Origin of the sequence: Streptomyces sp. NPDC058579 (genome assembly GCF_042718575.1) — a bacterium.
Taxonomy (GTDB): Bacteria; Actinomycetota; Actinomycetes; order Streptomycetales; family Streptomycetaceae; genus Streptomyces.
On sequence record NZ_JBHXPI010000013.1, the window covers coordinates 57672 to 150855 of the forward strand.

Sequence of the window (93184 nt, forward strand, 5' to 3'; positions counted from 1 at the left end):
TTGCGCTTGGAGACCCGGGGGCGCGTGGACTGCTCGGAGTCCAGGAACGCCAGGATCTCGGCGACCGCCAGGGGGACGCCGCGTACGGAGTTGACGTGCAGCCCCTGCCCGAGGACGGCGTCCTCCGGCAGCACCTCCGTCGTTTCCTCGGCCTCCCGCACGTCCCCCTGTCGCACGGTGTCGGCGAGGAGGCGGCGGACCGTCGGGCCGAGGACGGGGCGGCGCGTGCCGTCGGAGAAGAGGACGTCGCGGGGCCGTGAACCGGGCTTGACGAGCGTACGGTCCACCCTGGCGGGCCGGCGCTCCGCCAGCTGACTGTCCAGCGGCAGCTTCACGTCCTTCGCCGCGGCAGCGGGCTTCGGCGCGGGCGCCTGCGGTACGGAGGACGGCCCGGCCTCGGGTCCGGGGGAACCGGGCGACGGGGGCGAGGAGGGCTGCTCGGGCGCGCTCGGGTCCGAGGTCAGAAGGGCCATCAGTGCGCTGTCGGTCGCCGCGTGTCGGCCGCGGGTGGTGGCGGGCGCGGGCGCCGGCCCGGTGTCGCTCGCGAGGGCCGGCTCGGTGTCCGCCGGGGAGGCGGGGGAAGCGGCGACTCCGGAGGCCACGCCAGGGGCCACACCGGCCGCCGCGCCGGAGACGGCGTCGCCGGCACGGTCCGGCTCGACGTCGGTGTCCGTGCTCTCCGAACCGGCCAGGAGGTGCCTGCCGAGCGCACTCCCGGCGGCGGGCGTCCGCGTCGGCTCCTGGGTGGCCCCACTGCGTACTTCGGCTCCCACTCCCACCGGCTCCGCGGGCGTCCCCGGCCCGTCGGCCTGTGAGGGGGTCGGTTCGGCGAACTGCCTGGCCGCCTCCGGGTCGAGCGGGAAGTCCGCCGGGTCCGCCGACAGCCATGAGTCGGCCAGTGACGTGCTGTCGGGCTTCCGTGTGACCGCGAGCACCGTGTGGGCCGCGAATTCAGGGTCGTCCGGCGACAGTTCCGAATGCGTCGACGAGATGTACGTCTTCTTGCGGAGCACGCGGGCGAACACGTCCTGCAGGGGTACCGGCGCCTGGGCGCTGGTGGTCGAGTCCACGCCGACCACCGCCACGCCGCGTCCGGGCGCCATTTTCGCCAGACCCTTCGTGTACAGGACGAGTTCGGCGACATGGTCGTACGGGACGTCCAGGGTGACGTCGCCGAGGTGCAGAGTCACGTGTCCTGGCTGTCCGCCCGGGCTCATGGCCGTGAGGAGCGGCGGCGAGGGCCAGGGCCCGGTGTCCCCGCGCGTCGTCGAGACGTCGTCGCTGGGGACGAGCCAGTGCTCGAAGAAGGGCTCGGGGCGGCGGTTCCCGGTCCAGTCCCAGCCGATGAGCTCGCCGGACCTGGTCCGTACGGCGTAGTCGTCGCTCACGGCCTTCAGAGTCTCCAGGCGGAAGCCGCCGACGCTCACCTCGCGATCGAGGTCGCGCCCGTCCGCCGCGGCCTGCGCCAGGAGAAGGTTCAGGTCGGCCATGTGCCGGTCCGTCGGCTTCCCGGTCAGGTGCAGAACCGACCGGGCGAACGCCTCACGCTCTCCGTCCGTGTAGCGCTGTCGCCACTCCACGGCCTTGACCGTCGCCCACAACAGCCGCGAACGCTCCATCTCGCCCACAGGCGCGTCGTCGGGAAGGCGCAGCACCTCCCGCGCCTGCTCGTTCAGCGTCTTCCCGTCGGCGACGGCGGCGAGAAGTTCCGACCGGGCTTCCTCGACTGAGGTCAAGGACAGCGGGAGTGACCGCAGCGTCGGCTGATCGTCCGTGTGCGCACCCGCTTCGTCGACCTGCCGCGCGAGGTCGAGCGCCGCCAGGAAGTCGCTGCGGTACAGCTGCTCCTTCGGGGACTTGCCACCCGCCGCCCGGGCCACCCGGTCGAACAGATCCCATGTGAACGGACCGAAGTCGTCCGCGAATCGCTTGTCCCGCGACCACAGCTCGTTTAGCGCGCCGATCGCGTCCGCGAGCTGGTCGTGGTCGCCCCGCGTGGCGACATCCGGATCGAACACCGCTCTGAGGGCCTTCACCAGACGCCACGTGTACGTGCCCGTCGCCTCGTCGACCGGCTCGGTCCCCTGGTGCAGCCGCGTCAGGCGCGCGACCTTCGTCAGGGCCTCCCCCTTGGGCCGGGGAAGGTGGTACACGGCGCGCCCGCGGTGCCCGGGAACGGCCGTCGCCGAGATCGCCCTGAACAACCGTCCCCCACGCGCCAGGTTGCCGTAGGCGCGTGTGACCGACCAGACCGGACGGTCACTGACGTCGGAGAAGACCTGAGTCAGCGGATCGTTCCCCAAGGGATCCGGATCGAACGGTGCCGGCCCGCCGGGCCAGATCCGCTCCAGGTCGTCGTCCGAAGACTCACCGCGCGGACCGCCCGCCCAGCACTCGTCGAGCACCGCCGGCATGGTCTTCGGCACGCCGTCCAGAAGGTCCAGCTGCGCCGTGAACCACCGCGCGGCCTCCTCCTTGTTCAGCGGCCTGATCCGCCCGGTCGTGGTGACGGGCTGGGCGAACCCGGGCATGCCGTGGATGTCGATCTCCACGACCTCCTGGTCCTCCGGCCACGGGTCGAAGGGCTGACTCGCGATCTGACCGGTGTCGACGTCCCAGTGCACGAAGCCGCGCAGGGCCGACCCGGCCCGCATGCCCGCCCCGTCCGGCTCCGCCCGCAGGAGCGTCGTGTTGATCCAGTCGTCCTTCGGGACCGACGAGATGCCGCGCGGCATGCCGTCGGGTCCGGGCATGATGGCCACGCTGAGGTCCCCGGGGATGCCGTCCGGAAGCACCATCGGCATGGGCACCTTGCCGGGCCGGCTCTGATGTATGTGGGGCATGGCGTCCCACCCGGGCCGGCGTCGCAGGCTCAGGGCCGTTCGCCCCGGGGAGCCGTCGTCCGCGGGTTCCGGCATCCAGTCGCCCTGGGTCCCGAAGGCCGGGAAGGTCGTCCCGGCGGGGTCATCCGTGATCCGGTGGGCCGCCGCGACCTCGTGGGCCGACCTCGACAGCAGGAGACGACGCTCCTTGCCGGCGCCGTTGACCAGGAACAGCAGACTCCGCACGCTCTGGGCCTGGATCCGTTCCGTCAGCCTGTGGTCACGGGGGAGGAGTTTGCCGGACACGTCCTGCCGGGGGAAGCGCGGTCTCCTCCCGGGGCCGTAGACCTTCATGTACGCGCCGTCCGGACCTCCGTCGGCCCTGATCAGGTAGGGCGGGAGAGCCGCCCATTGAGCCCGGATCCGGTGGGAGACGGTGGGAGGCTTCGTCGCCGACACCACGGTCACCGACACGGTACTCAGGTCCAGGTCGGGGGAGATGGGCGGAGCCGTGATGGCCGGATCGGGCCAGTCACGGCCCAGGACCTCATTGTCCGGCCCCCGCACCGCGCTGTGGTCGCCGAGGACGTCCTCGTACAGGTCCAGGAACCGTGCGGCGAGGTCGACCAGGCTGTCGGCGTCGGCCGTCCTGTCGTCGTCCAGGAGCATGCTGAACACCAGCTGCCGCTCCTCAGGGGTGACGTGGTCCGCCGACTCGAGCGACAGGACCCGCCACGCCAGTCGGTCCGCGTTCAGCTCGCCCCCGCGGAGCAGGGCGTCGTCCGCCCACATCGTGTCCAGATTCCTGGCGGCTTCCACCAGGCGGTCGTCCTTCTGGTCGACGTCCCAGCCGAAGGTGTCCTCCAGCAACCTGGTGATGCGCCAGGGCACATCATCGGCACCGCCCTCGCCGGGCGGTTCGATCCCCGCCATCGCCGCCCGCATCAACGCCTCGAGCGGATCCTCCGCCCCGGCCGGATCCCCCTCACTCGCGTCGCCGTCCAAGCCGTCCGAGTAGGGGTCCAGAGGATGCGAGGGCTGCATCAGCCCCTCGAGATCGCTGTCGTAGTCCCGACCCGTCGGCCCGAAGCCGGCGTCGGAATCCACCTCGTACGCCCAACGACGCGAACCCGCCCCCACCGCCTCTCGATCGCTGTCCACGTCCGCCGCGTAGGGCGCATCCATCGAGGCCGCATCGCCCTCGCGGGCCGGGCCCCGCTCGCCGCGGTAGTTCGGGTTGGGGATCCACTCACCGAGGGTGTTCTCCTCGGCCACACCCTCCGGAGCAGGATCGATCTTCCAGGCACCCCGGATGAACTCGGAGGCCACGCCACCCGCGAAGGCGATCTCGTCCTCCTCGGCGGTCTGGTACGGGAGCCCGTACTTTCCGAGGGTCTTCTCCACATCGATGCCACCCGGAGCGTCGATGTCGTAGACGAAGCCCTCGGGCGACCATCCGGTCACCCACTCGAGTGAGGCACTGGTTCCCACGAACCCGTAGTCGGCCCCCTCACCAAGGCCGAGCCGTACGTACTCCTCAAGGTCCAGGTTGCCGCCGCGCGGCAGGAGGCCCTCGGTGAAGGCGGCTTCCGGCGTGGTGCGGGCCGCCCGATAGACGTTCCGGCGGGGGTACCAGACCGGCGGCGGGATGATGTCGCCGGCGTCCGTCGGAACGGCGGCCGCCGGCAGTGGACCCTCGACGAGGTCACTCTCAGGGCCATCAGGCCCCTCACCCTCCGAGCCCTCCGAACCCTCCAAGTCGTCCTCTACGTCGTCCAGATCGCCCCAGTCGAAGGTGGAATCGACCGTCGCCCGCAGGGGCGCGCGCGATCCGTGCTCCCCCCGCACCGAGGCCACGTCGGTGTCGGCGTCCTTGGGGGCTTGCGTCGCGGAGTTGCCCGGGGCGGGGAACGGGTGGTGGCCCGGCAGTTCCCAGTGCCAGCGTTCGGACAGCGGCCCGGGGGTACCGGCGGGGAACGTGAGCCGCAGGGTGGACTTGGGCTTGCGGCCGTCGGGCAGCAGCGTCACGTCGTCCAGCGCGGTGAACGTCTCCACCCGCAGGGTGCTGATCAGCAACTGGCCCAGCCGCTTGGCGGACTCGGCGTTGCCGCCCGCGGCCTGGCCGATCAGCGCGAGACCTTCGTCGTCGGGGCTCCTTCCGAACGCGGGTTCGTAGAGGACGAATTCGCGTATCTCTTCGTGCGTCGCCTCGAACTCGATGAAGCGCGGGTCCGCTCCGTGGCCCTCGTGGCCGGCCGGGCGGGGCAGGCGCACGGTCACGGTGTCGGGCGAGGTGCCGGGTCCTGTGGAGAAGAAGAACGGCGGGGAGTCATCGGCGTCCTCCCAGATCGTGGACTCCTCGTCCTTGAGGTCATCGGCACGGAAGAGGCCGGCCCTGAAGATCGGCAGGGCCGGGCGGCTGCCCGTACGCAGGTCGCGCCCGACGACATCGCCGTCGATGTTCAGCAGCTCGGTGTCCCGGCCGTACCCCCCGAGCACGTCCATCTGGAACCCGCCGAGGGCGCCGGGGCGGTAGACGTTCCGTCCGGCCGCGAACGCCTGCGTCACCAGCAGTGTCAGCGCTTTCAGGTGGTCCGGCGTCACCCTTTCGTTCGGGCCCAGGTGCAGGACGGATCGCGCGAGGCCCGGGAGAGCGTCGGCCCCCATGTGCTCCCGCCACTCCTCGGCCTTGACCGCCGCCCACAGCAACCGCGACCGCTGCGCGTCACCCACCGGGGCGTCCGCGGCAAGCCTCAGCACCTCACGCGTCAGCTCGTCGGACGGTCGGCTGTCCGGGCCGCTCCGGTCCCGCAGGAAGGGGCCGGCCAGGGTCCGTACGAGGACTGGCGGCCTCAGCGTCCCCAGCGGCGCCCTCGCATCGTCCGCGACCGCCTTCCGCGCCCGGTTCAACGCCTCGTCGTAGGCGGCGTGCGAGGGCGTCTGCAGAGTGCCCAGGTCGCCGGCGGCCCGCGCCGCGCGTTCGAACACCTCCGGCACGAGCGGGCCGAAGGGCCGCACGCCCGGCTCGTTCAGCCACAGCTTGTTCAGCGCGCCGATCCCCCGCACCCGACGCTCGTACGCGTCCGGCTCCCGCGCCTCCACGTCCTCGCCGAACGCCCAGCGCAGCCCCCGCACCAGACGCTCCGCCACGTCGCCGTCCTGGACGTCGGCCCACTCCATGACCCTCTGCAGAGCGTCGCCCTTGGGCATCGGCGGGTACCACTGGTTGACGGCGTCATGCCCGGCAAGTGGCGTGGCCTCGTACACCCTGAACGGTTCGCGGGTCTTCATGTCCTTCGCGTAGCCGACGACGCGATCTCCGGCCCCGACCTCGGCGTCCAGGTTGTTGGCCATCAACCGGGGCGGCGGATCGGAGGCCCACGGATCCGGGACGAACGGCTTCGGTCCACCCTGCGCCATCCGGTCCACGTCTGCGGGATCCACCCCGCGCGTCTGGCCCACGTAGCATCCGTTGACCCACATCGGCATGCCCGACGGCAGGCCCAGCGCGTCCCTGACGTACACGAGCGCCCGTGCGAACTCCTCCGGGTCCACGTCCCGCAGCACACCGGCCTTCGTCGCGAGTTGCTGCATGCCCGCTGTGCCGTGGTTCTCGAAGATCCACATGGACGCGGCCCTGGCCTTCGACCAGAGCTCCACGGCGGGCCCCAGGAACTGTCGCGTCTGCCATTCGTAGGGCCGGATGAACCGCATCCCCCGCCCGGTCCGCATGTACTGGAGCTTCGCGCCGTCCTGCATGTCCACGTCGGTGAACGACGACACACTCTGCACCGTGCCGTCGCCGTCGTCGACCTGGACGGCGAAGGTGAAGTCGGCGGACACGCCCTGGGGAGGGCGCATCGGGGGCGGAGTGTGCCGGATCGGGGACACGTGCATCTGCGGCATCACCGACGAGCGGAAGCGCAGGCTCAGGCCCGTCCGCCCCACGACGCTCGTGTCCGACAGATAATCGCCGGGGGTCGCGTACTGCTTCGTCTTCGTCCAGTACGACCACATCTCCGGCAGGAGGCGAAGTTCCTTGGCCGCGCCGTTGACCAGTACGAGAACGCCCTCGACGGTGCCGTCGGTCTGGCGCTGTCTCAGGAGCTCGTCGCCGGCCAGCACCCTGCCCGACACGTCCGCCTGCGGGAAGCAGGCCCTCGGCGGAGTCCCGTCGGCCTTCGTGGGCCCGAACATCTTCACCAGGCCGCCACCGCGCGGGTGGCCGGCCGCCCTGACCGGGAACAGCTTCGCCGGATCGGACCACCTGGTCAGCCCGTCGCTCTTCTTGATGGGCGCCCGGCTCAGGTCCCAGTTCTCCGTGACCCTGCTCAGGTCGGTCAGATCGGACAGCCTCGGAGCCGTGATCGCGGGGTCGTCCCACTCGCGGCCCGTGCCGCCCGGCCCCTGCACCGCACTGTGGTAACCCAGGACACCCTGCACGACGACCAGGTACCGCTTGCCCAGCTCGGCGATCCCGTCGGCACCGTCCACCAGGCTGCTGTCCGCCGCCACCTCGAACAGTTCCTTCTTGTGCTCGGCGGTGACCTCTCCATCAGGGTCGAGCGCCAACACCCGCACGGCCAGCCGGTCCACATCCAGCGCCTGGCCCCCGCCGAGGACCGGATCCTTGACCCTCATCCGGTCCAGCCACTCGGCCCCGGCCACCAGGGCGGCCGCGCGCTCCTTCGGGAAGGAGGAGAAGTCCTCGCCGAACAGCCCCAGCATCGAACCGACTAGGTCCTCCCTCACGGAGACACCACCGCTGTCGGTGTCGCTGTCACTGCCGGTGTCCGTGTCGGCGGCCAACGGGGCGGGGGCGAGGGCGACTTCGGGCTCGGCCTCGGGCTGAGGGCTCGGTGCGTCGGATCGCGTGACGATCCTGAGGGCGCTGCCGGGAGCCGGCGGGGGCAGTGTGGCGGGTGCGGCGGGGCCGTGGGGGGCGGGGATCGGGAACTGGTCCGCTGTGGCCTTGTGCCAGAGGGCGGACGGGGGCGCGGGGGGCTTGGGGGCGAACGTGAGCCGCAGGCCGGCCGCCGGATCGCCGTCGTCCTCCCGCAAGGCCGCTTCGGTCCGCGCGGTGTAGGTGTCCTTGCGCAGGGTGCTGATCAGCGTCTTGCTCAGCAGGGCGGCGTCGGCGGCTTTGCCACCGTCGGCCACACCGACGATCCCGAGGGCGGCGTCCACCGGTGTCGCGCCGAACTCCGGGTCCCAGACGAGGAGTTCACGTATCTCGTAGTGGGTCGCCTCGATCTCGATGAAGTCCGGGTGCGACCCGTGGCCCACGTGGCCGTCCGGGCGTGGCAGACGCACGATCACGGTGCCGGGCACCGTTCCGGGGCGAAGCGCCACGACGAACGGCAGCGCTTCCTCGTCGCCCACGGGCCAGGGCGGGGCCTCCCTGCGCGCGGGATCATCGACGTCGAAGAGGTCGACTCTGTTGACGGGAAGGCTGGAAGGGACCCCCGAGCGCCAGTCACGTGCGACCGTGACGCCCTTCTTGTCCCACCGCGCGGTGCCCCGGCCGTACGCCCCGAGCAGGCCCATCTGGTAGGCGCCCAGGCCGCCGGGGCGGTTGAGGTCCCGGCCCGCCGCGGCCGCCTGCGTCACCAGGAGCATCAGCGCCCGCACGTGGTGCGGCCTGACCGTCTCGTTCGGCGCAAGGTGCAGGACGGATCGCGCGATGCCCCGGAGGGAGTCGTACGACTTGTCCTGCTGCCACTCCTCGGCCTTGACCGCCGCCCACAGCAACCGTGACCGCTCCGCGTCACCCACCGGGGCGTCCTTGGGGAGCCTCAGCACCTCACGCGTCTTGTCGTTCAGCTCCTCCAGGCCGTTCGGGGACTTCCCGTTCGGAACATTCGGACCCGCCAGGGTCATGTCGAGCGAGGACAGCTTCAGTTGACGCAGCGTCGACTTCGGGCCGCCCGCGGTCACGAGCGCGAGGTCAAGTGCCTTGTCGTAGTCGCCGTGCGACGGCATCCGCGGCGGGTCCACCTTGGCCGCCACCCGCGCCGTCCGCTCGAAGAGGTCCAGCGTGAGCGGGCCGAGTAGTTCCACGCCCGGGTCGTTCAGCCACAGCTTGTTCAGCGCGCCGATCCCCCGTACCCGACGCTCGTACGCGTCGGGCTCCCGCGTCTCCACGTCCTCGCCGAACGTCTCCCGCAGGGCGCGCACCAGGCGCTTCGCCACCTCCGGGTCCTGTACGTCCGCCCAGTCCATCACCTGCCGCAGTGCGTCGCCCTGGGGCATCGGCAGGTACCACTTCACCGTGCCCCGGTGCCCGGCGATCGCGGTCGCCGAGATGTGTCGCGTATAGCGGCCCTTCTCCCCGGCCCAACCGACGGCGCGGTCGCCCGCCTTGACCGCGTGGCCGAACTCGGTGGCGAGCGCCCGGGCCGGCGGGTCCTGGGCCAACGGGTCCGCGACGAACTGGAACGGCCCGTGCCGCCACTGCGCCGCCTCGGCCTTGGGATCCGTACCGCGCGACCGCCCCAGGTGGCAGGCGCTCGCCATCAGATCCAAGTCCAGGCCCAGCGCCCGCATGGCCCACGTCATCGCCTTCGCGTACTGCCCCGTCTCCATCCGTAGTTCGTCGTCGGACGTCGATCTCAGCAGCGGCGCGCCCGGCATGCTGTGGTGTTCGACGACCACCACCGGGCGGTTCTGCTCCCAGAGTTGCTCGGGAGGGCCCACAGCCCTTCCCGTACTGTCCAGGTGCCAGATGAACCGCAGGCTCCGCCCGGATCGCATGACGAACAGCTCGTCCGCGTCGCTCAACTCCGCGCTGGAGAGCGACGCCAGGGTCTGCTCCGTGCCGTCCTCGCCGACCTGGACGTCGAAGCGGATGTTGTCGGGCACGCCCTCGGGGGGACGCAGCGGCGGCGGAGTGTCCCGGGCCAGGGACCTGTGCATCTGGGGGAACTCCCCCTCACCGAACCGCAGACTCAGGCCCGTCCGCCCCGGAACGCCGGTGTCCGGCCGGTACTGGCGGTTCGTGCCGTACGTCGGCCGCTTCGTCGCGTACGACATCGTCCCCAGCACGAGCCGCAGTTGGGCGGCCGCGTGGTTGACGAGCATCAGGACGCCCGCGGTCGGGTGCGCCGCGAGCCACTCCTGCTGGAGGGTGTCGTGGGCCATGACCTTGCTGAAGACATCGGGCTGTGGGAAGAAGCGGCGGTCCTTCGTCGGTCCGTACACCTTCACGTACCGGCCGAGCCGGTCGCCGGCCGCCCTGACCTGGAACGGCCTCCCCGTCTCCGACCACAGCGGCTTGGTGTTGTTCGCCCTGATGTCGGAGTCGCCCCAGTGCTCCGACACGGTACTCAGATCCAGCTCGGCCGACACCGCCGGAGCGGTGACCTCGGGGTCGTCGCCCCAGTCACGGCCCACGCCCACGTCGCCCTGGCCCCGCACCGCGCTGTGGTCGCCCAGAACGTCCTGGAGCACGACCAGGTACCGCCTGCCCAGCTCGGCGATCCCGTCGGCGCCCTCCAGGAGGCCGCTGTCCGCCGCCACCCCGAAGAGTTCCTTCTTGTGCTCCCTCGTGACCTCCGCGTCCGGGTCCAGCGCGAGGACCCGCACCGCCAGCCGGTCCACGTCCAGCGCCTGGCCCCCGCCGAGGACCGGATCGTCCACGCGCATCCGATCCAGCCACTCGGCCCCGGCCACCAGGGCGGCGTACTCCTCCGGCCGGGTGGGCAGGTCGTCGCCGAACACCCTGCGCATGACGTCGCCAAGGTCCCGGTCTCCGGAGACTCCGCCGCTGTCGCCGCCGCCCATGACCGCCGTGGCACGCGCCTCCGCGCCCGGCCCCCCGGACCGCGTCACGACGCGGGGCTTTCCGTCTCCGTCCTTCCCGTCGTCGGCCTGTCGGCGCAGGGTGAGGGCGAGAGCACTCCCGGCGTGCGGGCCGGGGGCGGGGTCGGCGTCGGGCACCGCGGTCGCGGGCATCGGCTCGGCCTCGTCGTCCGACGTCTCCGAGTACTCGGAGTACTCCGAGGCGGCGTCGTCGTTCGCCTCGCTGGAGAAGATGCTGCCGGTGTCGGTCTCGATGTCGCTGTCGTCGGAGTCGTCGGTGTCGTCGGTGTCCGGGGCTCCCTGGAGGTCCGCGCTGACCTGGACACGCACGGGGACGCCGACGTCATCCGCCGGCCAGTTCCCGGTGCCGGAGGGGGTGAAGTCCGCGCTGGTCACCACGGGCCGGGTCGCCGGAGTGTCGTGCGTACCGTTGAGCCTGGTGAAGGCGGCTCGGCCGAGACCGAGGCCTCGGCCGGCGGAGTCGGTGGCGATCTGCGCGACGAGCCACGGCGCCTCCGGGCCGCTGCCGGGGACGAGGGCCACGTCGCCGTCGCTCACCCAGACCCCCACCTCCTCACCCGGCGCCAGCCCGTCCTGGCCGCTGGCGACGCGGCGCAGGGTCTCGTCGATGGCCGTTGCCACCGCTGCCCGGTCGGAGCGCGCTCGCGGGAGGAGGACCAGTACCTCGGCCCCCGGCACGCGGGCCGGGTCGTGCGCGATCAGCTCGGCGGCCTCGGCCACCGGCGCCCGGAAGTGGGCCCCGGCCGGGGTGACCACGACCACCCGCCGGCCGTCTCCGTCCGGCAGCACGAGGTAGTGGCGCCCGCCCGACTGCCCCGCAGGGTCCCCGGTGTGCGGCCACGGAGCGGCTTCCACGCCGAGCTCCACCAGGCTGCTGCCCTGGCCGGTGCTGTCCGGGGCCATGACGTGCACCCTGGAGGTGTCGACGGGCCCGAGCGGCGGCACCGTCCACTCCATGCCCTCGCCCGTCCCGAGATGCATCCCGAGGCCCGTCCCGAGATCCGTCCCAGGGTCCGTCCCCGGGATCTGCCCGAGCGCGCTCGGGGGCACGTCGAGCGCCCCCAGTTCCTGCAGGTGGTACGCCGCCACCGCCGCCGGGCTCGTCGCCCGCCCCGCCCGCTCCGCCTCGGCCAGCACGTCCAGGGCGGTCGCCCGCTGACCACCTGTCAGCACCGCGTCCTCGGGCAGACGCAGCACCTGCCGCGCCACCGCGTCCACATCCCCCACCGACACGGGGCCGAGGCCACCGCCGCCCGCCGGTGCCTCCCGCATGGCGTCCACTACGGCGACGCCCCGCGCCAGCTCTTCCGCCTCGTCCTCGGGCAGCTCCCCCGACCAGCCGATGCCCTCGGCCACGACCGCCCGGTGGGCGTCCCCCACCGCGATCGGACCACCCGCCGCCCCCGATCGCACCGGCCCGGTCCCCTCCATCGGCCCGGCGACCTGCCTGTCGGTCGCGGCGTCCGAGGACAGCGGGCCCGGCTGTTCGTCGGTCATGTCGGCATCGAAGAAGCGGTCGGAGACATCCCCCGCAGCGCCACCGGCCTGGCCGACCGGCGCGATCCCCGTACGACCCGCCAAGTCACCCGCACCCGCCGCCGAACCGGCCGTGCCCGGCATCCCCGCGGAGGACGCGCCCGAGAGCGGCATGTCCGCCTCGAACGCCCCGTCGACCAGCAGGTCCACCAGGGCCGACGGCGTCTCCGTCGGCGCCGGATCCATCGGCCTGACGCCCGCCCCGCTCGTACTCGGTACGTACGAGGAGGTCTGCGCGGACGACAGCGCGGGCACCTGCGGCAGGGGCCGTACGCCCTGCCCACCCAGCGAGCCCGCACTCGACGGACTGTTCACCCCGGCGACACCCCCGGCCCCGGCCCCTGCCCCGGCGGAACCCCCACCCATCACCGTGCCGACCGTGCCCGGAACCGACGAACCCGACCCGTACGACGACGTCTGCGTGGTCGTGAGGGGCGGCACCGACGCGATCGGCGCGACACCGCCCACGCCCAACGGGCCCGTAGCCGACGCCGTGTTCACGTGGGGCACGTTCACCACGCCGGCGGCGGCCCCGGACGTGACCGGAATCCCGCCCGCCGTCGTACCCGCCCCACCCGTCACAGCGGATCCGACCGCGCCGGCCGACCCGGCGGCCCCTACGCCTCCGCCGTCAAGGAACGACGGCCGAGGGTCATTCAGGACCGCCGAATCCGCGGTGTTCACATCCGTCCGCACCGGCGAGAACATCGCCCTGAAGTCCCTGAAGCCGCCCGCCACCTCCCCGACCGTCGAGAAGATCGCTCCCATCACGACACTGCTGAGTGCCGCACCACCCACCGTCGACCACGAGAACTCCCACTTCCCCTCGAAAATACCGGTCGTGAGGAACTCGCCCAGGCCCTCGCCGAACCCCTCGGCGAAGGCCCCGCTCGGCACCTCGAGCACCGGCTTGAACCAGTCGTCCATGTGGTCGTCGAACATGTTCTTGAGCCACTTGCCCAGGGCCCCACCGATGATCTCGATGAACCCGCCCATGACGAACCCGGCGAAGAACGACTTGGCGACGTTGTTGCCGTCCACACCGTCCGGACGCATCCCCCCGCTGTTCCCCATCAGCTGCAGCAACTGCGCCGCCAGCTCGACGAACGCCTCCTGCAACCCCTCCGCCAGTGTCGGCAGCCCCTTCGTCCGGCCCGCGAGCTGATGGAGGATGATCAGCCGCTGCAGCGTCGTCCGTGCCTTGGCGAGGTACGCCTCACTCGCGGACAGGTACGGCGCGAGCCACGACATCGCCGCCAGCATCGCCAACTCGACGGCCAGCATGGAGAACTCGATCAGAAGGCTGAGGGAGGCCTGCTGGATGTTCCGCGCCGCCTCGAACTGACCGTCCTGAATCGCCTTCAACTGACGCTGGAACTCCGCCACATGATCCGTACCGAACGTTCCCAACAACGCGGAGATCGCCCGCGTCATCCCCTCCACCACCGACGGTGGCATCGCACCGCGCAGCTCGGTCAGCAGCTGGGTCAACCGCTGCGAGATCCGGCCGAGCCCCTCCGCGGCGGCCGCGAACGGCTCCGCGCTCTTCTCCGCCATGGCGCTGTTCGCGCGGAGGGGTTCGTCACCGATCACCGCCAGGGCCAGGCCGTAGGTCTCCGGCGGCCAGTGGATGTGGTCGAGGGCCACGGGCTTAGACGCGACCGCCGCGGCCGATGCCGTCGGTCCGCCGTGCCACGTCCTCGATGCCGTCCATGACGTCCGCCGCCGTGCCCGAGATAATCCCCATCGTCTCCATACAGTTGTTGAACACCCCGCGCACTCCGTCCCTGTACGCGTAGATCACCTCGGCCGTGCCCTCCGTCTTGAGCACCCACGGTTGGTCCATGGAGATGGCGAACTCGTCCGACCCCGGCTCGCCCATCCAGTACCGGACGCCGGACACGCCCTCCTGGAAGTTGAGGCCGACGGCGGTGGTCTCGTCGATGATCGTCTCCATCAGCCGAGCGACGCCCAGGATGCGAGCCGGATCCCCTTCGAACTCCTCTTCCATGTGCCCCTCATCTCCCTTCCCCTGGTACCGGTGTGCGGGTGTGCGGGTACGGTCCCATCGGCACCTTGCGACGATCTTGCGCGTGCTCCGGATCGTGCGCGTGCTCCGGCAGCCGGCCAGCCGCCGACCCGACCGACCCCTACGCTTCGGGGTCCTCCACGATCTCGTCCCGCAGCCGGGACCTCCGCTTCTCACGCGCGGTACCGCCGATCGCGACGGCCTGCTCGAAGGGCTGGAACATCCTCTCCCAGTCCACACCCGCCCTCGCCTCGTCCGGGCGCCCGAGCAACGCGGACCGCTGGGTGAGCGGTTGGAAGGCGTCGAGGACCGACTGGGCCATGTGGGCACGTCCGCGCTGGGCGGCTTCCAGTACCGCCGCCCCCAACTCCTCGGAGGACATGGTGCGGTGCTTGTCGGCGAGGAACTTGACCCGCGTCAACTCTCCTTGGGCCCCCACCGTCACCTCCACCGAGCGGTCCTTGGAGCGTCCCGTATAGGTGGCCGTACGCAACTCCTTGTCGGCTTCCGCCAACGCGGCGGCCGTCGCCTCCATCTCGGCCACCAGCTTCATCATGTCGTCGTCGCCAGGTACTCCGGCCATGGGTCAGTCCCTCCCGATCGACGCCGGAGCGCCGTCCTCGTCGGCTCCCCACACGTCCTCGTCCTCGGTCAGCCACGACTCGCGCTCGCGGTCGCTCTGGGTGTCCTGCTGTCCTTGGCCACCGGGCGGGTTCATCGGCGGCATGAAGGGCGATCCCGAGGTGGCGGAGCCGTTGCGGTTCGCCGCACCCACGTCGTCCTGGTTCTGGTTCCCCCGGCCCTGGCGGCGGCGTACGACCGTCTCGGGCTCGTGGGCCAGGACGGCACGTACCCGGTCGGCGGTCTCCGCCCCGCCGGTGGTGGTGCCGTTCATGTGCGTGCCCATCGGCAGCATCGGCGGATTGCCCATCGGCGTACGGGGCAGGTCGTCCGCGGCGCCGCCCTGGCCCCGGAGGGAGTCCCGGGCGCCCAGGTCACCGGTGTTGTACTGCGGGTCGTCGTACAGCTCTTCCTCGTAGCCGCCGGCTCCGGAGCCGGTGCCTGTGCCGGTGCCGCTGCCCACGCCGGTGGACGAGGCGTCGTACGGGTTGTCCGGCCGGGCCCGGAAGTCCTGGCCCGGTTCGAGGTGAGTGTTCGCCCGGCTGCCGTCGGGGAAGGTCGTCGTCACCTCACCGGTCTCCGGGTCGACCCTGGTCGAGCTGCCGTCCGGGAAGTCGGTGACGAGCGTGCCGTCATGCTGACGGGTCGTCCAGCTGCCGTCGGGGTTGCGGGTCGACTCACCCGCGGAGAGCTGGCTGACGTCCCTGCTGCCGTCGGGCAGGGTGACGGTCGACTCGCCGGTCCGCGGGTCGATGGTCGAGGAACTGCCGTCCGGGTACTGCGTGGTGACCGACCCGTCGGGGTTGATCGAGCTGATGCCGTCGCCGAACGAGTCCGGGTAGCGGCTCGACTGCGGCAGGTCGATCGACGCGGCCTGGTCCCCGATCCGTTCCTGGGCCTCCAGTTGCCGCCGCTGGTACTCCTCCTGCTGGCCGTCCTGCTCCCGGCGGATCTCGTCCTGCCGCGCTTCCTGCCGGGCCTGCTCGGACTTCTGCTCCTCGCGGAGCTGATCCTGCTTGGCCTCCTGCTCCCGCTGCCGCTCCTCCTGGTTCCTCTGCTGCTCGCCCTGCCGGGCCTCCTGCTGCGCCCGGATCTCGCCCTGCTTGGCCTCCTGCTGCCGCCGGAGCTGGTCCTGCTTGCTCTCCTGCTCCCGCTGCCGGGCCTCCTGGTTCCTCTGCTGCTCGCCCTGCCGGGCTTCCTGCTGCTGCCGGATCTGATCCTGCTTGGCTTCCTGCTCGGCCCGCTGCTGTTCCTGTTTCGCCTCCTGCTCCCGCTGCCGCTCCTCCTGCTTGCGCTGCTGCTCCTCCTGCCGGGCCTCCTGCCGGGCCCGTTCCGCCTTCTGCTCCTCCTTCATCTGCTCCTGCTCCGCCTTCTGCTCCTGGCGGATCTGCTCCTGCTCGGCCTCCTGCTCCCGCTGCTTCTCCTCCTGCTGCTTCTCGCGCTCCTCCTGCTTCGCCTCCTGCTCGGCCCGCTGCTGGTCCTGTTTCGCCTCCTGCTCCCGCTGCTTGGCCTCCTGCTCGGCCTCCTGCTCCTCCTGCTTGCGCTCCTGCTCAGCCCGCTGCTGCTCCTGCTTCGCCTCCTGCTCCCGCTGCTTCTCCTCCTGTTTCCGCTCCCGCTCCTCCTGCTTCTGCTGCTGCAGCAGGACCATCGCCTGCTGCTGAGCCTGCTGCTCCTCCTGCTTGCGCTCCTGCTCGGCCCGCTGCTGGTCCTGCTTCGCCTGCTGCTCCTGCTGCCGGGCCTCCTGCTTGGCCTGCTGCTCCTCCTGCTTCCGCTCCTGCTCGCCCCGCTGCTGGTCCTGCTTCGCCTCCTGCTCCCGCTGCTTCTCCTCCTGCTTGCGCTGCTGCTCCTCCTGCTTCCGCTCCTGCTCAGCCCGCTGCGCCTCCGCCTTCGCCTCCTGCTCGCGCTGCTTCTCCTCCTGCTGGCGCTGCCGCTCCTCCTGCTTCCGCTCCTGCTCGAGACGGATCGCCTCGGCCCGGGCCTCGGCCTCCTTCTGCTTGCGGTCGGCCTCCTCCTGCGCCTTCCGCGCCCTCTCCTCCGCGCGGGCCTCCGCCTCCGCCTGGCGCGCCGCTGCCGCCGCCTCGGCTTCCTTCTGCTTGCGCTCGGCCTCCGCCTTGGCCGCCGCCGCCTCGTCCTCCGCCTTCTTCTTGTCCCGCGCGGCGACGTCCGCCGCAAAGCTCTTCTCCAGGTCGATGTCGATCGACTTGAGTGGCCTGAACCTCTGGTCGTTCCACGAGTTCTGCACATCGATGAGCACCTGGCGGGCGACTCTCTCCAGATCATTCTTGACAGAGTCCTGCCAGCGCTTCAGAGCGTCTTCGCCGATCCTCTTCCAGGTCGCCGTCGATTCGAGCGGGCCATAGTCCTTGTAGCCGCCGCTGAATCCCTCGTACTTCACCTTGTTGTGTTCGCTGGGATCGACACCGGACCTCACTTTGGTGAGGTTCTGGTACCAGATCTCGTCGGACACTTTGAGCAGGTCGTCATAGAGAAAGCGCAGGGGGTTGGCCGCGAATTCCTGCCAAATGTTCCATGCGCTGTGGAGCTTCTTCACCGCCAACTCGAGCTGCTTGCCGAAGATGCGCAGCTGATAGCCGTGTTTCGACCAGGTGCCGAACTGCGGAAACTGCTCGTTGTACCCCTCGTAGTTCCTCTGCAGTCCGTGGATGAGATCACGGAAGACGCCGGCCGCCTGCCCCTTCCAGGCGAACTCCTCCTTGCCGAGGTCGAACTCCCAGTCCGTCAGGTCTCGGTTGCGGGCCGCGAAGAACCGCGCTGCCCGGTCGAACGCGGCCGCCGTGTCCTCGAAGGACTTCAGGCTCACGGCGTTCTTGCGTGGGACGTCGATCTCGCCCCACGAGAATCCCACCGTCGACTGAGCGGGCAACTCAAGAAGCCGTGCGAGAGCCAGGCCTCCCCCGAAGGAGTACGTCGTGAGGTTACGGTTGTTCCACTTGTGATGGGCATCGATTCCGCCGCCGAAGGCGTGACCCATGTTGCTCTTGAATTCGCCGCCCAGGTAGATGCCACCGTCCGGCACATCGGCGTCGATGGTGCCGATGAAGGTGATGCGGGCCCGCTTCATCTTGACGTTCTCTCCGACGGGCGCGGTCGTGATGGGGCCGTACATGCCGGAGTAGAAGGGCATGATGAAGTCGGTGTCCTGGATGTGCCAGCCGCTGTTCCTGGCCCTCCACTGAAGATCGTCGATCGCGCCGAGAAGGCTGTTCTCGACCTCGGGGGCGTCCGAGAACTCCACCTTCATCAGAGGGATCTTGTCGTTCCCGAGCAGTGTCGCGAAGATCTCGTCCCTGGTCGGCGGGACGTACCCGGTGAAGAGCCGCACCGCCTGCCACCAGTAGTCGTCGGTGGCGGTGATCGGGGGGACCTTGGGGGCGTCGGGCACGACACTCTGCTTTCACTCGGAGGACAAGGGAGGAGGGGGGCGAGCTCTAGTCGTCGTCATCCCCGCTGCCGCCCCCTCGCTCGCTCGACGCGAGGTCGTCCACGACGTCCTCCCACATGTCCATGAACTCCTCGCCGTCCAGGCGGATCAGGCTCCCGTCCTGCACGTCGCCGAGCTTCTTGATGGTGATCCGCATGTTGTCTTCCATGTCGTCGAACAGGACGATGTGGTCGTCGAAGATCTCCGTCATCGAAGTGATGCACTTGACCAGGGCCTTGTTCAGCTTCAGGCCGGTGTCCCCCATCTCACCGCTCGTCCCCATGAAGCCGAGGGCGAGCGGCCGCCCCAGGTCCTTGAGTTCCGGGTCGGTGACGTCCCCCTCCGCCAGCGTGCCCAGCGCCCGCTCCCCGGAGGGGTCGTCGACCAGCATGTTCCGCAGGCTCTGCGTGAAGGGCGCGAGCCGGTTGTCCAGGAACAGCTGCAGGCCCCCCTTGTCCATGACGATCCGGGTGGTGTCCGTATTGGGGTCGCCTGCCATGTCCCTCTCCGTTCATGCGATGCGATGCGGTACGGCGGACGGGGTGCCTGAGCGAGCCCGCTGATGGGCCCAGGGTGGAAAGAGAGCCTTGCCTCCACCCCTCACACTCCTGCCGACACCCTGCGAAATCCTTGCGCCCCCGCTCCCGCGCACCCGTCGGGCCTGTGCCGGCGGGACGGTCTGTGGCACATTCGGCGACGTCGAGAGCACCTGGAGCGAAGGAGCCCCCACCGTGGAAGCCGAGACCGTCGCAGCCGCGCCCGCCGGGAACGGCGGCACCCTCCTCCCCACCCAGGACTTCATACGACAGCTGCTCGACCGGCTGGAGTTGACGCACGCCGTCGACGTGGAGGGGGATCTGGTAGCGCCCTGGAAGGACTACCGCATGTACTTCATGTTCCGGGGCGCGGGCGACCAGCGGCTGTTCTCCGTCCGTACCTTCTACGACCGGCCCTTCCGCCCCGAGGACAAGCCCCAGCTGTACGAGTGGATCGACGACTGGAACCGCGAAAGCCTGTGGCCCAAGGTGTGCACCTTTACGCCCGAGGACGGGCAGATCCGGATGATCGGCGAGGCGCAGACCCTGATCGGGATGGGGGTCAGCCCCGAGCACTTCGTGACCTGCGTGGTCAGCTGGATCGAGGGATCCATCGAGTTCGACCGGCATGTGACCCACCTCCTGGGCCTGGCCGAAGACGAGGGCGAGGGCTAGGGCGGAGTCGGGTCAGTTGCCCGGGCCGTCGCACCAGCTGGGCTTCAGGGACGACAGCTTGTCGTTGTCCTGGAGATTGGTGGCCGCCTTCGCCGGCATCTTGAGCTCGACGCCCTGGTGGTCGGCGTCGGTGAAGAGGCTCCAGGTGTGGTCGGTCCGGTTCCAGACGCTGGACGCCTGGTCGTTCCAGGTGGGGCTGTCCGTGAAGCCGGGCTTGTCCTGCCAGGTGAGGGGCAGCGACAGGTACGTCAGGTTCGCGGCGAACCCGTCGCACAGCTCCGAGACGTGCAGCGGGGACAGCGCCAGCAGGGGGCCGGTGCCGTCGGGCCCGCCGTAGAGGCACAGCTCGCCCTCGTCGCAGCCGTACCACATCGGCCTCGCCTCGACCCTGGGGAGCAGCGGCGAGCCGCTGCGCTTCATGACGGCGAGCCGTTCGGCTTCCTGCTGCTTCTTGAGGGGTGCCGGTGCCTTCTGCCGGCGCTCGCCCGCACGCTCCGGCTCCGGCTCCGGCTCCGGCTCCGGCTCCGGCTCCCGCTCCGGCTCCGGCTCCCGCTCCGTCTCCGTCGCCTCCCCCGCGGCGAGCTCGACCTTCGCCGTCTCGGCCGTGGCCGTCGGCGCCGCCCGGGGCGCGGGCCGGTCCGGCTCGTCGGCGCCGCCCTCCGCGATCAGGAGAAAGGGCAGGGTGACCAGCGCGCCGCCGGCGAAGGCCGCGCGGACGAGGAGTCGCCCGGCGCTGTTGGGCCGCGCTGCCGGCGCATCAGGACCTGTCGAGGTTTCGGACATGTCTGCTCCGTGTTCGGGGTGAGGTACGGGTGGGAAGCCCGGCAGTGCCGCGCCGTCCCACACTCCTGCCGGGTCCCTGCGCAAACCTTGCGGGCGGACCTGAACCCCATCGGCGATCGGCGCGTAGGACGGGGTGGTTGTCGATGGCAGCGGAGATGCAGAACCGAATCGTGTGAAGTGATGAGTTGGCGGTTTCGAGGAACGTGGGTTGTCAATGCCTGAGAACACGGCCGCCGGTCTGTGCCGGCTCACGGTGCGCGCCCCTGAGAAGTCGATCGACCTGGCGGTGCCCGCGGACATTCCGATCATCGACCTGCTGCCCACGCTGGTGGAGTACGCGGGTGACGGGCTCGCCGAGAACGGTCTGGAGCACGGGGGTTGGGTCCTCCAGCGGCTGAGCGGCAAGCGGCTCGACGAGGAGAGCAGTCTCGACTCGCTGGGGTTGCGGGACGGTGACACGGTCCTGTTGAGACCGCACACCGAGGTACTGCCCGAGGTGCAGCTCGACGATCTGGTGGACGGGATCGCGACCACCATGCGTGACCAGCCCTTCGGCTGGACACCGGTGATCTCCCGGCGGCTGCTGCTCGCGTTCGCGTGGGCGACCGCGCTCGCCGCCGCGGCGACCGTGGCGCTGTCCGGCAATTCGAGCCTGGTCGGCGCCATCGCCTCGGCCGGCATGGCCCTGCTGCTGCTCGCGGGGGCGGGTTCGGCGAGTCGCGCGGTGGGGGACGCGGGCGCGGGCGCCGTGCTCGGGATGCCCGGGGTGCTGTGTCTGGCGCAGACGGGCTGGCTGTTGCCCGGGGGCACGTTGTCGGGCACAGCGGAGGGTCATGCGGTGCTGGGTTCCCGGCTGTTGGCCGCGGGGGCCGCGGCGGCCGGCGGGGCGATGCTGGCGGTGGCGGTCGTCGGTGCCTTCGCGGCCCTGTTCGCCGCCTTCGGGATCATCGCGCTCAGCGCGGCGATGGCCGGAGTCCTGGTCCTCGCGGCCGATCTCGGGTTGTCGGAGACGGCGGGCGTGATGGCCGTCACGGCGGTCATCTTCGGCGCGTTCGTGCCGAGCCTGTCCTTCCGGCTCGCCGGGCTCAGACTGCCACCCCTGCCGTCCAACGCCGAGCAGTTGCAGGAGGGGATCGAGCCGCACTCGCCGTCGGCCGTCGCCGCGCGGGCGGTGGTCGCCGACGGCTGGATGACGGGCCTCTACGGCGCGGCGGGGGTGATCTGCGCCGCCTCCGTCGTGGGCCTCGCCACGCACCCCCGGCTGGCGGAGACGCTGACGATCGCCGTACTGACGGTGCTCCTGCTCCTGCACAGCAGGGGTCTGGGGAACACCTTGCAGCGCCTCACGCTGACGGCCCCCGCCGCCATCGGAGCGGCCGCCCTCGTCATCGTCATGACGGCCGACTCGACGCCCACGGGCCGCCTGCTCTTCGCCGCCGGTCTCCTCGGCGCCACGGCCACCGTCGCGATCGCCGCGTGGACCGTCCCGGGCCGGCGCCTTGTTCCGTACTGGGGCCGCGCGGCGGAGATCCTGCATTCGACGATGGCCATCGCCATGCTCCCCCTGGGCCTCTGGGTGCTTGGCGTCTACTCCTTCCTCCGCGGACTCAAGGGCTAAGGACGCCGGACACGATGGACAACAAACGCGACCAGGTTCAGGCGCACATGTTCATGATGGGGCGCCTCACCTCCGGCATGCTGCGCGCCGACCCGGATGCCCCGGAGAGCCCGCAGGGACGGACCAACCGGGGCATCGTCATCGGCATCGTGGTCGCGGTGCTCGTCGGCGCCGGCGCCTTCGTCATCGGGCTCATCTCTCCCGGTACCCCCTCGTCGAAGTGGCGGGAGGAGGGCAACATCGTGGTGGAGAAGGAGACCGGATCCCGCTATCTGTACATCGGCGGCCGGCTGCGGCCGCTGCGCAACTACGCGTCGGCCAAGCTCCTTTCGAGCAAGGAGACCAAGACCGAGACGGTGAGCTCCAAGGCGCTGGCCGGAACGCCCCACGGGGCTCCGGTCGGCATCCCCGGCGCTCCGCACTCCCTGCCGTCGGCGAACCAACTCGACCATCAACCATGGCAGTTGTGCTCGGAGCCGACCACCGCGACCACCGGGACCGCCGGGAAGGGCACCAGGACGATCACCACGCTCGCCGTCGCTCGCGGTCCTCTGATCGACTCGTTGACCAGCGATCAGGCCCTCCTCGTCACCGGCCCTGACGGCGCGAACTACCTGCTGTGGAAGGGCAGTCGCCTGCGCCTCGACCGTGCGAGCGCCGCCCAGGAGGCCCTCGGGTACGGGTCCGCGACCGCCACGCAGGTGTCCGGGGCACTACTCAACGCCCTTCCGTCCGGGCCCGATCTGGCCGCGCGGGAGGTGCCCGAAGTCGGTGCGCCCGGCCCGCGCCTGGCAGGCCGGGAGACCCGGATCGGACAGCTCTTCCGGGTGGCGGTCCCCGGCCGCGCCGCCGAGACGTACCAGCTGCGCAAGGACGGACTCAGCCCCCTGACCGCGACCCAGGTGGCCCTGGCCGTGGGCGCCCCCAAGACGCGTCAGCTCGCGTACGGCGGCGCCTCGCCGACCGTCGCGGACGTCGGTTCCGACGTCCTGCGGGGCAATCTGGCGCCCGCCGACCCCACCGTCGACCTGACCGGGATGCCGATCAAGCCACCCCAGTTGGTGCCGGTCGCCCAGGGACAGCAGCCCTGCGCCCAGATTACGCCCGCGGGCTCCCAGTCGAAGGGGACGAGCACGAGCATCGGCCTCGCCTACACGCCCGAACTGGGCATGCCGGCCGAGCCCGGTCCTGAGGGGCTGGTCAGGGCGTGCCTGCCCGTCGACCGCATCACCGTACCGGCGGGCCGAGGAGTGGTCGTACGTGCCCTCAGCGGCGCCGGGACCAAGATCGGGACGACCCTCTACCTCGTCACCGACGCGGGAGTGAAGTACCGCGTGGCGAGCGGTGCGGCGGCTTCGGCGCTCGGGTACGCGGACGCGACCTCCGAGGGGCTCCCGTCCCTGCTCCTGGCCATGCTTCCGACGGGTCCCGACCTGTCGCCGGAGGCGGCGGAGCTGGGGGCCGCCGTGACGACGGCTCCCCGATGTGCCCCGACCCTGCCGGCGGCAGTCAAGGGAACGACGAACACCACGAACTGATCCCATGCCGGTGGCTCCCTCCCCCGCCGCCGCGGCGTGCGGGTGAGGGGACCACCGGCATCTGGCTGTCTAGGCCCGTGTCGCGAGCACGGGGAGGTCCTCCGGCAGCAGGGCGCGCAGGTCGCCCACCGACGCGTTCGTCAGGCCGCCCAGGCGGCGGGCCTGATGGGTGATCATCGACTCCATCAGCTGACGTGCCGTACGGGCGTTGCCGAACGAGCGGCCCCGCGGGAGCGCGGTGATGTGCTCGCGCAGCGCGACGACCGTGTCCTCGCCGCACTCGTAGCCGGTGCTCTGCGCGTGCTGCTCGACGATGGAGACGAGTTCGTCGGTGGAGTAGTTCTCGAAGTGCACCCGCCGGCCGAACCGTGAGGCCAGGCCCGGGTTGGAGTCCAGGAAGCGCCCCATCTCCGCGTCGTAGCCCGCCGCGATGACCACCACGTCGTCGCGGTGGTCCTCCATCAGCTTCAGGAGCGTGTCGATGGCCTCCTGGCCGAAGTCGTTGCCGCCGCCGTCCGGGGTGAGGGTGTAGGCCTCGTCGATGAAGAGGACACCGCCCATCGCGCTCTGGAAGACGTCCTTGGTGAGTTGTGCGGTGTGACCGACGTACCGGCCCACGAGGTCCGCGCGGGCCACCTCCACGAGCTTGGTCGTCGGCAGGACGCCGAGGACGTGCAGCAGGCGGGCGTAGAGGCGCGCCACGGTGGTCTTTCCCGTACCGGGAGGGCCGACGAAGACGAGATGCTGGCTGAGGCGTGAGACGGGCAGTCCGGCGGCTTCCCGCTGGCGGGCCAGGGAGAGCAGGTTCACCAGATCGGTGACCTCCCGCTTCACGGCGGCGAGGCCGGTCATGCCTTCCAGCTGGTCGAGGAGTTGCTGCCGGTCCTCGGCCGCGTCCTTCTCCTGGCCGGCCGCGTCGGCGACGTCTTCCGGCAGCAGCAGGGTGAGGTCCGCTTCACTGGGGTCCGCCATGGCGGCGAGGCGGAACGACTGCCGGTCGACCATGTCCTCGAAGACGCCGCGCGCGACGCGTCCGTTGCCGAAGTTGGCGTCGCGCGGCATGGACTGGAAGTGCGCGGTGAGCGCTTCCGACGTACCGGGGCCGAGTTCGTAGCGGTGGCCGGCGGAGATGTTCTCGGTGATGGTGACGAGTTCCTCCACCGAGTAGTTGGCGAACTCGATGGTGCGGGTGAACCGGGAGGCCAGACCGGCGTTGGCGGCCACGAACCCCTGCATCTCCTCCGAGTAGCCGGCGGCGACCACGACGATGTCGTCGCGGTGGTCCTCCATCAGCTTCACCAGGGTGTCGATGGCCTCCAGGCCGAAGTCGGTGCCGTTGCCCTTGGCGCCGGAGGCCAGCGTGTACGCCTCGTCGATGAACAGGACGCCGCCGAGAGCCTCGTTGAAGGCCTCCGTCGTCTTGATGGCCGTGGCGCCGATGTACTGGGCCACCAGGTCGGCCCGTGACACCTCGACGATGTGGCCCGAGCGCAGCACCCCCAACTCCGCGAGGATGCCGCCGTACAGCCGGGCCACGGTGGTCTTGCCGGTGCCGGGCGGCCCGGCGAAGATCAGGTGGCGGCTCATGCTGGGTACGGGCATCCCGAGCCGGATCCTGCGCTGGGCCTGCTGGTTGAGGTTGACCAGCGTACGCACCTGGTGCTTGACGCCGTCGAGGCCGACGAGCGATTCCAGCTCCTCCAGCGGGCTGCGGTCTCCGCCGCCCGCGCCTCCCTTGCCGCCGCCGGCCAGGTCCGCGTCCGGGCCCCAGGCGTCCGGTACGTGGTTGTCGGCGCTGCTGATGTCCATCACTTCGAGCTTCTCCGAGGCGCGGGTCTGCCGCAGCCCCGCGCCCCGGTTCTCCGTCAGCTCGCAGCCGGCGATGCCGACGGCCTCGGCGGTGTCGACACGGATGCCGTCTCCCGCGCTGCCCGAGACGCGGCACGAGCGGAGTTCGGCCCGGCTGCCTTCGGAGAGCAGGACGCCGTGGGCCCCGGCGCCGGTGACCCGCGTCCGGGTCAGGGCCAGGTCGCTGCCGGACGCCACCATGACGGCCGTACCGGCGCTGGAGTCGAACTCGCAGTCGCGGACCGTGGCGGTGCAGTCCGCGCCGACCTCCAGGCCGACGTTGGAGATGGACCGCAGCACCGTGTCGCTGATGTGGGTCTCGGCGCCGCCGGACAGCCGGATGCCGACGCCCTCCGTCAGCTCGATGGTGCCGCCCTCCAGACGGCCGCGCCCGTCGTCGCCGACCTCCACGCCGACTCCGCCCGGGCTGATGATCCGTACGTGCCGGATCAGCGGGTTGGCGAGCGTACGCACGGAGATCGCCGTGCCCGCCGCGTCGGTGATCTCCAGGTGGTCGAACTCCGCCGTGGAGCCGTCGGAGAGCTGGACGGCGCCCGCGGTGTCCAGGCACTGCCGGACGCCGACGCGGGTGAGTGAGGGGGCACCGTCGCCCAGCACCTTGATGCCGGCCTCCTTGGTGCCGGTGAACTCGCACTCCTCGAAGGTGCCTCGGGAGCGTTCGGTCACGAACAGCCCGGCGCCCTTGGTCCGTTCGGCGCTGCAGTACCGCATGAGGCAGTCGCCGCCCGCGGACAGCGCGTATCCCGGGCCGGTGGTCGCCGACACCCTGACGTTCTCCAGGACCGGCCGCGCCGTCGTGGTCACAAGGACGCCCACGGGCACGTCCCGGATCTGCACCCTGCTGATCGCGGTCGAGCTGCTGCCCTCAAGTGCCAGGGCGGGCTTGTCCGTTCCGGAGACCTCGCAGTCCTCGAACACGCCCTGCGCCTCGCCGTTGGCCAGGAGTCCGTTGCCCCGAGCGTCGCGGATGGTGCAGTTGCGGACGGTGGTCCTGGAGTTCTCGCCGAGGACCACACCCGAGGTGCCGAGGTTCTCGATCAGGCAGTCCTCCACCACGCTCCCGGTCGGCGCGGTGTCGACGATGCCGGCGCCGTCCCGGTTGGTGATGCGGCAGTTGCGCAGGGCCAGGGAGCCCGTCTGACGCGAGAGGATCGCCGTCCAGCCCGAGCCGTTGACCGTGCAGCCGTCCATGGCGAGCTGGCCCCGGGCCGCGTCGACGGTGGCGACGTCCTCCGAACCACCGCGCAGCACCAGGTCCGTGAGCATCACGGCGTCCGCGACGAGCACCAGGGCGGAGCCTCGGCGGGGGCAGATCTCGACGGCGTCGCCGTCGCCCTCGGCGACCAGGCTGACCCGGGTCCGCACCATGAGGTTCTCGGCGTACCGGCCCGCCTTGATGCGGATGACGGCCCCGGAGCGCGCCACAGCCAGTGCCTCGGTGATCGTCCTGTAGGCACCGGACTCATCCGGCGAGACCCTGAGTATCTGGCGTGACACCTCATACCTCCTGATGTGTGGGTGCGGACGGGTGCCGTACGGGAGGCCGGGGAACCGTGTGCCGCGCTGCTGATTGATTTTTCTTCCGCGCGCCGTTGATGGGACCGGTTCGGCGCCTATCATGTGCCGCATGCGACGCGCCCGTTACCCGCGCCACCACCTCATCTCGGCAGCGGCGGTTGCCTGTTGCCTGACGATCGGCGCAGCCCCGTCGGCTTCCGCGGTGGACGATCCGGTCTCGCTGCCGACCGTACGGACCGCGCTCGGGGCCGACGAGCCGTGCGCCGGTCCGTCCGCGGAGACGGCCCGCGCCGAGCCGTGGACGCGGGCGGCGATGAGTCTGTCCCGCGCCTGGCAGCTGACCCAGGGGTCCGGCGTGCTCGTGGCCGTCGTGGACACCGGGGTCGGCGCGGACATACCCGCGCTTCAGGGCCGGGTGACCCATGTGGGTGCCGCTAAGCCCGACTGTGTGGGGCACGGCAGTTTCGCGGCCGGTCTCATCGCGGCCGCTCCCGGTCCTGGCTCGGGCATGGCGGGCGTCGCGCCGCAGGCCCGCGTCCTCGCCGTGCCCGGCACCGATGAGCGGGGCATCACCGACGGCCCGGCCCTGGCGACCGCGATCCGGCAGGCCGCGGACGCCGGGGCCAAGGTCATCTACGTGGCCCGGGCCGTCCTCGACGGGCGCGCCGAACTGACCAAGGCCGTCGAGTACGCCTCCGAGCGCGACGCGCTGATCGTGGCGCCGGTCGCCCCCGACGCGCTGCCGCGCGGTGCGACGGGCGACCAGGCCGCGGCGCGGCCGTACTTCCCCGCCTTCCTGCCCAAGGTGGTGTCGGTGGTGGACTACGGCCCCGACCTGGCCCGCCCGACCAACGCACCGGAGCCCTTCGCCGCCGATCTGGCCGCGCCCGGCGACGCCGTGGTCAGCGTGGGCCCGCGGGGAGCGGGCCACTACATCGGCTCCGGCTCGTCGTTCGCGGCGGCCAACGTGGCCGGTGCCGCGGCCCTCGTCCGGGCCCGGTACCCCGAGCTCTCCGCGGACCAGACGGCCGCCCGCCTGGCGTCGACCGCGTACCCGGCGGACATCCCGCGCCTCGACCCGTACGCCGGGCTCACCGCCGTCGCGGGTGGCGGCGCCGTCGACCGGCGCGTCGAGCCGGCCCGGGTGGACCCGAAGCCCGACACCGCCGAGGGATCCCGTCGTACGGCTCTGGTGGTGGCCGGCGCGGCCCTGCTGCTCGTGCTGGTCCTCGCCGCCGCGGTGGCGATCGTCCCGCGCGGACGGGCACGCTCCTGGCGCGCAGCCGACCGCTGAGACGCCGGCCCCGGCGACGCCGACCGCTGAGGCGCCGAGCGCTGAGACGCCGAGCGCTCGGATGCCGACCGCCGGGGCGCCGGCCGCTGAGGCCTCGGCTCTCGCGCCGCTCACGACTCCTCCGCATCCACCAGCGCGGTCTGCACCTGCATCGTCTTGCGCCGCGAGATGTGCATGGCGCGACCGGGATTCATCAGCCGGCCCTTGTGGTTCCCGAACAGGAAGCCTTCCGAGGGCGGGCAGGACAGCAGCAGGCTCGGTGCGTTGACCTCCAGGAGGCGGCGCATCAGTGCGTCGCTCAGACCACGCCCGGCTCCCGCCGCGGCCCTCGCCACGACGACGTGCAGCCCCACCTCGTGGCCGAGGGCCAGATGGTCGTTCAACGGCGCGAAGGGCTGGTGCATCGGACCGGCGCCCACCATGTCGTAGTCGTCCACGAGGATGAAGAGCCGCGGCCCCTGCCACCAGTCGCACAGCCGCATCCGCGACGGCGCGATGTCGGGTCCCGGCACGCGGGTTGCCACGGCGCGGGCCGCACCGCTGACGAGTTCCTGGAGCGCGTCCATCGACACGGCGTGGCCGAGCCGGTATTCGTCGGGGATGGTCTCGACGAGCTGGCGCCGGTAGTCGACGACCATGATGCGGGCCTCGGCGGGGGTGTGCGTCCGCATGATGCTGTGCGCGATCAGGCGGAGCATGTTCGTCTTGCCGCTCTCGTTGTCGCCCACCACGATCATGTGAGGTGTCTCGCTGAAGTCGTGCCACAGGGTGGACAGCCGCTCCTGCTCCAGTCCTATGGGGATGCGCAGCTTGTTCGGCGGGGTCGGCAGGTCCGTCGAGGGCAGGACGGTGGGCAGCATCCGCACCGGCGGCGCGACGGGGCCCGACCAGTGGTCGCGTACGGTGGCGACCATGGCCGCGACGCCCTCCGACAGGTCTCCGGCGCTGGTGGTGCCGTCGATCCTCGGCAGCGCCGTCAGGAAGTGGTGGTGGCCCTCGCGCGTGATGCCGCGGCCCGGGTCGCGCGGCACGGTGGCGGCGATGCGGGCGTTGATGGTGGAGTCCATCGCATCACCCATGCGCAGCTCCAGCTTGGTGCCCGCCTGGTCCCGGATGGCCGAGGTGAGTTCCAGCCAGCGGGCCGTGGTGATGATGAGGTGGATGCCGTAGTTCAGGCCGCGTGAGGCCAGCGCGGAGAACGCGGGCAGGTGCCGGTCGTAGTCCTGCCGTACCGACTGCCAGCCGTCGATGACCAGGAACACATCACCGAACTTCTCGTCGGGCAGCTCGCCGGCCGCCCGGCGGCGCCGGTAGGTGGCCATGGTGTCGATCTCCTGGTCGAGGAAGAGCCGCTCGCGGTCGGCGAGCAGCGCCGTGACCTCGGAGATGACACGGCCCACCCGCTCCTCGTCCATCCGCGAGGCGACACCGCTCACGTGCGGGAGCCGGGCGAGGCCCGCGAGCGTTCCGCCACCGAAGTCCAGGCAGAAGAACTGGACTTCGCGCGGTGTGTGGGTCAGCGCGAGCGCGGTCATGATGGTGCGTACGAAGGTGCTCTTGCCGCTCTGCGGACCACCGGCGATGGCGACGTGCCCTCCCGCGCCGGACATGTCGACGACGAGTTGGTCACGGCGCTGGTCGAAGGGCTTGTCGACGATGCCGACGGGAACCTTGAGCGAGCCGAGGTGCGGGTAGTCAGCCGCCATCAGACCGAGTTCGGGGTGCGGTGCGATGCCCGGCAGGAGTTCGTCGAGCGTGGCGGACTTGTCCAGCGGCGGCAGCCACACCTGATGGGCCTCCGGGCCCGCTCCGACGAGGCGGCTCACGGCGACGGCGAGCAGGGACTGGGCCTCCTCCTCGGGCTCCGGCTCCGGTACGGGCGCCGGATCCGGGTCCACGCCGGCCCGCGGCATGATCCACTCCGCCGACCAGGGCACCACCTGACTGGCCACCCGGGCCCGGCTGACCGTGCCGCTGCGCCGCCGGTGCGGACCGGAGACGTACGCGGCCCGGAAACGCTTCAGGGTCTCCACACCCGTCTTCATGTAGCCGTTGCCCGGCTGCGGCGGAAGCTCGTAGGCGTCCGGCACGCCCAGCACACCGCGGCTCTCCATGGCCGAGAACGTGCGGAGGCCGATGCGGTACGACAGATGGCTCTCGAGCTGGTGCATCCGGCCCTCGTCGAGCCGCTGCGAGGCCAGCAGCAGATGCACGCCGAGGCTGCGCCCGAGGCGGCCGATCATGACGAACAGCTCCATGAAGTCGCGGTGCGCCGAGAGCAGTTCGCTGAACTCGTCGACGACGACGAACAGGCTGGGCAGCGGCGCCAGTTCGGCCCCGCCCGCCCGGGCCCTCTCGTACTCGAGAGCCGACGTGTAGTTGCCGGCGCTGCGCAAGAGCTCCTGGCGGCGCATGAGTTCGCCGTGCAGCGCGTCCTGCATGCGCGAGACGAGGGCGGCCTCGTCCGCGAGGTTGGTGATCACGGCAGAGGTGTGCGGGAGCGCGTCGAGGCCGAGGAAGGTCGCGCCGCCCTTGAAGTCCACGAGGATGAAGTTGAGCGTCTCTGATGAGTTCGTCAGCGCAAGGGACAGCACGAGCGTACGCAGCAGTTCGCTCTTGCCCGATCCCGTGGCCCCGATCAGCATCCCGTGCGGTCCCGTGCCGCCCTGCGCCGACTCCTTGATGTCGAGTTCCACGGGCGTGCGGTCGGCGGCCAGCGCGATGGGGACCCTGAGCCGGCTGGAGTCCGTACGCGCGGACCAGAGGGTGTGCGGGTCGTGGCGGTACAGGTCCGCTATGCCGAGGAGGGTGGTGAGTTCGACGTCCGAACTGAGCGGTTCCGCGCCGTTCTCCCCGTCGAGCCGCAGCCGGTACGGGGAGAGCATCTTGGCCAGCGAGCCCGCTCCGACGACGCCGAACTGGTCCGCCCGCCCCAGCGGGCTGGTGCGTTCCTTGCGCTCCCGGTCGGTCCGTACGAGGCCGAGCTCGCCGTCGGCGAGGTCGAGCCGGAGCGTGGTGCGCCCGGGGCGCCAGGTCAGTGAGGAGTCCACGTCCAGGACGACGGTGTTGCGCAGTCCCGGTCCGTCGAAGGCGTGGCCGCCGGGGGCGGGGACACCGTCGAGGACGACGACGGTGTACGGCTCCTCCCAGCCCGGGGTCGCGTCGGGGTCGAACGGGGGCCGCTCACCGAACTCGGGCCCGAGGAGCTCGTCCATCTCGTTGAAGGTCGACACGATCCGGCGCACCGAACCGGCGGCGTCGCTCTCGTGCGGATGCAGGGTGTGGGGCAGCCACTTCAGCCAGTCGTACGCGGCCTTCCGGTCGTCCGCGGCACACACCACGATCCACAGGTCCTCGGGGGACTGGAAGGTGGCGAGCTCGGCGAGCATCGACCGCACGAGGGCCTGCACCCGCGCGGTCTCGCCCCGGAAGAGCACCCGGGACCAGGCCCGCAGGAACACCGAGATCGGCTGGTCGGGAACGGTGGCGTAGGCGCGTACGAAGCTGCGCAGCGCGTGGGCACAGAGCGGTTCGAGGTCCTCCACCGGCTTGGACGATCCCGGTACGAGCTTCAGGCCGAGCTTCTGGTCGCCGACCGCGACCCGTACCTCCGCGAAGTCGTCGTCGGCGGCCCTGCGTTCCCACAGCCGGCTCGTCCCCACGACCGACCAGAGCGTCGCCGGCTCCGGGTGGTGCCAGGCGGACGCGGCCTGCTGTTCGGCGACGTTCCTCCGTACCCGCCTGCGGATCTGCGTCAAGTAGCGCAAGTAGTCCCGGCGTTCACCCTTCAGGCGCTGCTTGCGCTCGGCGGCCCGCTTCATGAACTGCCCCAGCATCATGCCGGCGGAGGCGACGACCATCAGCCCCATCGCCAGGTACATGAACGAGCCCTCGCTGCCGCGCATGCTGCCGGGCCGGATGTACATGAACATGAACGACACCGACATCAGGGCCATCGGCAGGTACTGCCAGATGGCCGAGCTGTCCGGCGTCATCTCGGCGAGGACCGGCGGCTCTTCGAGGTTCAGCTCACCCTCGGGCATGTCCGGCCCGGGGCGGCGGGCGGGACGTCGGAACAGTACGACGCTCAACGGTGCTCTCCTTCGGCGTGAATCCGTGTCCTGTTGATCGCTTGGCGCGCGGGGAGTCGCGTGGAGCGCAGGAGGACGCGCGGCCCGGCATGCTGCGGCGGACCGTGGAGCTGAGGAAGTGGCTGAGGAAGGGGAGCGGCAGCAGCGTACCCGCCCCGACGTGGGTGCGGGGAGCCTGATGGGGGCGGCCGTGCCGCGACGCAAGGTTTCCGCAGGGTGGCGGCAGGAGTGTGGGGACCGGAGACAAGTCTCTGTCGTCAGGCTGGTCCCGGAAGTGAGAACCCCGCTGCGGTGAGGGGGATCGAGGCGAGAAGGAGTGTGCGATGTCGACAGGAATGCAGCAGTCCCAGGAGAGCGCCACACGGAACGGCATCAACGCGCTGTCCGCCGCGCGTGACGGCGTCGTGAGGTGCAGCTCCGACGTGGAGGCCACGCGCCTGACTCTGACCAACGGCTACGGGGGCAGCGACGGTGCCGCCTTCTCGCAGCTCGTCACGCAGTGGCAGGAGAAGGTCGGCGTCATCACGATGAACCTGGAACAGATGATCGAGGAGCTGCAGAAGACGCTGCGGGAGCACGGAAGGCAGCAGCAGTTCGCCAACGAGCAGGTCTCCCAGGCCAGCAGCGCGTCGAACGCCGTCTTCAACACTCTCAACGGCTGACCCGACCCCGTCCCCGCGGGCGACCCACACCGCTTCCCACCCCGGTCCCGCCCCGCCGGCCTGCATCAGAGGAGGACACACCATGTCGGAGAACCTCACCGACGGCTATATCTACGTCGACTACCGGCACATGGAGAACGCCGCCGAGGACCTGATCGCGCAGACCCAGGCCATCGACCAAACCCTCTACAACCTGGAGGCGGAGCTCGGCGAGCTGCGGAACACCTGGATCGGTGACGACGCCCAGGTCTACACCGAGAAGCAGAAGGCGTGGAACGACGCCCTGCTGGCCATCGAGAAGATGCTCGAGAGCAAGGTCACCCTGCTCAACGAGATCTCCGGGTCCTACCGCCACACCCAGAACACCCTCGTCCAGGGCTGGCAGAACGTCAGCATCGGCCCCGGCCGCTGACCTGTGGGCGGGACCCCGGCGCCCCCATCAGTGACCGAGCCCCTCAACCGCCCGGTCACTGATGGGGATTCCGTCACTTCCCTGCCTGCCACCGCCCAGCGTGCCAGCGCCTCTGTAGAGGTGCGCCTCCAGCCAACACGGAGCACTGATGTCCGAGCATTCGACACGGCCCGACGGGGCCTCCGCACCCGCGCGGAGCAATGGCGGCGCGGGAGCCCGGCCGCGCCCCGACGGGACGACCGCCGGAGAGGCGAACACCTCAGGCCATGAAGGCCGGTTGGGCGCCACCGGCCCGGCCCCCGCGGCCGAGACCGCGACGTCCGAGAGGTCGGCGGGCGCGGCGGCACGGCCGCGCACCGAGCCGCGTACCGCCGGGCAGAACCCCGAGAACCCGAACCCGCGCGCACGCGGGCAGGCCGAGGGCGCCGCCCAGGCCGGCGCGGAAGGTCCGGGAAACCGGCCCGAGGAACCGGTCGGCGCCCCCTCCGCGGGTCCGAAGAAGCCGATCCTCGCCGGTGCGGCGATCGCCGGCGCCGTGATGATCACCCTTCCGTTCCTGCTCATCGGGTCCAACGAGGAGTCCCGCGACAAGACGAACCCGGTCGCGGCGGTGAGCGAGACGGCCGACACCGTTCTGGACACGGACGGCGGCGGGCCCGAGAGCGGCGCCTTCGTGGCCGCGTCCCCCACCCCCACACCGACCCCGGTGAAGACCACTCAGGCACCGCCCACCAAGAAGCCCACACCGAAGGTCACTCCCACACCGCCCAGGACGCAACGGCCGCCCGCGACGACCAAGCCCGTGTACAAGCGTCCGGCCCCGCCCGCCCCCGCCAAGTCCAAGGCCCCGCCGCAGACTCCGTGGGCCGGGTGCAAGGTCGGCGAGTTCTGCCTGTACGGCGGCCCGAACGGCACGGGACCCGTGTTCGCGCTCACTCCGCTGCACGTCCCCGAGATGTGCGACGGGTTCACGAAGCACCTGGGCAGGGTCGGCATTCCCAGCGAATGGCTCGGCAGGTCGGGCTACGGCAAGCAGGCCAACTGGGACAATGCGACGACCAGCGTCTGGAACAGGACCGAGCACACGTGGACGCTCTTCAACGACCCCGACTACTCCGTGGCCGCCGCCGCGCCACCGAGCAAGTGGCGCGGCCAGGTGACGAGCATGAACGGGATCACCTCCCTCAGGCCCAGCTGGTGCTGAGCCGTACGGAGGACTGAGCGGACTGAGGCGGACTGAACGCGTACGGCAGACGGACGGAAGCAACCCATCCACGTGCACGGCGGTCTTCTCAGGCGTCGTACTCAGCACCACCGAGAAGGGCGCACGCACTCCATGACACTCGATCCCGATCTCTGCCTGGACGTCCCTGAGGGTTTCGACGACTCGGATGCCGACACCCAGGTGCATCCCATGGCCAGAAAGCTCTTCCCCGCCACGACCGCCGCGAGGGCCTTCAAGAAGGCCCATGAGTGGGTGCGGGACCACAACGTCCGCCTGGTGGACGTGTCGTGGGACGCCTTCCACGACGAGGACGAGCCCTACATGCTGAGCATCTACTTCACGTTCGAACTGGATCCCGAGGAGACGGTGTAGTAGACGCCGGCCCCCTGCTTGGAACGCACCAGCTTGCCTCGGGCAACCAGCCGCTCGGCGGAGGTGCGTACGAGAGGATCGGAGATCTGCCGCTTGGGGTGGGCCTCGGCGAGGCACCGGAGGATCTCCGAGGTGCTGCGGGGTTCGTGCTGCTCACTGAGGTGTCCGAGGATGAGGTCGGTGAGGGCGGCTCCCCTGTCCTCCGCCTCGCGGACCGAGGGCTGCTTCTTCTTGGCCGCCGGCTTCGGACGAGGTGAGGTCTTGGCGACGGTCATTCCCGCCGACTGCGCGGGGACCGTCGCCTTTGCCGCGGTGGTGGCGTCCAGCAGCGCCGCGCTGACGCTCATCAGCAGCTCACGATCGGCCTTCAGGGACACCAACTGCTCCTGCAGGGCCTGGATCTGAGCCTCGACGCGCCGCTGGTCCGCCTCGTTCTCGTCGATGTCGCCGGCGACCTTGCTCGCGTACTGGGCCTTCAGATCCGGGCGTGTGGGGTCGGTTTCAGTCGTCACGATGGGCTCCTCCTTGAGTGGGCGATGAATGCTACCCATCTGCGCCGAAGGAGCGAAACGCCGGAACACGGTTCAAGGGGCCCAGGAACGGCCGCTGAGGTCAGCCCTCGACCCACCCGTGGCCCCGGGCCAGCTCAAGCACCCCTCGCCGGATCTCGACAATCTGGCCTGCCGTCAGCGAGGTCACCCGAAGGAGGAGTTCGGTCAACTCTCCGTTGGTCTCCTCCGTACTGAGCACATCGCACATCGGCTCCTCGGCGACCGGAGCGGGCACCGCGGCGGGGACGACCTGTACGGGCACGGCCCGATCCGCCTCCCGCGCGGTCCGCGCCGACTCGGCGAGCCTGATCCTCGCCGCCTTCGGGCCCCGCTCACGGTCGACGACCTCGAACTCCACGGCCAGTCCCGACCTGACGTACGACTCGGGGATCAACAAGTCGTTCACGTGCAGGAACACATCATCGCCGCCCGTCTCCGGGGTGATGAATCCATACCCACGCGTCTCGTCGAAGCGCACCACACGCCCAGCAACCACAGTCAACTCCCGGCCCCTCATCATCCACTCCGTCGTCCTCACGGCGGCGCCGCCCTGTGCTACGTGTCGGGACCGCCCGAGGTTCGGTCATGGCAACGAGGTCACGGCGGCGCCTACTCGGGCACCGGGCAGCTCAGTCTCATCGGCGTGGCCGTCTCACGCCGTCCACCGCGCCGAGCGGAGGTTCAACTCACGGCGGACTGAGGGGGCCGGTCCGCGATGGTGCGCGCTACTTCCCTACGGGAGCGCAGGCCCAGTTTGCCGAGGATGCGGCTGATGTGGGTCTGGACGGTGCGGCGCGAGGAGAGGAGCCGCTCGGCGATGTCGGGGTTGGACAGGCCCTCGGCGACGAGTTCGGCGACCCGCCGCTCGGTGGGCGTGAGCGACTCCCAGCCGGCGGACGGGCGGTTGCGACTGCCCCGGGCGCTGCGACGCAGGCCCGCTTCGCGCCAACGGGCGTCCGCCCGGTCGAGATCGCCCGTCGCGCCGAGCGCCAGATAGCGCTCCGCCGCGTCCCGCATCGCGGCTTTCGCGCCGTCCGTGTCGCCCGCCTCGGCGAGTACGACGGCCAGGTCGTCCGCGCACTCGGCCGCCTCCGCGGCCCACACCGCGCCGTCGAAGTACTCCAGCGCCTGGCGCAGAAGGCCGGGATCGGCGTCCGCCACCCCCTGGCAGTGCCAGGCCACGGCACGGACCACCCGGCGGTCGTCCCGGCCGGCCGCGTGCCCGGCGCGGGCCACGACCTCGGCAGCCAGGTCCGCCAGGCCCGCGGCGCGGGCAAGGCGCAGGGCACGGGGCAGGAGGCGGTGGTAGTCGGCGGCGATGGCGCCGAACTCCTCGGCGAGGACCCGGCGCAGGAGAACGAGCACCTCGTCCTCGCGGCCCTCGCGCTCGGCCAGGGCCAGGCGGGCGTGCCAGTAGTTCGTGGAGTTCACCCGGGCGCAGGTGAGCAGGACCTCCGGGTCGCCGATCTTCTCCAGTTGGTCCCGGGCACCGTCCACGTCCCCGCGTCGCGCCCTGATCAGTGCGAGCAGGCCTTTGACGGTGAACTTCGTGTAGCCGTCGGTCACGTCGTCGTCGACGGCTTCGAGATCCGCGAGCGCGTCGTCCCAGGCCCCCTCGAAGTAGGCGAGGCCGGCGGTCATCCCGAGGACGGTGCCGACCCGTGCCGAGCCGCACTCCAGGGCGGCCTTGCGGGCCGCGCGCGCGGTGGCCCACACCCGCTCGTCGCTGATGTCGGCGCCCCGCAGGTGATGCATCTTGTTGCTCGCCAGGACGAAGCGTATGTCGGCCAGTTGAGGGTCGCTCTCCGCGCCGGCGAGGCCTTCGTCGAGGCAGACCGCGGCCGCGTCGAACTCCTTCATCGCGAAGAGGTACGTCCACATGGTGTTCGCCGCGTACGCGACGGTGTGCGCGTCCTTGAGACTCCGGCCGAGCTCCAGCGCCTCGGTCACCCTCGGTATGACGGACCCGTCCTTCTCAGGGCCCAGCGCCGTGCCCAGGGTGAGCATGCCGTGCAGGGCGCGCAGCCGGGCCAGCCACACCGGACTCAGCGGCCAGCGCGACGCGGCGCCGGTCGCCAGCTCGATGCCCTCCGCGTAGCGCCCCCGGTGGAACAGGACGACGCCGACGATCCAGGTCATCTCCCCGGCGCGGTCGGGATCGACGGTGCTGCCCAGGACACGGGTGGCGATGGTCTCGCACTCCTCGAACCTGCCGCGCAGGTACGCGGCCATGGCGAGGACCGCCTCCAGGGGCTCACGTCGCTCGTCGACACGGTCCAGGTGCTCGGTGGCGTCCGTGAGCAGTTCTACGGCGAGCTGTGGGGCCCGGTGGAGCAGGGCGGCGCCCGAGGCCGTCAGCCAGGTCAGCGTCCACTCGTCCGGCTCGCTCCCCGCCCGGACCAGCTGCGCGGCGACGCGCTCGGGCGGCCGGCCCACCTCGCTCAGCCGCTGCGCGATCCGCCGGTGCCGCAGCGCGCGCACCGCCGGCGTCATCGACTCGTACAGTGCCTGCCGCAGCAACGGAGCGTGGAACTCCACCGTCGCGCCCTGCTCGTCGAGCACCCCGGTCTCCGCCGCCTCGCCCAGCGCCCCGGCGACCCGCTCCAGCGGCCAGCCGAGCACAGCGGCCAGCTCGCCCGGATCGAACCCGGCGCCCAGCGCGCTGGCCGAGCGCAGGGCCTCCAAGGTGTCGTCGGACAGATACCCGAGCCGGTCCGCGATCGCCGCGCTCAACGAGGTCGGCAACTGCGCCTCGCTGTCGGGCCCGGGTACGAGCCGCGCCTGGCCCGCGCGCTCCTCGACGCGTCGTTCGCGCAGCAGCGCGGCCACCAACTCCCGTATGTGCAAGGCGTTTCCTCCGGTCTGCGCCGCCAGCTCGCGCAATCCAGGGGCGAGCGGGAGACCCAGGTACGTCTCCGCCAGCCGCACGGACTCCTCGTCGCTCAAGGGGCCCACCACCAGCTGGGTGGCGTCGCGGGTGGTGAAGGTCCGGCGGAGCTGTTGGACGTGATCGCGCTGTGAACCGGTCGTCAGCTCCCCCACCAGCAGCAACGGCAGCTGTTCCGTCAGCCGCAGCAGCGCCCCGAGGACCGTCAGGGACGCCTCGTCCGCCCATTGCAGGTCGCTCGCGACGAGCACCACCGGCCGCACCGCGCACGCCCGTTCCACGCGCGCCAACGCCTCCTGCACGCCTGCCGCCAACGGGTTCCGCGCCCCGGCGCCCCACAACGAGTCGGGTTCCGGCGCGGGTTCGTCCCGGTCCACCGGTCTCAACGCCTCCGTGATCAGCTGAAACGGCAGACTCACGCAGAATTCGTCGGCGCTGCCCCGCAGCACGAACACCTCGTCCGCGCCGCCGAAGGTCCGTACCGCCTCGCCGACGAGCGCGCTCTTCCCGATTCCAGGCGGCCCTTCCACCAGTACGCAGCCTCCCGCACCGCGCCGCAGGGACCCCAAGTGCTCGTGCAGTACCGCCAGTTCGGCGGAGCGCCCCACCCAGCGAGGTGTGTCGATCGGAGCGAGTGGAGAGGCGACGGACCGCCGATTTCCATCCATGCGGCAGAGGATATGTCGCGCGCTCCGAGCGCCACCCCTGCGCCCGTCCCACAACTGGCTTGATCGGACCGATCCTTCGCGACTCCACCAACGTAGGCATCGGCAGAGCAAGGACCGTTTCCGTCGATCCCCTTCGGAGGACCTCCATGCGTCCGTCGCCCGAGCCGAGCCCGGCCACCTACCTCATGCTGACCCCGGGCAGCCCGGAGTCGTACGCGCTCGCGGGGCAGCCGGCCGACGTGGTGGTCGTCGACCTCCAGCGGGCGGAACAACGGCTCGGTGCCGTGATCGCCCTGCTGTCCAGCCGGCAGCCGGACAGGCCTCAGGAGAGGTGGGTCCGGCTCCATCCGGCGAACTCCCCCGAGTGCGATGCGGATCTCGACGCGATCGCGGATCTCGGTGACGGGCTGATCATCCCGGGGGTCGAGAACGTCGAGACGCTGCACCGGATCGCCCGGCGCAGGCCCGGCACTCCCCTCATCCCGGTCATCGACAGCGTCCGCGCCCTGACGCTGGCGCCCTCGCTAGCCCGGCATCCGAGCATGGCGAGACTCGGCCTGACGACCGTCGCGTTGTCCACGGAGCTGACCGACGGCATGCTCACGGCTCGTTCCGGTGACCGTGCAGGGCGCGGCAGCCGGGAGGAAAACCTCAAGTCGCTCCATGTGTAAGCGAGTTATGACGACGGCCAGACCTGAAAGAAGGTCCCGGTCGCCCTGGGCATGGCCCTGGTGTTGCTGAACCCGGCGAAGGACAGAGGGATCTCCTTCCGCGCCGAGATCACAGACAAGCAGGGCAACGAGTCGACGGTGTCGATCCGCAACGCCTACCTCGGCAAGTGACGCTCACGCGGGCGGAGTCTCGTCGGACATCGACGGGACTCCGCCCGCGCGTTCACCGGCACACCGAATAACTGACAAGGAGTCAAAGAGATGACCTGGTACCCGGGCCCCAGCCGGATCACCGTGATCGGAGTGGACGCCGACTGGCCGCAGCGCGCGGTGGTACTGCCGGCCGGAGGAGGCCGCCGGATCGTGATTCCCGGCGTCGTGGGCGAGTCCGTGGACATCGGCGCGGCGGGATGCCACATGAACCTGGAGCACCAGTACCAGGGATCCTGGCGACCCAACGTCCGTACCCTGCAGGGCCGTTGGGATCGACAGGGCGGCATCGAAGTCCAGGTGATCCGCAGCAAGGACCACGACTGGTCGCACGACCGCGTAGAGAACGACCTGGTCCTGCGCATCGAGCGGCTCGTCCAGGCCCCGGACACAGCGGCCGCCGCGGCTCAGGCGCCGAGCGGGCTGCGGGACTCGAGTCCGGCCGCCGCGGCCAGGTCGGAGAGGGCGCCGTCGGATCCCGGACGGATCAGCACCGTCTCGACGGACACCCCGGCCTTCGCTTCCCCCAAAGCCTCCCCCAGCGGCTCCCCCAAGCCCTCCGCCAAGGTCAGTGGCCGGGGCCGATCCGGACGCCCTGCCACCCCTGGACGAGACAGTTCTGGCTGAAGCGGTAGGTCCCGGAGATGTGGTTCAGCAGGTGGACGTGGTCGCCGAGCATCTTCTCCATGGCCGTCGCCGCGTCGTGCCACGCCGTCTGCTTCTCCGTGTAGACCTGGGCGTCGTCACCGATCCAGGTCTTCTTCAGCTCACTGAGCTCCGCTTCCAGATTGCTCAGGGTCTGGGCGATGGCATGGGTCTGCGCGATCAGGTCCTCGGCGGCGTTGTCCATGTGGCTGTACACGACATTGATCTGACCGTCGGTCAGGTTGGGTGGCTCCGCGTAGGTGACCCAACTGCGCGTGGGAGTGAGGGGCGTGAGCGCCTCGACCGCCGTCTGCGGGTCGAGGGGCGCGAGCCGCTCATGCGTCGTCAGCGGGGTGAGGGGCGCGAGCGCCTCCTGCGTCGTCAGCCGGGCGACCGGCGTGCCGTCGGTGGGCGGTCCCACCCTGTAGTACTCCGCCATCGATGGCCTCCAGAGGTGTGTGTCGGCGCGGCCGGACCGACGGGCGCGACCGTCCCACCCTCGCGCGGTCGCCTTGCGGAGACCTTGCGACCCGGCGCCTGAGGAACCCAGTCGGCGGAACGATCACGCGTGCCGATGCGCCCGGGCCGCGGCCATCAGCGTGTCAAGGGTGTCCCTGGTCCGTACGAGGTCGGCGATGTGCGCGGAGAGCCGCTCCCGCTCCAGCGCCATCCGCTCCAGCGCGGCGTCGGAGTTCTCCTCGCTCGGCGCCTCGACGCAGGGCAGCAGCTCCACGATGGTGCGGCTGGACAGACCGGCGGCGTACAGCCGCTGGATGAACGCGACCCGATCGACCTCGACGTCCGTGTAGTGCCGCTGCCCGCTGGGGCTGCGGGTGCTGGCGAGGAGCCCTTGGTCCTCGTAATAGCGCACGGACCGGACGCTGACCCCGGCCCGCGACGCGAGCTCGCCGATCCGCATGGAACTACCTCCTGGCTGTGTTCGGCTGTGTTCCGGCTCACAACAGCTTGCCTCTGACGTCAATGTCAGGTTTTAGCGTAGCCGACATGACGACTCTCTTCACCAGCTACCGACTCGGCGGCCTCACCCTCCCCAACCGGGTGGTCATGGCCCCGATGACCCGGGTCCGGGCCGCCGCCGGCGGCCTCGCGACCCCCTCCATGGCGGCCTACTACGCCCAGCGGGCCACGGCCGGGCTGATCGTGAGCGAAGGCGTGCAGCCGAGCACCGTAGGGCAGTCCAACCCGGGTACGCCCGGGCTGCACACCGACGAGCAGGTCGAGGCCTGGCGCCCCGTGACCGCGGCCGTGCACGCCAACGGCGGCCGGATCTTCGCCCAGCTCATGCACGGCGGCCGGGTCTCCCACCCCGACACGACCGGCCTGCGGCCCGTCGGCCCGTCGGCGGTCCCGGCGGTCGGCGACGTGTTCACCCCGACCGGCCCGCAGCCCGCTCCGATGCCCCGCGCGCTGGACACCGCCGAAGTGCCCGAGCACGCCCGCTCCTACGGCCTGGCCGCCCGCCGCGCCGTCGACGCGGGGTTCGACGGCGTAGAACTGCACGGCGCCAACGGCTACTTGATCTCGCAGTTCCTCTCGTCCAACGCCAACCTGCGCACGGACCGCTACGGCGGCCCGGTCGAGCACCGGATCAGGTTCGCGGTCGAAGCGGCCGCGGCGACCGTCGACGCCGTCGGAGGCGCCAGGACCGGCATCCGGCTCTCACCGGGCGGTACGTTCTGGGGCGTCGAGGAGACGGACGTACGCGAGCTGTACACCGCGCTCCTGGCCGAACTGGCCTCCCTGGACCTCGCGTACATCCACCTCGAAGCCACCGCGGACGAGGAGCTGCTGGTCGCCCTGCGCCGGGCGTGGCCGGGTGCGCTCGTCATGAACCCCGTACTGCCCATGGGCCCGAAGCAGACCGGCCGGGACGACGCCGACCACTGGCTCGGCCTGGGCGCCGACCTCATCAGCTTCGGCCGCGCCTACCTCGCCAACCCGGACCTGGTCGAGCGGCTGCGGGGCGGACTGCCGATCGCCCCGGCCGACGAGGCCACGTACTACCAGGGCGGCGACGCGGGCTACCTGACGTACTCGGCGTACCAGCACACGACCTGACCCCGAGCGGGGGTCAGCGCGCGCCCGTCATGGACCCCATGACGAGGACGGCGCGACGCCTGGTCAGACCGCGACTGAGGCTCGCCATCACACGATTGCGCCGGCCGGAGACGACACTCGGCGGCGGCGTACGGCGGTCAAGGGCCGCCAGCGCCGTCGCCACGACCTCCTGCGGCGACTGTCGCTTCGCACCGCCGTCGGCTTCCGTGCCGATGGTGTCGAAGAACTCGGTGTTGGTCGCGCCGGGAGACAGGGCGAGCACACGAAGCCCGGTGCCGCGGGACTCCTGCCACAGGGCCTCGGTGAAGCTCAGCACGAACGCCTTGGCCGCAGCGTAGACGGCCATGTTGGGGACGGGGAGATACGCGGCCATGCTCGCGACGTTGACGAGCACGCCGCTGCCGGCGCTCCGCAGCGGCCCGATGAACGCGCGGCTGATGTCCACGAGGGCGGCGATGTCGACGGCGATCTCCTCGCGCAGGCGCTGCGGGTCCTCGGTGTGGAACGGCCCGAAGGTGGCGAACCCGGCGTTGTTCACGACGCTCGTCACGGTCAGTCCTCGCCGGGCCACCTCCTCCGCGAGGGTCTCCCCCGCACCGGGCAGGCCGAGGTCGAGCGGTATCGCCGTGGCGCGGACACCGTGGGTCGCGGCCAGTTCGGCGGCCAGTTTCTCGAGCCGCTCCCGGCGCCGGGCCACGAGGACGACGTCCGAGCCGCGCTGGGCGATCTGCCGCGCGAACTCGGCACCGATGCCGGCGCTCGCACCGGTGATCAGGGTGGTCTGGCGGCGGTAGTCGACGGCACTCATGGCTGCTCCCAAGGATCGAACACGGCGGCTCGGTGAACCCGCTCCGTGATGTCACTGTAGGCCGAACCTGTCACCGAGTGTCAATAAGGTACGAGGTGACAGCACCTGATAGGCTCCGTACTCATGAGCGACGACGACACGACCGTCCGTGGGGGACTGCGGGCGCGCACCCGGCTGGCAGTGCAGGCCGAGATCGTCGCGACGGCGATGCGGCTGTTCCTGGAGCACGGCTTCGAGGCCACGACGATGGAGCAGATCGCGAACGAGATCGGCATCTCGCGGCGCTCGCTCTTCCGCTACTTCGGCACGAAGGAAGACATCGTGCTCGGCGACCACGCCGAGAGCGGCAGGTCCCTGCGAGCCTTCCTGGAGGCCCGCCCGACGGAGGAGCTCCCGTGGGACGCGCTCCGGGCCGCCCTCCAGGCGCTCCTCGACGCCCTCCCGTACACCTCCGAGGACTTCCTCAGGATCACGACCATGCTCCACGCGTCGCCGTCGCTCCGGGGACGGCAACTGGAGAAGCGCCAACAGTGGGTCGACCTGCTGGTGCCGGACGTCACCCGGCGCCTGGGCGACCCGGCGGACCCGATGACCGAGTCGCGGGCCCGCGCACTCGTCTCCTGCGCCCTGGCCTGCTCGGACGTCGCACTGGAGACCTGGGTCCGCAGCGAGGGAACGGTCGACATGGTGCAGGTCTTCGACGAGGCGGTGGCGGCGGTACGCGGCTAGGGCCTCTCGTACGGGAATCCCAGGCGACCGACACTCGTTCCGCCTCTGAGAGTGTCCGAACTCAGCAACCGGAGCCAGAGCGTGCACAGCGACACTGAAACCATCCGCAGGATCCTCGACGAGCACGGCGACACCTGGGCCATCGTGGGCCTCTCCGCCAACGAGGAGCGCGCCGCCTACGGCGTCGCGGCCTTCCTGCAGCGCCACGGCAAGCGGATCGTCCCGGTACACCCGAAGGCCGAGACGGTCCACGGAGAACAGGGCTACGCCTCCCTGGACGCGATCCCCTTCGACGTCGACGTCGTGGACGTATTCGTCAACAGCGCCCTCGCCGGCGCGGTCGCCGACGAAGCCGTCACCAAGGGCGCCAAGGCCGTCTGGTTCCAGCTAGGCGTAGTGGACGAAGCCGCGTACACCCGCACCCGCGCCGCGGGCCTGGACATGGTCATGGACCGCTGCCCGGCGATCGAAATCCCCCGCCTCGCCTGAAGGGAATACGGCTTTGGGCGCCGTATTCGGCCTGCTTGGAGGCCATCTCATTTGGCGAGTCTGCGGTAGCAGATGGGGGTGCAGGCGGCGATGTTGGTCGCACCCAGTCAGCCGGCCGAAGTGTTCTGTGTCGCCTCGCGTGCCTCGGTGAGGGCTCGCTGCCTGAGGTTGCCGCCGAACAGCTGAATCGTGGTGGCGGCCAGGATGTCGTCCCTGCCGATGGTCCGCCTGTCCCCGCTGCGGGCGGACAGGTCCTGGAGGGAATCCTTGAGGAACGGGGGTGGGGCCGGTTCGCCCGGCATCACCAGGGTGACCGTACCGAAGCGTTTGACGCCGCCCTCGCGGACGACCATGGCCGCGTCCCGGGCGAGGTCCGTCAGGAACACGCTCGCGATTCCGTCCAGGTCGCGGACCATCGCCGGGACGGCCGTGGCCCCCTGGCTCCACAGCAGCTTCTTGACCCCGGCCTCGAATCTGTGGGCGCCGACCACAGCACTCGGTTTGCGCGACCTGCTGCGCCTACGAGAAGGCACGATGACGCCCTCGGCGTCGTACAGGACACCGGTCAGGCCCTGAAACGTCGGGCTGTGGTCGTACCACTTGTCCCCCACCTCGAGCTCGACGTTCCGGTCGATCGCCGAGAGAAGGTCCCCGGGAATCAGCTTCTTCCGGGCCTCCTCCGCCGCCGCTCTCCTCGCGCCGTCGATGATCTCCGTCAGCACCGTCCGCGTCACCGACGCGGCGGCCCACGCGGCCGACCGCGAGACGTGCAACGGGGTCACGTCCCTGAACACCGCTTTGACGAGAGAAGGCTTGAAGGGCGAGACGTCCATGACCGAGGCGGTCTCGGGACCGCTGCGCTCAGGGCGTGCGGGCTGTGCGGGCTGTGCGGGCTGTGCGGGCATCGAAGGAAACGCTCCCTGCTGTCGGAGTTGTCAGAGACCCACACTTCACCAGGCAGACCCGCTCTCTTCCCCCGTCCGGCTCCACCTCCGTTCTCCCGAACCCCTGGGCCGATTCGAACCGTCGACTTCCCGCTCCCAAGGCGAGCGCTCCGACCTCTGAACTACGTTCCGTTGCCGTGGAGTTGCACTCCGGGTATCCTGCTGCCGTTCTTCCTCTACCCCTTGGGGGATGCATGTGGGTTTCGCCTACCGGGCGATCGCGGTCGACCGACCGCCGTCGGCTCCTGTAGCCCGCGTCGCGCCGCTGGAACGACCTCGCCTTAGCGGGGTGTGTCCAGATCCAGCGTGCCTGCGAAACCACAACGGAGGAACACAATGTCAACCAGTCAGCAGGGTCACACCTGCGCCCACCCTGGTCGCGACCTGACGATCGTCGCACTCTGCGCCGCTCTCGCATCGCTCGCGGCCGTCATCGTCGTCATGGGCTTCAACGGCACCCCGCTCGACGCCTTCAAGGCCGGCGGAGGTGCGCTCCTCGCCGTCATGGGTGTGGGTCTCGTCGTACTGCAGTACCTGAAGCGCCACAACTAGCAACGCCAGAAGGGGCGGTCCTCGTCGGGCCGCCCCTAAGCGTGACGTCGGCCCGCCACCCCGGATGCCTCCGGGGAGACAACGCCCGTCCCGCATGAGACTCCCGAGCCCCCGGGCTCACTCCACGCCCAAGCCCTCCACCACGACCGCGCGGGGCAGTTCGGCGAAGGCTTTGCCTGGGACGATCAGTTTGCCGCGGCGGCTGCCGCTGCCGATGAGGACCCAGGGGGTGTCGACCACCGTCGCGTCCACGAGGACGGGCCAGTCGGCCGGGAGGCCGATCGGGGTGATGCCGCCGTACTCCATGCCGCTCTCGCCCGTCGCGGTCTCCATCGGGGCGAACCTCGCCTTGCGGGAGCCCAGTTGACGGCGGACCACGCCGTTGACGTCGACCCTGGTGTCCGAGCGCACCACGCAGGCCGCCAGAGTCGTCTCCTCACCGCGCTTCCCGGCGACGATCACGCAGTTCGCGGACTGTTCGAGGAGTTCGCGGCCGTGGTTCTCGACGAAGACGGCCGTGTCGGCGATCTCCGGGTCGGTGTCGACGTATAGGAGTTGATCCGCCGGGACGGTGCCCTGCCAGGCGCGTACGGCCGCCGCGACCGGTTCCGTGAGCCGGTCCAGACAGTCGGGGGCGGGAACGGCGTTGTCGAAGTCTCCGATGGGTGCGCGCATGGGGCCCAAGCTAACAGCGGCCGCCGGGGCCGCTGTTCGGCGTCTCAGCGTACGGGCGGGATGGAGACGGCCATGGTCATCTCCACGCGCTCCGTGCCGTCGTTGCGGTACGCGTGCGGCACGTTGGCCTCGAAGACGGCGGACGTGCCGGCCGGGATGCGGTGATCCTCGCCCTCGACCACGAGGGTGAGCTCGCCGGCCGAGACGTGCAGCAGCTCGGTCGTGCCGTCGGGGTGCGGGTCGGACGCGCTGCCGTCGCCCGGCATCAGCGTCCAGGCCCAGAGTTCGAGCGGGCCGCGCGCCTCGGTGCCGGCGAGCAGGGTGGTGTGGCTGCCGGTGGAGGTGGACCACATGCGGACGGCCTGGTCCGGCGGGACGAGGCGGACGTGCGGGCCCTGCTCGTAGTCGAGGAGGGTGGTGATCGAGACACCGAGCGCGTCCGCGAGCTTCACGGTGGTGCCGACGCTGGGGTTCGTGCGGGCCTGCTCGATCTGGATGATCATGCCGCGACTGACGCCTGCCCGGGCGGCCAGCGCGTCCAGCGTGAAACCGCGCTCATTGCGCCACCGCTTCAGATTCCGCGCGAGCGACTGCGTGAGCTGATCGAGGTCCGACACATTCCGTCCAATATTTTGGATGACATAGTCCAACAGACTGAACTACGGTGGGGTCTACCGCGGTGTACCAGCTGTCCACCGCACTGTACTGCGAGACGCCCCTGCGAGGATCCATGACTGCCCTGTTCGCCCTGGCCACCGCCCTCCTCTGGGGCCTGGCCGACTTCGGCGGCGGGCTGCTCACCCGGCGCATGCCCGCTCTCACCGTGGTCGTGGCCTCGCAGACCGTCGCGGTCGTCGTCCTGGGCGCCGTCGTGATCGCCACCGGCGCCTGGACCGAGGCCGGACCCCAGCTCTGGTACGCCGTCGCCGCGGGCGTGGTCGGCCCGGTCGCGATGCTCTCCTTCTACAAGGCCCTCGCGCTCGGCCCGATGGGCGTGGTCTCCCCGCTCGGCTCGCTCGGTGTCGTCGTGCCCGTCTCGGTGGGCCTGCTCATCGGCGACCGGCCGGGGCTCCTCCAGTTCGCCGGGATCGGTGTCGCGATCGTCGGCATCGTCCTCGCCGGCGGGCCCGAGCTGCGCGGCGCGCCCGTGCAGCGCCAGGCCGTGCTCCTCACCCTGGTCGCGGCCTTCGGCTTCGGCTCGGTCATGGCGCTCATCGCCGAGGCCTCCTCGACACTGACCGGCCTGTTCCTCGCCCTGTTCGTGCAGCGGGTGACCAACGTGGCGGTGGGCGGCGGCGCCCTGTACGTCTCCGTGAAGCGGGGCGGGCGGGCCCTGCCCGAGGGCGGCGGGACGAAGGTCGTGTGGGCGGCCCTCCCGGCGCTCGCCTTCGTCGGCCTCGCGGACGTCGCCGCCAACGGTACGTACTCGATCGCGGCGCAGACCGGCCCGGTGACCGTCGCCGCCGTCCTCGCCAACCTCTACCCGGTCGTCACGGCCCTCGCCGCGCGCGGAGTGCTGAAGGAACGGCTGCGCGCGGTCCAGGCGGCCGGTGCGGGCCTGGCTCTGGTCGGCACGGTTCTCCTCGCGACGGGTTGACGAGGCCACGGGCCGACCGGCCGCCGAAAGGCGCGCTCAGCCCTCCGCGAGGTCCCATGCCGCGAGCGCGGCGAGCTGCTCGTGCGTCACACCGTCCGGTACGGGCACGGGCGCCGGTGTCCGCAGTGGCGGCTGCCAGCCCTGCTCCGGGTCCCAGCTGCGCACCACCTTCGCCGGCGCGCCGGCCACCACCGAGTGGTCCGGCACCTCGCCCCGTACGACGGCACCCGCCGCGACCACCACGTTGCGGCCGAGCCGCGCGCCCGGCAGGATCACCGCGCCCGTGCCCAGCCAGCAGCCCGGCCCGATCTCGACCGGCTCGGAGCGCGGCCACTGCCTGCCGACCGGCTCGTCGGGGTCGTCGTAACTGTGGTTGGTCGAGGTGATGTAGACGTACGGTCCGCAGTACGTGTCCGAGCCGATGGTCACCCGGGTGTCGGCGATGACGTGGCTGCCACGGCCGAGGACGACACCGTTCCCCAGGGTCAGCACCGTGTCGGGGCCGAGGTCGAGCCCGGGCAGCATGCCGGCGGTGAGGGTGACCTGCTCGGCGATGATGCAGCACTCGCCGATCTCGATCCACTGCTCACCGAAGACGGTCCCCTGCGGGAACGCGAGCCGGGTGCCCGCCCCGAGGCGACGGAAGCGCAGCTTCCCGGGGCGCTCGGCGGTCACGGAACCCGTCTCCTGCACCCAGCGCCACCCGCCCTGCACGGCCCGGGCGAGCACGCGGCGCCGCCAAGCGGTGAGAGAAGAGAACGTGTTTCTGTTCCTGGGCACCCGCACACGGTAGTCCGCACCGTCGTAGCTGATCAGTGGGGTGCCCTGTGATGTCCGTCATGGGCCGCGGCTAGTGTGCCGTGGAGGCGTGACGCAAGCACGAACGATCAGGAGCGAACGATGACCGAGGCGTTGATCAAGGGCGTGGGCGGCAAAGAGCCGCAGGTGGATCCGACCGCCTTCACCGCGCCGACCTCCGTGGTGCTCGGTGACGTCACGCTGGGCGCCCGCGCCAGCGTCTGGTACCACGCGGTGCTGCGGGCGGACTGCGGTCCCATCGCCGTCGGCGAGGACTCGAACATCCAGGACAACTGCACCGTCCACGTCGACCCGGGCTTCCCGGTCTCGATCGGGGACCGGGTGACGGTCGGCCACAACGCGACCGTGCACGGCTGCGTCATCGAGGACGACGTGCTGGTCGGCATGGGCGCCACGGTGCTCAACGGGGCCCGGGTGGGCGCCGGTTCGCTCATCGCGGCGCAGGCGCTCGTCCCGCAGGGGATGGAGATCCCGCCGGGCTCGCTGGTGGCGGGCGTGCCGGCCAAGGTCAGGCGCCCGCTGACCGAGGAGGAGCAGGCGGGCATCCGCCTCAACGCGGAGATGTACCTCCACCTGGCCAAGGGCCACGCCGAGGCCTTCCAGGACTGAGAGCCCGGCTCGCGCACAGAGCGCGAGGGTTGCGGCACGCGCTCACAGCGCGAGGGCGCGGCGGCCGTGCGACCACCGCGCCCTCGCGCTTACGTCTCGCTGCCGGTGAGGCGCTCTCGCTCAGCTCGCCGAGTCCGCAGCCGCCACCGCGACCGGCGCCGACGTCGCCTCCGGCTTCGTCTCGGCCTTTGCGGCAGCCTTCTTCGCGCGGTTCTTCAGGATCAGCATCGATGAGACGCCGACCAGGACCGCGAGTACGAGGCCCAGCCACGAGAAGCGCTTGAGCCACGCCTCCGCGACGACGCCCACCGAGTAGATGACGGCCGTCGTGCCGCCCGCCCAGAGGATGCCGCCGAAGACGTTGGCGATGAGGAACTTCCAGTACGGCATGCGCAGGACGCCCGCGAGCGGCCCGGCGAAGATCCGCAGCAGGGCGACGAAGCGGCCGAAGAAGACGGCCCACATGCCCCACTTCTCGAAGGAGCGTTCCGCGAGCGCGATATTGGCCTCGCTGAAGTGCTTGGGGAACTTTTTGCCCAGCCAGGCGAGCAGCGGACGCCCGCCCTTGCGGCCGATCGCGTAGCCGATCGAGTCGCCGATGATGGCCCCGGCGATCGCGCAGGCGCCGAGGACGTACGGATTGATGTCCCCGTGCTGGGAGGCGAGCAGGGCCGAGCTGACGAGGACGATCTCGCCGGGCAGCGGGATTCCCAGGCTCTCCAGCCCGATCACCACTCCCACCAGCGCGTAGATCGCCACCGCGGGGATCGTCTCCAGCCATTCCTGGACGTGCAACGCGGATTCCTCCCGGTCGTGGCGCGCGCCGCGTCGCGCGCGCCGAGGCAGCCTACCTGGTCACGGCCCGCCGGCCCGCCGCCCGCCGGGTCCGTAAATGACTGGTCGGCCGCGGCCGGGGCGGGCTACGCTCCGCCACGATGACGACTCACACTGTTCAGTGTTGGGGGGTCCCGTCCGCGCAAGGTGAGTGCTGATGACCACTCACACCGCGTACGAGGATTCCCGCGCTTCCTTCCTTTCCTTCTGGCTGCGCGTCCGCGAGTTCGCCGTGCCGCCGTCCATGATCGAGACCGCGACCGCCCGTCGCCTTTCCGGCGACTGGGCCGGGGCGTGCGCCGCCGCGCGCGTCGATGTCGACCTCGACCTGCGGTCCGTGACCCGGGCCCATGGCCGGGACCTCACCGACCGGCTCCGGCGCGATCTCCGCCACCTGGCCCCCGACCTGCTGCGCTGGCACATGCCGAGGGTCGCTCCGCACGGGCTGCTGCGCCCGGGGCTGACGATCTCGCTGGCCCGGTACGCCCCGGCGGAGCCGACGGCGGGCGCGGAGCCGACGGCGCGGGCGAGCCCGGTGCATCTCGTGGCCCGGACCCCGCCCGCGTGGGCGGAGGGCGGCCAGCGGATCAGCCTCGCCCTCTGGGACGGGTCCTCTGATGGCTACTCGGGCGGGTCCCTCGGTCAGGGCCCCGTCGGGCGCCACCCGCACCCGCGGCCGGGGCGGCGGTTCCGCCTCGACCTGCACCGCCACCTGTGGGACGCGCGCAGGGCCGACGAGCTGCGTCTGCGCTCGGGGGCCGACGCCCCGCCTGCGGGCGGGGCGGAGACGCCCGTACCGGAGGGGTACCTCTGTGCCGTCGACCGCTGGCCGGCGGAGGCGAGGCACGTGCTCCGGGCCGAGGGCAGGTCCGGCGGTCCGGTGACCGTACGCCTCGATTCACGCCGCCGCCTCACGCTGGACGTGGACATGGACGTGGACGTGGACGTGGATCCCGACCTGGCCACGAAGGCGGGTAGGGATACGGCCAGCGCCGCCGCGCCGCTCGTCCTGCCGGACGCGGCGACCTGGATGCTGCCCGATCTGGAGCTGCTCCGGGCGGGCGCGATCGAGGCCGGCCGGCTCCACCCGCTGGTCGCCTCCGCCCTCGTACCGGACCACATGCCCACCGGCCCCACCGGCCCCGCCGAGGAGCAGGCGGCCTCGGGGCCCCGGGTCGTGGAGTGCCGGGGTGACCGGCACCGGATCGCTCTGGTCGACGGCGTACTGGCTCCGCTGGACCACGGCCCGGAGGAGGTCGCGCGGGAGGAGCTGCTCGTCGCCCTGGGCGGCACCCCTCTGCCCTGCCTGCGGGCGATCGACGAGGCGCACCGGCGCCCGGACTGCCTCGCCGGCGTGAGCGAACGCCTCCAGCACGGGGACGTCGCGGGTGCGCTCGCCGTCGTCGAGGGCCTGCTCGGGCCCGGGGCGACGCTGCGCGGCGGACCGCTGCGGGACGCCCTTGAGGCGGCGGCGCGGCGGCGGATCGCCTACGGGATGTTCCGCTCGGGCCTCGACGTACCACCGCCCCACCGCGTCGCGCCCGCCCCTCGCCGCCCCCGCGACGCACGAACCCGCCCCCGCCTCGCGCACTGAGGCGCGCCACCGGGCTCCGTCCCCGCAACACCGGGGCTCCGCCCCCTTTCACGTTCCCAGCCTTCCCACCACGACTTTCCCAGGTGATCACTCATGACTGCTCTGTCCACCATGCCCGCGTACGCCCCTACCCCCGCCGCCCCCGACTCCCCCTCCCCCGACTCCCCGCTCGAAGTAGCCGACGCGTTGCTGACGCTGCTTGCCGACACCACCACCGAACCCCGGCCCGACACCCAGCTGGAGGCCCTGACGCTGGCCGTGGCCGCCGACCTGCCCGTGATCCTCTGGGGTGAGCCGGGGATCGGTAAGACGGCGGCCCTGACCCGGCTGGCCGAGGAGCTGGACCTCCCCCTGACCACGGTGATCGCCAGCGTGCACGAGCCTTCGGACTTCTCGGGCCTGCCCGTCGTCGGCGACGACCCCGCCGTGCAGGGCGTCCCGATGGCCCCGCCGGACTGGGCCGTGCGGCTGGTCCGCGCCGGCCGGGGGCTGCTCTTCCTGGACGAGCTGTCCACGGCGCCGCCGTCCGTGCAGGCCGCGCTGCTCCGGCTCGTCCTGGAGCGGCGGATCGGCGCCCTCCAACTGCCGCCCGGGGTACGGATCGTGGCCGCCGCCAACCCGAGGTCCTCGGCCGCCGACGGCTGGGAGCTGAGCCCGCCGCTGGCCAACCGGTTCGTCCACCTCCAGTGGGCCCACGACGGCGAGGTCGTCGTCCGCGGCCTCGGCGGGACCTGGCCCCGGGCCACCCTGCCCCGCCTGGACCCCGGGAAGCTGCCCGAGGCCGTGGAGTTCGCCCGGCGCGCGGTCTGCGGGTTCCTGACCGTCCGCCCCGAGCTCGTGCACCGGCTGCCCAACAGCGAGACGCGGCGGGGCGGCCCCTGGCCCTCGCCCCGGAGCTGGGAGATGACCCTCCGGCTGATCGCCTTCGCGACGGCGGCCGGCTCCTCGCGCGACGTCCTGGCCCAACTGGTGCGGGGCGCCGTCGGCGACGGGCCCGGCCTCGAAGTGATGGCGAGCGTGGACCGGATGGACCTCCCTGACCCCGAGACGCTGCTCGCCGACCCCGAGGCCGCCGAGCTGCCCGAGCGCGGGGACCTGCGCCAGGCCGCGCTCGACGGAGTCGTCGCTGCCGTGCGCGGGCGCCCGGACGAGGCGCGCTGGGACGCGGCCTGGGCGGTCCTGGTACGGGCCCTGGAGACCGGGGCCCCGGACCTGGTGGTCGTACCGGCGACGACGCTCGCGTCACTGCGACAGGCGGACTGGACGGTTCCGGCGGCAATCAAGAAGCTCGCCGGCGTGGTCTCCCTCTCCCGGCGCGCCGACGACGCGGCGGCCCGCTCCGCCCAGGCGGCCCTGAAGCCGCAGGCCCGCCGATGACGGCGGGGACGCGCGGAGCGCAAGGGGCTGCGGCGGGGCTGGACCCCCGCCTCGACCCCCGCCTGGACCTCCGCCTGGACCTCCGCCTCGACCTCGACCTCGACAAGCTCTACACCGCGCGGCTGCAGGCCGCCCGGGCCAGGCCGTACCTGGCGACGGCGCTGTTCGCCCTGCACACGGTGGAGTCGCGCCAGGTGCCCACGATGGCGGTCGACCGGTACTGGCGGTGCTACGTCTCCCCCGGGTTCGTGGACCGGACCCCGGTGGAGGAGCTGGCCGGGGTGTGGGTGCACGAGGTGTCGCACCTGCTGCGCGACCACCACGGGCGCGGCGACCGGCTCGCCCGGACGCGCGGACTGACCGGCCCGGCGGAACGGCTGCGGATGAACATCGCGGCGGACATGGAGATCAACGACGACGCGTTCGGCGACGGCCTGGTGCGGCCGCAGGGCGCCGTCGTACCGGGCGACCTGCACCTCCCCTCCGGGGAGCTGATGGAGGACTACCTGCGTCAGTTCGGACTCGGCCCCAGGACGGAGCACCTCGTCTGGCTGGACTGCGGCAGCGGTGCGGACGGCAGCGCGCGGGAGTGGGACCTCGGCCCCGACGGCGCGGACGGCCTGAGCGAGCAGCAGCGGGACGCGGTGCGGTTCCGAGTGGCGCAGGCCATCTCCGGGCGGCCGGGGAACGCCCCGCGGGGGTGGAAGCGGTGGGCGGAGGAGGCGTTCCATCCGCCGCAGCCGTGGCGGGAGTTGCTGGGCGCGGCGCTCCGCTCGGCGACCTCGGGACCCGGCGCGGGCGACGACTACAGCTACGGCCGTCCGTCCCGGCGCTCGACCGCGCTGCCCGGTGTCGTGCTGCCGAGCCTGCGGCGGAGGCCGCCGCGCGTCACCGTGGTCATCGACACCTCGGGCTCCGTCAGCGACGCCGAACTGGGCAGCGCGCTCCTGGAGGTCGCCGCCATCTCCCGTACCGTGGGCGGCCGTCGCGACCTCGTCTCCGTCGTGTCGTGCGACGCGGCGGCCCGGGTCGCGGACCCGATCTGCCAGGCGGAGGGCATCCCGCTGATCGGCGGCGGGGGTACGGATCTGCGCGCGGGCTTCGCCAAGGCCCTGGGCGGCCGTCCGCGCCCCGATGTGATCGTGGCCCTGACCGACGGCCAGACCCCGTGGCCCAGCGCACCGCCGCCCTGCCGGACGGTGGTGGGCCTCTTCCCCCGCGCGCGAAGGCCTAGGTCGTACGACGAGGACAACCCCGAGTACGTCCCGGACTCACCACCGGAGTGGGCACGCGTGGTGGTCATCGACGCGTGAGGGGCGGTACGGGTGGTACGAGGGCCTCAGCCGGCTGACGCCTCCGTAACCCCCGTACCCCTTACGTCGCTACTTCCCCTGGCCGTTCGGCCGCAGCGTCCAGACGACCGTCATCTCGCCGGTCACCGCGCCGTCCTCGCGCGTGATCGCGATGTGGACGGGGAACTCCGGGCGCTCGCCGGCGTCCAGTTCGGCGACGACGTCGGCGGCCGGGCGGCCCAGGGTGGCGGTGGCCGTGACGACGCCCATGGCCAGCTTCTTGTAGCCGATCTCGGCCGTCACGGCGAGCGGCACCGCGCGGTTCAGCTGGTCGCCGAAGGCGGCCAGGACGATCGCGCCGCTGGCCGACTCGGCCAGCGTGAACATGGCTCCGGCGTGCGGGCCGCCGACGTGGTTGTGGTAGTCGGCCTGGTCCGGCAGGCGGACGACGGCCCGCTCGGAAGTGGTCTCCAGGAACTCGAGGTTGAGGGTCCTGGCCATGGGAACCGTGGCGGCGAGCATCTCGCCGACGGACATCTGGTCTGCGCTCATGAGGCGATGTTACCCACGAGTAGCACGGATGGCCATCCCCCTCGCCACCCGCCCTCACGGGGGCGGGCGTAGCAGGGTTCGCGCCACACCTCTATGGTTACTGGCCATGTGGCCAGGACAGCAGCCGCCCGGGGGCGAGCAGAACCCGCAGGACCAGAGTCAGAACCCCTACCAGCAGCCGGGGTACCAGCAGCCGAACCAGCAGCCCAACCCGTACCAACAGCCCGGCTATCAGCAGCAACAGCCCGGATACCCTCAGCAGCCGCCCACGCAGCCGGGGTACCCGCAGCAGCCCGCGCAGCCCGGCTACCCGCAGCCCAACCCGTACCAGCAGCCGACCGTGCCGCAGTACGCGGTGCCCGGGGCGCCGCAGGGCGGACCCGGCGGGCCGGGCGACGGCAAGAAGAAGCAGACGACCCTGATCGCCATCGTCGCCGCGACCGCCGTCGTCGCCGCGGCCGGCGTGACGGGGTTCCTCGTCCTCGGCAAGGACGACGACAAGAACACGCACGCGGGCGACGACCCGAAGGCCTCCTCGTCCGCCCCTGTCACCCCCACCGGCCCCGCGCCGACCTCCTCCATCGACAACCCTCGCGACGACGCCGACCTGCAGCCGACCATCCCCGGCTGGAAGGTCGTCCACAATCCGAAGTACGGCACGCTCTTCGACGTACCCCCGGACTGGGAGCTCCTGAAGCCCGGCAGCGTCGCGTTCTTCGAGGACGAGAAGAAGGGTGACGGCTCCCCGGTCGTCACGATGTCGTCTCCGGTGCGCTACAAGAGCAAGTGGTGCACGTTCGACACGAACAAGGACGGCTCCAAGGAGAACTGGGGCCTGAGCAGCGCGGGCACCAAGGGCGGCCAGGGCGCCAAGAACACCGAAGAGGCGGCGTTCAACGAGGCCGGCAACTGGGTGTGGGCGGGCTACGCCCAGCACATGCCCAAGGGCACCATCAAGATCACCAAGGCCGTGCCGTACACGACCACGTCCGGTCTCACCGGCAGCGTCTCGACGGCCACCGCCCCGGGGATCAAGAAGCGGAACCCGTGCGAGGCGGACGGCAAGTCCATCGCGTTCTCCTTCAAGAACTCCAAGGGCGACTTCTCGTCGTTCGTGCTCTACGGCGCCGACGGGGTCAAGGACGAGCTGGCGGACGCCACGATCCAGAAGATCCTGGCGACCGTACGGCTGGCCCCGGCGTCTTCCTGACACAAGTCGGTCCTGGCGTAAATCGGTTTGGCAGGGGGCGGCGGCTACGGGGATAGTCCCGGGGTGAGAAAACCCGCCGCCTCCCCCCGCACCCCGCTCCTCTCCCGCCGCCCCGACTGGGCCGGCCGCAACTACGTCCTGCTGACCGCCGCCGCGATCGTCACCAACCTCGGCACCCACGGTGCCCTGATCGCGGCGGCGTTCGCGGTGATCCAGTCCGGCGGCGACGGCGGCGACGTGGGCCTGGTGGCGGCGGCCCGCACCCTCCCGCTCGTCCTCTTCCTGCTGATCGGCGGCGCCGTCGCCGACCGGATACCCCGGCACCGCGTCATGGTCGCCGCCAACGCGCTGAACTGCGTCTCGCAGGCCGCCTTCGCCGTCCTCGTCCTCGCGGGCGACCCGCAGCTCTGGCAGATGATGGTGCTCACCGCGCTGTGCGGAACGGGCCAGGCCTTCTTCAGCCCGGCCGCCGAGGGCATGCTGATGTCCAGCGTCAGCGGGGAGCAGGCCGGCCGCGCCTTCGCCCTCTTCCGGATGGCGATGCACGGCGCCGGCATCGGCGGCGCCGCGCTCGGCGGCGCGATGATCGCCGCCGTCGGCCCCGGCTGGGTCCTCGCCATCGACGCGGCCGCCTTCGCCGTCGCCGGCGCGTTCCGCGCCTTCCTCGACGTCAGCCACATCGCCGAGCGGAAGCCGGGCGGCGGACTGCTCGCCGATCTGCGCGAGGGCTGGCAGGAGGTCGTCGGGCGCCCCTGGCTCTGGTCGATCGTGGCCCAGTTCGCCGTCGTCGTGGCCCTCGTCGGCGCGGCCGAGTCGGTGTACGGGCCGCTGGTGGCCCGGGACGAACTCGGCGGCGCCCGGCCGTGGGGGCTCGCGCTCGCCGCGTTCGGCGTGGGCACGCTCTCGGGGGCGCTCCTGATGATGCGCTGGAAGCCGCGCCGGATGCTGCTCGTGGGCACCCTGGGCGTCTTCCCCCTGGCCCTGCCCTCGGCGGCGCTCGCGGTGCCACTGGACGTCGTAGGGCTCTCGGTGGCGATGTTCGTCAGCGGGGTGGCCATCGAGGTGTTCGGTGTGGCGTGGATGACCACGCTGCACCAGGAGATCCCGGAGGAGAAGCTGTCCCGGGTCTCCGCCTACGACTGGTTCGGCTCGACGGCCATGCTCCCGCTCTCCACGGCGCTCGCGGGCCCGGCGGAGAGCCTCTTCGGCCGGAGTCAGGCGCTGTGGGGTTCGGCGGTGCTGATCGTGGTCGTCACGGCCCTCGTGCTGTTCGTCCCCGACGTACGGAATCTGACGCGCCGCACGCATACGAAGGAGCTCACGCGCGGCCCCGAAGCACCGGCGGCCGCTGGGGACAGCACCGTCACCCGATGCTGAACGCCCCGTCCGGCGGTACGGGAGAGGGCACCGCGCCCGCGTCGTCCACCGGCCGTGCGTCGCGGGTGAAGCGCGCGAGGCTCTCGCCGTACTCCACGCGCGCGGGGAAGGCGTCCGCCGCCGCGCGGCGGGCCAGGAAGGCGGTGTCGATGTCCCCGTCGGAGGCGACGAGGACGGCGTTGCCGAAGCGGCGGCCGCGCAGCACGGGCGGTTCGGCGATCAGGGCGAGCTCGGCGAAGACGGCGGCGAAGGTGGCCAGTTGGGAGCGGAGGAAGGCGAACGGCGCCCCGTCGGCCAGGTTGGCGGCGTAGAGCCCGCCCGGCCGCAGCACGCGCCGGGCCTCGCGCGCGTACTCCACCGAGGTCAGGTGCGCCGGGACGCGCGAGCCGCCGAAGACGTCGGCGACGAGGACGTCCACGGACGCCGTGGGGGCCTTCCCGAGCCACTCCCGGGCGTCCGCTCCGTGCACGGCCACCCCGGAGCCCTCCGGCAGCGGAAGGTGCTCGGCGACGAGGTCGAGCAGCCCCAGGTCGGCCTCCACGACGTCCTGGCGGGAGCCGGGGCGGGTGGTGGCGACGTAGCGGGGCAGGGTGAGCGCGCCGCCGCCGAGGTGGAGGACGGAGAGGGCGGCGCCGTCGTCGGCCGCGCTGTCGAGGACATGGGCGAGCCGACGCGCGTACTCGAATTCGAGGTGCGTGGGCTCGTCCAGGTCGACGTACGACTGCGGTGCGCCGTCGACGGTGAGCAGCCAGGCCCGCTCCCGGTCGATGTCCGGCATGAGCCGGGCGGTGCCTCCGTCGACGTCGCGCACGACGGGAATCTGCTCGTTGACCTCGTTCACACCCTCATTGTGCCTGCGGTACTCAGGGCGACGTCGGGGCGCCCACGGGCCTGACGGCGGTCGGCCCGCACTCCGTGGGTACGGAATGCGGGCCCCGTACGGCGGTCGGGCTCAGGCCACGGTCGTGACCGTGCCGGCGCCGACCGTGCGGCCGCCCTCGCGGATCGCGAAGCCGAGGCCCGGCTCCAGCGGTACGTCACGGCCCAGTTCGACGGTCATGGTGACCGTGTCGCCGGGGCGCGCGATCGCCGCCTCTCCGAGGTCGACGTCGCCGACGACGTCCGCGGTCCTGATGTAGAACTGCGGCCGGTAGCCGGTGGAGACCGGGGTGGTACGACCGCCCTCCGCGCCCGACAGGACGTACACCTGCGCCGTGAACCGCCGCCGCGGTACGACGCTCCCCGGCGCCGCCACGACGTGCCCGCGACGGACCGCGTCACGCGGGACACCACGCAGCAGCAGCGCCACGTTGTCGCCCGCCTCGGCGGACTCCATGGGCTTGCCGAAGGTCTCGACACCGGTCACGACCGTCTCGGTCTCCGCGCCCAGGACCTCGACCCGGTCACCGACCCGGACCGTGCCCCGCTCGATCGCGCCCGTCACGACGGTCCCGCGCCCGGTGATGGTGAGCACGTTCTCGACGGACATCAGGAACGGCGCGTCCACGTAGCGCACCGGCATCGGCACGTACGTGTCCACGGCGTCGAGGAGCGCCTCGATCGCCCCGGACCAGCGCGCGTCCCCCTCCAGGGCCTTGAGCCCGGACACCCGGACGACGGGCACGCTGTCGCCGGCGTAGCCGTGCGCGGTCAGCAACTCCCGTACCTCCAGCTCGACCAGGTCGGTCAGCTCGTCGTCCCCCGCGTCGGCCTTGTTGAGCGCGACGACGATGTGGTCGACGCCGACCTGGCGGGCGAGCAGCACGTGCTCGGCGGTCTGCGGCATGATCCCGTCGAGCGCCGAGACGACGAGGATCGCCCCGTCGAGCTGGGCGGCGCCGGTGACCATGTTCTTCACGTAGTCGGCGTGGCCTGGCATGTCCACATGGGCGTAGTGCCGGGTGTCGGTCTCGTACTCGACGTGCGCGATGTTGATGGTGATGCCGCGCAGGGCCTCCTCGGGCGCGCGGTCGATGCGGTCGAACGGCACGAAGGTGCCGGTCCCGCGCTCGCTGAGGACCTTGGTGATGGCGGCGGTGAGGGTGGTCTTGCCGTGGTCGACGTGGCCCATGGTGCCGATGTTCAGGTGCGGCTTGGTGCGCACATATGCCGTCTTGGGCATGGTTCGCTCGTTCCTTGAGCTCGAAGCGTGTGAGGGGACCCCGGGACCGAACCGACCCTCCCCCTACGGGGTCCGCCGGACGATCCGGGGAGGGTCAGCTTCGGACGCCGTCGAGTGCGACGACGGCGAGGAACGTGGAATCGACGACCGAATCGACGACGGAATCGACAACGGCAGCCTTCGGCGCGGCCGCGACTGCGGGCCGTGCTGCGAGGAAGGCGTACCGGAACATGCCCCCGATCATCGCGGGGCGAGCGCCCGGCGTCGAACGATTTTCCAGCGAGGGGGCGTTGAGCGGCGTCAGAGGTGCTTGAGCGCCTCACGCACCGACAGCGGGGCCAGCCGGGTCCGGTTCGCCTCGACGAAGGCGCGTACCTCGTCGGGGTCCGTCTTGGCGTACTCGCGCAGGGCCCAGCCGATCGCCTTGCGGAGGAAGAAGTCGGTGTCTTCGGCGCGGCGCAGGCAGTAGGCGAAAAGGCGCTCGGTGTCGGTGGCGTCCTTGAAGCGCAGTTGGTGCAGGAGCGCTGTCCGCGCGATCCAGAGGTCGTCGTCCTCGATCCACTCGTCCATGCGCGCGGCGAGCGCCGGATCGGCTGCGACGAGCCCGCCGACCACATGGGCGGCGAGGTGGTCGACGGTGTCCCACCAGGAGTCGGTGGTGACCAGCTGCCGGGCGACGGGCAGGAAGCCGGACGAGCAGCGCCGGACGTGGCGGCGGAGGTAGTCGACGGCGAAGTAGTGGTACTCGCGCTCGGGGAGGGCGAAACAGCGCAGGGCGACGGCCGCGCAGTCGGCCTCGTCGGGGCGCGGGGTGCCGTCGAGGACCGTACGGGACAGGACGCGCCGCTCGGGGGTGCGGATACCGAGGAAGGGGGCGACGCCCTTCATGTACGCGACCATCTCCAGGGCCCGGAACGGGTCGCCTGCGGCCGGGTAGACCTCGGTGAGGCGCGCGAGCAGGGTGTCGGCGAGGGCGCTGACAGGGACGGCGGGCGGCGCGGACGTCATACGGGTCACAGTACGGCCGCTGGCAGGGCAGGCGGTCACGGTACGACCGATCGCAGGACGGGCGATCACAGCTCAGCCGATCGCAGGACGGGCGATGGCAGGACGGGCGATCGCCGGACGGGCGATCGCCGGACGGCCGGTCTCAGCTCAGCCGATCACAGTTCGGCCGATCACAGTTCATCGGATGGCAGTACGGCGGATGACGGACATTACGGCGATCACATGGGTACGTCGGTTACTCTCCCCGGATGCTCGACCCCGTCACCCGACCGCCGGGCTCCCTCGCGCTCCGCTGCTCCCGGGCCATGCTGTCGCCCTGGTCGCGCCTCTCCCTGCTCGCCGCGCTCCTCCTCGCCGCGGCGGCGACCGTGCTGCTCTACGAGCCACAGCGGCTGCTCGCCGAGGGCTGGCCGGCCCAGTCGAGCGGTGCGGGCGCGGTGGTCCTGTTCGGTCTGGCGTACGGGGTGTGCACGGCGGCCTTCGTACCGCGGCCGATCCTGAACCTGGCCGCGGGCGCGCTCTTCGGCACACAGGCGGGGATCGTGGCGGCGCTGGCCGGGACGGTCCTGGGCGCGGGGATCGCGTTCACCCTCGGGCGGCTGCTCGGTCAGGACGCGCTGCGGCCGCTGCTCCGGGGGCGCTGGCTGACGGCGGCGGACGGGCAGTTGAGCCGGCACGGGTTCCGCTCGATCCTGGCGATCCGGCTCTTCCCGGGGGTCCCGTTCGCGGCGGCCAACTACTGCGCGGCGGTCTCCCGCATGGGGTACGCGCCGTTCCTGCTCGCGACCGGGCTCGGGTCGATCCCGAACACGGCGGCGTACGTGGTGGCGGGCAGCGAGGCCGGGTCGCCGACCTCGCCCGCGTTCCTGATCTCGATGGGCTTCATCGTGCTCTCCGGCCTCGCGGCGGCGATCGTGGCCTGGCGCAAGCGCCACGGCCTGCGCGCCCGGGCGACGGCGACAGGACCATCACCGGAACCGGTCCAGACGCGCCCGCTGGAGACGACGGGCGCGGGCGACCCCCGCTAGCGCGGACGTCCGCCCAGCCTCAGAGCGCCTCGACGATCATCGCGTTCGCCAGGCCGCCCGCCTCGCACATCGCCTGGAGGCCGTAGCGCGCGCCCCGGGCGCGCAGGGCATGGACCAGGGTGGTGGTCAGGCGGGTGCCGCTCGCGCCGAGCGGGTGGCCGAGCGCGATCGCGCCGCCGTGGACGTTGACCTTGGCCGGGTCGGCGCCGGTCTCCTGCTGCCAGGCGAGTACGACGCTGGCGAACGCCTCGTTGATCTCGAAGAGATCGATGTCGGCCAGGCCGAGCCCGGCCCGCCGCAGCACCTTCTCCGTCGCGGGGATCACGCCGGTCAGCATGAGCAGCGGATCGGAGCCGGTCACCGCGAAGCTGTGCAGCCGGGCGAGCGGGCGCAGGCCGAGCCGCTCGGCGGTCTCGGCCGCCATGACGAGGACGGCCGAGGCGCCGTCGTTGGTCGGGCTGCTGTTGCCGGCCGTCACCGACCACTCGATCTGCGGGAAGCGCTCGGCGAAGCCGGGGTCCTCGAAGGCGGGCCGCAGCCCGGCGAGGATCTCCGGCGTGGTCGTGGGCCGTACCGACTCGTCGCGCAGGACGTCTCCGTACGGAGCGACCTCGGCGTCGAAGAGCCCGGTCTCCCAGCTCCGCGCGGCCTTCGCGTGCGAGGCGGCGGCGAACTCGTCCATGGCCTCGCGCCCGATCGACCACTTCGCGGCGATGAGCTCCGCGCTGATCCCCTGCGGGACGAGCCCGTCCGGGTACCGCTCGGCGACGCCGGGCCCGAAGGGGTCGGCCCCGGGCGGCACGTTCGACCACATCGGGACCCGGCTCATCGACTCGACCCCGCAGGCGACGGCGATGTCGTACGCCCCCGAGAGCACCCCTTGCGCCGCGAAGTGCACGGCCTGCTGGGAGGAGCCGCACTGCCGGTCGACGGTGGTGGCGGGGACCGACTCGGGGAAGCCCGCGCCGAGCCAGGCGTACCGGGTGGTGTTCATGGCCTGCTCGCCGACCTGGTCGACGGTGCCGCCGATGACGTCGTCGACGAGCGCGGGGTCGATGCCGCTGCGTTCGATCAGGGCGCGCAGGGTGTGGGAGAGCAGAGCAACGGGGTGGACCTGGGACAGGGCACCGCCCGTCTTCCCCCTGCCTATGGGTGTACGGACCGCTTCGACGATGACGGCGTCGCGCATGATGACGGCTCCTCGATCACCTGGTGAGTTTGATATCTGGACCAACACCTGTCAGTAACATAGCCCAGTTAGTTTGATTTTCAAACCCTCTCTCCCTCGCTGCCTTAGGCTGGGGCGCATGAAGGCCGCTCCCCGCCCCTGCTCGATCGCCGACACCCTCGCCCTCGTCGGCGAGAAGTACTCCCTGCTGGTGCTGCGCGAGATCTCCCTCGGTGTGCGCCGCTTCGACCGGATCGCCCGGAACACCGGGGCCCCGCGCGACATCCTGACCGCGCGCCTGAAGCGCCTGGTGGAGGCCGGGATCCTGGAGAAGGTGCCGTACAGCGAGCGTCCGGCGCGTTACGAGTACCGGGCCACGGCCGCCGGGCGGGAGCTACAGCCCGTCCTGCTGACGCTGATGGCCTGGGGCGACCGCCACCTGAACGCCGAGGACCGCCCGGTGGTCCTGGAGCACGCCTGCGGCGAGGTGCTCAGCCCCCGCGTGGTCTGCGCCTCTTGCGGGGACGAGGCGGACCCCGCGAGCCTGACCCAGCATGTGCGGTCGGCGGGCTGGACGACCACGGGGCCTGTGGAGACGGCGGGTCCTGTGGAGACGGCCGGTCCTGCGGAGACGGCGGGTCCTGTGGAGACTGCCGGTCCTGCGGAGACGGCGGCTCCCGCGTCGTCCTGAGACCCCAGACCCTGGGGCGGGGCCTTCATCTGAGGACGGTACGCTGCGCAACGACCGGCGGTTGATCTCCGATCCGAGACGCGACCGCCCTTTCTGACGGCACGAGCACATTCGGGACGGCCCTAGCCCCATGAGTTGGTTCGAATCATTCATCCTCGGACTCGTCCAGGGGCTGACGGAGTTCCTTCCCATCTCCTCCAGCGCGCACCTCCGCCTCACCGCCGCCTTCGCCGGCTGGGAGGACCCGGGCGCCGCCTTCACGGCGATCACCCAGATCGGCACGGAGGCGGCCGTCCTCATCTACTTCCGCAAGGACATCGCGCGGATCGTCTCGGCCTGGTTCCGCTCGCTGCGCGACAAGTCGATGCGGAGCGACCACGACGCCCAGATGGGCTGGCTCGTGATCGTCGGCTCGATCCCGATCGGTGTGCTCGGCGTGACGCTGAAGGACCACATCGAGGGCCCGTTCCGTGACCTGCGGCTGATCGCGACGACGCTGATCGTGATGGGCATCGTCCTCGGCATCGCCGACCGGCTCGCCGCCCGCGACGAGGCCGGCGGCCGGCACCGCGTCGTCCGCGAGCGCAAGACGCTCAAGGACCTCGGTGTGAAGGACGGCCTGATCTTCGGCTTCTGCCAGGCGATGGCCCTGATCCCGGGCGTCTCCCGCTCGGGCGCGACGATCTCCGGCGGTCTGCTGATGGGGTACACCCGTGAGGCGGCGGCCCGGTACTCCTTCCTGCTCGCCATCCCCGCCGTGCTGGCCTCCGGCCTCTTCGAGCTGAAGGACGCGACCGAGGGCGGGCACGTCTCCTGGGGCCCGACGGTCTTCGCGACGATCATCGCCTTCGGTGTCGGCTACGCGGTCATCGCCTGGTTCATGAAGTTCATCACCACCAAGAGCTTCATGCCCTTCGTGATCTACCGGATCCTGCTCGGCATCCTGCTCTTCATCCTGGTCGGCACCGACACCCTCAGCCCGCACGCGGGCGAGTCCGGGGGCTGACCACCCGTACGCTCCGAGCCGTACGCTCCGCGCCGCCCGCCGCCGGGCGATCTTCGGGTGCGCACCGCACCCTTGAACCATGGCCTGGCAAGCACCCATCGTCGTGCACCGCCCGTCCCCCGACGGCGGGCGGCGCGTCACCGTCCGCGGCCAGATCGTGGGCCTGGCGCACAACGACACCGACCTCGTCGAGTTCCTGCGCAGAGCGGGCCTCGAGGACGCCGACATGATCCTCGACGACCCCCACCTGGTCGAATGGCGCGGCGGCCGCCCCCACCTCTGGGAGGCCGCATAGCGAGCGGCGCCGAAAGATCCCGCGGCGCGCGCAGGGCTCTTGGCGCGGGCCTCCCGCTGCCGGAGACTGAGGCGATGACGCAGCGCGTGGATCTCGCGACCGTGATGGACCGGATGGCCATCGACGACCTTGTCACCGGGTACGCGGTGACCGTGGACGACTCCGACTGGGCGGGCTACCGGGCGCTGTTCACCCGTGACGGCCGCGCCGACTACCGGGGTTCCGGCGGGGTCGAGGGCCCCGTCGACGAGGTCGCCGACTGGCTCGCCGAGACGATGCGGCTCTTCCCGGTGCGCCAGCACCTCATCGTGAACCGGCGCGTCCGGATCCAGGACCTCGGTGGCTACCCGGGCGACAGCGCGGACGTGCGCGCCGACTACGTGAACCCGATGCGGTTCGAGTCCGGCGAGGACTTCGTCTGCGGCGGCCGCTACGCCTTCTCCCTGGCCCGCACGGACGCCGGCTGGCGGCTGCGCTCCGTGGTCGTCGAGGAGAAGTGGCGCCGCCTCTAGCACTCGTACGACCGCCGGTCCGGCCACTGGTACGCCGGTCCGGCCCCTCGTACGACCGCTGGTCCGACCGCTCGTAAGGCCGCTCGTACGGTCGTGGCGGGCACGGCCGCGGGCCGTCGTACGGCGCACACTGGAGGCGACACCTGGAGGCGACGCGGCATGCGGAATCCGTTCGGCCGTCGCGGTGGTCGCGGCACCGAAGCCGCGCACCCCACCGCGGCGACGCCCCACCGGGCCGCACGCGCGGCGGTGGCGGTCGTGTCCGGTGCGCTGCCCGCACTCGCGTTCCCCGCGCCCGCCCTCTGGTGGTTCGCCTACGTCGCGCTCGTCCCCTGGCTGCTGCTGCTCCGCACCGCGCCCACCGCGCGCCGCGCCGGCCTGGAGGGCTGGCTGGGCGGGGTCGGCTTCGTGCTGGCCGTGCACCAGTGGCTCATGCCGAGCCTGCACGTGTTCATCCTCGTCGTCGCCGCGCTGCTCGGGCTGTTGTGGCTGCCCTGGGGCTGGCTGGTGCGGGCGATGCTCGGGGACGGACCGTCAGGACCGCGCGCGGCGGCCGCCCTTGTCGTCGTCCCGTCCGGCTGGCTGCTCATCGAACTCGTCCGCTCCTGGGAGGGCCTGGGCGGCCCCTGGGGCCTCCTCGGCGCCAGCCAGTGGCAGGTGCCACCGGCGCTTCGGCTCGCCTCCGTCGGCGGCGTCTGGCTGGTGTCCCTCCTGGTGGTGGCGGTCAACACCGCCGTGGCCCTTCTTGTGGTGTCCGCCGCTGCCGTACGGATGACCGCGCTGGTCGGTCTCGTGGCGTGCGCCCTGGTGGTGGGCACGGTCTGGTGGGGTGTCGCCCCACCCCGCGAGCGCGGCACGGCACGGATCGGCGTCGTCCAGCCCGGGGTGTACGACGGACCGGACGGCGAGGAGCGGCGGTTCGCCCGTGGCGAGGAGCTGACCCGGGAACTCGCGGGCCAGAACGTCGACCTGGTGGTGTGGGGCGAGAGCAGCGTCGGCTCCGACCTGACCGACCGCCCCGACTACGCGGAGCGGCTGACCGCCCTCTCCCGGGCCGTGGACGCGCCGATCCTCGTCAACGTGGACGCCCGGCGCTCCGACCGGCCGGGCATCTTCAAGAGCAGTGTGCTGATCGGCGCCCAGGGGCCGACCGGCGACCGGTACGACAAGATGCGGCTCGTGCCCTTCGGCGAGTACATCCCCGCACGCCCGATCCTCGGCTGGGTGACGTCGGTGGGCAAGGCGGCGAACGAGGACCGGCGGCGTGGCACGGAGCCGGTGGTGATGACGGTGCCGGCCGAGGGCGGCCGCCCTGCGCTGCGGATCGGTCCGCTGGTCTGCTTCGAGTCCGCGTTCCCCGACATGAGCCGCCGGCTCACCCGCGACGGCGCCGCGGTGCTGATCGCCCAGTCGGCGACCTCGACCTTCCAGGACAGCTGGGCGCCCGCCCAGCACGCCTCGCTCGCCGCTCTGCGCGCGGCGGAGACCGGCCGCCCGATGGTGCACGCGACGCTGACCGGCATCAGCGCCGCGTACGGCCCGGACGGACGCCGCATCGGTACGCCGCTGGGCACCGACCGGAGCGCGGCGACCGTCTACGCCGTACCGCTCTCGCAGACGACCACGGGGTACGTCCGGTACGGCGACTGGCCGTTGTACCTCGCCCTGACGGTCCTGGCCGCGCTCTGCGCCGCCGAGGGCATGGGCGCGCTCAGGAGGCCTGAGTCAGAGCTTCGCGCACCACGCGCTCGCACAGCTCGTGGGTCCGGAGGGCGTCGCGGGCGCTGAGCGTGCGGCCGTCCCGTACCGCGTCGAGGAAGTCGAGGACGGCCTGCTCGATACCGCGCTGGCGCGCCACCGGCACCCAGTCCCCGCGCCGGCGGACCGTCGGCTGGCCCTTGTGGTCCACGATGTCCGCCAGGTTGAGGATCTGACGCTTCGTGTCCTGGCCCGAGACCTCCAGGATCTCCTCGGTGGAGCCGTTCATCCGGTTCATCATGCCGATGGCGGTGAACCCGTCGCCGGAGAGCTGGAGCACGACGTGGTGCATGAGCCCGTCGCGGATCCGGGCCCGTACGTCGATGTGCTCGACCTCGCCGGGCAGCAGGAAGCGCAGGGTGTCGACGACGTGGATGAAGTCGTCCAGGACCAGGGTGCGCGGGTCCTCGGGCAGCCCGACGCGGTTCTTCTGCATGAGGATCAGCTCGCGCGGGTGCTCCAGGCACTGGGCGTAGCCGGGGGCGAGCCTGCGGTTGAAGCCGACGGCCAGGCTCACCCCGCGCGTCTCGGCGAGCTCCACGAGCCGCTCGGAGTCGGCGTATTCGTACGCCAGCGGCTTGTCGACGTACGTCGGTACGCCGGCCTCCAGGAGCCGGGTGGTGATCTCGGGGTGCACGGCGGTCGGCGCGTGCACGAAGGCCGCGTCGAGCCCGGCGGAGAGCAGCGAGTCCAGGTCGCCGTGGCGCTGGAGCGGCGGCACGTGGTGGGTCTCGGCGACCCGGTCGAGGGTCGCCTTCGTCCGTGTCTGCAGGTGGAGTTCGACGCCGGGGAGGGTGGCGAGGACCGGGAGGTAGGCCTTCTGCGCGATGTCGCCGAGTCCGATGCAGCCGACCTTCACGTGGTCTCCCTTGCGCGTGACGAGGTGTGCGCGACGGCACCCGACGTGCCGTTCGCGCTGGTCAGCTTACGCGGGGGCGTTGGCCGGCCGATCGTCCGTCGGCCGCTCGTTCGTCTGCCGGGTGTGCGGCGCCCGGGCGGGCGTCGGCGGTGGGCGGGCGCCAGTCGGCGATGCCGTCGAAGCCGCGCAGCACGAGGCCGGGACCGAAGCGCGAGACCGCCGCGATGAGCGCGTCGCGCGCGGCGACGGCGGGTCGGGCGGAGAGCAGGGTGAGCCGCCCGGTGCGGGCGGCCTTGCGGACGATGGCGGTGGTGCGCGGCAGCCGGTCGGCGGTGTACGCGGCGAGGGCGCCGCTCGGCGGGAGCCCCCGGCCCGCGTGGTGGGCCAGGACGACGGCGTCCTCGATGGCCTGGTTGCCGCCCTGGCCGAGGGTGGGCTGCATGGCGTGGGCGGCGTCGCCGAGCAGAGCCACGCGGCCGTGGTGGAAGGCGGGCAGGGGGTCCAGCATGTGGTGGACGTCGTGGCGCAGTACGGCGTCGGGGGCGACGGAGGCGAGGATCTCGGGGACCGGGTGGTGCCAGCCACCGAAGAGCCGGCGGAGTTCCGCCCGCTCGTCGTCCGGGACCTGGGCGCCTTCTGGGGCGGCGGCCATGGCGTACGCGTAGACGCGGCCGTCCTTGAGCGGCTGAGTGCCCCAGAGGCGACCCCGGCCCCACGTCTCGTGCGGGGCGAACGGGCGGTCGAGGGCGGGCACGACGACGCGCCAGGTCGTGAAGCCGGAGTACTGGGGTCCGGGGTGGTCGGGGAACAGGGCGCTCCGGACGGTCGAGCGGATGCCGTCGGCGCCGACGACCAGCTCGGCCTCGATGTCCGCGTCCGGGGTGCGGACGAGGGCGGGCCGAGCGTCGTCACCGGGGTCGGCGACGGAGGCGGGCGCTCCGGTCCTGACGACGCCGGCGGGGAGGGCGCCGAGGAGGATCCCGACGAGGGTGGCGCGGTGCAACAGGACGAGCGGGCCGCCGAAACGCTCGGTGGCGGCCCGGGCGCTGGTACGGGCGAGCCAGCGGCCGTCGGGCGCCCGCATTCCGCCGTCGCCCTGCCAGGCGGAGAGCGCGCGGACCTGGTCGCCGAGGTCGATGACGTCGAGAGCGCGCTGGGCGTTGGGGGCGAGGCCGATGCCGGCCCCGACCGGGGTGAGCGCGGCGGCCCGCTCCAGGACGGTGACGTCCCAGCCGCCCCGATGGAGGGCGACGGCAGCCGTGAGCCCTCCGACGCCCGCTCCGATCACGACGGCACGGTGCTGTTCCATGCTTCCCCCTCGGCGTTCCCGTTCAGGCAACTACACCTGTAGTTCCCTGATGGAGACGGTACTACAGCTGTAGTCATGGCGATAGAGGCGGATAGGTTGTCCCCATGACCGCCCGCACCTCCGCGCCCGCCCCAAGCTCGCCAGGCCCGAACTCCGCGGGCCCGGACTCCCCCGCCCGGCTCCTCTCCCGCCCCACCCTCATCGGTGACGCCGCGCTCGCCCTCCTCGTCGACCGGGGGATGCGGGGGCTGACCCATCGCGCCGTGGACGAGCGCGCCGGGCTGCCCCAGGGGTCGACGTCGAACCATGCCCGCACCCGGCAGGCGCTGCTCGAAACGGCGGTCCGCAGGCAGGTCGAACTGGAGTCGGGGGTCCTCACCCTGGACGAGCTGCCGGGACCCGACGCCGGGCCCGACGCCCTGGTGGACGCCCTGTCTCTGGCCCTGCACCGGTACCTCACCGACCACCGGGCGCTCCTCGTCTCGCGCTACGAGCTCGCCCTGGAGGCCACCCGCCGCCCCGAGCTCCGCGCCTTCTTCGACGCGGCGGGCTCGGCGACGTTCCACGGCCCACTGATCGCGATGATGGCGGCCGCCGGCTCGACGGCCCCGGCGCGCCACGCCCTGTCCCTGATCGCCTGGTGCGAGGGGCTGCTCTTCTCCTGCGCGGCGGGATCGTTCCACTCTGCCGTACCCAGCCGTGCGGAACTGCGCACCGGGTTCCAGGAGTTGCTGCGCGGCATGCTCGGCGGGTGAACCCCGGCCAAACCCCCTGGCGCCGGGCCCGGCCCATGGGACACGATGCCCTGATGACCTCCGTCGATGACAGCGCGCGTACCGAACCGTCCACCCTCGCCGGCGAGCGCGAGATGCTCGAAGGCTGGCTGGACTACCACCGGCAGACCCTCGCCCTGAAGTGCCGGGGCCTCGACGAGGCCCAGCTGCGCACCGCCTCCGCTCCCCCGTCGAACCTCACCCTGCTCGGCCTGGTCCGGCACATGGCCGACGTGGAGCGCGGCTGGTTCCGGCGGGTCATGGCCGACGAACGGGCCGAGCGGATCTACAGCACGGCGGAGGACACGGACCGCGCGTTCCGGGTCACCGACGCGGACACCTGGGAGGAGACCCACGCCGTCTGGCAGCGGGAGATCGAGGGAGCGCGCGCCGTCGCGGCGGCCCACGGCCTGGACGACGTGAGCACGGGCAAGCACCGGAGCGGTGAGGTGTTCAACCTGCGCTGGATCTACACCCACATGATCGAGGAGTACGCGCGCCACAACGGCCACGCGGATCTGCTGCGCGAGCGCATCGACGGGTCGACGGGCGACTGACCGGGCGAGGGGTTACGGGCAACGGGTTACGAACGACCGACCGGGCTGCGGGCGACCGACAGTCCAGGAGCGCCCCACCGCCCGCACTGCCGCCCCCTACCGCCCCCGCAGCCGCACCTCCAGCCGCTCGATCGCGGCCCTGACCCCGTTCCCGTAGCCGTCGTCGTCCAGGGCGTCCGAGGCGACGCGGGCCCGGTCGAGGTGGACGCGGGCCGCGTCGAGCCGCTGGAGCTTCAGGTAGTCGGCGGCCAGGTTGAGGTGGAGCGAGGGGTACAGGGCCCGGAGGGCGACGGCCGAGTCGTGGCCGGCCGACCGCTCCCCGTACAGCTCCTCGGCCGCCAGCAGGGCCCGCAGGTCCCAGGCCAGCTCGGCGTCCGGGTCGTCCTGCGCGTCGGCCATGTAGTGCGCGAGCGTGCAGCGGTGCAGGGGGTCGCCGTCCGGGCCGATCTGCCCCCACAGGTCGACGAACCGGTTGCGCGCCTCCTCGCGGTCTCCGCCGTGGAGCAGCATCGTCGCCTGCCCGATCCGGGTCAGGACGCCGTCGTCCGCCACCTGCTGCTGCTCGGTCACTGCGGCCTCCACGCGCTCACCGTCCGGGGGCTCCGACGCTAACCGCCGAGGCCCCCGATCCGGCACAGGCTCGGGTGGCGGCCCGTCGGACGGCTCAGCCGAGGTTCGGGACGCGCCAGTCGATCGGCTCGTGGCCCTGGGCGGCGATGGCCTCGTCGATCTGCGTGAAGGGGCGTGACCCGAAGAACTTCTTCGCCGACAGCGGCGAGGGGTGCGCGCCCTTCACGACGACGTGCCGCTCCTCGTCGATCAGCGGAAGCTTCTTCTGGGCGTAGTTCCCCCAGAGCACGAAGACCGCCGGGTCAGGCCGCGAGGCCACCGCGCCGATCACCGCGTCCGTGAACTTCTCCCAGCCCTGGCCCTTGTGCGAGTTCGCCTCGCCGGCCCGGACGGTGAGGACCGCGTTGAGCAGCAGCACGCCCTGCTCGGCCCACGGCATCAGATAGCCGTTGTCGGGCACGGGGTGGCCCAGCTCCTCCTGCATCTCCTTGTAGATGTTCCGCAGGGAGGGCGGGGTCTTGACGCCCGGCCGGACGGAGAAGCAGAGGCCGTGGCCCTGCCCCTCCCCGTGGTACGGGTCCTGTCCGAGGATCAGGACCTTCACCTTGTCGTACGGCGTCGCCGCGAGAGCGGCGAAGACCTCCTCGCGCGGCGGGTAGACCGGCCCCTTGGCCCGCTCCTCCTCGACGAACTCGGTCAGCTGCTTGAAGTACGGCTTCTGCAGCTCGTCCCCGAGGACGCCGCGCCAGGACTCGGGCAGCATGTCGGTGTCGGTCACGTCAACAACCTCCGGTAGGCGATCTCTTCTACGCCTCAGAACCTACCGGGGGCCACTGACAACGGTGCTTCTCGGGCCGCCTGGCGGCGGCCGTCTACCAGCTCGCCCTGCGGCTGAGCTCCCACATCTGCATGACGGTCTGCGGGTCGAGCGCGCGCTCGGCGCCGCCGATGTCCTCGCTGGCCGCGATGTAGAGCTTGCCCTGCCACAGCGGGAGCAGCCGGACGTCCTCGACCATGATCTCCTGGGCCTCGCGGAACTGGGAGACGGCCGCCCCGCGGTCGGTCTCGCGACGCGACTTCGGGAGGATCTCGTCGGTGATCCTTGGGCTCACGTACGGCGTCCCCAGGGCGTTCTGCTTGCCGACGAACGGGGAGATGAAGTTGTCCGCGTCCGGGAAGTCGGGGAACCAGCCTCGGCCGAAGACCGGGTACTGCCCCTTCTGGTAGCCGGCGGCGAACTCCTTCCACGGCTTGCTCTGCAGGGTCACCTGGAACAGCCCGGAGGCGTCCAGCTGCCGCTTGAGCTCGGCGAACTCCAGCGCGGTGCCGGAGCCGTACCGGTCGGTGGTGAACCAGAACGTCAGGTCGACGGGCTTCTTGATCCCGGCGTCGCGCAGGATGTCCCGCGCCTTGGAGACGCTCGGCTCGCCGAACCGGTCGAAGAACTCGGTGGTGTGGCCGACGATGCCCTTCGGGACCATGGAGTACAGCGGCTCGGCCGTTCCCTTGTACGCCTTGTCGACGAGCTCCTCACGGTCGACGAGCTGCGCGATCGCCTTGCGGACGGGCTCCTTGGCGACCGAGGGGTCCTGGGCGTTGAAGACGAGGTAGCGGATGTCGGCGCCCGGCGACTCGATCAGCTGGAGGTGCTCGTTGGCGTCGCTGGAGCTCTGGAGGTCGACGACCTCCTCGGCGGTGAGACCGCGGTAGGTGGCGTCGATCTCCTTCTTCTTCAGCGCCGCGACCATCGGCTCGGACTCCTTGAAGTACCGGATGGTCACGCCGGCGTTCTTGCGGTCCGCGAACCCCTTGTAGACGGGGTTCTTGGTCAGCTCGGCCTTCTCGCCCTCGGTGTACTCGTCGAGGACGTACGGACCGGATCCGGTGAGCTCGCCGTCCTCGCGGAGCGCGTCGGCCGGGTACTCGGCCGGGTCCACGAGCGACATGGCGGGCGTGGCCAGGACGAAGGGGAAGGTCGCGTCCGGCTTGTTCAGCTTGAAGACGACCGTGCGGTCGTTGACCGTCTCGATCGAGTCGAGGGAACCGAGCATCCCGTTCGGGCCGCCGTCGGCGTCGATCTTCCGGATGCGCTCGATGGAGTGCTGCACGGCCTTGGCGTCCAGCGTGTTGCCGTTGGAGAACTTCAGCCCGTCGAGGAGGGTGCACTCGAAGATCCGGCTGGCGGTGTCGGTGAATTTGCAGTCGGCGGCGTCCGACTGCGGGGAAGTGCTTCCCGTCGGGAAACTCACCAGCGTCTGGAAGACATTTCGGAACAGCTCCCAGGAATTGTCCCAAGCGGCTGCCGGATCGAGCGTGGTGGGAGAACTCGTCGTGCCGACCACGATTCTCTGGTCCGCCGCGGATTCATTGTCCGAAAACAGCCCGCATCCGGACACCAGGGATATGGACGCAAGGGCTGCAGCGACCTGCAGACTGGTCCGGTTGAACACGTGCGCACGCTCCTCGTTCAGCCTTGGGTCGGCCGACCATACCGCAGCGCCCCGCCAGGTCAATGTTCGACCCTGACGGGGCACTTGAGGCATTCGACGATTAACCGGGGTCAAACCGGTCAGAAATTCAGGTGAGTGTCCGGATACCGGTCACCCGACACCGGCGTTGAGGAAAATCCCCCCGTCGACCACGAGAGTCTGGCCCGTGATCCAGTCCGACTGGTCGGACGTGAGGAACGCGGCGGCGCCCCCGATGTCCTCCGGGACGCCGAGCCGCCCCAGCGGGTAGGCGGCGGCCGCCTCGGCCTCCCGGCCCTCGTAGAGAGCCTGAGCGAACTTCGTCTTCACCACCGCCGGGGCGATCGCGTTGACCCGCACGACTGGCGCGAACTCGTGCGCGAGCTGGAGGGTCAGATTGATCATGGCCGCCTTGCTCATTCCGTACGCGCCGATGAACGGCGAGGGAGAGACGCCGGCGACGGACGCGATGTTCACGATCGCGCCGCCGTGCTCCTTCTGCCAGGCGTGCCAGGTCTGCTGGGCGAATCCGAGCGCCGAGATCACATTCGTCTCGTAGACCTTGCGGGCGACATTCAGGTCGAGATCGGCCATCGGGCCGAATACCGGATTCGTCCCGGCGTTGTTCACCAGGAAGTCGACCCGGCCGAAGGCCTCCATGGTCGCCGCGACGGCGGCGGCCTGGTGGGCCTCGTCGTGGGCCTTTCCTGGTACGGCGATCACCCGGTCGGAGCCGAGCTGCTCGACGGCCTCCTTGAGGGCCTCCTCGCCACGTCCCGTGATGCAGACCCGGTCGCCGCGGGCGACGAGGGCCTCGGCCACGCCGTAGCCGATGCCCCGGCTCGCGCCGGTGACGAGGGCGACCTTGCCGGACAGCTCGGGCAGTTCCTTCGTGCTCATGTACGTCTCCTCTTCCCGCGCGGGCGTCAGTTGAGCGGGCCGCCGGCCACGTACATGACCTGGCCGGAGACGAAGCCGGCGTCGTCCCCCGTGAAGAAGGCGATGGCGTTGGAGACGTCCTCGGGCCTGCCGACGCGCTGGACCGGGATCATGGAGGCGGCCGCGGCCTGGAAGTCCTCGAAGCCCATGCCCATGCGCTCGGCGGTCTGCGCGGTCATCTCGGTGACGATGAAGCCCGGGGCGACGGCGTTGGCCGTGATGCCGAACTTGCCCAGCTCCTTGGCGAGGGTCTTGGTGAAGCCCTGCAGACCGGCCTTGACCGCCGCGTAGTTCGCCTGGCCCCGGTTGCCGAGCGCGGAGGACGAGGAGAGCGAGACGATGCGGCCGAAGCCCGCGTCCACCATGTGCTTCTGACAGGCCTTGGCCATCAGGAACGCGCCCTTGAGGTGGACGTTCATGACCAGGTCCCAGTCGGACTCGGACATCTTGAAGAGCAGGTTGTCGCGGAGCACACCCGCGTTGTTCACGAGGATCGTCGGCGCGCCGAGCTCGGTGGCAACGCGGGCGACGGCGGCCTCGACCTGGGCACTGTCGGAGACGTCGCAGCCGACGGCGATGGCGGTGCCACCGGCGGCGGTGATCTTCTCGACGGTGTCCTTGCAGGCCGCCTCGTCGAGGTCGAGTACGGCGACGGCGCGGCCCTCCGCGGCCAGCCGTACGGCGGTCGCCGCTCCAATGCCCCGCGCCCCGCCGGTGACGACGGCTACGCGCTGCTCGGTGGTCGACATGCTGATTCTCCTCGCCCTTGGATCATCCCTGACAGCGGCCCGCTCGGTGCGTCCCTCACTCACATGAGCGACCGCTTAGCACCTTCGCAGACGAGACGCTAGAAGCCCTGGCACCCGGTGTCAACGGCACACCGGGTGCACCGGCTCACTCAGCGCACAAGGAGGTCGAGCAGCCGGTCGACCTCGACTTCGGGATCGACGGTCAGACCGGTATGCACGGGCCCGGGCTGGACGACCGTCGACCGGGGCGCGATGAGCCACCGGAACCGCCGCCCCGCATCGTCACGGGACGCCTGCCCGGCGTCCTCGCCACCCAGGCAGACCCCCTCGACCGCGTGCAGAGCGGCCCGTACGCCGACGACATCGGCGCCCGGGTCGAGCGCGCGGAGCTTGCCCTCGTCGAGATGGGTCCGGGCGGCGACGAAGGACTTGGCGCGGCAGTAGACCACCACGCCGGCGTTGAAGAACTCACCGCGCTCGACGCGTGGCACGACGCGCAGCAGCGCGTACTCGAAGACATCGCGGTCGGTCACGTGGTGCGGTCCTTCTCGGTGGGGTGCGGCCGGGGGGCTAGGCGCTCGGCGAGCCAGCCGGGCGGCTGCGCGGGCCCGCGCTCGACGCGCGGGCCGAGGGTGATGCGCTCGTGGATGGTCGCGGCGCGCGGCAGCAGGGCCTCCACGTAGGCCCGGCGCAGCGCGTCGGTGCTGTCGAACCCGGGCTCGTCGACGAGCCACTCGTCGGGCACGTCGGCGGCGACCTCCTCCAGGAGCTCCCGCGTGACGAGCGGCGCGAGCTCGGCAGCGGCGGCGGCGACGTCCGGCGAGAACGGCGCGAGGGCGTGGTCGGAGGCGTCGTACGGCTTGGCCGCGGAGGCCTGGGCGCCGGGCCAGTTGTGGTGCCAGATCATGGTGGCGCCGTGGTCGATCAGCCAGAGGTCGCCGTGCCAGACGAGCATGTTGGGGTTGCGCCAGGACCGATCGACGTTGTTAATCACGGCGTCGAACCAGACGACTCTGCCCGCCTCCCGCGAGTCCACCTCATAGGCGAGCGGATCGAACCCGAGGGACCCGGGCAGATAGTCCATCCCGAGGTTGAGCCCACCACTGGCCTTCAGGAGCTCCTGCACCTCCTGGTCGGGCTCGGAGAGCCCGATGACGGGATCGAGCTGGATCCCGACCAGCTCGGGCACCCGCAGCCCGAGCCGCCGCGCGAGCTGCCCGCAGACGACCTCGGCGACGAGCGTCTTCCGCCCCTGCCCGGCGCCGGTGAACTTCATGACGTACGTACCGAGGTCGTCGGCCTCGACGATGCCCGGGAGCGATCCACCCTCACGCAAGGGCGTGACATACCGGGTCGCTGTCACTTCTGTAAGCATCGCCCCAGGCTATCCGCCGCCCGACCGTCACGACTCAGGCGTCGGCGCCCCACAGCATCAGGTTCTGGAACAGCTCGGCCTGCTCGATCGCGTCGTCCAGGGCGTTGTGCGTATGGGCCCGCGAGGACAGCAGATGGCTTGGCATCGACCTCTTCGTCGCCCGATTGACCGGCACGGCGGCCTTGGCGGCGTACAGCGTCTTGATGTCCATGCAGCGGGAGTGCCCGAACGGCGAGCCGGTGTCCGCGAACCGCATGAAGTACCAGTACATCCACATCCAGTCGTACCCCAGCGGATACGCGACGAACACCGGAACGGCCCCCAACTCCTCGGCCACCTCGCCGAGCCAGGCAGCCGCGGCATTCATCCCCTCCGCAGGCTCCCGCCCCTCCCGAACCAACCGCCCACGATCCAGCCCACTGACCGCGAGGGCCTCCGGGTCGAAGCTGTCACTGATCGACTTGAGCTCGGCGTAGAAGGTCCGCTCGGCTGGATCGAAGGCCTTGAACCCCTCCCCGTCATGCACCCCCGCGACGGCGAGCCCGAAACTCGACATCGAGAACGGCCCGGGCACCGGCCCGTCGGCCTCCACATCGGCCGACACATAGAACTCGGCTTTCGCCATTACTCCACCCTCTTCTGCGGCCATCCCCCGGCAATGACAGCAGTCGCACCGGCCTTTGAAGAAAGCGCCATCGTTACGCAATCGAACATGCGTTGTCCACTTGCGTATTCGGCGGGCGGCCTTCAGTCGCTCGCCGTACCCAGCCCCGGCTTCCGCCCCCACGCGGTGAGCATGCCGGCCGACAGCGACGCGCATTCCTCCGAGTCCACGTAGCGGATCGCCGTGTCGACGGACGCGTCGTCGACGAGGCCGGTGGCGCGCATCGCGGTGCGGCTGCGCTCCCAAGTGTCCGCCCAGAAGCGGCTGATGGGGCTGCCGGGCTCCAGTGGCGGGACGTGGATCTCGGCGGCGACAGGGACGAGCCCGGCTCCGCTCAGCAGTTGCGGGTACGACGGTACCCAGGAGATGTCGGTGCCGATGGTGTCCCGTAGTCCCCGCCACATCGCGCGCATCACCTCCGTGTACGGCGTGTCAGGCGTCCGGTCGCTCGTCAGGTCGATCGCGTCGCTGAGGACCAGCACGCCGCCGGGTGCGACGAGTTCGGCGAGGCGGCCGATGAGGCGCTCGTGTTCGGGGAGGTGCATCAGGACGAAGCGCGCGTGGACGAGCCTGAACCGGCCGGGGGCGAAGTCCGGGGCGGTGACGTCGACTTCCCGTACGTCGAGCCCCGGTGCGGGCCGCGCGCGGAGGAAGCGTACGTCGCGGTCCACCGCGAGGACGGACTCGACCCCGGCCTCCTCCAGCAGGCGGCGGGAGACCGTGCCCGTGCCGGCGCCCACGTCGAGGCAGTGCCACCCGGGGCCCGCCCCCAGGGCGCGGAGCCGGGCCATCGTGATGTCGTCGTACGCGAGGGCCCCGAAATCGATGCGCTCACCTTCGCCCGCCTGTTCGGGGCGGAACACCGCCTCGCCGTAGCGGCCGCTTCCCTGCGCGTCCCCGCGCCCGGGGGTGCTCACGGCGCCCGCTCCGGGAGACGGGGGAGCATCGGGTCGTCACACTGTTCCATGGCCGGATCACTTCACACGGTGGCGCGAAGCCGGACGAGGCGCGCCGCGCCTGAGCCGATCGGCCCAAGGCCCGCCGGCCCGAGGCCAGGGAGTCGGCTGGATCTTGGGCGTATGGAGTGCCTTGTCGGGGCAGGTCGTGATCATGACAGACACCCCCTCCGTCGGCCTCGAACCCGTCCCCGGCCGCCCCACTGCCGTCCCGCCCCCGCGCCCGCTGCGTCAGTTGCTGGCGGCCTCCGTCGGCAACGCGGTCGAGTGGTACGACTGGTACGCGTACACCTTCCTCGCGGCCTACATCGCGAACCAGGTCTTCCCCAAGAGCTCCGGCAACTCCCTCGTCCCGCTCCTGTCGACGTTCGCCGTCTTCGCCGTCGGCTTCTTCATGCGGCCCGTCGGCGGGCTCCTCATGGGCGCCGTGGCGGACCGGCGCGGCCGGCGGACCGCGCTCACCGCCACCATCCTCCTCATGGGCGGCAGCAGCCTGCTGGTCGGCCTCACCCCGACGTACGCGGCCGCCGGCGTCCTCGCGCCCGTCGTGCTCGTCGTCGCCCGGCTGCTCCAAGGGCTTTCGGTGGGAGGGGAGTTCGCGGCCTCGACCACCTTCCTCGTCGAGTCCGCCGGGCCACGGCGGCGCGGACTCTTCTCGTCCTTCCAGTACGTCTCCACCTCCGCCGGACAGCTCGCCGCCTCCGGGACGGCCGCCCTGCTCGTCGCCGTGCTCGGGGACGACGGGATGAACGGCTGGGGCTGGCGGATCCCCTTCCTCCTCGGAGCCGTCCTGAGCCTCGCGGGCTTCTGGATCCGCCGCGGCGCCGAGGAGACCCACGACGTCGAGCGGCAGGACGCGCCCCGACCGGGCCTCTTCGAGGCACTGCGGCGCCATCCCCGCGCCTCGCTGCTGATCTGCGGCATCACGGCGGGCGGAACCCTCGCGTACTACACGTGGACCTCCTACCTCCCGACGTACGCGGAGCTCAACACCGGTATCGACAAGGCGGACGCGCTGCTCGCCGGAACCCTGTCGCTGGCGTTCTTCGCCCTGCTCCAGCCGGTCGGCGGGCTGCTCTCCGACCGGTTCGGGCGCAAGCCGCTCCTGCTCTTCTTCGGCGTCGGTTTCGCCCTGCTCGGCGTACCGCTGCTGCGCTCCCTCGACGGCTCGTTCGGCTCGCTCCTGCTGGTGCAGTGCGCGGGCATGGTGCTGCTGACCGGGTTCACGTCGATCTCGGCGGCCGTGAACGCCGAGTTGTTCCCCGCCCGCGTCCGCGCGGCCGGGATCGGCTTCCCGTACTCGCTGACGGTCGCCGTCTTCGGTGGAACGGCCCCGTACGTCGGCACGCTCTTCAAGGAGCTGGACCGGCCGGGTCTCTTCCCCTGGTACGTCGCGGGCCTCTGCCTGGTCTCCTCTGCGGTGTACCTCCGGCTGCCGGAGACCGCCCACAAAGAACTCGACCGCTGAGACCGGCCCCTGAAAAGGGGTCAGGTGACGGGGCGTGGGCGAGCCCGGTTCGCGGGCAGCCACATCGGGACGATCGCGGCCGCGGCCAGCAGGTCGGGCAGGGCGTTGAACGCGGCCCACCAGGCCGGCTCCACGCCGTCCATGCTGAAGTCACCGACCCGGAACAGCAGAAGCCCCGCGCCGATGACGGTCAGGACGATCCGGGCCCATCCACGTCCGGCCCGCATCCACAGCGCGACGGCCACCCAGACGCCCAGAAGGACGGCCAGGACAACGCCCGAGACGGCGAGCCGCGTGACCGCCTCCCCGCGCCCCGCGAACTCGGTCAATTCGTCGAGCCCCGTGGGCGCGACGACGAAGGCGCCCAGGAACCAGACGGCCACCTCCGCCGCCACGGCGGCCAGCGTGACCGCCCAGGCCACCTGGAGCCCTCCCGGGCGCCTCGGGCTCATGCCCATGCTCATGCTCGTGCTCGTGATGTCGCTCATCATCCCGGCCTCCCTCGAACTCGCCCTACGAGAGCGAAATCCAGTCTCCACGGTTCCCTCGCCACCGACCGGTCCTCCGTGGTGGATTCCGTGGTCAGCACGGAGGCGGCCGGTACGCCCGCCGGGCGAGAGTATGACCACAGCGAACGGGCCGCCGGCCCACCACGAGGGAGTAGCCATGACCAGCACCACGAGCAACACGACGAGCAAGGCGTACGAGGGTTTCACGGCCGAGGAGCGGGCCGCGATGAAGGACCACGCGCAGGAGCTGCGCGCGGCGGCGCGGCGCGGCTCGCGCGCCGACAAGGCGGCGGAGGCGGAGCGCGACGTGCTCGCGAAGATCGCCGAGATGCAGGACTCGGACCGGACGATGGCCGAGCGCCTCCACGCCGTCATCACCGCCGCGGCCCCGGCCCTCGCGCCGAAGCTCTGGTACGGCATGCCCGCCTACGCGCTGGACGGCAAGGTCCTCTGCTTCTTCCAGAGCGCGGAGAAGTTCAAGGCGCGTTACGCGACCCTCGGCTTCAGCGACCAGGCGCGACTGGACGCGGGCCCCATGTGGCCCGCGGGCTTCGCCCTGACGGAGGTCACGCCCGAGGTGGAGGCGCACGTCGCCGAGCTGGTGAAGCAGGCCGTGCGCTGACTACGCGGCCTCGCGCCACCTACCCGGCCTCGCGCCGCGAGCACCCCGACCTGCGGGAAGCACGTCACCGGACGCCAGGCGCGTCCGGTGCGTCCGCTGCGTCCGGTGCTGCACCCGCACGGATGAGCGCCACCTGAAACCGGCTCCGCCTGCGGCGCGGGGCCGGTCGTTCGTCGGAGAGTGAGCTGATCATGCGTCAATCACTCCGAGGAGAGAGCTGGATGGGCAGTCACCTGGTCCTTCGAGTCCGCAGGACGCTTACCGTCATGGCGCTGGCCGCGACGACCGCGCTGGCGCTCCCCGCCGCACCGACCACCGCCGCCGGCCCCCGGACGGCCACCGCCGGGCAAGAATCCGCAGCCCCCGGCCAGCAAGCCCCCGCCCAGAAGGCCCCCGCCTTCGACACCGCCCCCGCCCGCGCCGCCCTGGAGCGCCTGCTGCCCTCCCGCGCCGCGCAGTTCACGCTCGTCCCGATCCCCCGGGGGGCCGGCTCGGAGGAGGACTCCTTCGCCGTCTCCGGCCGGACTGGGGCCATCGTCGTACGGGGCACGTCACCGGCCACACTGCTCACCGGCGCAGGGTGGTACCTGGAGCACGTCGCCGGGGTCGACATCGGCTGGCCCGGAGACAGCCTCGGCCGCCTGCCCGCCACGCTCCCCGCGGTCGACGGCGAGATCACGCGCACGGCGAGCGTGCCCCACCGCTACGCCCTGAACGACACCGACGAGGGCTACTCCGGCGCGTACCGGGACTTCGCCTCGTACCAGCGCGACATCGACCTGCTGGCGCTGCACGGCGTGAACGAGGTCTTCGTCCCGACCGGCGCCGAGTACACGTACTACGAGACCTTCCAGCAATTCGGCTACAGCCAGGCCGAGTTGCGCGCGTGGATCCCCGGTCCCGCCCATCAGGGCTGGTGGCTGCTGCAGAACCTGTCCGGCTTCGCCGGCCCGGTCTCCCACCAACTCGTCGACGCCCGCGCGCAACTGGGCCGTAGGATCGCCGACCGGCTGCGCGCGCTGGGCATGACCCCTGTCCTGCCGGGCTTCTTCGGTACGGTGCCGTCCGGCTTCGCCGACCGCAACCCGGGCGCGGTCACGGTGCCGCAGGGCAACTGGGTGGGGTTCGAGCGCCCGGACTGGCTGGACCCGACGGGACCGCTCTTCGACCAGGTGGCCGCCACCTTCTACCGCGTGCAGCAGGAGAAGTTCGGCGCCACGGACATGTTCAAGATGGACCTGCTGCACGAGGGCGGCAGCGCGGGTGCTGTCGACGTCCCGAGCGCGGCCGGCGCGGTCCAACAGGCCCTGGAGAGCGCCCATCCCGGCGCCACCTGGGTCATGCTCGGCTGGCAGAGCAACCCGTCGACGGCCCTCCTCGACGGGGTGGACCGCAGCCGGGTCCTCGTCGTCGACGGCCTCTCGGACCGGTACGACGACCTGGACCGGGAGACCCGTTGGGGCGGTACGCCCTACGCCTTCGGCACGATCCCCAACTTCGGAGGCCACAGCGGCCTCGGTGCCAACACCGGTGCGTGGCTGAGCCGTTTCCACGCGTGGCTGGCGAAGCCCGACAGCGCGCTGCGCGGCATCGCGTACCTGCCGGAGGCCACCGGCGGCAGCCCCGCTGCCTTCGACCTGTTCACCGAACTCGCCTGGCAGCACGAGCCGATCGACCAGGCGTCCTGGTTCGCCGCGTACGCAGCCCGCCGCTACGGAGGGGAGGACCCGCACGCGGCCGCCGCCTGGGAGCAGTTGCGCCTCGGCCCGTACAGCATGCCGTCCGGCAGCTGGAGCGAGCCGCAGGACAGCCTGTTCACCGCACGCCCGAGTCTCACAGCGGTCCGCGCCGCGCGGTGGAGCCCGTCCGTGATGCGCTACGACGCGGCGAGCGTGGAAGGCGCGCTCGCGGAGCTGCTCCAGGTGGCCCCGGCGCTGCGGACCACGGACGCGTACCGCTACGACCTGGTCGACGTGGCCCGCCAGGCGCTCACCAACCGCAGCCGTGTCCTCCTTCCCCGGATCAGGACGGCGTACGAGGCCAAGGACCTGGCCGGCTTCCGAGCCCTGGTGGGCGAGTGGAACGCCGACATCGAGCTGCTCGGCCGGCTGGTCGGCTCCGACCGGCGCTTCCTGCTCGGGCCGTGGCTCACCGACGCCCGGTCCTGGGGCGCGGACGCCGCCGAGCGCGACCGGCTCGAGTACGACGCCCGCTCGATCCTGACGACCTGGGGCGACCGCGTGCCGAGCGAGGGCGGCCTGCGTGACTACGCCAACCGCGAGTGGTCCGGGCTCCTCCAGGACCTGTACGGGCCGCGCTGGCGGACGTACTTCGCGGGTCTCGACCGTGCCCTGGTGAGCGGTACGGCTCCGGCCGCTGTCGACTGGTTCGCGGTGGACGACGCCTGGGCGCGCGGTCACGCGACGTACCCAACGCGTCCGGCCGGCGACCCGGTCGCCCTCGCGGGCGAAGTCCTGGCGGCCCTGCGCGCCGACTCGTCGGCGGGTTGAACGTTTCGGTTCGCCGGCGCGTACTCACTCCACAAGGAGATCGAAACTGGTCCCGTCGAAACCGATGCGGAACCGATCGGAACGCAAGGGGAGTGCGAATGAGTGGTGTGGCACGTCGGACGGTCGTCGCGGCAGCGGGTGGCGCGGGCCTGGCAGCGGCGCTGACCGCCTGCGGAGGCGGCGGCACGAACGACAAGGGCAGCGGCGGCGGGGCGGACGCGCCACAGGAGGCCGGGGCCGCGCTCGCGAAGACGGCGGACATCCCGGTGGGCGGCGGCAAGGTCCTCGACGGTCAGGGCGTGGTGATCACCCAGCCGAAGGCGGGCGAGTTCAAGGCATTCTCCTCCAAGTGCACGCACCAGGGGTGCGCGGTCAGTGGTGTCGCCGACGGGGTGATCACGTGCCCGTGCCACCAGAGCAAGTTCGACGTGTCGGACGGCAGCGTGAAGGGCGGCCCCGCCACCGCGCCGCTGCCGCCGACCCCGATCAAGGTGGAGGGGGACTCGATCACGTTCGCGTGACGCGCCGCGGGCTCTTCACGTGCGCGTGACGCGCCTCAGGCTCTTCACGCTCGCGTGACGCGCCTCGGGCTCTTCCAGCAGCTCAGCACGTCTTCGGTGGTGGTGACGGTGGAGACGAGCGCGAGCGTGTGACGGATCATCGCGGGGGTGTAGTCGGCCGGCACCCCCGCGATGGCGTCCCCGGGCACGACCACGGTGTATCCGAGGTTGACCGCGTCGAAGACGGCGTTGGGGATCGCCACGTTGGCCGAGACGCCGGTGACGACGAGCGTGCGGCAGCCGAGGTTGCGCAGCAGCGGGTCCACATCGGTCCCGGCGAGGGGCGAGAGCCCGTGCAACCTCCGTACGACCAGGTCCTGTTCGGAGATCTCGATGGGTTCCGCGATCCGAACCGCCGTACTCCCGCTGTGCTGTTGGACGGGCAGCCGGGAAGCGGCCCGGAACAGCCGGGCGTTGGTGTTGGCTCCGCGCCCGTCGGGTCGGCGCTCGGCGACCGCGTGCAGCACCTGCACGTCGGCCTCGTGCGCGGCCGCGACCAGCCGCGCGACGTTGGCCAGCGCGCCCGACGAGCGGGCGGCGGTGGCAAGTTCGGGCAGGGCACTGTCCCGTCCGACGACTCCCTGCTGGCACTCGACGGTGAGCAGCACCGTTCCGGCCGGTTCGAGCTGCTCCTGGAGCTGCGCCCACTGCTTCGCACTGGCCATGATCGCCTCCCTGTCCCCCGCGCCGCTGTCTGGCGCACTCCGGGCGGGGGAGGCTAGCCACCCTTGCCCCAGGAGGGAAGAGCATCCATGATTTCTGACACTCCATCAGAATCCATTGGACTCCGTCGGAATGACAGAAAAGGGGCGGACGATGACCGTCGCACAGCGCCGTGGACGCCGGATCATGATGACCCCGGAAGAGCTGGACAGCTTCCTCACCGAGCAGCGCACCTGCCGGGTCGCGACCGTCTCCGCGGACGGCCGCCCCCATGTCGGCGCCCTCTGGTTCGTCTGGGACGGAACCTCGCTCTGGCTCTACTCGATCACCAGGAGCCGCCGCTGGGCTGAGCTGCGCGCGGATCCGCGGATCGCGGTGGTCGTCGACGACGGGGTGGAGTACGGAGAGCTGCGGGGCGCCGAGCTGTCGGGCACGGCCGTCTTCGTCGGCGAGGCCCCGCGCGCCGGCGAGCCGTGCCCCGAACTCGACGTGCCGGAAAGGCTGTTCGCCGCCAAGAACTTCGACCTGGACGTGATGCCGCACGACGGCCGGCACGCCTGGCTGAAGCTGACCCCGGACGCCGTCGCGTCCTGGGACTTCCGCAAGCTGTCCTCCCTCTGAGACGAGACCTGCCCACCCGAGACCTGCCACCCGGCACCCGACACCTCACAACCTGCGGCCCCCGCGTCTCAGAGGCTCAGCGGCCCCCCGACACCCTGCAGCGCCTCGACCGCCGCCCGGATGGACGGCCGCCGGTCGGCGTCGCTGCGCCAGGTCGCGTAGATGTGCCGCTTCACCTTCTGCCGTACGGGCATGAACACGATCCCCTCCGGGGTCGGTACGCGACCGAGGCGCGGGGTGACGCACACCCCGAGCCCGGCGGCGATCAGCGCGAGCTGGGTGTGGTGCTCCCCCGCGAGATGGGCGATGCGCGGCTCCATACCCTGCGAGCGCAGGGTGAACATCAGCCAGTCGTGGCAGAACTCGCCCTCGGGCCAGGAGACCCAGTCGTCGTCGCCGAAGTCGATCAGGTCCACCTCGTCCCGCCCGGCCAGCGGATGCCCGGCGGGCACGGCGACGTCCGCCGCGTCGTCCAGGAGGTGGGCGCGTTCGAGCCCGCCCGGTACCGGGGCCCTCTTATTGCTCCAGTCCAGGACGATCGCAAGGTCGGCGTCGCCCCGCAGGACCTCACGGATGCCCTGCTCCGGCTCCAGCTCGGTGGTCTTCACGCGGAGATCGGGGTGAGCGGTGCGCAGCGCGGCGAGGGCACTGGGAAGCAGCCCGCGCGCCGCCGTCGGAAAGGCCGCGATCCGCACCTCGCCGACCACCTGTCCGCGCTGCGCCTCGATGTCCGCCTGGGCCAGCTCCACCTGCGACAGGATGCGCGCCGCGTGCTCGGCGAGCAGCAGCCCGGCGTCGGTGAGCCGGACACCCCGGCCGTTCTTGGCCAGCAGCTGCTGACCGATCTCCCGCTCCAGCTTGGACAGTTGCTGCGACACGGCCGAGGTGGTGACGTGCAGGCCGTCGGCCGCACCGCTGACCGATCCGTGCCGTGCGACGGCGTCCAGGGTCCGCAAGCGCTCCAGGTTCAACATGTAAGCAATACTAAGGGGAGAGCTTCACTTAATCTCGCTTGTTCTACGAGGTTGAAGCATCCACCCTTGAGGGCATGAGCTCCGCGACCTCTCCGCCCGCCGACCCCGCCTCTGCCACCTCCCTCGCCTCCCCAACCTCCCCCGCCTCCCCCACCCGCCGTTCACGCCTTCTCGACTGGCGGGTCCGCTTCGGCGTGCTGGCCCTGATCTGGGGCTTCAGCTTCGTCTTCATCAAGGTCGGTACGGAGGGGTTCGCGCCGTTCCAGGTGACCTTCGGCCGCCTGTTGTTCGGTACGGCGGTGCTGGCCGTCGCGATGCTGATCAAGCGCGAGCGGCTGCCGCGCGGTCGGCGCACCTGGCTCCATCTGACGGTGGCCGCGTTCCTGCTCAACGCGCTTCCGTTCTCGCTCTTCTCGTACGCCGAGCTGACCATTCCCTCGACGCTCGCGGGCATCTGCAACGCCACGACACCCCTGTGGGGCATGGTCCTCTCGCTGGTCGCGCTCTCCGAGGACCGCCCGACGCGGGTGCGCGCGGCGGGGCTCGGCATCGGTTTCATCGGGGTCCTGACGGTGCTCGGCGCCTGGCAGGGCTTCTCCGGCCTTGACGTCACGGGCACGGTGATGGCCCTGCTCGCCTCCTTCAGCTACGCGGTCGGCTGGATCTACGTCCGCCGCACGCTGGCCGGCACGGGCGCGTCGAACCTCTCGCTCGCCGGCACCCAGGTGGGGCTCGCGACACTCCAACTGGCCGTGGTGACTCCGCTGTTCACGTCGCTCCCGTCGTCGGTCGAGGTCGTTCCGCTGCTCGCCGTGATCGCCCTGGGCGCGCTCGGCACGGGGTACGCGATGCTCCTGCAGTACGGGGTCGTGGCCGAGGTCGGCCCGACGACGGCGTCGATGGTCACGTACTTCATCCCGGTGATCGCCACAGCGGCGGGCGTGGCCCTCCTGGACGAGCAGCTCGCCTGGAACACCCCGGTCGGCGCGGTGATCGTCCTCGCGGGCGCGGCCCTGACCCAGCGCCGAGCCCCGTCAAGACACCCGAAGCCCACGCCCCACCCGATCGCCGGAGCGACTCCCACGACACCGACACCGACACCGGCCACGACACCGGCACCGACCCCGGCACCGGACCGCCACCCGGCAGCCCGCACCTAAGAACCCCGCCCCGAAGCCTCAGCCCTCAGCCCTCAGCCGTAGCTCCTGGCCGGCGCTGGTCCCGACGCGTTCGCGACCGCGTCGGCCAAGGGCTCGATGTCCGCCTCCCGCAGGCCGGAGACGGTGATCCGGACAGCGGGCCCGGCGCTGAGGCGGAAACGGGCGCCGGGAGCCACCGCCCACCCGGCGCCGAGCAGGCGGGTCACCGCGCCCGTCTCGTCGGCGACCGGGACCCACACGTTCATGCCGCTCCGCCCGTACGCCTCGACCCCGCGCCGCTCCAGGGCCCGTACGAGCCGGTCGCGCCGCGCCGCGTACGCCCCGGCGACGGCCGCCGCGTCCACCGCCCCGGTGGCCCACAGGTGGGCGACCGCGCGCTGGAGGATCCTGCTGACCCAGCCGGGGCCGAGCCGCTGGCGCCCGAGGACCCGGTCGACGGTCTCGGCGTCGCCGGTCAGGCACGCGACCCGCAGGTCGGGCCCGTAGGCCTTGGCCACGGACCGCACGAAGGCCCAGTGGCGGGTCACCCCCGCCAGCGGCGACAGCGGCAGGTCGACGATGCCGTGCCCGTGGTCGTCCTCGACGAGCAGCACGTCCGGGTGGTCCGCGAGCACGCGGCGCAGAGCCTCGGCGCGCTCCGCGCTCACGGCCGCTCCGGTCGGGTTCTGCGCCCGGTCGGTGACGATCACCGCGCGCGCCCCGTCCCGCAGCGCCCCCGCCACCGCCGCGGGCAGCGGGCCCTCGTCGTCGACCGGGATCGGCACCGGCCGCAGCCCGAGGGCGGGTACGAGGTCGAGGAGGCTCCCCCACCCGGGGTCCTCGACGGCGACCGCGTCGCCTGGCCTGAGGTGGACCGCGAGGACCCGCTCGATCGCGTCGAGCGCCCCCGAGGTGACGGCGATCGGCCCGTCGGGGACCCCGTCCGCGTCGAGCGCGGCGCGCGCGAGGCGCGCGAACCCCTCGTCCACGGGGGCCTCCCCGTACAGCCCGGGCCGCTCCGCCTCCCGCCGCGCGGCCTCGGCGAACGCCGCACCGAGCGGGGGCAGCAGCTCCGGGTCGGGGTTGCCCCGGCTGACGTCCCGTACGCCCGGCGGCGCCTCCACCCGGATCGACCCGCGGGCCGTCGTCGCGGGTTTGGCCCGCACCCGGCTGCCCCGCCGCCCGTCCGTCTCGATGACCCCGCGCTCGCGCAGGGTCCGGTACGCGGCGGCGACCGTGTTCGGGTTCACACCGAGAACGCCCGCCAACTCACGCATGGGCGGCAGCAGTTGACCGGGCGCCAGCGCACCCGTACCGACCCCGCGCTCGACGCTGGCGGCAATGTCCGATGCGCGACGACCTTCGATCCGATACTCTCCTAGCACAAACAACATTATGCACTAGTGCAATGGAGATGGCAATGACGACGGCGACGACGACAGACTCCTACGAGCCGACCGAGCGGACCGTCCCGACCCGCTCCCGCGACCGCGCCTCGTACGACCGGGCGCTGGTGCACTCGATACTCGACGAGGCGTACGTCTGCCACCTCGGCTTCGTCCGCGACGGCGCGCCCGTCGTCCTGCCGACGCTCTACGGCCGGATCGGCGACCGCCTCTACGTCCACGGCTCCACCGGCTCGCGCCCGCTGCGGATGGCGGGCTCGCGCATGGCGGGCTCGGCCGAGGAGGCTCCCGGGCTGCCGGTCTGTCTGACGGTGACGCACGTCGACGGCCTGGTCCTGGCCAAGTCGGCGTTCCACCACTCCATGAACTACCGCTCCGTCGTGGTCCACGGCACGGCCCGCCAGGTCACCGACCCCGAGGAGCTGCGCACGGCCCTCGACGCCCTGGTCGACCAGGTCGTTCCCGGCCGCGCCGACGACTCCCGCCGGGCCAACGCCAAGGAGCTGGCTGCGACGGCCGTCCTGCGCCTGGACCTCGACGAGGTGTCCGCCAAGCTCCGCACGGGCGGCCCGAACGACGACCCGGAGGACGCGACGCTCCCCCACTGGTCCGGCGTGGTCCCGGTACGCAAGACCTACGGAACCCCGATCCCGGCGGACGACCTGGACCCGTCGATCGCCCTGCCGGCCTACCTGACCACTGACTGAGAACCGACCGAGAACCGACCGAGGACCGACTGACCCCCGACTGAGGACGACCCACCATGCTGATCCACCCCTGGGACGCCGCCCACGACCCCGACGAGTGGCGCGCGTGGCTGTCCCGGCACGACTTCGGCCAGCTCGCCGTCAACGGACTGCCCGGCGAGCCGCCGTGGGTGCAGCCGCTGCACTTCCGGTACGAAGCCGAGCCCGGCCCCTACGGGCAGGTACTCACCCATCTCGCCCGCCCCAACCCCCTGTGGCGGGCACTGGAGGAGAACCCCACGGTCCTCCTGAGCGTGGTCGACGACTACGCCTACGTCCCGGGCCCGTGGGCGGCCCCCGAGGGATCCCCGCCCGAACACGGGACGCCGACCTCCTTCTACGCCGCAGTCCAACTGCGCTGCACGGCCCACGTGGTCGACGACCCGGCGGAGAAGGCGGAACTCCTCAACCGCCAGGTCGCCCACTTCCAGCCGGAGGGCGGCACCGCCCCGGTCGCGCCGGGCGAGGCCCCTTTCGGCCGCCTCCTGGCGGGCCTCCGGGGCGTACGCCTCGACGTGACGGACGTCCGCGCCAAGTTCAAGTACGCGAACCACAAGCCGGAACCGGTACAGGACGCGATCGTGGCGGGCCTGACGACTCGCGCCGCGAGGGGCGACGCAGAGGCGGCAACCCACCAGCTACGCCGACGCCCCGCGAGCTCGGTCTAGGCCGGTGCGGCGGCGACCCGCCGCCGCACCGCGGCCGACCGCGCCTCGGCGAGCGCGAGCCCCGTCACCGCCGCGAGCAGCACCAACGTGCCCACCACCGTGGCGGCGGCCAGCTCCTCCCCCAGCACCAATACGGCGATCACGGCCGCGCTCACCGGCTCAAGGAGCATGATCACCGACACCGTGGCGGCCCTGACGACGGCCGCCCCGGCGAAGTACAGCGCGTAAGCAAGCGCCGTAGGCACCGCCGCCACGTACACGACCAGCACGAGCACCTCCACGGGCTGCCCCGTCCGCGGCAGCAGCCCCCCAGGCGACTCCAGGAGAGCCATCGGCAGCAGCCCGACCGCACCGATCGCGAAGGCCCACGTGGTCGTGGACAGAGCGTCCGAGCCGCCCCCGTCCCGCCCGAGCCACCGAGTGAGCAGCGTGATCGCCGCGTACCCAGCGGCCGAGAGCAAGGCAAGCCCCACCCCAAGGGGCCTGACCTCGCCGCCCTCCCCACCGAGAACAAGCACACCAAGCCCCAAGAGCGCACCGATCACGGCCAAGGCACCCCCGCGCCCGAGCCGTTCGCCCATGCCGAGCCGGGCGCCGACGGCGATCAGGACGGGGCCGGCGCCGAGGGTGACGACGGTGCCGACCGCGAGCCCGGTGGCCTCGACGGCGGCGAAGTAGGCGCTCTGGAAAACGGTCAGCCCGACCCCAGTACCGAGGATCCGGATCAACCGCCTGCGGCGAGGCTCGGCCACCACGCCGGCACCCCGACGCGGCCTCAGAGCCAGCGCCCCGAGCAGCAACACAAGCCCACCGGCGCACCGCCAGAAGGAGAGCGCCAGCGGCCCCATGTCGCTGACCCGAAAGATCAGCGAGGCCGCGGCACCCGCGGTGCCCCAGGCGATTCCGGCGACGATCAGATAGAGCAGACTCCGCCCGACGGCAGGCATGGCCGCCACGGACGAGGACAGCGAAGAATTCGACACGTGCGTCTCCGTACGAAAACAGGGTGATGTGGTCGCTCAACTCCGCACGCGGGCAGCGACGAACCGCTCGGGGACTACCCGAGCCCGGTCTTCGTCAGAGAAACGCCACCCGCGCCTAAGCGGCAGGAGGCGGAAGCACGGTCGAATGCATGATCGCCACCTTAGGCTCCGGCCCGCCCGCCGGACAACTCGGATTCCTTGGTCCGCCCGGAGCCCGCCACAGGCTCCACCGACGCCGCCTTCGGCGTCGACGACTGGGCGATGAACGCGCCGAAGAGGACCACCGCGCCGCCGATGATCTGCGGCGCCCCCAGGTGTTCGCCGAGCAGCACCCAGGCCAGGACCGTCGCGATGACGGCCTCCAGGCAGGCGACGACACCGGCGACCTGCGGCGAGAGGCGGCGGACCGAGACGACGCCGGTGACGTACGCGAGGACGGTGGCGATCAGCACGATCCAGCCGAGGAGCAGCCAGGCGGCCACGCCCGTACCGTTCATGTCCGCGTCGCCGCCGAGCACGGACCAGTCCATCCCCCACGGCCGGGCGATCACGGTGAGGACGAGCGCGCCGATGAGGAGTCCGTACGCGATGACGCCCAGCGGGTCCACCGGGTCGGACTCGTCGCCGCCATGGTCGGACAGGACGAAGTAGCCGACCTGGCAGCACGCGGCGCCGAGCGCCAGAAGAAGTCCGAGCAGGTCGAAGGTGAGTCCGGACCAGACCTGGACGACACAGGCGAGGCCGCCGACGGCGAGGACGACGCCGAGCGCGGCGGCGCGCGTGACGGGCCGGCGCTGGACGAAGCGGACCCAGCCGAGGACGAGCGCGGGGGCGAGGTACTCGATGAGCAGCGCGACGCCGACCGGGATCCGCGAGATCGAGGCGAAGTAGAACGCCTGGACACCGGCCACGGCGAGGAGGCCGAATCCGGCGAGCAGCGCCGGCTTGCGCCGCAGGAGGTCGCGGTGGCGCCAGGCCACGGGCAGCATGACGAGCGCGGCGCCGGTGACTCGGAGCCACACCACATGGAGCGGGTCGAGCCCCGCCTCGATGAGCGGCTTCGCCGCCACACCTGAACCACCGAATGCGAAGGCCGAGGCCAGGGCAAGTCCCAGGCCGGCGCTTCTCCCCTGAGACGCGTGCATCCGGCCATCATGACAGGACGGCGTCAGGAGCGTCACCCCCGTCACACCTGTTGAGACAGCTCCCCGATCCGGTCGGCGAGAACGCCCGGATCGACCCCGGCCCGGCCGAGCACCTCGACGGCCCTGCTCTCCGGGTCCGCGGCGATGACGGCGAGCAGATCAAGGCCCCGCGCCCGCTGGTCCCCGCGCTGCGCGGCCCGCTCCCAGGCGCCGTCCATCGCGGCGGCGGCCGTGGGCGACCAGCCGGCGGCGGCGGCCCCCCCCCCCCCCGCTCCCCTCCCGCCCCGAACAGCTGCACCGCCACCCGACGCCGCCCAGGCCCCCCCCCCA

At 71.6% G+C, this 93184-nt stretch carries 78 protein-coding genes and 2 pseudogenes (1 of these 80 running past the window's edge); 37 read left to right on the forward strand and 43 right to left on the reverse strand.

Annotation, left to right across the window (positions count from 1 at the left end):
- From ACFWRO_RS17750 to ACFWRO_RS17770, 5 genes are all read right to left on the reverse strand, one after another.
- On the reverse strand, positions 1-13826 hold the 5' portion of the coding sequence (locus ACFWRO_RS17750; protein WP_384511008.1) for a DUF3626 domain-containing protein. It extends 10231 nt beyond the left edge of the window; 13826 of the gene's 24057 nt are visible here — the first part of the coding sequence; it begins with the start codon at positions 13824-13826; its stop codon lies beyond the left edge, outside the window.
- A 4-nt stretch (positions 13827-13830) separates the two neighbouring features.
- Complete coding sequence (locus ACFWRO_RS17755) at positions 13831-14190, reverse strand: hypothetical protein (protein WP_384511011.1); 360 nt, start codon at positions 14188-14190, stop codon at positions 13831-13833.
- A 139-nt stretch (positions 14191-14329) separates the two neighbouring features.
- Positions 14330-14791, reverse strand: a complete 462-nt coding sequence (locus ACFWRO_RS17760; protein WP_384511014.1) for a YbaB/EbfC family nucleoid-associated protein — start codon at positions 14789-14791, stop codon at positions 14330-14332.
- A gap of 3 nt (positions 14792-14794) precedes the next feature.
- Positions 14795-18232 carry an AAWKG family protein gene (locus tag ACFWRO_RS17765; RefSeq protein ID WP_384511016.1) on the reverse strand — a complete coding sequence of 1146 codons (3438 nt, stop codon included), beginning with the start codon at positions 18230-18232 and terminating at the stop codon, positions 14795-14797.
- A gap of 46 nt (positions 18233-18278) precedes the next feature.
- Positions 18279-18770, reverse strand: a complete 492-nt coding sequence (locus ACFWRO_RS17770; RefSeq protein WP_384511019.1) for a type VII secretion system-associated protein — start codon at positions 18768-18770, stop codon at positions 18279-18281.
- Between the two features lie 232 nt (positions 18771-19002).
- Between ACFWRO_RS17770 and ACFWRO_RS17775 the strand changes: the two genes are divergently transcribed.
- On the forward strand, positions 19003-19482 hold the full coding sequence (locus tag ACFWRO_RS17775; protein ID WP_384511022.1) for a YbjN domain-containing protein: 480 nt from the start codon (positions 19003-19005) through the stop codon (positions 19480-19482).
- 12 nt (positions 19483-19494) lie between these two features.
- On the opposite strand, the gene ACFWRO_RS17780 is transcribed toward ACFWRO_RS17775, so the two are convergent.
- Entirely contained in the window at positions 19495-20265 is a 771-nt protein-coding gene (locus ACFWRO_RS17780; RefSeq protein ID WP_384511025.1) for a peptidase inhibitor family I36 protein, read from the reverse strand.
- Between the two features lie 214 nt (positions 20266-20479).
- Here ACFWRO_RS17780 and eccD point away from each other — a divergent pair, with 214 nt between their 5' ends.
- Together eccD and eccB are read left to right on the forward strand one after the other, a co-directional pair.
- A complete protein-coding gene (gene eccD / locus ACFWRO_RS17785; protein WP_384511028.1) occupies positions 20480-21883 on the forward strand; it encodes a type VII secretion integral membrane protein EccD in 1404 nt (467 codons plus the stop codon).
- Positions 21884-21897: 14 nt separating this feature from the next.
- A complete protein-coding gene (gene eccB, locus ACFWRO_RS17790) occupies positions 21898-23421 on the forward strand; it encodes a type VII secretion protein EccB (protein WP_384511031.1) in 1524 nt (507 codons plus the stop codon).
- A 69-nt stretch (positions 23422-23490) separates the two neighbouring features.
- Here eccB and ACFWRO_RS17795 read toward each other — a convergent pair whose 3' ends face one another.
- Positions 23491-26787, reverse strand: a complete 3297-nt coding sequence (locus ACFWRO_RS17795) for a right-handed parallel beta-helix repeat-containing protein (RefSeq protein WP_384511034.1) — start codon at positions 26785-26787, stop codon at positions 23491-23493.
- Between the two features lie 130 nt (positions 26788-26917).
- Between ACFWRO_RS17795 and ACFWRO_RS17800 the strand changes: the two genes are divergently transcribed.
- The gene (locus ACFWRO_RS17800; protein ID WP_384511037.1) at positions 26918-28102 is read left to right on the forward strand and encodes a S8 family serine peptidase; all 1185 of its coding nucleotides are present in this window, start codon (positions 26918-26920) and stop codon (positions 28100-28102) included.
- Positions 28103-28212: 110 nt separating this feature from the next.
- On the opposite strand, the gene eccCa is transcribed toward ACFWRO_RS17800, so the two are convergent.
- Positions 28213-32193 carry a type VII secretion protein EccCa gene (gene eccCa / locus ACFWRO_RS17805; protein ID WP_384511039.1) on the reverse strand — a complete coding sequence of 1327 codons (3981 nt, stop codon included), beginning with the start codon at positions 32191-32193 and terminating at the stop codon, positions 28213-28215.
- 323 nt (positions 32194-32516) lie between these two features.
- On the opposite strand from eccCa, the gene ACFWRO_RS17810 reads away from it, so the two are divergent.
- From ACFWRO_RS17810 to ACFWRO_RS17825, 4 genes are all read left to right on the forward strand, one after another.
- Complete coding sequence (locus ACFWRO_RS17810; protein ID WP_384511042.1) at positions 32517-32855, forward strand: hypothetical protein; 339 nt, start codon at positions 32517-32519, stop codon at positions 32853-32855.
- 82 nt (positions 32856-32937) lie between these two features.
- Complete coding sequence (locus tag ACFWRO_RS17815; RefSeq protein ID WP_384511043.1) at positions 32938-33267, forward strand: WXG100 family type VII secretion target; 330 nt, start codon at positions 32938-32940, stop codon at positions 33265-33267.
- Positions 33268-33415: 148 nt separating this feature from the next.
- A complete protein-coding gene (locus ACFWRO_RS17820) occupies positions 33416-34471 on the forward strand; it encodes a peptidase inhibitor family I36 protein (protein ID WP_384511046.1) in 1056 nt (351 codons plus the stop codon).
- Positions 34472-34681: 210 nt separating this feature from the next.
- Positions 34682-34864 (forward strand): hypothetical protein, encoded by a 183-nt coding sequence (locus ACFWRO_RS17825; RefSeq protein ID WP_384511049.1) that lies wholly within the window; start codon positions 34682-34684, stop codon positions 34862-34864.
- On the opposite strand, the gene ACFWRO_RS17830 is transcribed toward ACFWRO_RS17825, so the two are convergent.
- The 3 genes from ACFWRO_RS17830 to ACFWRO_RS17840 form a co-directional block, all read right to left on the reverse strand.
- Positions 34825-35376, reverse strand: coding sequence for a hypothetical protein (locus tag ACFWRO_RS17830; protein WP_384511052.1), 552 nt, complete (start codon positions 35374-35376; stop codon positions 34825-34827). The genes ACFWRO_RS17825 and ACFWRO_RS17830 overlap by 40 nt on opposite strands.
- A 100-nt stretch (positions 35377-35476) precedes the next feature.
- Positions 35477-35911, reverse strand: coding sequence for a cold-shock protein (locus tag ACFWRO_RS17835; protein ID WP_384511055.1), 435 nt, complete (start codon positions 35909-35911; stop codon positions 35477-35479).
- Positions 35912-36096: 185 nt separating this feature from the next.
- Positions 36097-38970: an ATP-binding protein gene (locus ACFWRO_RS17840; RefSeq protein WP_384511058.1), complete on the reverse strand. Its 2874-nt coding sequence runs from the start codon at positions 38968-38970 to the stop codon at positions 36097-36099.
- A 146-nt stretch (positions 38971-39116) separates the two neighbouring features.
- Here ACFWRO_RS17840 and ACFWRO_RS17845 point away from each other — a divergent pair, with 146 nt between their 5' ends.
- Both ACFWRO_RS17845 and ACFWRO_RS17850 read left to right on the forward strand, forming a co-directional pair.
- A complete protein-coding gene (locus ACFWRO_RS17845; RefSeq protein WP_384511061.1) occupies positions 39117-39641 on the forward strand; it encodes a hypothetical protein in 525 nt (174 codons plus the stop codon).
- A 261-nt stretch (positions 39642-39902) separates the two neighbouring features.
- Positions 39903-40478, forward strand: a complete 576-nt coding sequence (locus ACFWRO_RS17850) for a hypothetical protein (protein WP_384511063.1) — start codon at positions 39903-39905, stop codon at positions 40476-40478.
- Here the strand turns inward: ACFWRO_RS17850 and ACFWRO_RS17855 are convergent.
- Together ACFWRO_RS17855 and ACFWRO_RS17860 are read right to left on the reverse strand one after the other, a co-directional pair.
- On the reverse strand, positions 40420-40935 hold the full coding sequence (locus ACFWRO_RS17855) for a WXG100 family type VII secretion target (protein ID WP_384511066.1): 516 nt from the start codon (positions 40933-40935) through the stop codon (positions 40420-40422). The two genes, ACFWRO_RS17850 and ACFWRO_RS17855, sit on opposite strands and share 59 nt — an antisense overlap.
- Positions 40936-41058: 123 nt before the next feature.
- The gene (locus ACFWRO_RS17860) at positions 41059-41415 is read right to left on the reverse strand and encodes a MerR family transcriptional regulator (protein WP_384511069.1); all 357 of its coding nucleotides are present in this window, start codon (positions 41413-41415) and stop codon (positions 41059-41061) included.
- Between the two features lie 86 nt (positions 41416-41501).
- Between ACFWRO_RS17860 and ACFWRO_RS17865 the strand changes: the two genes are divergently transcribed.
- On the forward strand, positions 41502-42575 hold the full coding sequence (locus ACFWRO_RS17865) for an alkene reductase (RefSeq protein ID WP_384511072.1): 1074 nt from the start codon (positions 41502-41504) through the stop codon (positions 42573-42575).
- Between the two features lie 13 nt (positions 42576-42588).
- Here ACFWRO_RS17865 and ACFWRO_RS17870 read toward each other — a convergent pair whose 3' ends face one another.
- Positions 42589-43383 (reverse strand): SDR family NAD(P)-dependent oxidoreductase, encoded by a 795-nt coding sequence (locus tag ACFWRO_RS17870; RefSeq protein ID WP_384511075.1) that lies wholly within the window; start codon positions 43381-43383, stop codon positions 42589-42591.
- Positions 43384-43506: 123 nt separating this feature from the next.
- On the opposite strand from ACFWRO_RS17870, the gene ACFWRO_RS17875 reads away from it, so the two are divergent.
- Both ACFWRO_RS17875 and ACFWRO_RS17880 read left to right on the forward strand, forming a co-directional pair.
- Positions 43507-44112, forward strand: coding sequence for a TetR/AcrR family transcriptional regulator (locus ACFWRO_RS17875; protein ID WP_384511079.1), 606 nt, complete (start codon positions 43507-43509; stop codon positions 44110-44112).
- A gap of 81 nt (positions 44113-44193) precedes the next feature.
- Positions 44194-44601, forward strand: coding sequence for a CoA-binding protein (locus ACFWRO_RS17880; protein ID WP_384511082.1), 408 nt, complete (start codon positions 44194-44196; stop codon positions 44599-44601).
- 107 nt (positions 44602-44708) lie between these two features.
- Here ACFWRO_RS17880 and ACFWRO_RS17885 read toward each other — a convergent pair whose 3' ends face one another.
- Complete coding sequence (locus tag ACFWRO_RS17885; RefSeq protein ID WP_384511084.1) at positions 44709-45506, reverse strand: hypothetical protein; 798 nt, start codon at positions 45504-45506, stop codon at positions 44709-44711.
- 375 nt (positions 45507-45881) lie between these two features.
- On the opposite strand from ACFWRO_RS17885, the gene ACFWRO_RS17890 reads away from it, so the two are divergent.
- Positions 45882-46097 carry a hypothetical protein gene (locus tag ACFWRO_RS17890; protein WP_384511087.1) on the forward strand — a complete coding sequence of 72 codons (216 nt, stop codon included), beginning with the start codon at positions 45882-45884 and terminating at the stop codon, positions 46095-46097.
- Between the two features lie 117 nt (positions 46098-46214).
- Here ACFWRO_RS17890 and ACFWRO_RS17895 read toward each other — a convergent pair whose 3' ends face one another.
- Both ACFWRO_RS17895 and ACFWRO_RS17900 read right to left on the reverse strand, forming a co-directional pair.
- Positions 46215-46772, reverse strand: a complete 558-nt coding sequence (locus ACFWRO_RS17895; protein WP_384511090.1) for a YbaK/EbsC family protein — start codon at positions 46770-46772, stop codon at positions 46215-46217.
- 44 nt (positions 46773-46816) lie between these two features.
- Positions 46817-47389: a helix-turn-helix domain-containing protein gene (locus ACFWRO_RS17900; RefSeq protein WP_384511092.1), complete on the reverse strand. Its 573-nt coding sequence runs from the start codon at positions 47387-47389 to the stop codon at positions 46817-46819.
- 113 nt (positions 47390-47502) lie between these two features.
- Here ACFWRO_RS17900 and ACFWRO_RS17905 point away from each other — a divergent pair, with 113 nt between their 5' ends.
- The gene (locus ACFWRO_RS17905) at positions 47503-48369 is read left to right on the forward strand and encodes an EamA family transporter (RefSeq protein WP_384511094.1); all 867 of its coding nucleotides are present in this window, start codon (positions 47503-47505) and stop codon (positions 48367-48369) included.
- Positions 48370-48405: 36 nt separating this feature from the next.
- Here ACFWRO_RS17905 and ACFWRO_RS17910 read toward each other — a convergent pair whose 3' ends face one another.
- Positions 48406-49149: an acyltransferase gene (locus ACFWRO_RS17910; RefSeq protein WP_384511097.1), complete on the reverse strand. Its 744-nt coding sequence runs from the start codon at positions 49147-49149 to the stop codon at positions 48406-48408.
- Positions 49150-49269: 120 nt separating this feature from the next.
- Between ACFWRO_RS17910 and ACFWRO_RS17915 the strand changes: the two genes are divergently transcribed.
- Positions 49270-49797, forward strand: a complete 528-nt coding sequence (locus ACFWRO_RS17915; protein WP_362417502.1) for a gamma carbonic anhydrase family protein — start codon at positions 49270-49272, stop codon at positions 49795-49797.
- Between the two features lie 120 nt (positions 49798-49917).
- On the opposite strand, the gene ACFWRO_RS17920 is transcribed toward ACFWRO_RS17915, so the two are convergent.
- Positions 49918-50592 (reverse strand): DedA family protein, encoded by a 675-nt coding sequence (locus ACFWRO_RS17920; RefSeq protein WP_384511100.1) that lies wholly within the window; start codon positions 50590-50592, stop codon positions 49918-49920.
- 196 nt (positions 50593-50788) lie between these two features.
- Here ACFWRO_RS17920 and ACFWRO_RS17925 point away from each other — a divergent pair, with 196 nt between their 5' ends.
- The 3 genes from ACFWRO_RS17925 (at position 50789) to ACFWRO_RS17935 (ending at position 54915) form a co-directional block, all read left to right on the forward strand.
- Positions 50789-52225, forward strand: coding sequence for a hypothetical protein (locus tag ACFWRO_RS17925; RefSeq protein ID WP_384511103.1), 1437 nt, complete (start codon positions 50789-50791; stop codon positions 52223-52225).
- Positions 52226-52336: 111 nt separating this feature from the next.
- Complete coding sequence (locus ACFWRO_RS17930) at positions 52337-53602, forward strand: AAA family ATPase (RefSeq protein WP_384511257.1); 1266 nt, start codon at positions 52337-52339, stop codon at positions 53600-53602.
- Entirely contained in the window at positions 53599-54915 is a 1317-nt protein-coding gene (locus tag ACFWRO_RS17935; RefSeq protein WP_384511105.1) for a VWA-like domain-containing protein, read from the forward strand. The genes ACFWRO_RS17930 and ACFWRO_RS17935 overlap by 4 nt, the downstream gene beginning before the upstream one ends.
- A 69-nt stretch (positions 54916-54984) precedes the next feature.
- On the opposite strand, the gene ACFWRO_RS17940 is transcribed toward ACFWRO_RS17935, so the two are convergent.
- Positions 54985-55446 carry a DUF4442 domain-containing protein gene (locus ACFWRO_RS17940; protein ID WP_384511108.1) on the reverse strand — a complete coding sequence of 154 codons (462 nt, stop codon included), beginning with the start codon at positions 55444-55446 and terminating at the stop codon, positions 54985-54987.
- Positions 55447-55552: 106 nt separating this feature from the next.
- Between ACFWRO_RS17940 and ACFWRO_RS17945 the strand changes: the two genes are divergently transcribed.
- Both ACFWRO_RS17945 and ACFWRO_RS17950 read left to right on the forward strand, forming a co-directional pair.
- Positions 55553-56656, forward strand: a complete 1104-nt coding sequence (locus ACFWRO_RS17945; RefSeq protein ID WP_384511111.1) for a hypothetical protein — start codon at positions 55553-55555, stop codon at positions 56654-56656.
- 63 nt (positions 56657-56719) lie between these two features.
- Positions 56720-58033 (forward strand): MFS transporter, encoded by a 1314-nt coding sequence (locus tag ACFWRO_RS17950; protein WP_384511114.1) that lies wholly within the window; start codon positions 56720-56722, stop codon positions 58031-58033.
- On the opposite strand, the gene ACFWRO_RS17955 is transcribed toward ACFWRO_RS17950, so the two are convergent.
- The 4 genes from ACFWRO_RS17955 to ACFWRO_RS17970 all read right to left on the reverse strand — a co-directional run bounded on the left by ACFWRO_RS17955 (position 58020) and on the right by ACFWRO_RS17970 (position 61163).
- On the reverse strand, positions 58020-58811 hold the full coding sequence (locus tag ACFWRO_RS17955; protein WP_384511260.1) for a spermidine synthase: 792 nt from the start codon (positions 58809-58811) through the stop codon (positions 58020-58022). The two genes, ACFWRO_RS17950 and ACFWRO_RS17955, sit on opposite strands and share 14 nt — an antisense overlap.
- A 174-nt stretch (positions 58812-58985) precedes the next feature.
- Positions 58986-60155: an elongation factor Tu gene (tuf, locus tag ACFWRO_RS17960; RefSeq protein WP_384511117.1), complete on the reverse strand. Its 1170-nt coding sequence runs from the start codon at positions 60153-60155 to the stop codon at positions 58986-58988.
- A gap of 94 nt (positions 60156-60249) precedes the next feature.
- Positions 60250-60387, reverse strand: a complete 138-nt coding sequence (locus ACFWRO_RS17965; protein WP_384511119.1) for a hypothetical protein — start codon at positions 60385-60387, stop codon at positions 60250-60252.
- Between the two features lie 68 nt (positions 60388-60455).
- Positions 60456-61163: a DNA alkylation repair protein gene (locus ACFWRO_RS17970; protein WP_384511122.1), complete on the reverse strand. Its 708-nt coding sequence runs from the start codon at positions 61161-61163 to the stop codon at positions 60456-60458.
- Positions 61164-61411: 248 nt separating this feature from the next.
- Here ACFWRO_RS17970 and ACFWRO_RS17975 point away from each other — a divergent pair, with 248 nt between their 5' ends.
- The gene (locus ACFWRO_RS17975) at positions 61412-62191 is read left to right on the forward strand and encodes a TVP38/TMEM64 family protein (RefSeq protein ID WP_384511125.1); all 780 of its coding nucleotides are present in this window, start codon (positions 61412-61414) and stop codon (positions 62189-62191) included.
- A 19-nt stretch (positions 62192-62210) separates the two neighbouring features.
- On the opposite strand, the gene ACFWRO_RS17980 is transcribed toward ACFWRO_RS17975, so the two are convergent.
- Positions 62211-63380: a thiolase family protein gene (locus tag ACFWRO_RS17980; RefSeq protein WP_384511128.1), complete on the reverse strand. Its 1170-nt coding sequence runs from the start codon at positions 63378-63380 to the stop codon at positions 62211-62213.
- A 118-nt stretch (positions 63381-63498) separates the two neighbouring features.
- Here ACFWRO_RS17980 and ACFWRO_RS17985 point away from each other — a divergent pair.
- The 5 genes and pseudogenes from ACFWRO_RS17985 to lnt form a co-directional block, all read left to right on the forward strand.
- Positions 63499-63948 (forward strand): annotated as a pseudogene (locus tag ACFWRO_RS17985) (winged helix-turn-helix transcriptional regulator); the annotation flags it as partial.
- Positions 63949-64180: 232 nt separating this feature from the next.
- Positions 64181-65056 carry an undecaprenyl-diphosphate phosphatase gene (locus ACFWRO_RS17990; RefSeq protein ID WP_384511131.1) on the forward strand — a complete coding sequence of 292 codons (876 nt, stop codon included), beginning with the start codon at positions 64181-64183 and terminating at the stop codon, positions 65054-65056.
- Positions 65057-65135: 79 nt separating this feature from the next.
- Complete coding sequence (locus ACFWRO_RS17995; RefSeq protein WP_362009694.1) at positions 65136-65351, forward strand: hypothetical protein; 216 nt, start codon at positions 65136-65138, stop codon at positions 65349-65351.
- Positions 65352-65425: 74 nt separating this feature from the next.
- Complete coding sequence (locus ACFWRO_RS18000; RefSeq protein WP_384511134.1) at positions 65426-65863, forward strand: nuclear transport factor 2 family protein; 438 nt, start codon at positions 65426-65428, stop codon at positions 65861-65863.
- Between the two features lie 159 nt (positions 65864-66022).
- On the forward strand, positions 66023-67651 hold the full coding sequence (gene lnt / locus ACFWRO_RS18005; protein ID WP_384511137.1) for an apolipoprotein N-acyltransferase: 1629 nt from the start codon (positions 66023-66025) through the stop codon (positions 67649-67651).
- On the opposite strand, the gene ACFWRO_RS18010 is transcribed toward lnt, so the two are convergent.
- Together ACFWRO_RS18010 and ACFWRO_RS18015 are read right to left on the reverse strand one after the other, a co-directional pair.
- Positions 67575-68480, reverse strand: coding sequence for a Gfo/Idh/MocA family protein (locus ACFWRO_RS18010; protein ID WP_384511140.1), 906 nt, complete (start codon positions 68478-68480; stop codon positions 67575-67577). The two genes, lnt and ACFWRO_RS18010, sit on opposite strands and share 77 nt — an antisense overlap.
- 61 nt (positions 68481-68541) lie before the next feature.
- Complete coding sequence (locus ACFWRO_RS18015) at positions 68542-69789, reverse strand: FAD-dependent monooxygenase (protein ID WP_384511143.1); 1248 nt, start codon at positions 69787-69789, stop codon at positions 68542-68544.
- A gap of 104 nt (positions 69790-69893) precedes the next feature.
- On the opposite strand from ACFWRO_RS18015, the gene ACFWRO_RS18020 reads away from it, so the two are divergent.
- Both ACFWRO_RS18020 and ACFWRO_RS18025 read left to right on the forward strand, forming a co-directional pair.
- Positions 69894-70544, forward strand: a complete 651-nt coding sequence (locus ACFWRO_RS18020; protein ID WP_384511146.1) for a TetR/AcrR family transcriptional regulator — start codon at positions 69894-69896, stop codon at positions 70542-70544.
- A 53-nt stretch (positions 70545-70597) separates the two neighbouring features.
- Complete coding sequence (locus tag ACFWRO_RS18025; RefSeq protein ID WP_384511149.1) at positions 70598-71119, forward strand: DinB family protein; 522 nt, start codon at positions 70598-70600, stop codon at positions 71117-71119.
- Between the two features lie 96 nt (positions 71120-71215).
- Here ACFWRO_RS18025 and ACFWRO_RS18030 read toward each other — a convergent pair whose 3' ends face one another.
- The 9 genes from ACFWRO_RS18030 to ACFWRO_RS18070 all read right to left on the reverse strand — a co-directional run bounded on the left by ACFWRO_RS18030 (position 71216) and on the right by ACFWRO_RS18070 (position 78801).
- Positions 71216-71689 (reverse strand): hypothetical protein, encoded by a 474-nt coding sequence (locus ACFWRO_RS18030; RefSeq protein ID WP_384511263.1) that lies wholly within the window; start codon positions 71687-71689, stop codon positions 71216-71218.
- 94 nt (positions 71690-71783) lie between these two features.
- Positions 71784-72467, reverse strand: coding sequence for a uracil-DNA glycosylase (gene ung, locus ACFWRO_RS18035; RefSeq protein WP_362009677.1), 684 nt, complete (start codon positions 72465-72467; stop codon positions 71784-71786).
- A gap of 94 nt (positions 72468-72561) precedes the next feature.
- Positions 72562-74139, reverse strand: a complete 1578-nt coding sequence (locus ACFWRO_RS18040) for an ABC transporter substrate-binding protein (RefSeq protein ID WP_384511152.1) — start codon at positions 74137-74139, stop codon at positions 72562-72564.
- A 150-nt stretch (positions 74140-74289) separates the two neighbouring features.
- Positions 74290-75057 (reverse strand): SDR family oxidoreductase, encoded by a 768-nt coding sequence (locus ACFWRO_RS18045; RefSeq protein ID WP_384511155.1) that lies wholly within the window; start codon positions 75055-75057, stop codon positions 74290-74292.
- A 26-nt stretch (positions 75058-75083) separates the two neighbouring features.
- Entirely contained in the window at positions 75084-75845 is a 762-nt protein-coding gene (gene fabG / locus ACFWRO_RS18050; protein WP_384511158.1) for a 3-oxoacyl-ACP reductase FabG, read from the reverse strand.
- Between the two features lie 149 nt (positions 75846-75994).
- Positions 75995-76378, reverse strand: a complete 384-nt coding sequence (locus ACFWRO_RS18055) for a DUF3037 domain-containing protein (protein WP_384511161.1) — start codon at positions 76376-76378, stop codon at positions 75995-75997.
- Complete coding sequence (locus ACFWRO_RS18060) at positions 76375-77220, reverse strand: HipA family kinase (protein ID WP_384511164.1); 846 nt, start codon at positions 77218-77220, stop codon at positions 76375-76377. Before ACFWRO_RS18060 ends, ACFWRO_RS18055 begins: the two co-directional genes overlap by 4 nt.
- Before the next feature lie 34 nt (positions 77221-77254).
- The gene (locus ACFWRO_RS18065) at positions 77255-77869 is read right to left on the reverse strand and encodes an exonuclease (protein ID WP_384511167.1); all 615 of its coding nucleotides are present in this window, start codon (positions 77867-77869) and stop codon (positions 77255-77257) included.
- 98 nt (positions 77870-77967) lie between these two features.
- Positions 77968-78801, reverse strand: a complete 834-nt coding sequence (locus ACFWRO_RS18070; protein ID WP_384511170.1) for a class I SAM-dependent methyltransferase — start codon at positions 78799-78801, stop codon at positions 77968-77970.
- Between the two features lie 193 nt (positions 78802-78994).
- Here ACFWRO_RS18070 and ACFWRO_RS18075 point away from each other — a divergent pair, with 193 nt between their 5' ends.
- Positions 78995-80308: an MFS transporter gene (locus tag ACFWRO_RS18075; protein ID WP_384511173.1), complete on the forward strand. Its 1314-nt coding sequence runs from the start codon at positions 78995-78997 to the stop codon at positions 80306-80308.
- A gap of 20 nt (positions 80309-80328) precedes the next feature.
- Here the strand turns inward: ACFWRO_RS18075 and ACFWRO_RS18080 are convergent, their stop codons facing one another.
- On the reverse strand, positions 80329-80796 hold the full coding sequence (locus ACFWRO_RS18080; protein ID WP_384511176.1) for a hypothetical protein: 468 nt from the start codon (positions 80794-80796) through the stop codon (positions 80329-80331).
- A gap of 178 nt (positions 80797-80974) precedes the next feature.
- Here ACFWRO_RS18080 and ACFWRO_RS18085 point away from each other — a divergent pair, with 178 nt between their 5' ends.
- The 3 genes from ACFWRO_RS18085 to ACFWRO_RS18095 all read left to right on the forward strand — a co-directional run bounded on the left by ACFWRO_RS18085 (position 80975) and on the right by ACFWRO_RS18095 (position 84470).
- Positions 80975-81439, forward strand: a complete 465-nt coding sequence (locus ACFWRO_RS18085) for a hypothetical protein (protein WP_384511179.1) — start codon at positions 80975-80977, stop codon at positions 81437-81439.
- Positions 81440-81660: 221 nt separating this feature from the next.
- A complete protein-coding gene (locus tag ACFWRO_RS18090; protein WP_384511182.1) occupies positions 81661-83949 on the forward strand; it encodes an alpha-N-acetylglucosaminidase in 2289 nt (762 codons plus the stop codon).
- Positions 83950-84047: 98 nt separating this feature from the next.
- The gene (locus ACFWRO_RS18095; RefSeq protein ID WP_384511185.1) at positions 84048-84470 is read left to right on the forward strand and encodes a Rieske (2Fe-2S) protein; all 423 of its coding nucleotides are present in this window, start codon (positions 84048-84050) and stop codon (positions 84468-84470) included.
- A 44-nt stretch (positions 84471-84514) separates the two neighbouring features.
- On the opposite strand, the gene ACFWRO_RS18100 is transcribed toward ACFWRO_RS18095, so the two are convergent.
- Positions 84515-85174, reverse strand: coding sequence for a cysteine hydrolase (locus ACFWRO_RS18100; protein ID WP_384511188.1), 660 nt, complete (start codon positions 85172-85174; stop codon positions 84515-84517).
- A gap of 151 nt (positions 85175-85325) precedes the next feature.
- Between ACFWRO_RS18100 and ACFWRO_RS18105 the strand changes: the two genes are divergently transcribed.
- Positions 85326-85793 carry a pyridoxamine 5'-phosphate oxidase family protein gene (locus ACFWRO_RS18105; RefSeq protein ID WP_384511191.1) on the forward strand — a complete coding sequence of 156 codons (468 nt, stop codon included), beginning with the start codon at positions 85326-85328 and terminating at the stop codon, positions 85791-85793.
- 68 nt (positions 85794-85861) lie between these two features.
- Here the strand turns inward: ACFWRO_RS18105 and ACFWRO_RS18110 are convergent, their stop codons facing one another.
- Positions 85862-86767: a LysR substrate-binding domain-containing protein gene (locus ACFWRO_RS18110; protein ID WP_384511194.1), complete on the reverse strand. Its 906-nt coding sequence runs from the start codon at positions 86765-86767 to the stop codon at positions 85862-85864.
- A gap of 74 nt (positions 86768-86841) precedes the next feature.
- On the opposite strand from ACFWRO_RS18110, the gene ACFWRO_RS18115 reads away from it, so the two are divergent.
- Positions 86842-87927, forward strand: coding sequence for a DMT family transporter (locus tag ACFWRO_RS18115; RefSeq protein ID WP_384511197.1), 1086 nt, complete (start codon positions 86842-86844; stop codon positions 87925-87927).
- A gap of 32 nt (positions 87928-87959) precedes the next feature.
- Here ACFWRO_RS18115 and ACFWRO_RS18120 read toward each other — a convergent pair whose 3' ends face one another.
- Positions 87960-89291, reverse strand: a complete 1332-nt coding sequence (locus ACFWRO_RS18120; protein ID WP_384511200.1) for an aminotransferase class I/II-fold pyridoxal phosphate-dependent enzyme — start codon at positions 89289-89291, stop codon at positions 87960-87962.
- A gap of 29 nt (positions 89292-89320) precedes the next feature.
- On the opposite strand from ACFWRO_RS18120, the gene ACFWRO_RS18125 reads away from it, so the two are divergent.
- Together ACFWRO_RS18125 and ACFWRO_RS18130 are read left to right on the forward strand one after the other, a co-directional pair.
- The gene (locus tag ACFWRO_RS18125; RefSeq protein ID WP_384511203.1) at positions 89321-90019 is read left to right on the forward strand and encodes a pyridoxamine 5'-phosphate oxidase family protein; all 699 of its coding nucleotides are present in this window, start codon (positions 89321-89323) and stop codon (positions 90017-90019) included.
- Positions 90020-90075: 56 nt separating this feature from the next.
- The gene (locus ACFWRO_RS18130; RefSeq protein ID WP_384511205.1) at positions 90076-90726 is read left to right on the forward strand and encodes an FMN-binding negative transcriptional regulator; all 651 of its coding nucleotides are present in this window, start codon (positions 90076-90078) and stop codon (positions 90724-90726) included.
- Here the strand turns inward: ACFWRO_RS18130 and ACFWRO_RS18135 are convergent.
- The 3 genes and pseudogenes from ACFWRO_RS18135 to ACFWRO_RS18145 all read right to left on the reverse strand — a co-directional run.
- Positions 90723-91673, reverse strand: a complete 951-nt coding sequence (locus tag ACFWRO_RS18135; RefSeq protein WP_384511266.1) for a DMT family transporter — start codon at positions 91671-91673, stop codon at positions 90723-90725. The genes ACFWRO_RS18130 and ACFWRO_RS18135 overlap by 4 nt on opposite strands.
- Positions 91674-91870: 197 nt before the next feature.
- Positions 91871-92854, reverse strand: a complete 984-nt coding sequence (locus ACFWRO_RS18140) for a DMT family transporter (RefSeq protein WP_384511207.1) — start codon at positions 92852-92854, stop codon at positions 91871-91873.
- 41 nt (positions 92855-92895) lie between these two features.
- Positions 92896-93184 (reverse strand): annotated as a pseudogene (locus ACFWRO_RS18145) (hypothetical protein); the annotation flags it as partial.

Bases quoted from the DNA above. Each gene is read 5' to 3' on its own strand.
- ACFWRO_RS17755 (WP_384511011.1), bottom strand. From the start codon at position 14,190: ATGGAAGAGGAGTTCGAAGGGGATCCGGCTCGCATCCTGGGCGTCGCT.
- ACFWRO_RS17760 (WP_384511014.1), bottom strand. From the start codon at position 14,791: ATGGCCGGAGTACCTGGCGACGACGACATGATGAAGCTGGTGGCCGAG.
- ACFWRO_RS17770 (WP_384511019.1), bottom strand. From the start codon at position 18,770: ATGGCAGGCGACCCCAATACGGACACCACCCGGATCGTCATGGACAAG.
- ACFWRO_RS17780 (WP_384511025.1), bottom strand. From the start codon at position 20,265: ATGTCCGAAACCTCGACAGGTCCTGATGCGCCGGCAGCGCGGCCCAAC.
- eccD (WP_384511028.1), top strand. From the start codon at position 20,480: ATGCCTGAGAACACGGCCGCCGGTCTGTGCCGGCTCACGGTGCGCGCC.
- eccB (WP_384511031.1), top strand. From the start codon at position 21,898: ATGGACAACAAACGCGACCAGGTTCAGGCGCACATGTTCATGATGGGG.
- ACFWRO_RS17800 (WP_384511037.1), top strand. From the start codon at position 26,918: ATGCGACGCGCCCGTTACCCGCGCCACCACCTCATCTCGGCAGCGGCG.
- ACFWRO_RS17810 (WP_384511042.1), top strand. From the start codon at position 32,517: ATGTCGACAGGAATGCAGCAGTCCCAGGAGAGCGCCACACGGAACGGC.
- ACFWRO_RS17815 (WP_384511043.1), top strand. From the start codon at position 32,938: ATGTCGGAGAACCTCACCGACGGCTATATCTACGTCGACTACCGGCAC.
- ACFWRO_RS17820 (WP_384511046.1), top strand. From the start codon at position 33,416: ATGTCCGAGCATTCGACACGGCCCGACGGGGCCTCCGCACCCGCGCGG.
- ACFWRO_RS17825 (WP_384511049.1), top strand. From the start codon at position 34,682: ATGGCCAGAAAGCTCTTCCCCGCCACGACCGCCGCGAGGGCCTTCAAG.
- ACFWRO_RS17840 (WP_384511058.1), bottom strand. From the start codon at position 38,970: ATGGATGGAAATCGGCGGTCCGTCGCCTCTCCACTCGCTCCGATCGAC.
- ACFWRO_RS17845 (WP_384511061.1), top strand. From the start codon at position 39,117: ATGCGTCCGTCGCCCGAGCCGAGCCCGGCCACCTACCTCATGCTGACC.
- ACFWRO_RS17850 (WP_384511063.1), top strand. From the start codon at position 39,903: ATGACCTGGTACCCGGGCCCCAGCCGGATCACCGTGATCGGAGTGGAC.
- ACFWRO_RS17855 (WP_384511066.1), bottom strand. From the start codon at position 40,935: ATGGCGGAGTACTACAGGGTGGGACCGCCCACCGACGGCACGCCGGTC.
- ACFWRO_RS17860 (WP_384511069.1), bottom strand. From the start codon at position 41,415: ATGCGGATCGGCGAGCTCGCGTCGCGGGCCGGGGTCAGCGTCCGGTCC.
- ACFWRO_RS17865 (WP_384511072.1), top strand. From the start codon at position 41,502: ATGACGACTCTCTTCACCAGCTACCGACTCGGCGGCCTCACCCTCCCC.
- ACFWRO_RS17870 (WP_384511075.1), bottom strand. From the start codon at position 43,383: ATGAGTGCCGTCGACTACCGCCGCCAGACCACCCTGATCACCGGTGCG.
- ACFWRO_RS17875 (WP_384511079.1), top strand. From the start codon at position 43,507: ATGAGCGACGACGACACGACCGTCCGTGGGGGACTGCGGGCGCGCACC.
- ACFWRO_RS17885 (WP_384511084.1), bottom strand. From the start codon at position 45,506: ATGCCCGCACAGCCCGCACAGCCCGCACAGCCCGCACGCCCTGAGCGC.
- ACFWRO_RS17890 (WP_384511087.1), top strand. From the start codon at position 45,882: ATGTCAACCAGTCAGCAGGGTCACACCTGCGCCCACCCTGGTCGCGAC.
- ACFWRO_RS17895 (WP_384511090.1), bottom strand. From the start codon at position 46,772: ATGCGCGCACCCATCGGAGACTTCGACAACGCCGTTCCCGCCCCCGAC.
- ACFWRO_RS17905 (WP_384511094.1), top strand. From the start codon at position 47,503: ATGACTGCCCTGTTCGCCCTGGCCACCGCCCTCCTCTGGGGCCTGGCC.
- ACFWRO_RS17915 (WP_362417502.1), top strand. From the start codon at position 49,270: ATGACCGAGGCGTTGATCAAGGGCGTGGGCGGCAAAGAGCCGCAGGTG.
- ACFWRO_RS17925 (WP_384511103.1), top strand. From the start codon at position 50,789: ATGACCACTCACACCGCGTACGAGGATTCCCGCGCTTCCTTCCTTTCC.
- ACFWRO_RS17930 (WP_384511257.1), top strand. From the start codon at position 52,337: ATGCCCGCGTACGCCCCTACCCCCGCCGCCCCCGACTCCCCCTCCCCC.
- ACFWRO_RS17935 (WP_384511105.1), top strand. From the start codon at position 53,599: ATGACGGCGGGGACGCGCGGAGCGCAAGGGGCTGCGGCGGGGCTGGAC.
- ACFWRO_RS17940 (WP_384511108.1), bottom strand. From the start codon at position 55,446: ATGAGCGCAGACCAGATGTCCGTCGGCGAGATGCTCGCCGCCACGGTT.
- ACFWRO_RS17945 (WP_384511111.1), top strand. From the start codon at position 55,553: ATGTGGCCAGGACAGCAGCCGCCCGGGGGCGAGCAGAACCCGCAGGAC.
- ACFWRO_RS17955 (WP_384511260.1), bottom strand. From the start codon at position 58,811: ATGCCGGACATCGACCGGGAGCGGGCCTGGCTGCTCACCGTCGACGGC.
- tuf (WP_384511117.1), bottom strand. From the start codon at position 60,155: ATGCCCAAGACGGCATATGTGCGCACCAAGCCGCACCTGAACATCGGC.
- ACFWRO_RS17965 (WP_384511119.1), bottom strand. From the start codon at position 60,387: ATGTTCCGGTACGCCTTCCTCGCAGCACGGCCCGCAGTCGCGGCCGCG.
- ACFWRO_RS17970 (WP_384511122.1), bottom strand. From the start codon at position 61,163: ATGACGTCCGCGCCGCCCGCCGTCCCTGTCAGCGCCCTCGCCGACACC.
- ACFWRO_RS17975 (WP_384511125.1), top strand. From the start codon at position 61,412: ATGCTCGACCCCGTCACCCGACCGCCGGGCTCCCTCGCGCTCCGCTGC.
- ACFWRO_RS17980 (WP_384511128.1), bottom strand. From the start codon at position 63,380: ATGCGCGACGCCGTCATCGTCGAAGCGGTCCGTACACCCATAGGCAGG.
- ACFWRO_RS17990 (WP_384511131.1), top strand. From the start codon at position 64,181: ATGAGTTGGTTCGAATCATTCATCCTCGGACTCGTCCAGGGGCTGACG.
- ACFWRO_RS17995 (WP_362009694.1), top strand. From the start codon at position 65,136: ATGGCCTGGCAAGCACCCATCGTCGTGCACCGCCCGTCCCCCGACGGC.
- ACFWRO_RS18000 (WP_384511134.1), top strand. From the start codon at position 65,426: ATGACGCAGCGCGTGGATCTCGCGACCGTGATGGACCGGATGGCCATC.
- lnt (WP_384511137.1), top strand. From the start codon at position 66,023: ATGCGGAATCCGTTCGGCCGTCGCGGTGGTCGCGGCACCGAAGCCGCG.
- ACFWRO_RS18015 (WP_384511143.1), bottom strand. From the start codon at position 69,789: ATGGAACAGCACCGTGCCGTCGTGATCGGAGCGGGCGTCGGAGGGCTC.
- ACFWRO_RS18020 (WP_384511146.1), top strand. From the start codon at position 69,894: ATGACCGCCCGCACCTCCGCGCCCGCCCCAAGCTCGCCAGGCCCGAAC.
- ACFWRO_RS18025 (WP_384511149.1), top strand. From the start codon at position 70,598: ATGACCTCCGTCGATGACAGCGCGCGTACCGAACCGTCCACCCTCGCC.
- ACFWRO_RS18045 (WP_384511155.1), bottom strand. From the start codon at position 75,057: ATGAGCACGAAGGAACTGCCCGAGCTGTCCGGCAAGGTCGCCCTCGTC.
- fabG (WP_384511158.1), bottom strand. From the start codon at position 75,845: ATGTCGACCACCGAGCAGCGCGTAGCCGTCGTCACCGGCGGGGCGCGG.
- ACFWRO_RS18060 (WP_384511164.1), bottom strand. From the start codon at position 77,220: ATGCTTACAGAAGTGACAGCGACCCGGTATGTCACGCCCTTGCGTGAG.
- ACFWRO_RS18065 (WP_384511167.1), bottom strand. From the start codon at position 77,869: ATGGCCGCAGAAGAGGGTGGAGTAATGGCGAAAGCCGAGTTCTATGTG.
- ACFWRO_RS18075 (WP_384511173.1), top strand. From the start codon at position 78,995: ATGACAGACACCCCCTCCGTCGGCCTCGAACCCGTCCCCGGCCGCCCC.
- ACFWRO_RS18080 (WP_384511176.1), bottom strand. From the start codon at position 80,796: ATGAGCGACATCACGAGCACGAGCATGAGCATGGGCATGAGCCCGAGG.
- ACFWRO_RS18085 (WP_384511179.1), top strand. From the start codon at position 80,975: ATGACCAGCACCACGAGCAACACGACGAGCAAGGCGTACGAGGGTTTC.
- ACFWRO_RS18090 (WP_384511182.1), top strand. From the start codon at position 81,661: ATGGGCAGTCACCTGGTCCTTCGAGTCCGCAGGACGCTTACCGTCATG.
- ACFWRO_RS18095 (WP_384511185.1), top strand. From the start codon at position 84,048: ATGAGTGGTGTGGCACGTCGGACGGTCGTCGCGGCAGCGGGTGGCGCG.
- ACFWRO_RS18100 (WP_384511188.1), bottom strand. From the start codon at position 85,174: ATGGCCAGTGCGAAGCAGTGGGCGCAGCTCCAGGAGCAGCTCGAACCG.
- ACFWRO_RS18105 (WP_384511191.1), top strand. From the start codon at position 85,326: ATGACCGTCGCACAGCGCCGTGGACGCCGGATCATGATGACCCCGGAA.
- ACFWRO_RS18110 (WP_384511194.1), bottom strand. From the start codon at position 86,767: ATGTTGAACCTGGAGCGCTTGCGGACCCTGGACGCCGTCGCACGGCAC.
- ACFWRO_RS18115 (WP_384511197.1), top strand. From the start codon at position 86,842: ATGAGCTCCGCGACCTCTCCGCCCGCCGACCCCGCCTCTGCCACCTCC.
- ACFWRO_RS18125 (WP_384511203.1), top strand. From the start codon at position 89,321: ATGGCAATGACGACGGCGACGACGACAGACTCCTACGAGCCGACCGAG.
- ACFWRO_RS18130 (WP_384511205.1), top strand. From the start codon at position 90,076: ATGCTGATCCACCCCTGGGACGCCGCCCACGACCCCGACGAGTGGCGC.
- ACFWRO_RS18135 (WP_384511266.1), bottom strand. From the start codon at position 91,673: ATGCCTGCCGTCGGGCGGAGTCTGCTCTATCTGATCGTCGCCGGAATC.
- ACFWRO_RS18140 (WP_384511207.1), bottom strand. From the start codon at position 92,854: ATGCACGCGTCTCAGGGGAGAAGCGCCGGCCTGGGACTTGCCCTGGCC.